The organism is Caballeronia sp. BR00000012568055, from assembly GCF_029439455.1.
Lineage (GTDB): Bacteria > Pseudomonadota > Gammaproteobacteria > Burkholderiales > Burkholderiaceae > Caballeronia.
Window position 1 is genome coordinate 1 of sequence record NZ_JAQFVG010000296.1, and the last position, 113844, is coordinate 113844.

The following is a 113844-nucleotide window of genomic DNA, read 5'->3' on the forward strand; positions in this document are numbered from 1 at the left end:
TGAACGGAGTTTTGTGATGTAGGCGCTTAATTGGCGGAAGAAGCACTTTTATACTGCGGCGTTGTGTTTGCAGGAGCGTTTTATGTTTCTCGCAATTCTTTTGATCGGACCGGTGGGGATCGCAGCTTTGTTCGCGTTCGCGGTGTTCGCGGACCGGCATTTTCGGGATACGGTCGTGGTCCGGCAGGATTGTGCGCCGTTATGCGCTAAGGATCAGGTTGGTTCGGGATCGGCTGGTCAGCCGCGCGGACTCGAGATTTCTTAACTTTTCTCGAGATTTCGTTATTTTCTCGATGTTCCGGCAGGTTTTATCGAGATTTTTTAATTTGTGCCCACATCTCGGCTTGCGGCGAAGGATTGGCGAACCACTTCTTCGATCCGATCCATCACTTGCGCCGGGATATGCGAGTACTGCTTGCGGCGATGTGCCGACAGGACGCCTTTATTCGATTGCGTCATGCGTATCAGCGCGGACAAGTCCTTGCGCGGAATATCGAACTCGTCATTCAAGGCGCTGAACGCAAGGTCATAGCCCCGAAGCCATGCCAGTTCGCTCGGAATTTCTTCGCGCACCGCCCGCTTGATCATCTCGTACAGAAACGCTACTTCGCGATCCGCATTGAAGAAGCGATACGCGCGACTGCCCGGCGCATGCAGAACGTATGGATCGGCGTCAGTCCTGCGGTAATTCCACAATTGCGTCACCGGGCGCGAGAACGCCGTCAACACGGCGTGATAAGCCGGAATGTTCTTCTCGATGACGGCGGAGACCGGAATCACCGTCTCCGGTCCCATCAAGCCCGAACGCGCCAACGCATGCTGAATAAGAAAACGATGCAGACGGCCGTTCCCATCGAAAAACGGGTGCAAGTAGACGAAGCCGAACGCCGAGCATGCCGCCTTCACCAGCACGTCCGGACAGCGCTTCTGGTCGTTGACGAAACCCTCCCAGTCCTCCATCACGCGCCGCAGATCGTCGATCGGCGCGGGAAAGAAGTCGATGCGGCCCGTCGCATTTTCGAGCCAGTTCTGCCGCGTTCGATATGACGCTTCCTGGCTGAAGACATCGCGGACAATCACGTTCTGCAATTGAACCAGCCATTCCTCGTTGACCTCGGCAAGTTCGCCTGCGCGTTTGAGCAAATGAACGAAGCGAGCCTGTTTGTCCGAACTCGGTGTTTCCGACTCGATCGCGTAACTCCCGCGCGTTTCGGACAGGTAAAGAAAGTCCAGCGCGCGTCGATAAAGCTCGGGATTGTCCATCGCGTCGAGCGTGCTTTGCGCTTCGCGGAGCAGGTCGGAGAGCGGAGGCTTGTCGGGAATGGCGGCGCGGCTGACGGTCGGGCAGAAGTACGGCGCGCCGAGTGCGTTGTTTCTCACCCGATACTTCGGAGCACGAATCGGTTCCGGCGCGGTGTAGTAGATGTCGTTAGGAAACAAGTCAACATAGCCACCGCGATCCAGTGCTGGTGTATCGAGTTCTTTGCCTGTCAACCATTCCCAAAGGAAGCAGGCGCGACGAATGTGTTCTCCCGTCGGCGTTGCCCTGATCCTTTCGATCAGTTCGCTCGGTTCGATATGCTCGAACGCCGCATCGATGATTTCGAGGTTCACGCCTTCATGGCGTAACGCGAATTCCAGATGGCCGACCGGTGTATCGTCGAAAGCGACGCTGGCTGGAAACAACATTTGATTGTCCGTGTCGATCCGCCGATTTACGGACGAACTGATATACGCCAGTTTCTTGGGCGGCGTAACAGCAAGTTCGCCGATGGCGATTAGACGTGCGTAGCCGACTGGAATCATCGAGATTTCTTAACTTTTATCGAGATTTCTTAACTTTACGCTTGTTTTTGGCTTCTTCATCGAAAAATTGTTACCGAACGCCGAGCAAGTCATTCCACCGATCCACTTTCGCTATCGAACGATCGCCCTTTCGAATTGTTGCGCTATTGGCGCGGGACTATAGTGCCTCTCACGGCACGCCCCATACAACGAAAGAAAGGAGACGACGAGCATGAACCGTATCGATCTGGCGGGACGCACGGTGGTGGTCACAGGCGGCGCACGCGGTATCGGGCTGGCGGTAGCGGAGCGGGCCTTGCAGTCGGGCGCGAACGTCGCGCTCTGGGATGTCGATGGCGACCGCCTCGCGCGCACCAGCGCCGAACTCAAGTCGGCCTACAAGGAAAACATCGTCAGCGATTCGGTCGTCGAACTGACCGAAGAAGCGTCCGTCGAAGCCGCCGTGCAAAAAGCGCTCGCCGCGCACGGCAAGATCGATGTGCTCGTGAATAACGCCGGCATCACTGGCGGCAACGGCACCACCTGGGAACTCGCGCCCGATGTCTGGCGGCGCGTGATCGACGTCAATCTGATCGGGCCGTATCTCACATGCCGCGCCGTGGTGCCGCATATGCTCAAGTCGGGCTATGGGCGCATCGTCAACGTGGCGTCGATTGCGGGCAAGGAAGGCAATCCGAATGCTTCGCACTACAGCGCATCGAAAGCCGGGTTGATCGGGCTGACGAAATCGCTTGGCAAGGAACTCGCGGGCAAGGGCATTCTCGTCAACGCGGTCACGCCCGCCGCCGCCAAAACCGAAATCTTCGATTCGATGTCGCAACAGCACATCGACTACATGCTCTCCAAGATTCCGATGAACCGCTTTCTGATGCCGCAGGAAGCCGCATCGCTCATTTTGTGGCTCTCGTCCGAGGACTGCGCGTTCAGCACGGGTTCGGTGTTCGATCTGTCGGGCGGCCGCGCAACTTACTGAGCCGTTCTTCGTTTGTTCGGAGGCCAAACTATGAACGATTCCGCACAGGCGGAAGGCGCTGTCACGTCGCGCGTGATGCGGCGTCTGCTGCCTTTTCTCTTGCTGATGTATGTGCTCGCGTTTCTGGATCGCGCGAATATCGGCTTTGCGCAAAAGGCCTTACAGCAGGACACAGGCTTGAGCAACGCCGCGTTCGCGTTCGGCGCGGGCGTGTTTTTCATCGGCTATGCAATCTTCGAAGTGCCAAGTAATTTGTTGCTGCATCGCGTGGGCGCGAAGTTGTGGATGTGCCGGATCATGGTGACGTGGGGCATCGTATCGGCAGCGATGTCGATGGCGCATTCGGCCACCACGTTCTATGTGCTGCGCTTTTTGCTCGGCGTGGCGGAGGCGGGATTCTTTCCGGGCATCGTCTATTACCTGACGCGCTGGTTTCCGCAGTCCTCGCGTGCGCGGGCGCTTGGCGTGTTTTACTTCGGCGCGCCGCTCGCGTTTATCTTCGGTGCGCCGCTGTCGGGCTTGCTGCTGGATTTGCACGGCGCGTTCGGGTTGAAGGGATGGCAATGGCTGTTTTTGGTCGAAGGTTTGCTGGCGTCCATCGTCGGCGTGTGGGCATTCTGGTATCTCGACGATGACCCCGCGAAAGCCCGCTGGCTCTCTCAGGATCAACGCGCATACCTCGTTTCGCGTCTTTCCGATGACGCGCGCCACGCATCCACGCACGGTCCGCGCAGCGTGCTCGCCGCCCTGGTCGATCCACGCGTGGTCGTGCTCTGCTGCGTGTATTTTCTGATTCAGGCCGCCGTCTACGGCGTGGTGTTTTATCTGCCGCAGCAAGTGGCCGCGCTGCTCGGCACCAAGGTCGGCTTTCGCGTCGGCGTGGTGACGGCGCTGCCGTGGGTCGTCGCGGTGATCGTGACGTGGCTCGTGCCGCGTTATGCGGATCGCACGGGCAAGCATCGCGTGTGCGCGGTGGCTTTGCTGACGATGTCGGGCGTGGCCATCGCCATATCGGGTTTATCGACGATACCGTTTATCTCGCTGATCGCACTGTGTTGCGCCGCAAGCGGTTTCATCGCCGCGCAGCCGCTGTTCTGGACCTTTCCGACGCGCTATCTCACAGGCGCAGCTGCGGCTGCGGGCATCGCGCTGATCAATTCGCTTGGCGGACTCGGCGGATTTTTTGCGCCGATGGCCCGCACCGCCGCCGAAGCCGCGTTCCATTCCGCGAGCGCCGGATTGATGGTGCTGGCCGGCGCGAGCGTGCTGGCGGCGCTGGTGATCGTTGCGCTGGTGCGTGTGCCCGAGCGCGAACCTGTTCCGAGTGGCGACACCGCCAACGCATCCTGATCCGAAGGAGACAAAAATGTCCATGCCGACCATCAAGCAAGTGCGCGCCTTCACCGTTCGCGGCGGCGGCGCCGATTATCACGATCAGGGCGCCGATCACTGGATCGACGATCACATCGCCACGCCGATGGCTCGTTATCCTGAATATCGAAAAAGCCGGCAGTCGTTCGGGCTGAATGTGCTCGGCTCGCTGGTCGTCGAGATCGAAGCGAGCGATGGCACCGTCGGTTTCGCGGTGACGACGGGCGGGGAAATTGGCGCGTTTATCGTCGAGAAACATCTGGCGCGATTCCTCGAAGGCCAGCGCGTAACCGATATCGAAAAGATGTGGGATCAGATGTTCAACGCCACGCTTTACTACGGGCGCAAGGGCATTGTGCTGAACGCGATATCGGGCGTCGATCTGGCGCTGTGGGATTTGCTCGCGAAAGTGCGCAAGGAACCCGTATTTCAACTGCTCGGCGGACCTGTACGCGATGAGTTGCAGTTCTATGCGACCGGCGCGCGTCCTGATCTTGCGAAGCAGATGGGTTTTATCGGCGGGAAAATGCCGTTGCAACATGGACCCGCTGAAGGCGAAGAAGGGCTGGCGAAGAACATCGCCAAGCTCGCGGATATGCGCTCGAAAGTGGGCGATGATTTCTGGCTGATGTTCGACTGCTGGATGAGCCTCGATCTCAACTACGCGAAACGCCTTGCAACGGCCGCGCACGAACACGGTCTGAAGTGGATCGAGGAAGCGCTGCCGCCCGACGATTATTGGGGTTATGCAGAACTGCGCCGTTCCGTGCCGCGCGGCATGATGGTGACCACCGGCGAGCACGAAGCCACGCGCTGGGGTTTTCGCATGCTGTTCGAAATGGGCTGCGCGGATCTCGTGCAGCCGGATGTGGGCTGGTGTGGCGGCATCACGGAACTCATCAAGATTTCGGCGCTTGCGGATGCGCATAACGTGCTGGTCGTGCCGCATGGTTCGTCGGTGTATAGCTATCATTTCGTGGTCACGCGTCACAACTCGCCATTCGCCGAATTTTTGATGATGGCTCCGCAAGCCGATCAGGTCGTGCCGATGTTCACGCCCTTGCTGCTCGATGAACCCGTGCCGGTGAATGGCCGCATGAAGGTGCCGGAAACGCCGGGCTTCGGCGTGCGGCTCAATCCTGAGTGCGCGTTGACGCGGCCTTACACACACTGAAGAGGTGTCGTCCAACATGCTGCTAGAGAATAAAGTCGTCGTGGTAACGGGCGGATCGCGCGGTATCGGACGGGCGATTGCGTTGGCGAGTGCGCGCGAAGGCGCGGATGTCGCGATCAATTACTGGCGCGATAACGACAAGTCGTATGGCAAGGCATCGGCGGTGGATTCGATCGTCGCGGAGATCGAGAAGCTGGGCCGCCGCGCGATCGCGGTCGAAGGCAATGTCGCGGAACACGCGACGGGCATCGAACTGATCGGGCGCGCGGTGGAAGCGTTCGGCCACGTCGATGTGTTGTCGAGTAACGCGGGCATTTGTCCGTTTCACGCGTTTCTGGATATGCCGCCATCGGTCTATGAAACGACGGTCGCGGTCAATCTCAACGGCGCGTTCTATGTCACACAAGCCGCTGCGAATCAGATGAAAACGCAGGGCACGGGCGGCGCAATCATCGCAACGAGTTCGATCAGCGCGCTCGTTGGCGGCGGCATGCAGACGCATTACACGCCGACCAAAGCAGGCGTGCATTCGTTGATGCAGTCGTGCGCGATTGCACTAGGACCGTACGGAATCCGATGTAATTCGGTGATGCCGGGCACTATTGCCACCGACCTGAACGCGGACGATTTATCGGATAAAGAAAAGCGCGCTTATATGGAAAAGCGCATTCCGCTAGGCCGTTTGGGCGAACCCGACGACGTCGCGCAATGCGTGGTGTTTCTTGCGTCAGACCGCGCGCGTTATGTGACGGGCGCATCCTTATTGGTCGATGGCGGTCTGTTCGTCAACCTTCAGTAAGGACAGTTGAATATTTGCGTAACAGCGCGATGAAGTATTCGGCCGGCTCGCTCAGCGTTTCGAACTTGCGCCGCAGAAGTCCGAAGCCCGACAGACTCTTGCCGATTTCGATCGGCAATTCAGCGAGCAAATGCGCGCGCAGATAATCGCGCACAACGGACTCAGGCAGCATCGCCACGGCATCGCTGTTTTGAAGCAGTTGCAAGGTCGCAAAGATCGACGCGCATTCGACGATATCGGCAGGCGTCGTCAATCCTGCGCGCGCGAGTTCCTCTTCGAAGAGACCGCGCGCCGGACTGGTGATCGGCTGAAGAATCCACGGCCAGCTCACGAGCATATCGAGCGCGAGCGCGTTTTTGGATGCGAGCGGATGTTTTGCGCGCACGACCAGGCGCATCGCTTCGCGCGAAAGCGGTTCGAAATCGAAGTCGTTGTGCTGTAAGGGCGTGGTGAGACGGCCGAGCGCCAGATCGACTTCGCGGCGATGCAGCAATTGCACGACCTGATCGCTGGTTTCGCCGAGAATGCGCACGTTGAGCAACGGACGCTCGGATTTGAGTTCGGTGACGGCCATTGCCAGCATATCGGGCGCGGCGCCCATGATTGCGCCGACCGTGAGTTGTCCGTGGCCACCGCGACGTTTGTTGTCGAGATCGTCGGCGAAGCGCGTGAGGTCCGCGAGCGAGCGGCGCGCGTAGGCGAGCGCGGCGGTGCCGAGCGAAGTGGGTTGCATGCCGCGCGCATTGCGTTCGAATAGCAGAAAGCCGAACGCTTCTTCGATATCGGCGAGCATACGGCTTGCACTGGGCTGCGCGACGTTGATGGTATCGGCGGCCTGATGAAGATTGCGTGCATCATCGAGTGCGACAAGCAGCGCGAGATGCTTGAACTTGAGCCGATTGACCAGCGCGATCTGAGAGGCGTTTTGATGGTTCATTTGATGCAGCGCAGAAAGAGTGTGCAACACATCTGCCGATACGCTTTTGCGATCGACCAATCCAACATTCGGATTGTCGTGTTATCGGTCGGCGAATTATAGTCGCAGCACAACGCGCCACGTTTCGTGCAGTCCCAGAGTTTGGATTCGAAGCGCACAAGGTTCACCAAACACAATAAGGCGGTCCGCCATGGAGACAGTGGCATTCCGCATGACCCTCAAAGCGGGCATGCGCGAGGAATACGAAAGGCGTCATCGCGAGATTTGGCCGGAACTGGCGCACGCATTGAGCGATGCCGGCATTCGCGACTACCGCATCTTTCTCGACGAAGCGAACGGCTATCTGTTCGCCATCTATTCGCGTACGCCAGCGCATACGACCGACGCATTGCCGAACTTGCCCATCATGCGCAAATGGTGGGATTACATGGCCGAACTGATGGAAACGCACGCGGATAACGCGCCGGTGGCGGTGCCGCTCGCGCAGGTCTTTCATCTTCCCTGAAACGTTCGCCTCAATCGCGAGGAGCGCACCATGCAGGTCGTCGATCCGCATATTCACCTGTGGGATCTGTCCACGCATCATTACCCGTGGCTCGCGAATCCGCAGACATCTTTTGTCGGCGATGCACGGGATCTGAAGCACGATTATCTTCTGCAAGACCTGTTGCGAGATACACAGGATATCGAAGTATTGAAGATCGTTCACGTCGATGCGAATCACGATCCCGCCGATCCCATCGAAGAAACGCGCTGGCTGCAATCGATTGCCGACGGCGAAGGGCGCGGCATGCCGAACGCGATTGTTGCGGGCGCGGATTTATCGGCAGATAACGCGGAGCAAGTGCTCGAGGCGCATGCGTTCTTTGCGAACACGCGCGGCATTCGCCAGATTCTCAATGTGCATGACAACAAGCTCTACGATTACGTCGGTCGGCACTATATGCGCGAGGCGCAATGGCGAAAGAATTTCGGATTGCTGAAGCAATTCGATATGTCATTCGACTTGCAACTGTATCCGTCGCAGATGGAAGAGGCCGCGCTTCTCGCACGTGAGCATGCGGATACGCAGTTCATTGTGAATCACGCGGGCATGTTCGTGGACCGCAATACGCCACAGGGATATCGCGCGTGGCGTGAGGGTATGCGTGCGCTGGCGGCGTGTCCGAACGTGGCCGTCAAACTCAGCGGCTTCGCGATGTTCGATCACAAGTGGACCATCGAAAGCCTGCGTCCTTACGTGCTCGAAACCATCGATACCTTCGGCTGCGAGCGCGCGATGTTTGCATCGAACTTTCCGGTCGATCGATTGTTCGGCACCTACACGGCGTTGTGGAACGCGTACGCACGCATCGTCGGCGATGTAAGCGATAGCGAGCGCGACGCGCTATTCATACGGAATGCTGAGCGAATCTATCGCATTTGAACGGAGGCACGAAAGCATGACGCCACGACTGGAACTCAGGCATGCGAGCAAATCGTTCGGCCGCGTGCGCGCGCTGGGCGACGGCAGCCTGCAACTTTTTCCCGGTGAAGTGCATGCGTTGCTCGGTGAAAACGGCGCAGGCAAATCGACATTGGTGAAACTGCTTGCGGGCGTGTATCAGCCGGATACAGGCGACTTATTGGTCGATGGCGCCGCGCGCACGTTTGCCAATCCCGCCGAAGCACGTGATGCGGGACTTGCCGTGATTTATCAGGAACCGACCTTGTTCGCGGACCTGTCGATCGCGGAGAACATTTATATGGGACGTCAGCCGCGCGATCGCTTCGGCCGTATTCGATATGACGCGATGCATCGTGAAGTGGATGCGTTGTTGTCGTCGCTCGGTGTGAATCTGCGTGCGCAACGTTTGGTGCGTGGTTTGTCGATTGCGGATCAGCAAGTGGTTGAGATTGCCAAAGCGCTTTCGCTCGATGCAAACGTGCTCATCATGGACGAACCGACTGCGGCTTTGTCCTTGCCCGAAGTCGAGCGATTATTCACCATCGTGCGCGGCCTGCGCGAACGCGATGTCGCGATTCTCTTCATCACGCATCGGCTCGATGAAGTCTTCGCGCTCACGCAACGCATGACGATCATGCGCGACGGTATGAAGGTGTATGACGCGCTCACGCAAGACATGACCATCGATGCAATCGTCAGCAAGATGGTCGGCCGCGATCTCGACACGTTCTATCCGAAGGCCGACGTCGTGCCCGGTGACGTGCGTCTTTCGGTGCGCAATCTCACGCGCGAAGGCGTATTCAAGAACATTTCCTTCGATGTGCGCGCAGGCGAGATCGTCGCGCTTGCGGGGCTTGTCGGCGCGGGACGCAGTGAAGTGGCGCGCGCGATCTTCGGCATCGATCAGGTGGAGGGAGGCGAAGTGAAGATCGCGGGCAAGAAGCTCGCATTGGGTTCGCCGGGCGCTGCGGTACGCTCGGGTCTTGCCCTTGTGCCTGAAGATCGCCGCGCGCAAGGATTGGCCCTTGAATTAAGCATCGCGCGTAATGCATCGCTGACCGTGCTCGGTCGATTGATGCGCCACGGTCTTATTTCAGCACGCAGCGAATCGACGCTGGCGTCCGACTGGGGCCAACGCCTGCGCCTCAAAGCCAGCGATCTCGACGCGCCCGTTGGCACGCTTTCGGGCGGCAATCAGCAGAAGGTCGTGCTCGGCAAATGGCTGGCCACGAACCCGAAGGTGCTGATGATCGATGAACCAACGCGGGGTATCGACGTGGGTGCGAAGGCGGAGGTGTACCGCACATTGGCGGAACTCGTGAAAGATGGCATGGCAGTACTAATGATTTCGAGCGAACTGCCCGAAGTGCTCGGCATGGCGGACCGCGTGCTGGTGATGCACGAGGGCCGTATCAGCGCGGATATCGCCCGCGCGGATGCGAACGAGGAACGGGTGATGGGCGCGGCGCTGGGCACATCGCAAACACTCGGCACACTAGGACGTGCAGCATGATGACTCGACATTCTCCTTCTCTACCCGCGATGCAAGCGACCGAAACCAAGCGCGAAGGTCTTGCGGTGACCATCGCAAAGAGCCGTGAACTGACCTTGTTCATCGTGCTGCTGGTGTTGATCGGCGCGACGGCGGCGGCCAAGCCCGACTTTCTGAATTTGCAGAATCTGCGGGACGTATTGCTCAATGTGTCGATTATCGGCTTGCTGACGGCGGGCATGACGGTCGTGATGCTGATGCGGCATATCGATCTTTCCGTGGCGTCTGTCGTCGGTGTAAGCGCGTATGCGGTCGGCAGTCTTTTCGTGATGTTTCCGCATATGCCGGTGATCGTCGCGATGCTCGCGGGTATCGGCATCGGCTTTGCGATCGGCGCGGTGAACGGCGCGCTTGTCACGTTCGGACGTGTGCCTTCGCTGGTGGCGACCTTATCGACTTTGTATATCGTTCGGGGTGCCGATTATGCGTGGGTCCACGGTGGGCAGATCAACGCAACGAGTTTGCCCGATGCTTTCGCGTCCATCGCCACCGGTTCTCTCCTGGGCGTGCCGAATCTCGTGCTGATCGCGCTGGTCGTGTTGATCGCGTTATCGGTGTATCTGAAGCAGTATCGCGGCGGGCGCGAGCATTATGCAATCGGCTCGAATCCCGAAGCGGCGCGGCTTGCGGGCATACGCGTGGATCGTCGCGTGATGATCGGCTTTCTGCTGTCCGGCGCGATTGCGGGCTTGGCCGGCGTGTTATGGCTTGCACGTTTCGGCACGGTAGATGCCAGTACGGCCAAGGGCATCGAGTTGCAAGTGGTCGCGGCGGCGGTGGTCGGCAGTGTCGCGATTACGGGCGGCATCGGCACCGTTGCAGGCGCGACGCTCGGCGCGCTGGTGCTCGGCGTGATCAACATTGCATTGGTGGTATTGCGCGTGTCGCCGTTCTGGCAACAGGCCATTCAAGGTGCGTTGATCGTCGCCGCGATCACGCTCGATACGCTGCTCGCGCGTTCCGTCGCGCGCCGCATGATGAGGAAACGCGATCATGGCTAAACCGGATTCCGCACTCTCAACTTCGAAGCGCCGCCATCTGCAATGGGAAGCGATGCTCGTGATCGTGCTCGTGGTGTCATTGCTCGGCGGGCGCGTGTTGTCGCCGTTGTTTTTATCGGCGGCGAATGTGTCCAACATGCTTGCGGATTTCACCGAGATCGCATTGATCGCGTTGCCGATGACGCTGATTATCGTGGCGGCGGAAATCGATTTGTCGGTGGCGTCTGTGCTGGGTGCATCGAGTGCGTTGATGGGCGTGCTTTGGCATATGGGCCTGCCGATGCCGCTTGTTCTCGTGCTCGTATTGATGTTCGGCACGCTTGCGGGCTTACTCAACGGACTTGTGATCGTGCGATTCGGCTTGCCTTCGCTTGCGGTGACGATCGGCACCTTGGCGCTGTTTCGCGGTCTCGCTTACGTGTTGCTCGGCGATCAGGCTATCGCGGATTTTCCCGCTTCGTATACGGCGTTCGGTATCAACACGGTCGGCGATTCCTTCTTGCCGATGCCCTTCGTCTTAGTCATTGCCGGCGCGATTATTTTCACTGTCTTGCTGCAAGCGACACCGTTCGGCCGCAGCCTGTTTGCTATCGGCGCGAATCCGACTGCGGCGCAATTTTCGGGCATCGAGGTATCGCGTACGAAGATCAAACTATTCATGATGTCCGGCGCGATGGCCGCGCTCGCGGGCATCGTCTATACGCTGCGCTTCACGAGCGCGCGTGGCGACAATGGTGAGGGGTTCGAACTATCGGTGATTGCGGCGGTGCTGTTCGGCGGCGTGAGTATTTTTGGCGGACGCGGTTCGATGATCGGCGTGCTGCTGTCGCTGCTCATCATCGGCGTGTTGCGCAATGCGTTGACGCTGGCCGATGTATCGAGCGAAACGCTGACGATCGTGACCGGCGCGCTGTTGTTGTCGTCGGTGCTGATCCCGAATCTCGTCGCGCGCTGGCGGGCGGCGCGCGAAAAGCGGCTGATGACGCAAACCATTTGAAGCGTATGGCGTAGTTGAAAATCAGCGCAAACCTGCGCAAAACAGGAGACTTTCCGACATGAAGAGAACCTATCGTTTAATGCGCGCGCCGCTACTGGCATCGGCATTTCTCGCCGCGACAATCGCGCTGACCGCGAGCGCGGCGGATGTAAAGAGCGGCCTGAAAATCGCCTTCCTGCCGAAACAGATCAACAATCCGTACGAGGTGATTGCCGACGATGGCGGTCTGGCCGCGATCAAGGAGATGAAGGGCGAGGGCAAGGTCGTTGGGCCATCGGATGCGGGCGCGTCCTCGCAAGTGAGTTATATCAACACGCTCATCACGCAGCGGCAGAACGCCATCGTAATCGCCGCGAACGATGCGAACGCGGTCGTGCCGTATCTGAAGAAAGCGATGTCGCAAGGCATCAAAGTGGTGACCTTCGATTCCGACACCGCGCCCGATGGCCGGCAGATTTTCGTCAATCAAGCGGAGTCCGAAGCAATCGGACGCGGGCAGATTCAATTGTTGTCGAAACTCGTTGGCGGCGAAGGCGAGTTTGCGATTCTGTCGGCCACGCCTAATGCGACGAATCAGAATACGTGGATCAAGTTCATGCAGGATGAGCTTAAGAAGCCGGAGTATTCGAAGCTCAAGCTCGTAAAGATCGCGTACGGCAACGACGACGATCAGAAGTCGTTCGTCGAGACGCAAGGTTTGTTGCAGGCGTATCCGAACCTCAAGGGCATCATCGCGCCGACGACGGTCGGTATTGCCGCCGCTGCGCGATATATCCAGAGCTCGCCGGCCAAGGGTAAGGTCGTGGTGACGGGGCTGGGCACGCCGAATCAGATGCGCGCGTTCGTGAAGAACGGCACGGTCAAGGCGTTCCAGCTTTGGGATCCGGGTCAGTTGGGCTATCTCGCGGCCTATGCGGCAGCGAATCTAGCGTCGGGCACCATCACCGGCAAAGAAGGCGATACCTTCGATGCAGGGAAACTCGGCAAGCGTACGGTCGGCAAGAGCGGAGAAGTGATTCTCGGACCGCCGACTACGTTCGACTCGTCGAATATCGATAACTTCAATTTTTGAGGCAAGCAGGGCCTGAGAGGAAAGCGGAACGTCCGTGAGGGCGCTCCGCTTTTTTGTTGCTTGGGAACACCGCACTCGAGTCCATCAAAAATTGATTCGACATACGAAATATTAACGTCGAGACTTCGACAGCAAATGCCCCAGTCCCAGATTCGTCGCAATCTGCCAGACATAAACCCGCGAATAACGCACGCCGAACTGCCGTTCGATCACTTCGCGCAATCGCGCATTGGTCCACGCGTCGCTCTCGAAGCCGTGTTTTCGCGCTGATTCCTGCAAGGCCTTCGCGATCCATTCGAGCGCCTCACGATCGAGCGCCGACGTGCGCCCGCCCACGCCCATTTTCGCGAGCGCTTCGAGTCCGCCTTCGTTCACGATTGCCTTGTAGCGCCGCACCGTCTGCACCGACAGATGCAATTGCTCGGCCACGCGCTCGACCGATTCGCCATCGAGCAGCATGCGTCCCGCCGTCATGCGCCGCATGACGCTCGGCAATGTCTCGGGACGTGAGAGCATGCGTGCCCCCTGTCGAATGGAGACTGCAGACTTGATCCGGCGTGCTAAACGTGTGAGCGTGTCATCGTGGGTCGTTTCGAGCCGGCGCGCGTGCACTGCTTATCGTCAATCAACTAACGCCAACAACCAATAAACGTTTTCAGCCGCGATGGGGAACTCTCGCGGAATTTTTTTTGAGCTTGATAAACGGCCGCGAATTTCCTATGCACACGCATGGCGTGCAGGCGCATCCCTGTTATTGCCGCGTGCGCCGCAATAACATGCACGTCCGTTTCATGAAACCGGAGGGAAAGGGATGCCCGGCCGTTTGCGTCAGCACGATGCCCTTAAACAGATTTGAGCGCCTCGGATCCGTTCCGGCACGCGCGTGCACACCACGCCGTATCGAAGTCGATAGCGGCTTGAGGCGGCATGAGGCGGCTTTAAATCGCGTCAAACGCGATAAAACTCGATGTCCTGTCCGGCGTGTACGGCGCGCTTGAGCCATTCGGGCATATCGCCCATGCCGTCCCACGTATCGCCGCTGGCATTGCGGAACACGGGTTCTATTTCACCCGCGGATCGCGTCAGTTTGGGCAATTGCGGCATCGGCCTGCTGGGCTTTTGCGCGCCATTGGTTTTAGTGAATGTGGGAGGCGGATTGACCACCGGCGCTTCCGCCAATGACTCGGCCAGCGCGCTTTCCGTAATGCCGAATTCGGCCATGCGTGCGCGCAAATACGCAATGATTCTGTCTCGCTTTCTTTCGTCCACGGCTTTCCTGATTCAGCTTTTTGATTATCAGAAGACGAACCTATACCCCGCGCGGACCGGGGCGGTTCGAAGACTTGAATAGATGTGTTTTATGAAGCGTGGCGCAGCACTTGCTGCGCGTCAATTAGTGTATTTACCGCAGTGTCTCTCAATGGCCGATTAATCGTTGCTAATCGTTGCTTCACGACACGCGCCTAATTACTCAAGCACGTTCACGCGATGCGCTGATTGCAGGCATTCATCCAACCGGGGAATCGGCGCGACGGACGCACGACAGGAGTGCGCGCGGGAAGTCACGCCAGGAAGCCACGAACCGCCGATAACGATGCACTCGCCGCCCGAGCCCGCGCGTCTCTCATGCGCATGCCGACCGGCCGATTACCTCGCTGATTGCTATTGTATGCTGCCTTCGCCAACTATTAAATCATTTTAACGGTTATGTTGTTCTCCCGGTAATTCCGCACCATGCGCGCGAATCGCGGCAATCAGTTCCGCCGGGGTAATTTCATAACGCACTTCGCGGTGAATGCCGGGTTTGCGCTCATCGATTTCGATCAGCAGTACAGCCTTGCCGGCGGCAGCCGGTTCCAGGCGCAGGGAGCGGACTTCCTGACCGCTTGCATCGTCATATTCGGTGAGGAGCGTCATGGCTCCCGTGGCGGTGCTTCTCGGCGTGGACATGAGTCCTCCCGTCTTGCGACGTCATTGTTGTTTGGATGCAGCGCCGCGCAAATGGCTTGCCTGAAGGGGCTTGCCTGAAGGCTCGTCGCTTGCGGCAGCAGGGCTGTCGGTGAGATAAGGCGGACGCGAAGCGTGGTGTCGTGCCGTGCTCCGGCACTTCATTATTGCCTGCCAAAACTCCGCGCGTCCAGCGCGCGGAGTGTTTTAGCAAGGAGCGGGCCTTGAGCGATTCAAGCGATCGCGTCGCGCGCCTGAGCGGTGATTTCGAACGATCGCAGGCGCGCGCGATGATCGAAAATCTGCGCGGTCACAATCAATTCGTCCGCCTGAGTCTGTTCGATGACCGAGCGCAGGCCGGCTTCGACTTCCTCGCGATTGCCCACGACCGAGCACGCCAGCGAATGCTCGACGCCCGCGCGTTCTGCCTCCGTCCACGCGATCGATTCGACCGGCGGCGGCAGTTGACCGGGCGTGCCGCGTCGCAAATTGATGAACTGCTGCTGCAACGAGGTGAACAGGAACAGCGCTTCGTCGGTGGTATCGGCGGCGAAGACATTGACGCCGACCATCGCGTGAGGCTTTTGCAGGCTCGCGGACGGGCGGAATTGTTTGCGATAGACCTCCAGCGCCGTCAGCAGATAATCGGGCGCGAAGTGGGATGCAAAAGCGAACGGCAGTCCGAGCGCCGCCGCCAGTTGCGCCGAAAACAGCGACGAGCCGAGCAGCCAGATCGGCACATGCAGACCCGCGCCGGGCACCGCGCGCACGCGCTGGCCCGCGACCGGATCGGCGAAAAAGCGCTGCAATTCGACGACATCGTCCGGGAAGGATTCGGCGCTGCCTTGCAGATCGCGTCGCAGCGCGCGGGCGGTGGTCTGATCGGTGCCGGGTGCGCGGCCTAATCCGAGATCGATGCGGCCCGGAAACAGCGAGGCCAGCGTGCCGAACTGTTCGGCGATCACCAGCGGCGCGTGGTTCGGCAACATGATGCCGCCCGAGCCGACGCGAATCGTCTTCGTGCCGGCCGCGATATGGCCGATCACCACCGACGTCGCCGCACTGGCGATGCCTGTCATATTGTGGTGCTCCGCCAGCCAGTAGCGCTGATATCCCCAGCGCTCGGCGTGTTGCGCGAGATCGAGTGAATGGGCGAAGGCATCGGCGGCGGTGGCGCCGAGCGGAATGGGGGAAAGGTCGAGTAGCGAGAAGGGGATCATTGCGGCGTTCCGGTCGTGCTGCGGTGGTGCTGTCACGCAAGTAAAGATCCGATTGTGCCGAAAGCACGGAAAGTCTGCTTCGATCAGCCCAGGCGCGGATAGCCGCGTTCGATCGCTTCGTTTTCGAGGTCGAGGATCGAAGCGTAGTCGGCGGGCGTTCGCGCGACCAGACCCTTTAGCCGCAGCCTTCGCGCACGCTGTTCGTCCCTGGCGAGCGCGTCTGAGAGTGCTTTAAAAAGCACATCGGCGGGAAGGTTTTTGGAGGTGATGAAGGGCAAGGCCGCCGTGCTCTCCGTCACGCCGATTTCGCGCACGCCCGCCGCCAGTTCCGGCAGATAGTCGCGCACGAAGGCAAACGTCACGCAGTCGAGGGCGGCGATATCCGCCGATCGGTCGATGGCGAGCGCGCGCAGCGAGGCCAGATGCCCGCCGCTTCGCTGCACCGATGCGAAGAATTGGCCGTCGCGCGCGAGCGGAGCGACGGCGTGGCGCAGCAGATTCATGCCACTGTTGGAATCGTCGCTGTTGTAGACGGCGCGCAGGCCGCGGCAATCGGCAAGCGGTTCGGCATCGACGTGCGAGCCGACGACCAAAACGCTGCGATATGCGCCGGTCTCGCAGCCGGGAGCATCGAAATGGGGCGTGGCGACGAGATTCACCCGGCCCGCCAGCGCATGCACCAGCGGATAGCCGCACGTCTGCGAGAGCAGCAGATCATCGCGCAGCCAGAACGCAGTCAGATCCGGCTCGGTATCGACGATGGAAAGCGTGTCGCCGCGCGCGGCGAGCCACGGCAACAATTGCGTGTGGAAGTCATCGAGCAGCGCGCGCCAGTCTCGGGCGAGCGCGGGCGCGACGTTGTACATCGGCAGGGCGGCGGTCCAGTGCATGAGGCATTTTACGTGCGGCGGATCGGGGCGTATTGCGTGCCGACCGGCGCAACGTCGATTTCGCGCTCGGCCGAATGCACCGGCGACACCGCGCGCGCGAACGCATGGCGGCGCATCCACTCGCCGTATCCATCGACGATAAAACCGCCATTGCTCACGCGATACGCCGCGCGCCGCGCCGCATACACCTCGCCGAGCGCGAACCACGGCACGCCCGGCAGATCGTGGTGGACCGCGTGGTAATTATTGTTGAGGAACAGCACGCGCCATAGCCAACCCGCTTCGTTGATGACCGTTCGTTCGCGTGCATCGTCGGCGACGCGATGTTCCTGGAACGATCGCACGGAAGCCAGCGCCAGCGCCGGATAACCGACGCCGAACAGGAACGCGCGCCAGGAAATGCCGCAACGCGCATCGAGCCAGAGCACGAGCGCCACCAGCATGGCCACATGCACGATCCAGCTCAATACGATCTGCCAGTCGCGATTCGCCACCGCCTGCACCGCTTCCCGCCACGACGCGGCGATGGAAAACCACGGCCCGATCAGCAGCCGCCCGACGAAGGAATTGCGCGCCGCCAGCGCCGCGCGCAGCACCACGCCCGCGTTCGCCCATTGCTCGGCGGTGACGAAATAGCTTTCCGGATCGCGGCCCGGCTCGGTCAGATGTGCATCGTCGTGATGGCGCAGATGCGACTCGCGATACACCGCGTACGGAAACCACACGGCCAGCGGCGCGAGGCCGAACAGCATATTCAGCAAGGGAAAACGCGTCGGATGGCCGTGCAGCAGTTCGTGTTGCAGCGACATGTACCAGCACGACAACAGCGCCAGCAACCCGAGCGCCATCGGCAGGCCGATCGCCCGCGCGTTGATCGCGATGCCGAACCAGCCGCCGTAAATGGCCACGATCACCAGCCACGTCGGCCGTTCGCTGCGCCAGCACCACGACGCCCGGCGGCGTTGGATGTCGCGGAATTGGGCGTCGTCGAGATAGCGGGGCATGGTGAATCGGATGAAGAGTGAAGGGCCATCGTAGCGGCGCGCGCTTCATCCAAACCAAGCAATCGGCCTAAGGTATTCATTCGACAGGAAAATGCTTATGACATCCGGCTCTGTGTTGCGATTGGAGGCGCGCAATTATTGGCGGGCGGTCGAAGCACGATATTCTTTGGCGTTCGTTTTATCTCGAAAATATCGCCCATGTCCCGACTTCTGGAATCCCGCTCGAATCACAACAAAAACGAAGGTGGCGGGCGCTTGCCGAAAAAATCGGCACGATTGGTCGGAGCGCTTGTCGCGTTCAATCTACTGACGTGGCTCTGGGCGTTGATTGCATTCCGGCAACATCCGCTACTGCTCGGCACGTCCTTGCTGGCGTATTCGCTCGGTCTGCGTCATGCCGTCGATGCCGATCACATCGCCGCTATTGATAACGTCACGCGCAAGCTGATGCAGCAGGGCGCGCGGCCCGTGGGCGTCGGCTTCTTCTTTTCGCTCGGGCATTCGACGGTCGTGATGGTCGCGACCGCGTTGATCGCGGCGACCGCGCTCGCCGTGCAAGGGCGATTCGCGCAGTTCCGCGAGATTGGCGGGCTGATCGGCACATCGGTGTCGGCGCTGTTTCTATTTGCGATTGCCGCGATGAACCTGTTCGTGCTTCGCGGCGTGTGGCGCGCGTTCCATCGCGTGAAGCGTGGCGAGGCGTGGCGCGAGGAAGACGCCGATCTGCTGATGGCCGGCGGCGGGCCCATCGCGCGGCTGGCGCGTCCGCTATTTCGGTTGATCGGCAAGAGCTGGCATATGTATCCGCTCGGCTTTCTGTTCGGCCTCGGTTTCGATACGGCCACTGAAATCGGCCTCATGGGTATCGCCGCTGCCGAAGCGACGCACGGTCTGCCGGTCTGGTCGATCCTCGTGTTCCCCGTGCTGTTCACCGCCGGCATGTCCCTGATCGATACCGCCGATAGCCTGCTGATGGTCGGCGCATACGGCTGGGCCTTTATGAAGCCGATCCGCAAGCTCTACTACAACCTGACCGTCACGCTGGTGTCGGTGCTGATCGCGGTGCTGGTTGGCGGTATCGAAGCGCTCGGACTGATTGCCGACCGGCTGCAACTGAAGGGCGGTGTCTGGGACGCTGTCGGTATGCTGTCCGAACACTTCGGCACACTCGGCTACGCGATCGTCGGACTGTTCGCCGGATGTTGGCTGCTGTCCGCGATCATCTATAAATGGCGCGGCTACGACGCACTCGACGGCAACATCGCCCAATAAAGATTTACTTTTTATTGTTGCCCGCGCCGGTCCCGTACAGGCCGTTGTCGAACCCGCCCGCGCCTTCGGTCTTGTGATCCTTGCTCGCCTTCCCGCGATGCGGTGGCTGCGCGGCATCCTTCGATTGCGGCGCATTCGATTCGTGCACCGTATTACCGGACGGATTGGCACGCTGAGTCGAATCCGACGCACGCGATTCGGCATTATCGCTGCCGGATCCGTTGGTGACCTGCGCGACGGCGTACGTGCTGAACACCGTGATCAACGCAGCGACGGTCAATGAAAGCAGAGAAGGCATGTCCGGCTCCAGGCAAGGTTCAATACCTCGCTTCAGAGCAGAAACGATGCCTGCAAAATGCTTACGACGCGCTTCAAGCACAACCACCACAAAATTGCTGCGGCACTTAAGCGCTTCGTGCGCAACGAGGCTGGAATCGCGCGCACGGCGCGAATGGCGAAAGCGGGTGTTTAAGCCGCTTTCGCCCAAAGCCTATTGGTCGTTCGTCCGCGTTTGCCCGGTTCGCGCGGCCCGCTGCCGACTGAATCAAGCGCGATACGCAGCGCTTCTACCCGCTGCTTTTGAGCAGGCACAAGCGCATAACCGCTGACGACGGCAGTCAATCGCTCACGCCAGTAATCGACGTTCAGCGTGCCTGACGGCTGATGCTTCATGGTGCGAAGTTGCGCAAGCGCACGTTCGATATGCTGCAACTCGACGTCCGCCAACGCGGAGGGCAACAAGCTGCCCTTGGTCTCGCTTTTCTTCTTTTTCATCTGTGGTCTTCCTCTCGGCCACGCGGCGCGGACTTTGCCGTCCTTGCACCGCACAGGCACCCCGTTCGTCCGTGCGTTTATTTTGGAATCGTCGCGGACGGCCCTTGCTCGTATCTGACCTTGAACCAGTCGTTGTCCGAAAAATAGGAATGACGACCGTCAGCAAAAATGTACGCAAGCGGAGCCACGCGGCTCCGTCTGCCATCGCACATTGGGTGGGGAGGAAAGGGGCGCTTTGTATGGTGCGCCGCTTAAACCACTGGAACCACTAGGGTCTGTTCACATATAAACGGCCATGCGAACGCCCGAAATCGGCCGCCCCCCCAAGGGGGTTTCCTCCGGGGCACAGGGCAAGGAGCAAGGAGCGCCGTTTGGTTAGGCCAAACAAGCGACGCGCGACGCCGCCATGTGGCCGAGTTCGGGTGTTCCCGAAGGGTTGCCCCTGTAAGGGGCAACGCATGGCCGTTTATATGTGAACAGACCCTAGTAGACTTACTCGGACTTGGCGCGGCCACTACGGTTGATCTGCTCTTCCATTGCCAGATCGAGTTTGCTGACCTTGCGCGGTTTCGCAGGATCGCGCGCGTTGACGAAAGCGACAAAGTCGTCCATCGGCAAGGGATCGGACAGTTTGGTGGCGCCTTCGGGCGTGCGTTCGATCAGATAGAAATAGCCGCCGGGCATGGAGACGGCGGCATATTGCGCGTTGCCGGTGCGCGTCTTGAGTCGCTCGACGGCGCTGATTGCTTTGGTTGACCGCATGCTATTCAGTTCGATTTCTTCAAGGCGCGCATTTCTTGCCTGCGCCTTCTATCCACAAATTAGACGGATGCCGCTCGCCCGGATAGTAGCGATACACCGTCTCGCCATTGTCGTAGCGAACCTTGACCACGTTCGAATCACCGAATTCGAGCATGGTGCCCTGCGGAATCGGCGTGGATTTGTAGGTGGCGTCGTGCTTCTTCGCTTCGTCCGTGATGCACTGCACGATCGCGCCGACCTTGTTGCTGGTCGCGGCGGTATCGGTTTCGGGTTGGCCGGCGTCGGCGTTGTGGAAACGGCCGCATGCGGTGATGACTAAAGGCAGCGCGAGCGCCGCGACGAGTTTCTTCATGGATCTCCCGGTCGTCGTGTCGTGGGTTGATGCCAAATTAAGCCGAATCGGCATTAGAGCACAGCGGCTTTACAGTTCTGACAGAAGTCTCGCGATGGAAGGCAGCAAGTGCCGCGCCTACGCATCGGGCGGCACGCCGAGCAAGGGCAGCGTCCCGCCAACGATGCCCGAGAAAACCGGTCCCGCCACCGTGCCGCCGTAGTACGTGCCGCCGGTGGGTTCGTCGATCATCACGGCGACGATCACACGCGGATCGCTCATCGGCGCGATGCCGACAAACGACGCGCGATACTTGTTGGCCGCGTACGAGCGCCCGATCTGCTTGCGCGCCGTGCCCGTCTTGCCGCCCACGCGATAACCTTCGACTGCCGCCGCGCGTCCGGTGCCGTTTGGTCCCATTGCCAATTCGAGCATGTTGCGCACGGCTTTCGCGGTGGCGGGCTTCGTCACTTGCACGGGCGTGTGGCGCGTGTCGTCGTGAATCAGCGAGGCGGGGTGAAAGCGGCCGTCGCCTGCGTAGGCGGTATAGATTTGCGCGATCTGCAGCAAGGACAACGATAAACCGTAGCCGTACGCCATCGTCGCCTGTTCGATCGGCTTCCAGCGTTCGTAGCCGCGCAGCCGTCCGACGGCCGCGCCCGGAAACGTCAGTTCGGGCGCGCGGCCGATGCCGTATTCGCGGTACTTGTCCCAGATTGTCTGCGCGGGAATCTGCAAGGCGAGCTTCGTCAGCGCGATATTGCTCGACATCTGCACCGCTTCCGACAAGGTGATGACGCCGTGATTCGACGTATCGTGAATGATGTTGGGGCCGAGTTTGAAACTGCCGGGCGCGGTATCGATACGCGTCTCCGGACGCACTTTGCCTAGATCGATGGATAGCGCCGCCACCAGCGGTTTGATGGTCGAGCCGGGTTCGAAGGTGTCCGTGATGGCGCGATTGCGCAACTGTTCGCCCGAAAGCCGCGCGCGATTGTTCGGATCGAAACTCGGGTAATTGGCGAGCGCGAGCACTTCGCCGTTCTTCGCATCGAGCACGACGACGCTGCCCGCGCGCGCCTTGTGTTTGACAATCGCCGCCTTCAGTTGCGTATGCGCAAGCTGTTGAATGCGCCGGTCGATGGTCAGTTGAATGGTCTCGCCGTTCTGCGGCAAATCCGTCTCGCCAATCTGCGACACCACGCGCCCGAGCCGGTCACGAATCACTTCGCGCTGTCCCGCTTCGCCGATCAGGCGCGAATCCGCCGCCAGTTCGACGCCTTCCTGTCCGCGATCTTCGTTATTGGTGAACCCAACCACGTGCGCCGCCGATTCGCCTTCGGGATAAAAGCGCTTCGTATCCGGCACGAGCGTGATCCCCGCGCGCCCGATCTGCGCGATGCGCTCCGCCGTCTCCGCTTCCACCTGACGTTTCAGCAGCACGAAACGCTTGCCCGCATCCATACGCTTTTGCAGATCGGCTGGCGGCACGTCGAGCAGACGCGCGATTTCATTGCCGTGATCGCCATCGAAAAGGCGCGGCGTGGCCCAGATTTCGTACGTCGAAAGACTGACGGCCAGCATCGCGCCGTTTCTATCGACAATGCGTCCGCGCGTGGCGGCAAGTGCCTGCGTGCGCTGATAGCGCTTCTGGCCTTCGCCGAGATAGAACTCGTGGTCGATCACCTGAATCCACAGCGCGCGTCCGCCGAGCGCGACGAACGCCGCCGTCATGCCCAGCACGACCAGCCGCGAACGCCACGCGGGCAGCGTGCTGATCAGCATCGCGCTGCGGTGATGCGTCTGAAAATCGCTGCGGCTGGTCGTCTTCTTCTTGAACATCGTTGCCTTGTGATTAAGCTTGGTGAGTGCCGATGAGTCTTAACGCGGCATCGAGCGTTGACGTGTCGTCAGGCAACTGAATGCCGATCTCGTGCGTCAACGCATGACGCAATTCTTCGATGCTTTCAAGTTCATGCTTGCGCGTGCCTTCGCGTTCATCGTGAATACTCAGCGTGCGATTGAACAGACCGTAGCGGCGGCCCGGCGCAAGACGCGCGGCGAGCAGATTGTTCACAAATACCGATTGCGGAAACGTCGAAACGTAATGGTTCGACATGACGTAATCAGCGGGAAATTGCGGATCGAGATCGAAACGATAGATCGATGCCCAATGGCTTTCGATCATCGTTTGCAGCACGTAAGTATCGGCGCCGGCGGCTTCGAGGCGGAAAGCGCCGTGCGGCGTGATCTGTTCGAGTTGCGGCGTAAGCACGATGGGCGCGGACAGCGTCATGCCGCCGAAGCCGACATCGGCGAGATAACGCGTGTCGTCGATCTCGATTACGAGGCACATATGCGTGCGCGGCGGCAGGTCAGCGTCGGCGTCGCGGCCCCACAGGACGCGGCCCGCGCAGCTTCGGACGCGAAAACCGAGCGCTTCGAGTACGCTGCGGAAGAGCAGATTGTGTTCGTAGCAGTAGCCGCCGCGCCGGTCGTGCACGAGCTTGCGCTGCACCGAAGCGAGATCGATACGCACCGGACGGCCCATCAACACATCGAGGTTTTCGAAAGGGATGACCTGAGGATGCAGCAGATGCAGCGCGCGCAAGGTTTCGAGCGTGGGCGCGGGACGTGCTGCATCGCGGAAACCAATGCGCTCGAAATAAGCGGGAAGGTTGATGAAATTTGGGTCTGCGTTCATTGGATGTCTCGGTCTTCAGAGCGGCTCGCATTGCACTATGCACGCCCGCAGGCGCGCCTATTTTACGTCACGAAAGGCAATAAATTACAGAATCCATACGATATGCGGCGCGGTCACGCTGCGTAATGCACCGAATTGCACCGAATTGAACTGTGCCGCATCGCCGGATGTCTTTCCAGAAGCCTCACGCTTATGTCTCACGCTCAGCAACGGTCAAAGGACAACAACGTCATGTCGAATGAATCTCAGGAAGCGGATCAACACAATCAGTCGAACAAACCGCCCGCAGGCAAGCATCCCGCGCCGCCGTGCACGCTGGTGATCTTCGGCGCGGGCGGCGATCTGACCAAGCGTTTGCTGATGCCCGCGCTCTACAACCTTTCCGCCGATGGCCTGCTCGACGATGCCATGCAGATCATCGGCGTCAATCACGGCGAGCGCGAGACCAGCGACTGGCGCGACGAGCTGACGCAATCGCTGCGCACGTTCGCGGCCGACAAGGCGAGCACGTTCCATACATCGAAATTGAATGAGCAGGCGTGGAGTTGGGTCGAGCAACGGCTCGAATATTTTCCGGGCGAGTTCGAGGAAGACGAGACCTTCGAGCGTTTGGAGCAGCGACTGACCAAGGCAAAGAGCAGCAACATCGTGTTCTATCTGGCCGTGAGCGCGCGCTTCTTTTCGCCGATCGTCGAGCATCTCGGCAAGGCGGGGTTGCTCGAAGAGAAGGACGGCAACTTCCGGCGTCTCGTGATCGAAAAGCCGTTCGGCACCGATCTCAAATCCGCGCAGGAATTGAACCGCTGCATTCTCCAGTTCGCGCAGGAGAATCAGGTGTATCGGATCGATCACTTTCTCGGCAAAGACACGGTGCAGAGCATTCTCGCCGTCCGCTTCGCCAACGCGATGTTCGAACCCGTGTGGCGGCGCGAATATATCGATAGCGTGCAGATTACGGCATCGGAAACCATTGGCGTGGAAGGGCGCGGCGGGTTCTACGAGCAGACCGGCGCGTTCCGCGACATGTTGCCGAATCACTTGTTCCAGTTGCTCGGAATGATCGCGATGGAACCGCCCAATTCCTTCGACGCCGAAGCCGTGCGCGACAAGAAAGCCGAAGTCTTCGATGCGATGAAGCCGTTGTCGGCCAAAGATGTCGTGCTCGGTCAGTACGAAGCGGGTCCGGCGGGACCGGCGTATCGCGATGAAAAAGATGTCGCGAAGGACAGCCGCACGGAGACGTATGCGGCGGCGCGCGTGTTTATCGAAAATTGGCGATGGGCGGGCGTGCCGTTCTATCTGCGTACCGGCAAGCGTCTGGCCGAGCGTCGCACGGAGATATCGGTACAACTGAAGGCCGTGCCGTTCCGCCTGTTTCGCGATACGCCCGTCGATGCGCTGACGCCCAATGTATTCACGCTGCGCATCGATCCCGCGCATGGCACGAGCTTCGACTTCAACGTAAAGGTGCCCGGACCGATCATGCAGATCGGCCACGTGCGCTCGAAGTTCGATTACAGCGACTTCTTCGCGGAGCGCGCCAACGTCGGTTATGAAACGCTGCTGTACGACTGCATGCTCGGCGACGAAACCTTGTTCCAGCGCGCGGACAGCATCGAAACGGCGTGGGCGGCGGTGGACAAAGTGCTGCATCCCGATACACCGCTCGATGTACACGGCTATCCGGCCGGCAGCGCAGGCCCGAAAGAAGCCGACGAACTCCTCGCCGCCGATGGCCGCGCCTGGCGTTCCCTCACCGACACACCAAAGAAAGCCTGACCAACAACGTAAAAGGACAAGAGCGTGAGCACGGAATCCCGAACCAAGCAGAAAACCCACGTCACCGTTCCGGATCAGTCGATCAAGGCCGACCGGATTCTGGCTATCGATATCGGCGGCACGGGCCTGAAGGCCGCCATCATCAGCGGCGACGGCGAGATGAAAAGCGAGCGCCTGCGTGTGGCGACGCCGCATCCCGCCAAACCCGGCGTGCTCGTCGATACGCTGATGGAACTGGTGAAGCCGCTCGTCAAGGAGAAGCCTTCGCATATTTCCATCGGCTTTCCCGGCGTGGTGCGCGACAACGTGATCCTGACCGCGCCGAATCTTGGCACCGAGTTTTTGCATGGCGTGCCGCTCGCGCATCTTATTGCCGAGCAACTCGGCAATATCCCCGTGCGCATGATCAACGATGCCGAAATGCAGGGCTTCGCGGCGATCGAAGGGCGGGGTATCGAAATGTGTCTGACGCTCGGGACCGGCGCGGGCACGGCGCTGTTCCGCGATGGCGAACTGATGCCGCATCTGGAGCTTTCTCATCATCCGGTCGCCAAGGACAAGACTTATGACGAGTGGATCGGCAATGCGGCGAAGGAGAAGATCGGCAAGAAGCGCTGGAACAAGCGCGTGGAAAAGGTGCTCGGCATTCTCTCGGTGGTGGTGAATTTCGACAAGCTGTGGATCGGCGGAGGCAATGCGTCGCATCTGAAGTTCGACTTGCCGGATAACGTCAAAATCGTCTCGAACGATGCGGGGATCGAAGGCGGCGCGAAGCTCTGGCATCCGCGTTCGTTGCGCGAAACACGGCAGATGCCGCATTTCAATACGCGTGAAGGAGCGCATTGATGAGCGCGCTTCATAGTGTCAGCGGCAATACCGAAGAAGCGCTCGCACGCCTGGCTCGCGTGGAACTCGTGGTGACGGATTGCGACGGCACGCTGCTTTATACCGACAAGACGCTCGGGCAACCGGCGATCGATGCGGTCAAGCGTCTGCGCGCGGCGGGCGTCGAATTCACCGCGGCGAGTAGCAGGCCGGGGCGCGGCATGCGGCATATCGTCGAGCCGCTTGGCATCGACATGCCGTATGCGTCGTATAACGGCGGCAGTCTGGTGATGCCGGGAACGTGGGAAGTGCTGTCATCGCACAAGCTGCCGCGCGATGTCGTGAAAGACGCGCTCGATACCCTCGACCAATCCGGCGTCGATGCGTGGGTGTTTATCGACGATGCCTGGTATCTGACGAATCCGGACGCCACGTATGTGCCGCTGGAAACGCGCACCGTCGGCTACGAAGGCACACGCGTCAAAAGCTTCGATGAGCTCGATCTCGATGCGGTCGATAAGATCGTCGGCTCGCATGCGGATACGGCGCTGATCGAACGCGTGGAAGGGCAACTCGAAACGCGCTTGCACGGGCGTGGCCACGCGGCGCGCTCGCAAGCCTATTACGTCGATATCACCAACCTGCAAGCGAACAAAGGCACCGCCGTGCGCGAGCTGGCGCAGCGCGCGAACGTGCCGCTGGAACGCGTAGCCGTTCTAGGCGACATGGGCAACGATATGGCAATGTTCGAGATCGCAGGAGTGTCGATCGCGATGGGACAGGCGGCGGAGAAGGTGCAGCGCGGCGCGAGCCTGGTGTCATCGAGCAACGACGACGACGGCTTCGCGAAGGCGCTTGAAGTACTACTGAAGCTGCGTGGGAAGTGAGAGAAACATCGACGCGATCTACGCCTGATCGCGTCGAACAGTCAGTGCTTAACGACGGCGCATCGGTGCGCGCGCTGCGCCACCGCCGCCGGCCTTCTCGTCCTTGTGACGGAAGTTGATACGGCCTTTGGTCAGGTCATAGACCGACAATTCCAGCGTCACGCGGTCGCCGGCCAGAATGCGGATATGGTTCTTGCGCATACGGCCCGAGGCGTACGCGCCCACAACAACGCCATTGTCCAGCGTCACGCGGTAACGGCTGTCGGGAAGCACTTCGTCAACGATACCGTCGAGTTCGATAAGTTCTTCTTTCGCCATAGGGGCTCCTTTGTTGAATAGTGATTGGATGTGCGCCTAGGCATGAAAAACGATGCAAAGCGCAGCCGGACGCGCTTCGTGGTGAAGTGCGCCAGATACTTTTCAGGCTCGAATTGAGCTTGATGGCCCCGCCGGACGTTCGAGTCCGGCTCAGCCGGGACAGCGACACCGACTAAAAATGCTGAGCCGATGTGCGGGTTGATGCGTTTGCCGGTCACGCGATACTGACCCATATGAGGTCAAGTTCTTGCCAAACAAGGCGCGGATAGCGGCAAATACAAGCAGTTAGACACGCGTTATCAGGAAAAAGTTCCCTTTGCGATAGCTTCATGTCATGGCATACCTCGTTATTATAGCCAACCTGCCTTGCGAAAGCGCCAATAAAGCAGCACATCGACGACTAACATGACGGCAAGACACAACGGATAGCCGTAAGCAAAGTCCAGTTCCGGGATATTTTTGAAGTTCATGCCGTAGATACCGGCGATCATCGTCGGGACAGCGAACAGGGCGGCGAACGAGCCGAGCCGCTTGGTCACTTCGCTTTCCGCCAGCGCGATCAGACCGAGATTCACCTGAATCGCCGTGACGATCATTTCGCGCCGTCCCTCGATGGTTTTGACGATGCGCAGCAGGTGATCGTAGACATCGCGGAAATATTCCTGCATGCCCGCGCAGACGCCCGGAGAACGCCCGCCATAAAGCTTGCTGACCGCTTCGAGCAACGGCGCGGTGTGATGCTGGAGAATCGTCAGTTGCCGCTTCAACGAGTACAAATCCTCGATGATCTCGCGCGAGGCCGCCGAGCCGTTCTGCTCGAAAATGCGCTCTTCCACTTCGTCGAGCTGCGCGCCGAGCGCTTCGAGCACCGGGAAATATCGATCGACGACGGCATCGAGCACGGCGTACATCACGAAGGCCGGGCCGTGTTTGAGCAAATGCGGCTCGCGCTCGCAGCGCTTGCGCACTTCCTGAAAACCTTCGGTGGTCCGGTTACGCACCGTCAGCACATAGTTCTTGCCGACGAACACGTTCATCTCACCGACCAGCACTTCGCCTTCTTCATCGAACTCGACGGTATGGAACACGGCGAACAGCGAGTCGCCATACTCTTCGATCTTCGGCCGTTGATGCCCATGCGTCGCGTCTTCCACGGCCAGTTCGTGCAGTCCGAATTGATGCGTCATATGCGCCATTTCGCCGGGACCAGGCTCTTTCAGCGCCACCCAGATAAACGAATCGGGGAGATCGCGATACGTGTTGATATCGTCGATATTGACGTCCGCGAGTTTGCGGCCGTTTTGATATGCCGCGCAATTGACCAACATGGGGCGCCCTTTATTGTCGATTTAATCAGCCACGCTTCGAGGGGCGTCTGGCGTCGCGCGAGGGTGAAAGCGGCGCGAAAGGCGCGAGCGCGTGGCATTTCCGTGTAAGCCGATCTTAACGGAATTGTTTCGCGCCGCATGTTGGTGATGACGCTGAGCGCGCGTTTCGGCACGCTCAGCGAGGGCACGTCAGCGTGTCGAATAATCGAGTGCGGGAATGACTTCGGGGCCCGTAAGTTGCGATTGACCGGTTTGCATCGAGTCTATCTTGGTCAGCTTGCCTTCCACGGTTGCGCCGACATCCATACGCAGCTTCTGATAATAGATGTTGCCGTTCACGTGTGCGTTGGACTGAAGCTCGACAAAGTGCGAGACGTGCACATCACCGACGATGCGGCCATTGATGATGACATCGTGCGCATTCACATTGCCGTGGATTGCGCCCTGATCGCTCACGACCAGCAGCGATTCATCGCCGGGGCGGCCGGTGACATTGCCGGTCACCTGACCATCCATGCGCAGCCCTTCGCTGAATTCGAGGTCGCCGGAGATATGCACGTTATGTGCGATCAGCGTCGCGAGCTTGGCCTGCTTGACGCCTTGCGGCTCTTTCTTCGATTTGAACATGTCGTTTCCTTGCGAATCGGTTAATTGGCTTTGCGCGCTTTCTGGAGGAAGGCGAGATCGGTGCGCAGGCGCTCGATCTGCGCGGCATCGTCGGCGACGCGGGATTCGAGCGTGGCGCGCGTGGCCGCTTCCTGCTGCAACGCGTACTGCGAATGGACGAGCTCTTCGCGCAACTTTTGCTCGGCGACGGGCGGGGCGCACATCACATCGAGTTTTTTGGCCTGCTCGCGCGAGTTTTTCAGCGCCATGCCTGCGGCGACGAGCGCGCCCATCGCACAAATGGCAGCGATCACGCCCGGAATGTAGGCATTGCTGCGCTTGGGCGTGAGCGAGTACGTGTGTTGGGTCAGCCGCAGCGAGACCCGTTTGTTGTCACCCTTGCGCATGCGGAGTCTGCGAGAAAAGCGTGAGATAGGGCTTCGGATTCAATTGCGCGCCGTCGATGATGACCTCGAAATGCAGATGCGGTCCGGTAGAACGGCCCGTCGAACCGACTTCGGCGATTTCCTGACCCGGCATCACATAGTCGCCGGTTTGCACCAGCAATCGCGAAGCGTGGCCGTAGCGCGTCACGACGCCGTTGGCGTGGCGGATATCGACCGAATTGCCGTAGCCGTTGCGCTCGCCCGCCTGAATGACGCGTCCGCCCGCACTGGCGATGATCGGTGTGCCGGTCGGCGCGACCAGATCCAGCCCCGGATGAAAATTGAGATGCCCCGTGAACGGGTCCAGCCGATTGCCGTAAGGCGAACCGAAGCGCGATCCGGGCGCGGGATCGCGTCCAGGGAACGCCATATAAGCGGTGTAGTGAGCGAGCGTCGAAGTCTCCAGCAGCGAGACCTTGCCGCTAAGACATTCGATGACGCCTTCCGTGCTCTTCAAGCGCTGCTTCGGCGATCCTTCACGCGTGCGATCGCGGTCGCAGGGACGCGCGGGCAGTTCGGGGCCGCCCGCGCCATCGAGCGATACGGTCGGATCCTGACCGTCAGGCAGCGGCGGCACATCGTGAACGCCGGGCGTGCTGCCAGTGCCGTTGGCGTTTTTCAGATGCGCATCGAAATCGCGCAGTTTGCCGACGCGCGCCGCGAGATTTTCCACGCGCGGCGCCAGTTCGATCAGCGATGCATTGATGCGCCCGAGTTGCTCGATCTCGAACGACCGGCGCGACGCCAGCGCCTGCTCTTCGCCCAGATGACTGCGCCCGAACGTCGTGCCGATGGCAATGCCCAGCGCCAGCGCCGCGATCAGCAGCGCGATCAGCGCGATGACCGCGATCACGCGCGCCGTGCGGGCTTCGACGAAGCGAATCCGCTGGCTCGACATGGAGTTTCGTGACCAGATGACGAAAGCCATTAGCGTGCGGCGCGTGAAAGTTCGACCGATAAAGCCGATCGCGATTGAATTAGGAAAAGGCTTAGAGAAATCACGGGGATAGGCGCGCTATACGGCGCTTTGACAGAATAAAACGACCGGCGATTATGCCGTACAGCGTCACGCCGGGAGACGTTTCATCGGCATATCGAAACAAAAAAATACGATTACAGGCGAAAGGTAAATCATTGCCTTATGGTAGGCAGCCTAACGCGGTTTCTGCGAATAAGAAATCAGACAGCGTCTGAACGATGGCAGCGATTGTTTCGCTAACTCAGACGTCGATGGATTTCGGCGAAAAATTAGGATGCCGTAATATCTGGCCACTGCATGTCCGGCGTGTCGCCCATCAGAAAGCCGCGATTGATTTCGGCGGCGGCGCGCAGGTAGTCCCACACGGTCGTGATCCGCCTGAGCTTGCGCAAATCCTCGCGACACGACAAATAGAACGCCCGCGTCACCACGATCTCTCCCGGCAACACCGGCACCAGCCGCGCCTCCAGCGATGCCATAAAGCACGGCAGAATCGCGAGGGCGCGACCTTGCAGCGCGGCGAAGTATTGCGCGATCACGCTCGTGCTGCGCCAGCGCGACACCGCGCCCGGCACCGCGCGTTCCAGATAGAGCAGTTCGTAGCTGAAAGCGAGATCGTCGATATAGCTGGCGAAGCGGTGCTGGCGTAAATCGTCCGTCATGCGGATCGGCGGATGCGCTTCGAGATATTCGGCGGTTGCATAGAGTTGCAGGCGGTATTCGCACAGCTTCGTATAGACATATTGGCCTTGCTCGGGCCGCTCCAGCGTCACCGCGATATCCGCTTCACGCTTGGACAGCGAGACGAAATGCGGCACAGGCAGCAGATCGATCGAAATGTTCGGATGCGCGTCCTGAAAGCGCGCAAGCTGCGGCGCGAGAAAAAAGCAGCCAAACCCTTCCGTCGATCCAACCCGCACATGCCCCGACAGCGCGTGTCCCGTATTGGCAATCTGCTCGGCCGCGGATTGCACGGTGGTTTCCATCGAATCGACAAAACCGAGCAGGCGCTGGCCTTCCGCCGTGAGCAGGAATCCGCCGCTGCGCGACTTGTCGAACAAGAGCGTGCCGAGCGCGTCTTCCAACGCGCGCACGCGCCGCGCGACGGTCGTGTAGTCCACGCCGAGCCGCTTGGCCGCGCCGCTCGCGCGCTGCGTGCGGGCGACTTCGAGGAAATAGCGAAGGTCGTCCCAGTTCAGCCGCGAGAGATCGAGCTTCGAGTCTTTTTGCATATCGATCGGGTGTTTTTCTAGTGCCTTGATGGATCTTTGCATAACTATACTCACGACAAGAGCCTGCAAAAGATCGGGCCAATCCCTATGTAGTCCAACCAGGAGACGACAGTGAATATTGCTGCTGAACATCCCGCGCAGAGTGCGTCCGTGCGTACCGCCAAACTCTTGATCGATGGTGAATTCGTCGATTCGAAGACCACGGAGTGGCGCGATATCGTCAATCCGGCGACGCAGGAAGTCGTGGGGCGCGTGCCGTTCGCGACATCGGATGAAGTGAATGCGGCGGTCGCTGCGGCGCACAAGGCGTTTCAAACGTGGCGGACGACGCCGCTCGGCGTGCGTATGCGGCTGATGCTCAAGTTTCAGGATCTCGTACGGCAGAACCAGAAGCGCATTGCGCAGACGTTGACGGCCGAACAAGGCAAAACGCTGGCCGATGCCGAAGGCGATATCTTCCGCGGTCTCGAAGTGGTCGAGCACGCGTGTTCGATCAGCACCTTGCAGCAAGGCGAATTCTCCGAGAACGTTGCGGGCGGCGTGGATACGTACACGCTGCGTCAGCCGATCGGCGTGTGCGCGGGCATCACGCCGTTCAACTTTCCCGCGATGATCCCGCTGTGGATGTTCCCGATGGCGATCGTCTGCGGCAACACCTTCGTGCTCAAGCCATCCGAACAAGACCCGCTTTCGACGATGGAACTGGTCGAACTCGCGCTCGAAGCCGGCGTGCCGGCGGGCGTGCTCAACGTCGTGCACGGCGGCAAGGACGTTGTCGATGCCATTTGCACGCATCCCGATATCAAGGCGATTTCCTTCGTCGGTTCGACGGCGGTCGGCACGCACGTCTACAACCTTGCCAGCCAGCACGGCAAACGCGTTCAATCGATGATGGGCGCCAAGAATCACGCCGTCGTGTTGCCGGATGCCAACAAGGAACAGACGCTTAACGCGCTCGCGGGCGCAGGCTTCGGCGCGGCGGGACAGCGCTGCATGGCGACATCGGTGGCGGTGTTCGTGGGGGCATCGAAGGACTGGATTCCGGAACTGGTCGAGCGCGCGAAGTCGCTGAAGGTGAATGCGGGTATCGAACCGAACACGGATGTGGGACCGGTGGTGTCGAAGGCCGCGAAGGAGCGCATTCTCGGGCTGATCGGCAAGGGTGTGGAAGAGGGCGCGACGCTTGCGCTGGATGGGCGCGAGATTGGCGTGAAGGGTTATGAGAGCGGCAACTTTATCGGCCCGACGGTTTTTACGGGCGTGAATACCGATATGTCGATCTATAAAACCGAAATCTTCGGCCCGGTGCTGTGCGTGCTCGAAACCGATACGCTCGATGACGCCATCGCGCTGGTCAATCGCAATCCAATGGGGAACGGCGTCGGCTTGTTCACGCAAAGCGGTGCGGCGGCGCGCAAATTCCAGAGCGAAATCGATATCGGACAAGTGGGCATCAATATTCCGATTCCGGTGCCCGTGCCTGCGTTCAGCTTCACAGGTTCGCGCGGCTCCAAGCTCGGCGATCTAGGGCCGTATGGCAAGCAGGTCGTGCAGTTCTATACGCAGACCAAGACCGTCACCGCGCGCTGGTTCGACGACGCCACAGTGAACGACGGCGTCAACACGACCATTGCTCTGCGCTAAGGAGAACGCGATGCGAATCGGTTTTATCGGATTGGGTCATATGGGCGGCCCGATGGCGGCGAATCTGCTCAAAGCGGGTCACGCGGTGACGGCGTTCGATCTTTCTGCGCCGTCGCTGGAAGCAGCGAAAGCCGCAGGCGCGACGCTCGCGACATCGCTGCGTGCGGCTGCGGAAAACGCGGAAGTCGTTATTACGATGTTGCCTGCCGCCGCGCACGTCAAAGCGGTTTATCTCAACGACGATGGCGTGCTTGCAGGCGTTTCGAAGGGCGTGCCGCTGATCGACAGCAGCACGATCGATCCGGCCACCGCGCGCCTGATTAGCGATGCCGCGCACAAGCAGGGCAATCCCTTCGCTGATGCGCCGGTGTCGGGCGGCGTCGTCGGTGCGCAGGCGGGCACGCTCACGTTCATGGTCGGCGCAGATGAATCGCTGTTCGAGACATTGCGTCCGGTGTTTTCGAGCATGGGCAAAAACATGGTGCGATGCGGCGAAACCGGAACGGGTCAGATCGCCAAGCTTTGCAATAACCTGCTGTTGGGGATTTCCATGATCGGCGTCGCGGAAGCGATGAAGCTCGGAGAGAACCTGGGCATCGATCCGACCAAACTGGCGAGCATCATTAACACATCGACGGGACGATGCTGGAGTTCGGATACGTGTAACCCCTATCCGGGTATTGTCGAAACAGCGCCTGCGTCGCGCGGTTATAGCGGAGGCTTTGGAGCAGATTTAATGCTCAAGGATCTCGGCCTTGCCGTGGATGCCGCGCGCAGCGTCAGGCAACCCGTTTTTCTAGGCGCGCTGGCACAACAGTTGTATCAGTCGATGAGCCAGCAGGGACTGGGCGGAATCGATTTTTCAGGCATCATCAAGCTATACGGCGATGAGAATTAACTAAGGGAATTGACTAAGGACTGAGTTCTAAACGGCCGTATGCGTGCGTTGCAAACGTGCCGTTTAGGGCCAGAGAAATAATTGCTTTATTAAGCTGCACTGCACAACGTCGCTTGTACTTCCTTGCCTGGCGGGATCATCGGGATAACGATGATGCGCTTTCCAAAAAATTGGCCTATTCTGAAAGCACGACGTTCGTGTGCCGCTAAAACCAAAGGCACTAAAACGTCATCGTGCAGGTAGACGCCCGGTGTCGCTGGGCAATCAGATGAGGAGTACGCGATGCAAGTAACACGTCACTTAAATATGGAACTGCGGCATGCCACGGTGCCGACTTATGTCGCCAGCTATTTCTTCCCGTTGCTGCTTTTGGCATACGAAGCATGGCGCGTGGGTTCATGGGTTGCCGTCAACGGCTTCAACTTCATGAACTTCAATTCGATGGGTTACGAGTTCGCTTTGATGATCGCCGTGTTCTGCATGCAGGTCATCGTGGAAATCGCGTTTCTCGCCGGGGCGGTGCTGACCAAGCATAAAGATGTGGGCCATAGGCTGGCCAATCTCTCACTTGGATTGTTCTGCTCTTTAGTGGTGCTTGGCTTTGACCTTGCGCTGCAATATGGATTGAGCGGAAGCTGATCTTAGCTTTTAATGCTTAAGCTAAAGGCCGGTTGCTTAGATGCAACCGGCCTTTTGTTTTTAATAGCCCGCAGCATTCGGCAATGCAGGCGGTTTCTCTGACCGCTCCTCATAGCACTTTCTATCCGCATCTTTAAGCGCACTGCGCAAGCCTTCTTCAACCACCGGATGATAGAACGGCAGCCTGAGCACTTCATCCAATGTCATTTCGATTTGCAAAGCCCAGGCAAGCAAATGTCCGAGATGCTCCATTGCCGGACCGCAGCCTTGCGCGCCTCGCAGCTTGCCGGTTTTGGCATCGGCATAAACGTGCAGCAGACCGCGATTCTGACGCATCACGCGGCTGCGTCCCTGCGATTCGAACGATGCTTCTCCGGTCACCGTCATTTGCTTGTCGAGATCGTCGTATGATGCGCCGACCATCACGACCTGCGGTTCGCAAAAGACGATCGAGAAGGGCACTTTGCGTTTGACCGCTTGCACGTCGGGATAGCGCGCGGCGTTGTCGCCAGCGAGCTTGCCTTCGTCGGCGGCATCGTGAAGCCAGGGGCGCGTGCCGTCGCAATCGCCTGCAATGAAAATGTGACTCGTGCCGCACTGCATAGTGGTTTCATCGTAGAGCGGCACGCCTTTGTCGTTTAGTTCGATTCCCGTTTTTTCGAGCGCTAAAGACTTGAGATTCGGCACGCGGCCTGTCGCAGCAAGCACCAGATCGAACGATTCCGCGCGTGCTTTACCATCCGGTGTTTTGAAGCGCAGAAAAGGCTTGTCGTTGCGCAAACTCATCTCGTCGATGTTCGCATCGGGGTCAAAATAGAACTCGTCCGAGAGCGTGCTGGCGAGCAGGTCGCGTACGGGCGTGTCAGAGAGTGCGGCGACGCTGCCGCCTTTGCCGAACATCGCGATATCGATATCCAGGCGTGCCAGCGCCTGACCCAGTTCCAATGCAATCGGTCCCGCACCGAAGACCGCGATGCGCTTGGGAAAGGTACGGAGTTCGAACAATTCGTCGCTTGTGATGAGCTTTTCTCCAAAGACCTTTAGCTCGTCCGGAATCATCGGCGCTGCGCCCACGGCGATCACGATTCGCTTTGCTACCACGCGTGTTTCGTCGTCCACCATCAATTCATTCGGCGATACGAAACGCGCCTGCCCACGAACGATCGCGTCGTCATCGAACGATTCGACTTCCTTGAGCACGGCGTTGACGAAATGATCCCGTTCGCGCCGCACGTAACTCAAAACGCGCTCGCTGTCCGCTTCCAGCGCATGCGTGCCTTCGATACCGCGCGCTGCGAGCGAGCGTGCATCGTGCAAACCGTTCGCGGCGGCGAGCAAAAGCTTGGACGGCATGCAGCCGACGCGCGCGCAAGTCGTGCCGAATTCCCCGCTTTCGATCAGCACGGTTTTCGCGCCGCCTTCGCACGCCGCGCGATATGCCGCCATGCCCGACGTGCCCGCGCCGATCACGGCGACATCCACGTTGATTGTTTTCATCCAAAGCCCCGTTGAGTTATTCGTTATCCGTTATCCGCAAACCCCGGATACAGCGTCATGCCGCCATCGACGAAAAGCGTGGTGCCGACCACGTAGTCGCTGTCATCGGAAGCGAGCCAGACGGCCGCACGGCCAATGTCATCGACTTCGCCCACGCGTCCGTACGGAATCAACGTCAGCAGCCGATCGAGCGCTTCCTGTGTATCCCACGCGTCCTTGTTGATCGGCGTGCGGATCGCGCCGGGCGCAATCGAATTGACGCGGATGCGCTGCGGCGCGAGTTCCTGCGCGAGCGTCTTCATCATCATCTGGATGCCGCCTTTGGATGCCGCGTAGTTCACGTGTCCCGCCCACGGAATCACTTCATGGACCGAACTCATGCAGATGATTTTGCCGAGCGCTTTCGAGACCGGACGCGGGCCGCGCCGCTCGAACTCGCGCACGGCACGGCGCGCGGTGAGGAACTGGCCGGTGAGATTGGTATCGATCACCGTGCGCCAGTCGTCGAGCGTCATGGCGGCGAGCTTCGCGTCCTTCTGCAAGCCAGAATTGGCAACGACGATATCGACTGTGCCGAAGCGCTGAATGACCGCATCGAACATGGCGTTGGTTTGCGCTTCGTCGGAGACATCGCCCGCGACCGCGAACGCCTGACCGCCGAGCGCTTCGATTTCCGCCGCGAGTTTTTCAGCAGGCTCCGCGTGCGAGTGATAGTTGATGGCGACATGTGCGCCCGCATCCGCGAGCGCCTTCGCGACGCCCGCGCCGATGCCGGAACTCCCGCCTGTGACGAGCGCGATCTGGCCATCGAGTGGTGTGTGCATGAGTCGATTCCTGATTGGTCTGGCGTGAAAGCGTGGACGCAAGTTCTGCGCCCGTGCCAGACATCGGGGATGCGCGACTCAGCCGCCCAGCAACGGTTGATACACCTCCGCATAGCTCAGCGCGGCGGTCTCCCAGCCGAAGTTCTGCGCCATCGCGCGCTTCACGACGGCTTTCCATTCGGTGCGCCTGCCTTTGAGCGCGAACGACCGCCGAATGGCGCCGACGATGCCCGCACGGTCGAAGCTATCGAAGACAAAACCGGTTGCGAGTTCTTCCGCCAGATTCTCCAGCGAACAATCGACGACCGTATCCGCCAGCCCGCCCACGCGATGCACCAGCGGCAGCGGGCCATAGGCTAACGCGTACAACTGCGTCAGTCCGCAAGGCTCGAAACGCGATGGCACCATCACCACGTCGCTACCCGCGATAATCGAATGCGACAGCGTCTCATCGAAACCGAGTTCAACGGCCACCGCGCCCGGATGTGCCGCCGCCGCGTTCTTCATGCCGGTTTCGAGCGCCGGATCGCCGGTGCCGAGCACGACGAGTTGGCCGCCGCGCTGCACGATATCCGGCACCGCCGAGAGCAGCAGGTCCAGCCCTTTCTGTTCGGTCAGGCGAGAGACGACGCCGAACAGCAGGGCATCGTCGTCACGCGTCAGGCCCATGCGTTCCTGAAGTGCCGCCTTGCATTTCGACTTGCCCGAAGGCTTCGCCATCGTATATTTCGATGCAATGCTTTCATCGACCGACGGACTCCAGATCGAATAATCGACGCCGTTCAGAATGCCAGTGATGTCGTGCGTGCGCGTTTGCAACAGGCCGTGCAAGCCCGCGCCTTGTGCCTGCGTTTGAATTTCGCGTGCGTAGGTCGGGCTGACGGTGGTGATGCGCTCGGCATAGTACAAACCGGCCTTGAGGAACGATACGAGTCCGTAGAACTCGACGCCATCGACCGCATAGAAATCGGGTGGCAATTGCAGCGCGCCGAATTCGGATGCCGGAAACGTGCCCTGATACGCGAGGTTATGCACCGTTATCACCGACGCAACCCGCGACGCGCCGCCACGCTCGAACGCGCGCAAATACGCGGGCGCGAGGCCCGCGTGCCAGTCGTGCGCATGGACGATATGCGGCTTCCACTTCGGGTCCGCGCCCGTCGCGATACGCGCCGCCGCCCAGCCGAGCAGGGCGAAGCGCCGGTCGTTATCGGCATACGGACGATGCGCGGCATCGAGATAAGGATTGCCCGGACGATCGTAGAACTGATCGGCGCGCACCACATACACCACGACGCCATGCGGCTGAAGCACGCCACGTTCGAGCCGCACGTTGTAGGCGCCGAACGCCGCGCCGAGATCCGCGACCGGTTCGAGATCGGTGAGACCCGCGATCACGGCGGGAAAACCGGGCAGCACGACGCGCGCGTGCGTGCCCAGTTGTGATTGCGCGGGCGGCAGCGCGCCCACGACATCGGCGAGACCGCCGGTTTTCAACAGCGGAAACATTTCTGCTGCGGCATGCAGCACGCAAACGGTCATCGGCGCTCCCGTCGATTGGATTTGTTATGGCGAAGCCTTCGCTTACTTGGGCAAGCGCGCCAGCGCATCCCGCGTAATGAGCGTGATGCCCGACTCCGTGCGGAAAAAGCGCGCGGCGTCCTCTTCCGGGTCCTCGCCGACCACGAGACCTTCGGGCACCGTGCAACCGCGATCGATCACCACGCGTTGCAATCGGCAACTCGGCCCGATGGTCACCTGCGGCAACAAGACTGCCTCATTGATGTTACAGAACGAGTGGACCCGCACCGCCGACGAGAAAACCGACTTCGACACCTGCGAGCCGGAAATCACGCAGCCGCCGCACACCAGCAGATTGGTGATCGCGCCTTGCTGACCGTTCAGATCACGCACGAACTTGCCGGGCGGCAATTGCTCCTGATTGGTCCAGATCGGCCACTTACGGTCGTACAAATCGAGTTCGGGGATGGTGGAAGCGAGGTCGAGGTTTGCGGCCCAATAGGCATCGACCGTGCCGACATCGCGCCAGTAGGCGGGCGCTTCCGGATCGCTGCTCGATGTCACGCACGACATGCCGAACGGATGCGCAATCGCCTTGCCGGTCGTGACCACGCGCGGAATGATGTCCTTGCCGAAATCGTGATCCGTATTCGACGACGCGATGTTCTCCTCCAGCATTTCATAGAGATACTTCGCGCTGAACACATAAATGCCCATACTCGCCAGCGCCACGTCGGGCTTGCCGGGCATGGCGGGCGGATCGGCGGGTTTTTCCAGAAAGTCGGTGACGCGGCGGTTTTCATCGACGTGCATCACGCCGAACGCGACCGCATCCATACGCGGCACTTCGATACAACCGACCGTGCAATCCGCGCCGCTTTCCACGTGGTCCAGCACCATGCGCGTGTAATCCATCTTGTAGATGTGATCGCCCGCCAGCACCACGACGAACTCCGCGCCGATGGACCGCACGATGTCCAGGTTCTGATACACCGCGTCCGCCGTGCCGCGATACCAGCTCGAATCCACGCGCTGCTGCGCCGGCCAGATATCGATGAACTCATTGAATTCGCCGCGCAGAAAACCCCAGCCGCGCTGGAGATGGCGAATCAGCGAATGCGCCTTGTATTGCGTAACGACGGCGATCCGGCGAATGCCGGAGTTGAGACAGTTGGACAACGCGAAATCGACAATGCGGTATTTGCCGCCAAAGTGCACCGCAGGTTTTACGCGCTTGTCGGTCAGCGGACCGAGCCGGGTGCCACGCCCTCCGGCCAGGACGATTGCGAGGGTCGACTTCTGCAAATCGGTGCGATTCTTAGCCAGCATATCCATGTCTGCCTCCTGATTTGACCTGCGACGGTAGATGTCCTTCTGTTTTTCGGTGTTCGTCCTCGTGATGCCTGATGTAAGCGGCGTAGCGGCGTATCGGCTTATGGAGATGGGATCGTGCGATAAAGCATTATCGGGCGCGCGTTCGATTTCGGGAATCGATTTTCTTACCACGCCGATGCTGGCCGATTTGCGATCGAGCAAGCGATGTGCCGGTCTGCGCACGCGCTGTTGCATGCGCGCGACCTTTTCTATCGCTATCACGCTGATTGCTCGACAAAATACGCGCCGCCCATTTATAACGATTCGGCCATGCCGCAGTGCGTCGAGACGCGGCACAATGAGAAATTCGCTCGCCGTCATGCGGTAATCACCATGTCCGCTGCACTGCACGAGCGATCGAATACACGAAAGGCTGGCCGCCTTTCATTGATATGACCGAACACAAAGCACCCGGGAACCAAAAAATGAACAACGTCCTGAGTATCCAGTCGCATGTGGTGTTCGGCCACGCGGGCAATAGCGCCGCTGTGTTTCCCATGCGCCGTTTGGGCGTAAATGTCTGGCCGCTCAATACGGTGCAATTCTCCAATCACACGCAATACGGGCGCTGGACCGGCGAAGTATTCGATGCCGAGAAGCTGGAGACGATCATCGAAGGGATTGGCGCGATCGGCGTGCTGGCGCGCTGCAATGCGGTGTTGTCGGGCTATCTCGGCGCGCCGGAGCAGGGGCGCGCGGTCGTTGAAATCGTGCGGACCATCAAGGCCGTGAATCCGCGCGCGCTGTTCTTCTGCGATCCGGTGATGGGCACGACAGGCGGCTGCACGGTGGCATCGGGAATCGAAGACTTTTTGGTCAACACCATGCCCGAAATCGCCGATGCGATGATGCCCAATCACATCGAACTGGAGAAACTCGCGGGCCGTCCGATCGAAACCGTCGAAGAAGCCGTCGATGCCTGCCGCGATATCATCGCGCGCGGTCCGCGCATGATTCTCGTCAAGCATCTGCTCGACCGGAACAGCCGTGCGGACACCTTCAACATGCTCGCCGTCAGCGCGACGGAGGCGTGGTTCGCGCAGCGTCCGCTGTATCCGTTCGCGCGTCAGCCGGTGGGCGTGGGCGATCTGTCGAGCGCGGTGTTTGTCGCGCGGATGCTGCTGGGCGACTCGCTGCGCAACGCGCTCGAACATACGCTCGCGGCCGTGAACGCGGTCGTCAAGGCCACTTACGATGCCGGTCGCTACGAGCTTGAGATTGTTGCTTCGCAGGACGAAATCGCGCGTCCGACCGATCGCTTTCCGGCCATTCGCGTCATGGGCAGCGAATCGCCTACGCTGCGGTAGCCGCAGCTTTGGCCATCGCCTTGAAGTTTTCGGGCGAAGCGAATGCCAGATATTGGGACTGCATCTCTGGTGTGAGGAATTCGAGCATCGTCGAATTGTCGATCCAGAATTCGATCACGTCGAAGAAGTTCTGGCCGCGTGTGCAGCGCACCGCGCGCCAGCCTTCGCGCTCGCCAATCGCGATGACTTCTTCTGGACTCTTGGGCGTGGCAATCGCCATATGGAACGCGCTGTAGCGTGACGGTTCCGCAGACGCCGCGCCGAAGCTTACGCTCTGCTCGAGACCGCCGCCCGGCGTAATCACACGATCATGCGGATACACCTCGATGATCGTGCCGCGATCGTCGCCTGCTACGGCCATCCATGAATCGGGAAACGACGGAAAGGGCGCGGCGAAACCGCCCCATAATTCGGCAAGCACGTTCGCCGTGTGCTGCGGATCGCGAGCGGGAATGGAGGCATGAAAGAGCATCGCGGGGTTCCTTGTCGGACGTTTTCAAATTTTCGATCGCGATGCTTTCATGTTCATTCTTTGCATGTCAATTGGCAGTACTACGATCGACCTCTACGCGTTTGGACCCTTGTTTCCAAGGGTTTTCGTATGATTCATTCGAGGAAGCGCGCGAGGTCAACGGTGAGCCGTTCGGCGTCGCTCAGAAAAATGCCGTGCGGCGCGCCTTCGTAGACGATGAGTTGCGCGCCCGGAATCATTTGCGCCGTGCGTTGCGAAGTTAGTTCCAGCGGATTCGATACATCGCAGTCGCCTTGCACGATCAGCGTCGGTACTTCGATATGCTTCAGTTCCTCGCGGAAGTCGCCGGTGGCGACGGCCTCGTTGCAGTCCAGCAGCGCCCGATGCGATGTACGCAACGCCATCTCGCGAATCCAATCGATCATCGCCTCCGATACCTTCGGGCCGGCGAACGGACGCGCATTCTCGGCGAGCCAGCGAGGATAATCGCTGAGCAAATCGCGCTGGAATGTATCGACATATTCGCGCGGAATGACATCGACAAGCGTCGGCAACGTCGATGCGATCAACGCCAGACGCGCCACGCGCGTGCTGCCATGACGCGTGAGATAACGCACGGCTTCCGCGCCGCCCATCGAATAACCGACGAGGCGGATATCGTGCAGATCGAGTGTCTCGATAAGCGTGGCGAGATCGTCAGCAAGCGTGTCGTAGTCGTAGCCGCCGTCGGGATCGCTCGAACGGCCGTGGCCGCGCCGGTCGTATGCGACGCAGCGAAAGCCTAGCCTGGCGAGCGGCAACATTTGATAGGCCCACATATCGCTCGGTAACGAATAACTCGGAACGAAAACGATGGTTTTCGTCGCGTTCGATGCGTATGTCCAGTCGCGATAAAACAGTTCAGCGCCATCGCGCGTGCGGATGAAGTTAGAGCGGGTCATGTCGGCCTCCGTTGCGGGTGTGGTTGTATCGTCGCAGCGGGAGCGGAGGTGAACAATTACGTGGCAGGTAAGGTCCGCGCGAAAAAAAGCCGCCCGGGGTAGGCGGCGAGAGCGCGTCCGGTTGCGAGACTTCTTCCCTTGCGGGAGGCGGACGCGTGAGGAGACATAAAACCGGGTCAGTATCGCAGACGCATAAAGCGCGCTCAATCGCCAAAGCGAAGCAGTGTGTTTCGCGAGCGCGCTGACAATCTATCAGCAATCCGAATTGAAACGCTTCAACTCGGCGTTGCAGTTTGACATTCACGCAGCGTCAGTCTTTCAGCAAATACTCGACGATCGCGTCGCACACGCGGCCGAACATCTGCGTTCCGGTGACGGTCGGGCAACCGCGCGCTCGCGCTGCTTCGATAAACGGCGTGAGCGGCGGTTTCGTCACCACGTCGCCGACGAAGGTCGCCGGATTCAGGCGCGAGATGTCGATCGGCAAAGGATCGCCGGGGCGCATGCCAGCCGGTGACGCGTTCACGACGATGTCGTAGGTTTCCGCACCCGCATCATCGGCGATGGTGACCGCGCCGTGGCCCAGCGCGGCGAGCCGCGAGACGAGGGCGCCGGTGCGCGCGGCATCGAAATCGCGGATGGCAAGCGTTGACACGCCCGCATCCACCAGCGCGTGGCCGATGGCTGACCCCGCGCCGCCCGCACCGATCAGCAGCGCGCGCTTCGATTTCGGCTCGCAGCCCGCGTCGCGCAGAGCCGCCACCATGCCGACGCCGTCGGACGCGCCGCCGTGCCAGGTGCCGTCCGCATTGCGACGAAGCATGTTGACCGCGCCGAGGAATTCGCCTTCTTTCGTCAGCGTCTTGCAAAACCCGGTGGCGCTGAACTTGTGCGGCACGGTGATGATGACGCCATCGACGTTCTGCATCGGCGCGACGCCGGCGAAGAACGCGGCCAGATCCGCTGGCGCGACGTGCGCGGGAATCACGATGGCGTCGCGCCCGGCGGCGCGTATCGCGGCTGTCACGCCGGACGGGGAGCGCACTTGGGCGATCGGATCGCCGACGATGAAATAAACGCGCGTTGCGCCGCTCAGGCCTTCGTCGAGCGATGCGGAAATCGATGTGCTCTGCGACATGCCTTGTCTGCTCCAGTCTCAAAAATGTTTAGTGAATCCTAGTTGAAAATGGAATAGCATTCAACAAATTTGAATTTGACGCACAAGGCAACTAACTGTCTGATTTTCATCCAAACTCGAAAACTGGAGGAGCACACGCAATGACGAAAAAACGCTTGGCAATCGCAGGCGCGGGCGCAATCGGCCGCATGCATCTGGAGCGGGCACGCGTTCACCCGGACTGCGAAATCGTGGCAATCGCGGACCCATCGCCGGCGGCGCGGCAACTCGGCGTGAAATATTTCGACTCGATCGAATCGATGCTCGATGCCGAATCGCCCGACGGCGTGATCGTCGCCACGCCGAACGCGACGCATCTCGCGGCGGGGCTCGCGTGTATCGAACGAAAGATTCCGGTGCTGATGGAAAAGCCCATCACCGATACGCTCGACGAAGCGCGCCAACTCGTTGATACCGCGCGCGCGGCCGATGTGCCGCTGCTGGTCGGTCATCATCGCCGACACAATCCGATTCTGCGGCAGGCGAAGCGGATCGTGGAATCAGGCCGTCTGGGTCAACCCGTTTCCGCCAACGCGCTCGCAACCTTCTATAAGCCCGACGCCTATTTCGATATCGACTGGCGCAAGCGTCAGGGCGGCGGTCCGGTGCTGATCAACCTGATCCACGATATCGACATCATGCGGTTTCTGCTGGGTGAAATCGTCGAGGTGCAGGCGCTCGAATCAAACGCGGTGCGTGGCTTCGAAGTCGAGGATACCGCTGCCGTGCTGCTGCGTTTCGCGAATGGCGCGCTCGGCACGGTCGTGGTGTCGGATTGCACGGTATCGCCGTGGAATTGGGATTTGGCGGCGGGCGAGGCCGCGCATTATCCGCGTCAGAATGTGAACACGCATTTTATTTCGGGTACCGAAGCATCGGTGACGCTGCCGCAACTCGATGTGTGGTCGTATCGCGAGAAGAAGGGCTGGCACGAGCCGCTGACGGTCGAGCGCAGCGCGCCGCATTCGGGCGATCCGTATCGCGAGCAATTGCGTCATTTTGCTGCGGTGATCGACGGAACGGAAACGCCGCTCTGTTCCGGCGATGACGCCGCCCGCACGCTCGCCGCGACGCTGGCGGTGCATCGCTCGGCCAGAGAGCGTGTGGCGGTTACGCCAGCGTTTTGATCGATTAGTTCGTTCGATAAAAGTCCACGGTTTGCCGCAGTCCGTCGTCGAGCGGCGTTCGCGGCAAGCCGGGCAGCATGGCGTGCAGCGCGGGATCGTCGGGGAACGTGGTCGCGATCGGCAACGGCTCGCCCGTTATGCCGATGCGCGCGCCAAGCACGATTGCGCCGAGCCTCGTGACGACGGTTTCCATCGGCGTGATATCGCCGGCGAGCGTGAAGACGTGCGCGCCTTCGACTTCGCGCGTCAGGGCGATCTCGTAGGCGGCGGCGACGTCATCGGCGAATACGAGGCCGGTCGCGCCGGAAAACGGAATCGTGTACGGCTCGCCACGCGCGGCGGCGCGGCACGCCAGACTCGGACCCGCGCTCGAGCCCGTTTCGCGACCTGCGCCGTACACCACCAGCGGCCGAAATCCAATGCTCGCGATGCCCCGATCGTGCCAATACGCGCGTGCCGAGCCTTCGCAGGCGAGCTTGAATGCGCCGTATTGCGTCATCGGAAAGGGCGTTGCGCCGTCGTCGGGGCCGAACACGCCCGCGCTGCTCGCATAAAGCACGGTGCGGATGCCGCAGGCGTGAGCCGCATCGAAAATATTAAGCGTGCCGATCAGGTTGATTTGCGCGCCGAGTACCGGGTTCGCGGCACACGCGGGAGTGAGCACGCCCGCGAGATGAATCACCGCTTCGCAGTCTTTCAGGGCGCGCGTCATATCGTTCGCGTTGGCGATATCGCCGAGTTGCCACTCGACTTCAGCCGCGTGCGCAGGCGCCAATGCGCGCAGCAAACGCGCGTCTTCGCGCACGTCGAACGCCCGTACCCCAAGGCCGCGCGCCAGCAAGCGACGCATCACCCAGGCCGCCAGAAATCCGCTCCCGCCCGTCACCAAAGCTCGCATCTCGTCATCCTCCGTCTCAAAAAGCGCTTTTCATGAGCGCGATTGTGGAATAGTATTCCAACATCAAAGAGAGTTCTATATCTGAGCGATGTTAGCGGAGACGGAGCAGACAATGGTGGAGACGCTGGGCAATTTAAGCGAGCAAGAAGTGTTCGATGTCGTGGTGATCGGCGCGGGCGGGGCGGGCATGTCGGCTGCGCTGTTCGCGGCCATCGACGGCGCGCGCGTGCTGCTGGTCGAGCACACGGAGTACGTGGGCGGATCGACCGCGTATTCGGCGGGAACGACGTGGATTCCCGCCTCGAAGCACGCGGCGAGCGTCAATCGCGACGATTCGTCCGCAAATGCCGAGGGCTTTTTGAGTCGCGCGGTCGGCGAGCACAGCAGCGCCGCCATGCGCCGTGCATTTCTCGATGCCGGGCCGACCGCCGTCGCGCATATCGAAGCGAACTCGGACGTGAAGTACCGCGCGCGCCCGTTTCATCCGGATTATCTGTCCGAAATCGAAGGCTCGACCTTGCGTGGCCGCGCGCTCGAACCCTTGCCTTTCGATGGCCGCAAACTCGGCAGCGCCTTCGCGCTGATCCGTCCGCCGATTCCCGAGTTCACCGTACTCGGCGGCATGATGGTCGATCGCGACGATGTCGGGCATCTGCTCAATATGACGAAGTCGGCGGCATCGTTCGGGCATGCGGTGAAGTTGCTCACGCGCCATGCGCGCGACCGCATGGGCCATTCGCGCGGCACGCGGCTGGTGATGGGCAATGCGCTGATCGGGCGTCTGCTGTATTCGCTGCTTCAGCGCGGCGTCACGGTCCTTACCCAAACCAAGCTCGATGCCTTGCATTCCGGTCCGAACGGGATCGAAGCCGTCACGCTGAGTCAGGTCAACGAGCGTCGGCGGATCGGCGTGAAGGGCGGTGTGATTCTCGCGAGCGGCGGCTTCAATCGTCATCCTAAGTATCGTGCGGAAATGCTTCCCGGCGCGGACGCCGCCTGGTGTCCCGGCGCGCCTGGACATACCGGCAGCGCGCAGGATCTGGCACTCGCAGCGGGCGCGCGTTTTGGCGAAAGCGCGATGTCGAACGCTTTCTGGGCACCCGTTTCCACGCGCAAACGTGCCGACGGCACGACCGCCGTGTTCCCGCACTTTCTGATGGATCGCGGCAAGCCCGGCATGATGACCGTCGATAAAAACGGCCGCCGCTTTCTCAACGAAAACACCTCGTATCACTTGTTTGGTATCGCGATGCAGAAGGCGCTTTCTGTTCCAGCGTTTCTTATTACGGATGCCGAAGGATTGATGAAATATGGTTTGGGAATGGTGCGTCCGGGCGGCAAAGGCCTCGCGTCGTATCTCGCCGATGGCTATCTCACCGAAGCAAACACGCTCGATGAACTCGCGGGCAAACTCGGCATCGACAGCGCGGGATTGGCGGATAGCGTCGCGCGGATGAATCGTTATGCGCAGACGGGCGTCGATGAAGACTTTCATCGCGGCTCGACGGACTATCAGAACGCCAATGGCGACGCCAACTGGAGCGGCCCGAACAAATGCCTCGGACCGATCGGACGCGCGCCGTTCTATGCGGTGCGGCTGTATCCGGGCGATATCGGCGCGGCAACCGGCCTCGTCACCGATACCGACGCGCGCGTGCTGAACCACGACGATCGGCCGATCGACGGCCTCTACGCCTGCGGCAACGATATGCAATCGGTCATGGGCGGTGTCTATCCGGGACCGGGCATCACGCTCGGGCCGGGACTCGCGTTCGGCTATCTCGCGGCGCGGCACGCAGCGGCGCGCGCATCGCAACCTGTTGCACTGACCGATCAACGCGATGACGCGCTCACGCTGCCGATCGATCTCGCCACGCACGCCCACGCCAAATGAACACGTTCGATTGTGATGTGCTCGTGCTCGGCTCCGGCGCAGGCGGTTTGTCCACCGCGGTGACCGCGGCGACGCGCGGTTTGTCGGCGATCGTCTGCGAGAAAGAAGACGTGTTTGGCGGCACGACGGCGTGGTCCGGCGGCTGGATGTGGATTCCGCGCAATCCGCTGGCCACGCGTGCGGGCATCGTCGAAGAGGCGGATGCGCCGCGTACGTATTTGCAGAGCGAACTCGGCGCGCATTACGACGCCAGCAAAGCCGATGCGCTGATCGAACACGGCCCGCGCATGATCGAGTTCTTCGAACGCAATACGTCGATGCGCTTTATCGACGGCAATCGCATTCCGGATTTTCATACGACGCCGGGCGCGGCCAATGGCGGCCGTTCCGTTTGCGCGATGCCCTTCGATGGACGCGAACTCGGTCCGCTGATCGACAAGCTGCGGCCACCGCTCGAAGAAATGACGGTCAACGGCATGGCGATCGCATCGGGTCAGGATCTCGCGCACTTTCTGAACGCGACACGCAGCGCGCGTTCGACATGGCATGTGACGAAACGCTTCGCCGCATTCGCGTGGCATGCGTTGCGTCATGGCCGGTCGATGCACCTCGTCAACGGCAATGCATTGGTGGCGCGCTTGCTGAAATCGGCGTCGGATCTGGGCGTGCAGTTGAAGACGCATGCAAAGGCCGTGGAACTGATTCGCGAGCAGGGACGCGTGACGGGCGCGCATGTCGAGATCGATGATTCGTTATGCGAAATAAATGCGCGATGCGGCGTGGTGCTCGCGTGCGGCGGTTATCCGCATGACCCGAAGCGGCAGGCGCAGACCTTCGCTTACACGCCGCATTGGTCCGCAGCGCCTAAAAGCAATACGGGTGATGGCATCGATATGGGCGAAGCGGTCGGTGCGCATTTCGATGCATCGCTTGAAGCGGCGGCTGCGTGGGCGCCTGTATCGCTGGTGCCGAAAGCGAATGGCGATGCGACCGCGTTTCCGCATTTGATCGAGCGCGCGAAGCCCGGCGTGATTGCGGTGACGCGTGCGGGCGAGCGCTTTACCAACGAGGCATCGTCTTATTACGACTTCATCGCATCGTTGATCGGCACGACTAAGCAGGGAGAAGAAGCGTGCGCGTGGCTCATCTGCGATCATCGGTTTCAGCGGCGTTACGGGCTGGGTTGTGCGAAGCCGTTTCCCTTTTCGTTGAACGCTTACGAACGCTCGGGCTATCTGAAATCCGCGCCGACGCTCGAAGCGCTCGCGCAGCAATGCGGCATCGATTCGAACGGATTGCGCGAGACCATTGCTTCCTATAACGCTTATGCAAAAGACGGCTTCGATCCGCAATTCCACAAAGGTTCGACGCCCTATAACCGCATTCAGGGCGATGCATCACACAAGCCGAATCCGTGTCTCGCGCCGATCGTCGATGGCCCGTTTCACGCGGCCAAACTGGTGCCCGGCAGCCTCGGCACCTTCGCCGGTTTATCGACCGATGCGCGCGCCCGTGTGCTCGATGCATCGCAAGCGCCGATTCCCGGCCTGTTCGCCGTCGGCAACGATGCCGCGAACATGATGGGCGGCCACTATCCCGCAGGCGGCATCACGCTCGGCCCTGCGATGACGTTTGGCTATCTCGCCGGACTCACGCTCGCCGAGCGCGATTCCATCGATCAAATTTCTTCCATTCAACACGCAAGGACCATGCAATGACTCTTTACGACACCGTCACGCTGACCGTCAAACTCGGTACGAACGCGCAAGTTTTCGAGAACATCAAGGCAAGCGGCGATCAGCCCGGTTCGAAGCTGCTCGGCTGCTGGTATTCGGATATCGGCGCGCTTGGCCGGGTGATGGTGCTGCGCGGTTTCGAATCCGAAACGGCACTGGTCAAGGAACGTCAGCGTTTGCTGCTCGAAGGCAATCCATTCGGCTGCGGTGAATTCATTATGGATATCGAAATAAATAGCTGGTCGCTGTTTCCGTTTCTTCCGCCGATCGAACCGGCCGTGCACGGCGGCATCTATGAAATGCGCGTCTACGGCACCAAGCTTGCGAGCCTGCAACATACGATCGATGCTTGGGAGAACGCGGTGCCGGAACGCACCAAGCGCTCGCCGCTGATCGGCGCGATGTACGCGCTCGATGGCACCGTGCCGCGCTTCCTCAATATCTGGCCGTACAAGGGTGTGGACGAACGCTCGCGGATTCGCGCCGAAGCGGTGAAAGACGGCATCTGGCCGCCGAAGGGCGGACCCGCGCATCTGACGACGATGGAATCGACCATCTACATGCCCGCGCCGTTCTCGCCGCTGCGCTGATATTACGGACTATTGAATATGCCACGACGCAAACTCTCGCTTTCCGCGCTGACCATTCTCGAACTCACGCCGCCGCAGATGGTCGAGTGCGCGGCGCTCGCCGGTTACGACTATATCGGCTTGCGATTGCTGCCGGCGACCGATACCGAAGTGCGTCACGAGATCATCGGTGCGACGGCGTTGAAGCGTGAAACGCTCGCGGCGCTGAAGGACACCGGCATCGGCGTGCTCGATACGGAAATTCTGCGCCTGAAGCCGGATACCGATGTCGCCGCTTACGAACCGATGCTCGAAACTGCCGCCGAGCTTGGCGCGCGCTATGTGCTCGTCGCCGGCAACGATGCGGATGAGGCGCGCACCGCCGAGCGTCTCGCCGCACTGTGCGATCTGGCGAAGCCGTACGGCCTGTCGCCATCACTCGAGCCGATGCCGTGGACGGAGGCAAAAGATATCGTGCAGGGCGCGCGCATCGTGAAGGCTTCGGGGCGCGCGAATACCGGTCTGATCGTCGATCCGATTCACTTCGACCGCGCGGGTTCATCGACCGAAACCTTGCGTCAGCTTCCGCGCGAGTATTTTGGTTACGTGCAGTTCTGCGACGCGCCCGCCGAGCGTCCCGCCGATCTCGACACGCTGCTGTATCAGGCGCGCTGCGAACGGATGATTCCGGGCGAGGGCGGGATCGATCTGGCGGGCATTCTGCGGGCGTTGCCGGACGATCTGCCGCTTTCCGTCGAAGTGCCGATGCAGCAGTGGGCGAAGACCGCGAACGCGCTCGAACGTGCGACGCGCCTGCGTGAGGCCAGCCTGTCGGTGCTCGAACAGACCTATGCGCCGAGTTGAATTCCGACCTTGAATCATGTTCTACTTCCGCATCGGGACTTCTTATAGATAGGCAAGATGGCTGGAAATCTGGAGCGCGCGCTGTCGATCATCGAGTTATTGGCTAAAAATGGCGGGCGCATGCCGCTCGCCACCATCGCCGATACGCTGAATATTCCGCGCAGCGGCACGCATCGCCTGCTCGCGATGTTGATCGATGAAGGCTATGTCCGTCAGGACGAGGATCACGGCGAATATATGCTCGCGCTGAAACTCGTCTCGCTCGCGCTGATTTATCTGTCGACGGGCGGCGTGCTCGATGTGTCGCAGCCGGTGCTCGACCGGCTGGCGGCGGCATCGGGCGAACTGGCGCGGCTGGGCGTGGTGGAAGACGACCACATTACTTTTGTCGGCAAGGCGCAGGGCGCGAAATCCGGTTTGCGATACGACCCCGACATGGGCAGCCAGCCGCCGCTGCACTGCACGGCAAGCGGTCAGGCGTGGCTTTCGTCACTCTCCGATGAAGAAGCGCTCGCGCTGGTTTCGAAGCAGGGCGGGCTTGGCAAGCCGGGACAGAACGGGCCGAAAGCGCCGCGAACCATCAAAGACTTTCTCGCCGATCTGCACGCGGCCCGCGAGCGCGGCTACGGCATCGCGAGCGAAACCTATGAAGCCGGCATGACGTCGATGGCCGCGCCGATCCATCATCCGGTGACGGGCGTAGTGGTCGGCGTGGTGAGCCTCGCCGGACCGACCAGCCGTTTGCCCGATGCGCGCCTTGCAGCGCTCGCGCCGGCGTTGCTGGAAGCGGCATCGGATATGAGCGCGGCTACGTTGAGTTCGCCGTATTTCAAGCGGCCCGCGGTGGCGACGGTGTGATTTTGTCGTTTTGGCTTATGCCGAACGGGGGAACTTACGCACGCTCGGACCCCGCGCTATGATGTTTTCACTATGAAACGAGATATTCAAATGCCCACTCCGCTCGATCCGATCGTGTCCGAGTTTGCCACCGTTGAAGAGGCCGAGGCTTATGACAAGTGGTTTCGCGAGAAAGTACGCCGGTCGATGGCGGATACGCGGCCTCGGATTCCGCATGAGGAGGTGATGGCGGAAATTCGCGCCAAGCTAGAAGCCAAAATAAAAGAGAAGGAGCGGTCCCAATCTTGATTTTGGCAATTCGTTGGACTCTAGACGCACTTGACGACCTCGACCAGCTCACTGATTACATCGCCGAACATAATCCTCGGGCAGCCATGTCGATGTTCGAAACCATTGAAAACGCCGTAATGCCTGTTTCGATCACGCCTTTTTTGTTTCGATCGGGCCGTGAGCCGGGCACACGCGAGATCGTTGCACACCCGAATTACATTGTGGTGTATCGCGTAATGGACGAATGGATAGAAATCGTCAACGTGCTTCACGCGCGACAGCGCTATCCATTTGATTGAACCAGGGCGGCCGCGCATAAAGGACCGTGCAGTCGCCACCTAATCGCCACCTCTTGAACTATCCTTCTCGCATACCCCGCGCCGCGAGAACCCGCTCCCATCATGCACGCAGCATCCGTACGCGATATCGACGATCTGCCGTCGCCGCGCGGTTTGCCGCTGATCGGCAATCTGCACCAGCTTGATCCCGCGACGCGTCATCGGACGCTGGAACGCTGGGCCGCCGAACTCGGCACGCCTTACATGTTCCACCTCGGACGCATACCTGTTACGGTCTGGTCGGACAGCGAACTGGCGCAAGCAGTCATGCGCGAACGGCCGCATAAATACCGGCGTTTCGATCGGATCGAAAGCATTCTGGAAGAGTGCGGCTGCAACGGTTTATTCTCGGCCGAGGGACAGGCATGGGAGCCGCAACGCCGCCTCGTGATGCAGGCGCTGTCGATCAATCACATCAAGGCGTTCTATCCGACGCTCGCCGCGATCACCGAGCGCCTGTGACGCCGCTGGGAAGCGTCGGCGCGCGCGGATCGCACGATCGACATGATCGACGATCTGAAGCGTTTTACCGTCGATGTCACCAGCGCGCTCGCGTTCGGCGAAGACCCGAATACGCTGGAAAAAGAGCGCGGTCTGATTCGGGAACATCTGACTCAGTTGCTGCCGATGCTCATGTTTCGCCTGAACGCGCCATTTGCCTATTGGCACTACATACGTTTCGCGCGAGACCGGCGATTCGACCGCGCGATGATCGAAGTGCATCGCTATGTGCGCGCGCTGATGATGCGCACGCGTGAACGCATGCGCGCCGATGCTGTATCGATGGAGCAGGACAGCGCGCCGCGTAATCTGCTCGAAGCCATGCTCGCGTTACAGGACGCGCCCGGCTCGGCCATCACCGATGACACCGTCGCCGCCAACGTCCTGACCTTGCTGGTCGCAGGCGAGGACACGACGGCGACGTCGATTGCCTGGGCGCTGCGCTTTCTCGGCACCGATGATGCACTGCAAGCACGCGTTGCCGCGCACGCGCGCGCCGTACTCGGCGGCGCATCCGTGTGCGCGAGCTATCAGGCGGCACGCGATCTCGATCTCTGCGAAGCGGTCTGCACCGAAGCGACGCGCCTGCATCCGATCGCGCCGTATGTATCGTTCGAGCCGTTGGAAGACGTGTGTCTGCAAGGCGTTCGTTTGCCGAAGGGCGCCAAGCTATTTTTTCTGAATCGCCCGCCGATGATGGATGCGGCGAATTTCTCCGATCCATCGCGCTACGATCCCGACCGCTGGCTGCACAACGACGCACCCGATGCGGTCCACGCAAGCCGCGCGTACATGCAGTTTGGCGCGGGTCCGCGCGTGTGCCCGGGGCGTCATCTGGCGTCCGTGGAAATGCGGCTCGTGATCTCGATGCTGATGGCGAATTTCTCTGCGCGCATCGCCATGAACGCGGCGGATATCACCGAAGTGTGCGCGTTCGCCACCCGCCCGAGCGCCATGCCCATGCGTCTTGCCCTGCGCGATGTCGCGATCGTTTAAGATCTGCGCCGCAAGCGCTCGCGTGTGCCTGTGCATTCAAAATACAAAGGTGGGAATTGGCAACTGCAATCATCCAATTCGACGACCGCCCGGCCGAGTCGCTGGCGCCGTTCGTCGAACTCGTGCGACGCAACCAGCGCTACGCCGCCGCGCACGGCTACGATCATCTGTTTATCGACGAAATAGACCTTGATATACCGATGTTCTGGGTCAAGCCTTTCCTCGTGGCCGATTTACTGGCCACGCGATACGACACCGTGCTATGGCTCGATACCGACGCCGTCGTTCACAACCTGACGCGCACCGTAGAGAGCCTCTTCACGGACGCCGCCGCGATGGTTTTCTCGCCCGATAACCCGCTTTGGCAATCGACATTCAATGCGGGCGTTTTCGCATGCAATAAACCCGCGCTGCCGATACTGCGCGAATGGTGCGATCGCTACCCGAAAGAGCAATGGCTCAAAAACGAGCGCGGCGAGTGGAAATGTCTGCACGAACAATGGGCCGGGCCGGCGTTCGAGCAGGGCGCATTTGTCGAGTCGATTCTGCCGAAATACGCCGAAACCGGCTTGCTGAAATCATTGCCGTGGACGACATTGCAAAGTCCGTTGCCAACGGAAGACGCGTTCTCGCTGCACTTCTCCGCGTACTTCAAGTGGAACATTGAACTGTATCTGGCGGCGAATGCCTGAGCCCCTGCGCTACGGCAAATCGCTGCCTGTCGCCATCCATAACACTTCGGCATCGTCGTCACTGGTCGAAATCGCGGCGTGGCCCGTGCGGCTGTCGAAGTAGATGCTGTCGCCTGCATTCAGATGCGTTGGCGCGTAGAGTTCGGAGTACAGACACACGCTGCCGCTGATCACATACAGAAACTCTTCGCCTTCGTGGCGGCCCCAATCGTCGAAGGCATCGAGCGTGTGGGCGGAAATGCGGATGCGAAACGGCAACATGGCTTTATGCGCGAGTTCGGTCGCAAGCAGTTCCATCTGATAACCGCGATACGCATGGCGCTGCCCCTCATCGCGGCGCGTGAGCGCACGCCGTCCGCTGGCGCTCGGCGCGGGCGCGCTGCCGAACAATTCCGCCAGATCGATCCGCAAACCGCGTACGATTTTCTGCAGCACGTCGAAAGTGGGTGACATCAGCCCGTTTTCGATCTTCGACAACGACGAACGCGATACGCCGCACAGCCGGCTCGCCGTATCGAGCGTGAGATCGAGCGCCAGACGCGCTGCTTTCACGCGCCGTCCGAGATCAACAGCAGAGGCTTCAGTCGATGTATTCATGCGTGGGCTGGACATGGCTGATACTTGATTTTGTTTCCGATCATAACATCGGAAATAAGCGCCGTCGGATGCTTTAACGCACGCAAAATGCACCATGAATTAAGGGTCAACCCGAATATTGACGTCGTTGTGAGCACACGCGACAACGCGTATAGTCAGCGGAGGTTTCCTATCCGAAACATCAAAAGGATTACATCGTGGACGCAAAATCGATTCTTTCCGATCTCGGCATCGCCAGTCTCGCGGATGCCGGCGATATGACGGTCACGTCTCCCGTCACAGGCGACGTCATCGGGCGCGTGGCTCAGCACACTGCCGCCGATGTCGATGCCAAACTCGCCCGCGCCCGCGATGCCTTCGCGCAGTGGCGCAATGTTCCCGCGCCACGCCGGGGCGAGCTGGTGCGTCTGCTCGGCAATCGTCTGCGTGAAAAGAAGGCCGCGCTCGGCCGGCTGGTGTCGCTGGAGGCGGGCAAGATTCTTCAGGAAGGGCTGGGCGAAGTGCAGGAAATGATCGATATCTGCGACTTTGCCGTAGGTCTGTCGCGGCAGCTTTATGGCCTGACGATCGCATCCGAACGGCCGGGGCATCGGATGGCGGAAACGTGGCATCCGTTCGGCGTCTGCACCATTATTTCAGCGTTCAATTTTCCGGTCGCCGTGTGGTCGTGGAACGCGGCGCTCGCGCTGGTCTGTGGCAATGCGGTCGTGTGGAAGCCATCGGAGAAAACGCCGCTCACGGCGCTTGCTGTGGACCGCATTCTGCGCGACGCCATCGAAGAATTCGGCGATGCGCCGGAAGGCCTCGCGTCGGTCGTGATCGGCGGGCGTGATATCGGCGCGCAACTCGTGGCGGACAAGCGCTCGGACATCGTCAGCGCGACCGGCAGCACGGAAATGGGCCGCGCGGTGGGCGTCGAAGTGGCGCGCCGTTTCGGCCGTTCGATTCTCGAACTCGGCGGCAATAACGCGGGCATCGTATCGCAGACGGCGAATCGAGATCTTGCGCTGCGGGGCATCTTGTTTTCGGCGGTCGGCACGGCGGGACAGCGCTGCACATCGCTGCGCCGATTGTTCGTGCACGAAAGTATTTACGATGACACCATCGCGCAACTCAAGGCGCTGTACGCCAAAGTGCCGATCGGCAATCCGCTGCAAGATGGCGTGCTGATGGGACCGCTTATCGACGTGCAAGCCTTCGCTTGCATGCAGGATGCAATCGAGCAAGCGAAGGGCGAAGGCGGCAAGGTGACCGGCGGCGAACGCGTTCCGGTGGCGGGCTGCGAAAACGGCTATTACGTGCGGCCCGCGCTGGTCGAAATGCCGTCGCAAACCGACGTCGTGCTGAAAGAAACGTTCGCGCCGATCCTCTACGTGATGCGCTACAGCGATTTCGATGAAGCCATCGCCGCGAACAATGCCGCCGCGCACGGTCTATCGTCGTGCGCCTTCACGACCGACCTGCGCGAAGCGGAGCGCTTTCTGTCGGCGTCGGGCAGCGATTGCGGCATCGCCAATGTGAATATCGGGCCGAGCGGCGCGGAAATCGGCGGCGCATTCGGCGGCGAAAAAGAAACCGGCGGTGGACGCGAGTCGGGCTCGGACGCGTGGAAAGCGTACATGCGACGCGCGACCAACACCATCAACTACTCGTCCGCGTTGCCGCTGGCCCAAGGCATCGACTTCAACATCGGCTGAACGCCTGCGCGTCTGCGACATTCCCGTGTAAGAACCGAGCAACGGAGGCGGCGTGGCTTCAAAAGTAGTGATCGTCGGCGGTGGGGTGATCGGCAGTTCGGTCGCGTATTTTTTGCGCGCAACGGATCCGAGCGTCGAAGTGACGGTGATCGAACGCGATCCGACTTACGCGCGATCGTCGTCGGCGTTGTCGGCGGCGTCGATCCGGCAGCAGTTTTCCACGCCGCTGTCGGTGCGCATGTCGCTCTACGGCATCGAGTTTTTGCGCAGTATCGGCGGGCGGCTTGAGGTTGATGGCGAACGCCCGAGCATCGATCTGCATGAAGGCGGCTATCTTTTTCTCGCGACCGCGCGCGGCGAGGCGACGCTGCGCGAAAATCACGCGCTGCAACGCGAACTCAGCGCAGATATCAGTCTTCTCGATACCCCGCAATTGCGATCGCGTTTTCCCTGGCTGAACACGGAGGATCTCGCGGCGGGCGCGTTCGGCGAAAGCGGCGAGGGCTGGTTCGATGGCTACGGACTCGTCACCGCGCTGCGCCGCAAAGCACGAGCGCTGGGCGCGCGTTACGTGGCATCGGATGTCATTGGTTTGGAGTGCAGCGGACGGCACGTGACGGGCGTGCGCGCATCGAACGGCGAAACGTACGCATGCGATGTGGTGGTGAACGCAGCGGGCGCGTGGTCACGCTCGATTGCCGCGATGCTCGGTATCGATCTGCCGGTGTACGCGCGCCGCCGCAGCATTTTCAACGTTTCGTCACCCGCGCGGCTCGATGCGTGCCCTTTGCTGATCGATCCGAGCGGCGTGTATTTTCGTCCGGAAGGCCGCACGTGGATTTGCGGCACATCGCCCGCCGCCGATAACGATCCCGACGACCTGCCGCTCGACGAAGTCGATCATGCGCTGTTCGACGACGTGATCTGGCCGACACTCGCGCATCGTGTGCCGCAGTTCGAAGCGCTGCGCGTGGAGCGAAGCTGGTCTGGGTATTACGAATACAACGTGTTGGACCATAACGCGATCATCGGATATCACCCTGATATCGATAATTGCGTTTTTGCGAATGGCTTCAGCGGCCACGGTTTGCAGCAAGGTCCGGCAACGGGCCGTGGCGTCAGCGAACTTATTCTTGACGGAAAGTATTCGACATTGGACTTGTCGTCGCTGAATTGGGCGCGCGTGTTGGAAGGGCGGCCAATCGTCGAAAAGAATGTGGTTTGAGATAAAGATAAATGAAAACTACGAATGAAGGCGGTGCATAAATCCATTCATTACCCGGCTGAATTGTCCGGGTATTTTTTTAGCTATAAACGCTATATGAATGAAAAAACATATTAAGCGCACGCATTCTTACCATGATCGGCAATCCGTATGTAGTCGTCCATCAATGAAATCCACTAGGGCCAGCCGCATGGAAGAAGCGCATTCTGAAACTATCGCGCTTAACCGTTTGGAGAGAACAAAATGGATGGCAATACGAGCACGCATTTCTATGCATGGATCGAGGATGGCGAAATGCCCGCCGATCCGGGCGTCAGGGTATCGCACAAGTCTGCACAGGTCGCGGGCGAGCCGGAATACATTGCCGATATTTGCGATCGTTTCGCCGCCGAGAAAACCGAAGAAGAACAAAAATCCTGCGTGATTCGTGGATATAACTAAACATTTTGATTGCCGATTCGTTGCGCGCCATACACGGTTATTTCGGCGTTGAGCGACTGATCAGACGATAGTAAAAGGCAATTCGCGGGCCGACGCGAGATTAGGTATCTTGAATACTGTTCGGACTGCGCGCCGCGCGAATGCCTGCCAGGTTTTTTCGCATTGGGAATCAAACGATATTTCCATCGCAAGAACAAAATACCGGCGACGCTGATCCGAAATCAAGCGCAGCGGCAGGCGCATTTTTGTTCGCCTACGCTGGCCATGTGAATGGAGATATCGCATGAACGGCCTTATCGTGCGCGTCATACGAGGTGGAACATGACGCGCGCTAGCAAATCCGCGATTTTGAATGCAGTCGCTGTGGATACCCTCGTTAGCGAACGGGGCGAAGCAGCCGTCCCGCACGCCGCCGGTTTGGATGCGTTCGCCCGCACGCGACCGCTTCAGCGCCTGCGCGCCGATCTCGAACGTCTGCGGCAGGCCGTTGCAGTCTCGACTTCCGTGATGGTCGTATGGTCATTGTTCGAAGTCCCTTGGGAAATGGACCTCAACAGCAGCCGGGAGCAGGCTGCCGCAGTCGTCGCGGCGAAAACCATGTTGCTGGTGATCGCCGGATTGTCGATGCGCGGCAAGCGCTGGGCAAGCTATCTGCTGTTGTTCGTGTGTCTGACGAGCGTGCTCGCCATTGCGCCCGAACTGCCGGGCGAGTTCGATCGCGCGCCGTGGCTGGCGCTGTTATCCACTGTCGAATTGATCGCCAAGCTCACGGTGATGGTGCTGCTTGCGGTCTATCTCAAGTTCAAGGCCTCCGGCAAAGCGCCGCTGAAATAATCCGCGGCGGCATGTCTTTGACCACGATGGCACAATTCCCTGCATCGAATAAACGATAGCAAGGGAGATGTGCAGCAGTGGCCCTCAAAAACCTGCTTCGCCGGCTTGATCTCACCACCTTGCAACTGTTCCTCGCGGTGTACGAGGAAGGCACGCTGACACGCGCGGCCGAGCGCGAGGCGATCGCGGTATCGGCGGCGAGCAAGCGGCTGCTCGAACTCGAACAGGCGGTCGGCGCAGTGCTATTCGAGCGCAAAGCGCGCGGCATGGAACTGACGCCCGCAGGCGAAACGCTGCTGCATCATGCGCGGCGCGTGTTGCGCGATGTGGAAAATATCGGCATCGAACTGGCCGAGCATGCGAGCGGCGTGCGCGGTTATGTGCGCATGATGGCGAACCTTTCGGCGATCGTCGAATTCCTGCCCGAAGACCTGCGCGCGTTTCAGACGACGCACGATCTGATCAAGATCGATCTCGAAGAGCGCCCGAGCGGCGGCATTATCGAAGGCGTGGCGGATAGTCTGGTCGATCTCGGCATCTGTTCGGGTGATGCCGACACGCGCGGCCTCGAAACCACGCATTATCGACACGACAGGCTCGTGATCGTGACGCCCGGCGAACATCCGCTCGCGCAGCGCGAAAGCGTCACGTTTGCCGACACGCTCGACTTCGATCATATCGGCCTGCATTCCGCGAGTTCGATCAACATGCGTACGCATCTGGCCGCGCGACAGGCGGGCCGCGCGTTGCGATTGCGCATCCACGTTCCCGGTTTCGATGCCGTGTGCCGTATGGTGCAGGCGGGCATGGGCGTGGGCGTGTTGCCGCTTCAGGTGTTCGAGGCAATGGGCCGGCAACTCGGACTCGCCGCCGTCGCGCTCGATGAAGAATGGGCCGCGCGCAGCCTCGTGATCGTCGTGCGCGATTCGAACGCCTTGTCACCGGTCAGCCGTTTGTTGTTCGATCATCTGGCTTCGATCGAAGCCCGCGACGCGCGTTTGGGCCACTGAGCGTTCGCGTTTCACGAACGATGCTTGCCGAAATGCGGTTGGACGAGGCGTAGCGTTCGCCAATAAGCTTGGTCTCACAGTCAAACATAGACGGAGACAGGCAGCATGAGCGGACCCCTCAAGGGCATCCGGGTGATCGAAATCGGCACCCTTATCGCTGCGCCTTTCGCGGCGCGCATGATGGCCGAGTTCGGCGCGGAAGTCATCAAGATCGAAACGCCCAATGGCGGCGATCCTCTTCGCAAGTGGCGCAAGCTGCATGAAGGCACGTCGCTGTGGTGGTATCTCCAGTCGCGCAACAAGAAGTCCGTTTGCGTGAATCTCAAATCGGAAGAAGGCGCGGGCGTTATCAAACGTCTGGCCGAAGACGCCGATATCGTCATCGAAAATATGCGGCCGGGCGCGCTTGAAAAGCTCGGTCTGGGTTGGGATGTTTTGCATGCGATCAACCCGAAACTGACGATGGTCCGCATTTCCGGCTACGGCCAGACGGGACCGTATCGTGATCGTCCAGGGTTCGGTGCGATCGGCGAGGCAATGGGCGGTATCCGTTATACGACCGGCGATGCCGAGGGCTTGCCTGCGCGCGTCGGCGTGAGTCTCGGCGATTCGCTGGCGTCGCTGCACGGTGTGATCGGCGCGTTGATGTCGGTGTTGCGCGTGAAAACCGGACAGGGCGATGGTCAGGTAGTCGATGTATCGCTGGTCGAGAGCGTGTTCAACCTGATGGAAAGCCTAGTTCCCGAATACGACCTGCTCGGGCATGTGCGCGAACGCAGCGGCGGCGCATTGCCGGGCATTGCGCCGTCGAATACGTATCGCACGGAGGACGGTGGCTTCGTGGTGATCGCGGGCAATAGCGATCCGATCTACAAGCGTTTGATGCATGTCATCGGCCGCTCCGATCTCGCCGATGACCCCGCGCTCGCTCATAACGACGGTCGCGTCAGACAAAGCGCCATGCTCGATGCCGCCATCGAAGCGTGGACCACGCATCACGCCATGGACGACGTGCTCGCTGCGCTCGATAGCGCCGAAGTGCCGTCAGGCCGCATCTATTCCGTCGCGGATATCGTTAGCGATGCTCATTATCAGGCGCGCGAGATGTTGTTGCAGGCGGACCTGCCGGGCGGTCAGTCGGTGAAGATGCCGGGCATCGTGCCGAAACTTTCGGATACGCCGGGCGAAGTTCGCTGGTCGGGTCCGGCCTTGGGCGAACACACGCAGACCGTGCTCGAATCGCTCGGTTTCGATACGGACGAAGTCGCACGGCTGCGTGCGGAAGGAGCGGTGCAATGAATTTTGCATGCAATGAACCATTGATCGTTCAGGAAGTTGCGCCACGCGATGGCTTGCAGATCGAGAAAAAGTGGGTCGAAACGGCTGACAAGATTGCGCTGATCGACGGCCTTTCGACGTGCGGATTCACGCGGATCGAAGCGGGTTCCTTCGTCTCCCCGAAGGCGATTCCCGCGTTGCGCGACGGCGAAGCGGTGTTCAAGGGCATCGCTCGAGCAGCGGATACGATTTACGTCGCGCTGGTGCCGAACGTCAAAGGCGCGGAGCGTGCGATCAATGCTCAGGCTAACGAATTGAATCTCGTCATGTCCGCGAGCCAGACGCATAATCGCGCGAACATGCGCATGAGTTGCGAGTCGTCACTGGCGGGATTCGGCGATATCGTGCGGCTCGCTTCCCCGCATGCGAGCTTGAATGCAACGGTAGCGACCGCGTTCGGCTGTCCGTTCGAAGGACGCATCGACGAAGAGCGCGTTATATCGATTGCGCGGGCTTATCGCGAACTCGGCATCACCGGCATCTCGCTCGCCGATACCACCGGCATGGCGAACCCGCGTCAGGTTGCGCGCCTCGTGACACGCGTGCTCGAACACGTGCCTGCTGCCGATCTCACACTTCACTTTCACAACACGCGCGGCCTGGGTCTCGCCAACGTGCTCGCGGCTTACCACGCAGGCGCGCGCCGCTTCGATGCCGCGCTCGGCGGTCTGGGAGGCTGTCCGTTTGCGCCGGGTGCTTCCGGAAACATCTGCACGGAAGACCTCGTGAACATGTGCGATGAGATGGGCATTCCTACCGGCATCGACTTGGCGAAGCTGATTATGTTGTCGCGCACCTTGCCTGCGCTCGTCGATCACGACGTGCCGGGGCAAGTCGCGAAAGCAGGGCGCAATTGTGATCTGCATCCCGTCCCACGTGACATAAAAGCCTGACCTAAAAGCCATCTGACAAGAAACGCATACAAATATCAGGAGACAATCATGAGCGATCTGAGCGTAAGCGCGGCCGACGAGCCGACCAGCTTGCAAAACACCGCGGACATCATCCGCAAAGTAGCGTGGCGGCTGATGCCGCTTATCATGCTGTGCTATCTCTTCGCGTTCTTCGATCGCATCAATATTAGTTTTGCGAAGTTTCAGATGCAGAGTACGCTGGGTCTGTCCGACACGGCATACGGCCTCGGCGCGAGTCTTTTCGTCATCGGCTATGTTTTGTTCGAAGTGCCAAGCAATATGCTGCTCTATAAAGTCGGTGCGCGCCGATGGATCGCGCGCATCATGATTTCGTGGGGTATCGCGACGGCGCTGATGGTTTTCGTGCAGACGGAGTGGCAGTTCTACGGGCTGCGCTTCATCATCGGCGCGATGGAAGCGGGCTTTGCGCCGGGCGTGTTGTACTACCTCACGCTGTGGTTTCCGGCGAGCTATCGCGGGCGCATCACGTCGATGCTGTTTCTGGCTTCGGCATTCTCCGGGCTGTTTGGCGCGCCGTTGTCGGGTCTCGTGCTCGGGCATATGAATGGCGTTGGCGGTATCGCGGGATGGCACTGGCTGTTCCTGCTCGGCGGCCTTCCGTGCGTGATTCTCGGGGTGCTCGTATTGAAGGTAATGAAGGATCGTGTCGATGACGCCGCGTGGCTGTCCAGTTCCGAGAAGTCATGGCTCAAGAGCCAGATTTCGACGCAGAGCCAGCACACGGACACCGGCCATTCGCTGTTCGGCGCGATCAAGACGCCAGGCTTTCTGATGCTCGGCTTGATCTACTTCCTGATTCAGGTGGCATCGTATGGGCTGAACTTTTGGGCGCCGCATTTGATTCGCGCGGCGGGCACGCAGAATCCGACCATCATCGGCTTTCTGACGGCGGTGCCGTATATCTGCGGCGCGATCTGCATGGTCGTGGTCGGCCGCATGTCGGACCGTTCGGGCGAGCGTCGCAAGTTCGTGTGCGTGTTGCTGCTGATGGCCGCAGCGGGCTTCTTCGCCGCCGGCATCTTCGATAAACAAACGACCTTGCTGATCGCAGCGCTGGGTGTGATGGGCGCGGGCGTGATCGCTTCGATTCCCGCGTTCTGGGCGCTGCCGCCGAAGCTGCTGACGGGCGCGGGCGCGGCGGGCGGTATCGCACTGATCAATACGCTGGGGCAGTTGGGCGGCATCGTCAGCCCGGTGATGGTGGGCCGTATTCGCGATGTCACCGGCAGCACGACGCCCGCGTTGTATGCAATCGGCGCGATGGCCGTATTGTGCGCTGGCTTGCTGCTGTATGCGCTGCCGAAGTCGCTGCATCAACGCGATCATTCGGATCATCGGGCTTAATGCTGCTTAATGCAGTAACCGACCGGCGGCATGATTCACATCGTGCCGCCGGTTTTCCCGCTTCATGCGCTGAGCAAGCGCCTGCAATGCCGCGCAATCTGCCGTTCTTCCTCCGTCGCCATCACGCGATGCCGCGCGCCGATAAACCCGAGTCCATCTAGCACTTGCGCACGAATCGCCTCGCTATGTTCGCCAATCCCGCCCGTGAACACGATCAGATCCAGCCCACCCAGCGCCGCCGCATATGCGCCGATCGTCTTGCGAATCGCGTAGCAGAACACGTCGATAGCAAGCATTGCATCGGCATCCTTATGATCCCGGCGCGTGAGCAGCGCGGGCATGTCATCGTCCGATGCAGACAGCGCTTTCAGACCGCTGTGACGATTGACCAACGCTTCGAGCGCGCCCGCATCCAATGACTCGTGACGCAGCAGATACAGCAGCACGCCGGGGTCGAGATCGCCGCTGCGCGTGGCCATCGGGATACCGCCTGCGGGCGTCATGCCCATCGATGTATCGACGGAACGGCCGTCCTTCAGCGCGCACAGACTCGCACCGCTGCCGAGATGAGCGATGACCGTGCGCGACGGCAGATCGGCCCCGAGCGCATGAACAATCGACTCATACGAGAGCCCGTGAAAGCCATAGCGAATAACGCCGCGCTCCGCATATTCGCGCGGTAACGCGAAGCGCGACGCCGCTTCCGGCAAGCTGCGATGAAACACGGTGTCGAAGCACGCGTAATGCGGCGCATCGGTGAAAATGCCGCGTGCTTCGTCGATCAAATCGAGCGACGCCGGCAGATGCAAGGGCGCAAACGGAATCGCCTCGCGCAACGTCTGTTCTACGTCGGGCGTTATCTCGCAGTGCTCACGAACTTCCGGTCCGCCATGCACGACACGATGCCCGACTGCCGCAAGCGGATCGCGCAGATGTTCGCGAAGCACATCGGCCACGCGCTGCAAGGCGTCGTGCTGCGATTCCAGCACATGATCCTGCGACACATCGATCGAACCATCCGACGAGCGTATCGACAAGCTTCCGTCTTCGCGCCCGATACCTTTCGCGCTGCCCGAAAGCCACGCGCGCTCATCGCCATCATGTTTGAGAAAGACGCCGAACTTGAGCGACGACGAGCCGCTGTTCAACACCAGAATGCCCTGTTTCGAGTCGCTCATAAGATCACGCCTTCCAGGTCCACTCGCGGATTTCATCACGATCGATGCCTTCTGCATGCGCGTATGCCACTGCTTCGATCTGCTGATCTTTCAGCCAGTCCTTCGTATGCGCGGCGCTTCCCGCGATACGCGGAACACGGTCGATCACGTCGATGGCGAGTGAATAGCGGTCCACGCCGTTGATGATCGCCAGCTCGAAAGGCGTGTTGATATTGCCTCGCTCGCGATAGCCATGCACGTGCATATTGCCGTGATTTGTGCGGTTATACGTAAGCTTATGCACCAGCGATGCATACGAGTGAAAGTTGAAGATGACCGGTTTATCGCGCGTAAAAATGGAGTCGAAGTCGCGATCGGAAAGGCCGTGCGGATGGTCGGTATCGGGCATGAGTCGGAACAAATCGACCACATTCACGAAGCGAATTTTCAGATCGGCACAGCGCGCTTTCAGAATCTCCACGGCGGCGAGCGCTTCCATCGTGGCGATATCACCGGCGCTTGCAATCACGACATCCGGCTCATGTCCCTGATCGGTCGATGCCCAATCCCATATGCCGATTCCCTTCGCGCAGTGCGTAACGGCGTCCTTCATGCTCAGATACTGCAAGTGCGGCTGCTTGTCCGCGACGATCACATTCACGTAGTCGTGCGTGCGCAAACAATGATCCGCGACGCTCAGCAAACAGTTCGCATCGGGCGGCAAGTAGATGCGCACGACGCCGGGACTTTTATTCGTCACGACATCCAGAAAGCCGGGGTCTTGATGCGTAAAACCATTGTGATCCTGACGCCAGACCAGCGACGTGATCAGCAGATTGATCGATGGAACCGGGCGTCGCCAGTCGAGTTCGGTCTTCGCTTTTTCGAGCCACTTTGCGTGCTGATTGAACATCGAATCGATCACGTGCACGAAGGCTTCATACGTGGCGAAAAGGCCATGACGTCCAGTCAAAACATAGCCTTCGAACCAGCCTTCGAGCGTGTGTTCGGAAAGCATTTCCATCACGCGGCCATCGACGGAAAGCGCGCCGCCGTCTGCGTCTTCAGGCTTCGTCTCCGCGAGCCAGCGCTTGCCGCTGACTTCGTACACGCCATCGAGTTTATTGCTCGCGGTTTCATCGGGACCGAAGAGACGGAAGGTCTTCATGTTGCGGCGAATCACATCGCGCAGCCATGTTGCGAGTACGACAGTTGGCGATTGATACGTGGTGGCCGGATGCCTGAATTCGAAGGCGTACTCACGAATCTCCGGCAAGTCGAGCGACTGACGGGAGTCGCCGCCGTTCGCATGTGGATTCGCGCTGATGCGGCGCGTGCCCTCGGGCGCGAGTTCCTTCAGCGCGGGAAACAGGCTGCCGTTTTCATCGAACAATTCTTCGGGCTTGTAGCTGCGCATCCATTGTTCGAGCACCGCGAGATTCTTGCGATTGGTCGCGGGATCGGCAATCGGCACCTGATGCGAGCGCCAGAAGTCTTCCACCTTGTGGCCATCCACTTGCTTCGGACCGGTCCAGCCTTTGGGCGTGCGCAACACGATCATCGGCCAGCGGGGACGTGTCACGTGTTCGGGATTGGCGCGCGCGTGGGCCTGAATCGCGCGGATATCGGCGATACAGCGTTCCAGCGTCGCCGCCATGCGCTGATGCATCGCTTCCGGTTCGTCGCCTTCGACGAAGTGCGGCACGTAGCCATAGCCCTTGAATAAGGCTTCGAGTTCCTCGTGCGGGATGCGCGCGAGTATCGTCGGATTGGCGATCTTGTAGCCGTTCAGATGCAGGATGGGCAAAACCGCGCCGTCGGTGGCCGGATTGAGGAACTTGTTCGAATGCCATGACGTGGCGAGCGGTCCCGTTTCCGCTTCGCCGTCACCCACAATGGTCGCGACAATCAGATCAGGATTGTCGAACGCCGCGCCGAACGAATGCGACAGGCTATAACCCAACTCGCCGCCTTCGTGAATCGAACCCGGTGTTTCCGGCGTGCAATGCGAGCCGATGCCACCCGGCGAAGAGAATGCACGGAACAGCTTCAGCATGCCGCGTTCGTCCGCGCTGCGGTCGGGATAGATTTCTGAGTAATGTCCTTCGAGATACGAATTTGACAGCGTGGCGGGCGCGCCGTGTCCCGGCCCCGACACGAACAGCACATTCAGATCATCGCGCTTGATCAGCCGGTTCAAATGCACCCAAACGAGCGATTGGCCGGGATCCGAGCCCCAGTGTCCGAGCAAGCGGCGCTTGATATGTTCGGCGCTCAGCGGTTCGCGCAAAAGCGGATTTGCGCGCAAGTAAATCATGCCGACCGAGAGGTAATTGCAGGCGCGCCAGTAAGCGTTCATCTTGGCGAGAAGATTGCTGGAGAGTGGCGTGGCGGTCGGATTGTTGCCTTGGACGTCGTCGTTCAATTACATCTCCCTGGCAGTTGAGGTGATGGTGAAGCGTCGTGCGTGCGGCTGGCTCGTCTTATCGCCCGAAGCGCGAGACAAGCTTTATATGATGGACGGTGTTCGTGGCGCTTTGTTGGCAAGCGTCAAGAAAGGGCGATATGTCGCGGCAATTCTTGCGTGTCGGCTCTGTAAGCAAACGCAATACCGCAAGGGAAGCCCTTGAAAAGCGTCGCGCTCATCATACGTGCGATCGTGCGGCGGTGCTGAAAATGCGAATGAGAAACGTCGCTTTCAACGCCCAGATACGCCATTGCGCAAGCGCTCATAAAATAGCCGGATGACCCGAAAATCTTCCTCATCGAACGATCCGCTGAAAGGCTTCCATCCGGCGGTCGTCAACTGGTTTCGTGCGCATTTCGCCGCGCCCACGGCGGCGCAGGCGGGTGCGTGGCCGCTGATTCACGCGCGGCGTTCGACGCTGGTGGCCGCGCCCACCGGATCGGGCAAAACGCTGACCGCGTTTTTGGCGGCGCTCGACGAACTCGTGCGCGATGGCATCGCGGGTGGCGGCGTTTTGCCGGACGAAACGCGCGTGGTCTATGTGTCGCCGCTGAAGGCACTGTCGAACGATATCCGCGTGAATCTGGAAGAACCGCTGGCTGGCATCGCGCGGGAATTGCAGACGCTGGGCGTCGCCGCGCCGGAAATCCGCGCGGCCGTGCGCACCGGCGACACCACGCCGCAGGAGCGCAACGCGATGAGGAAGCGCCCGCCGCATATTCTCGTGACGACGCCGGAGTCGCTCTACGTGCTGCTGTCCTCCGATTCAGGCCGCGCGATGCTCTCGACCACGCGCACCGTGATCGTCGATGAAATTCATGCGGTGGCGGGCAGCAAGCGCGGCTCGCATCTGAGCCTGAGCCTCGAACGGCTCGATGCGCTGTGCGAAGCGAAAGGCGCGCCGCGTCCGGTGCGCGTCGGGTTGTCGGCAACGCAGAAGCCGATCGCACTCGTCGCGAAGTTTCTCGCCGGCGAACAGCAGGCGTGCGAGATCGTCGATGTCGGTCATACGCGCACGCGCGATCTCGCGCTCGAACTTCCGCCGATGCCGCTCGAAGCGGTCATGTCGAACGATATGTGGGAGCGCGTCTACGACCGCCTGGCCGAGTTATGCGGCATGCATCGCACGACGCTCGTGTTCGTCAACACGCGCCGCATGGCCGAACGCGCGGCGCGGCATCTGACGGATCGGCTCGGCAAGGAAGCGGTCGCGGCGCATCACGGCAGTCTAGCGCGCGAGCATCGGCTGGACGCGGAGCAGCGGCTCAAGCGCGGCGAATTGCGGGTGCTGATCGCGACGGCGTCGCTGGAACTGGGTATCGATATCGGCGATGTGAATCTTGTCTGCCAGATCGGTTCGCCCGGATCGATCGGCGCATTTTTGCAGCGCGTGGGGCGTTCGGGGCATCACGTCGGCGGCACGCCAAAAGGGCGCTTGTTTCCGACTTCGCGTGACGATCTGATCGAATGCGCCGCCTTGCTCGATTGCGTGCGCCACGGCGAACTCGACGCGCTGAGCATTCCGCCCGCGCCGCTCGATGTGCTCGCGCAGCAGATCACTGCCGAAGTGGCGTGCCGCGAATGGAGCGAAGACGCGCTGTTCGAGCGCATCACGCGGGCGTATCCGTACGCGGCGCTCACGCGCGAACATTTCGATGCCGTGTTGAACACGCTCGCGCAAGGCTATACGGGGCGTCAGGGCGTGCGCGCGGCCTATGTGCGTCGCGATGCCGTGACCAGGACCTTGCGCGGCCGTCGCGGCGGCAAGCTCACCGCCGTGACCTCCGGTGGCGCAATTCCCGATAACGCCGATTTCGCGGTCCTGCTCGAACCGCAAGGCTTGCAGATCGGCACCGTCAACGAGGACTTTGCGATCGAAAGTATTGCGGGCGATATTTTCCAGCTCGGGAATACGTCGTATCGGATCATGCGGGTGGAGGGCGGGCGCGTGCGTGTGGAGAATGCGAACGGTCAGCCGCCGAATATCCCGTTCTGGCTCGGTGAAGCGCCGGGACGAACCGATGAACTTTCGCTTGCCATATCCAATCTGCGCGCCGGAATCGATACGCAACTCGCGTCCGGCGCGGATGCGGCGACGGCATGGCTTGCGGATCGAAGCGGCATCGGCATGGAAGCGGCGCGGCAGATCGTGGACTATCTGGCGCGGGCGCGTGCTGCGCTCACTGTGCTGCCCACGCAAGACACGCTCGTCATGGAGCGTTTTTTCGATGAATCCGGCGGCATGCAGCTTGTGATTCACGCGCCGTTCGGCAGCCGTCTGAATCGCGCGTGGGGACTGGCGTTGCGCAAGCGCTTTTGCCGCACGTTCAACTTCGAGTTGCAGGCGGCGGCGACGGAAGATGCCATCGTGTTGTCGCTGACGGGCAGTCATAGCTTCGCGCTCGATGATGTCTGGCGTTATCTCAAGTCCGCGACCGCCGAACATGTGCTGATTCAGGCCCTGCTCGATGCGCCATTGTTCGGCGTGCGCTGGCGCTGGAATGCGACCAACGCGCTGGCCTTGCCGCGTTACGCGGGCGGCAGGCGAGTCGCGCCGCAATTGCAGCGCATGAAAAGTGAGGATTTGCTCGCGGCGGTGTTTCCGGATCAGGTCGCGTGCGCGGAGAACATCGTTGGTGAACGCGATGTGCCGGCGCATCCGCTGGTGGAACAGACGCTTGCCGACTGCCTGCACGATGCAATGGACAGCGATGGCTGGCTCGCGCTGCTGAGGCGGATCGAATCGGGCGATGTGCGGCTCGTCACGCGTGAGTTGCCCGCGCCATCGCCATTGGCTGCGGAAATTTTGTCGGCACGTCCCTATGCCTTTCTCGACGATGCCCCGCTCGAAGAACGCCGCACGCAAGCCGTGCTCGCGCGTCGCTGGAGCGATCCGCAATCGTCCGACGATCTCGGTGCGCTCGATATCGAGGCCATCGAAAGTGTTCGTCGCGAAGCGTGGCCCGACGTCACCAGTGCCGATGAAATGCACGAAGCGTTGACGGGGCTCGGCTGCATCAATGAGGCGGAGGCATCGACGAGCGAGCAATGGCAAGCATGGCTCGATGCACTCGCAAAAGCGGGCCGCGCGACGCGCTTGCAAGTCGCCCAGCACGAATTGTTATGGACACCGATCGAACGCCTCACATGTATGCGCGCCATCTACAAAGGCGCGCCGATGCAGCCCGAGTTGCAAGCGCCCGAAGGCTTCGACGAAGCATGGAGCACCGACGATGCGCTGGTCGAAATCGTGCGCGCGCGACTCTCGGGATTCGGCCCGCTGACGGTGCCGGAAATCGCGCGACCGCTGGCGTTGTCGGCATCGTCGATTGCGTTGGCGCTGACGAAGCTCGAAGCGGAAGGCTACGTGATGCGCGGCCGTTTCACACCCGGCACGCACGATGAACAATGGTGCGAACGGCATCTTCTTGCGCGGATTCATCGCTACACGGTGCGGCGTTTGCGGCGCGAAATCGAACCGGTCGAGCGGCAGGACTTCATGCGCTTCCTGTTCGAATGGCAGCGCGTCGCGCCCGGTTCACACGGCGCGGGACGCGATGCGCTGATCGCCGTGCTGGAACAACTCGAAGGATTCGAAGCGCCGGCTATCGCGTGGGAAGAGGAGATTCTGCCCGCGCGCATCGGCGATTATTCGGGCATGTGGCTCGACGAGATTTGTCGCGCGGGAAAGATCATGTGGACGCGTCCGGCGGGGCGCGCGCGTGCAAGCGGCGGTCCGGTGCGCGGCACGCCGATCGTGCTGCTGCCGCGCCGTCATCTCGGTGCATGGAACGCGCTGATGAAAGCCGACGATGCCCCCACGCCTTCCTCGCGCGCGCAACGCGTTTTCGAGGCGCTCTCGGCGCACGGCGCGATGTTCTTCGACGAACTGCTCACCGACGTGCGTCTTCTTCGCACCGAAATGGAAGATGCGCTCGGCGAACTCGTCGCGCTCGGGCTGGTGAGCGCGGATAGTTTCGCGGGCTTGCGCGCACTGCTGACACCGGCCGCAAAGCGCAATGCGTTTTCGCGTCGGCCACGGCGTGGCGGCTTGTTTATCGGCGGAATGGACGATGCAGGGCGCTGGGCGCTGCTGCGTCGCACGAACAACGAGTCGAACGATAACACGGGCGATATCGAACATATTGCGCTTGCGCTGCTGCGTCGCTACGGCGTGGTGTTCTGGCGGCTGCTCGAACGCGAGGCGCAATGGCTGCCGCCGTGGCGCGAGTTGCTGCGCGTTTATCATCGGCTGGAGGCGCGTGGCGAGATTCGCGGCGGGCGTTTCGTCGCTGGTCTCGCGGGCGAACAATTCGCCTTGCCCGATGCCGTGCCGCTGCTGCGCGATATGCGCCGACGCGAGAAAGATGGCAGTTTCGTCGCGCTGAGCGCTGTCGATCCGCTCAATCTCATCGGCACGCTGCTGCCGGGCGACAAAGTGCCGGCGCTGGCGGGTAATCGTGTGTTGTATCGGGACGGTGTGCCGGTCGGCGCGGTCATCGCGGGGAAAACGCGCTATTTCGGCGAGGTGGAGGGCGAAGCGCGTGAGCGCGTGCGGCTGGCGCTCGTGAAACGCACGGCGCGCTCGCTGAGCGCGCCGCCCGCTGCGGCATTGGCTATGCCTTCTTCGTTACGATCTTCGCGGTGAACGGTCCTGGCTGCGTGACCGGCACGTCCTTCACCGGCACGCCGGGATAATCCACCACGCGATTCCATGTCGCGCCCTGACGAATGCGGAACGACGGCCGCAGACTGTCGCGCGCGCCGCCGACGATGGTTCTCATCGCCTGTTGGTCGAGTTCGACACTGTCGGCGAGATCTTTGATTTTGATGACGGCCATGACTGCTTTCTCCGAAATGGGGAGCCCGATGTGGATCGAAAGCGAATACGCATCAAGTATAAGCATTTCGTTTATCGCTGCGGCGCGTCCGGCTCCTTCATCGCGCCGCAGCGTCTCTCACCCTGACGACAAAACACTGCTCTGAAATGCCAAAGGCGGCGAAAGGCCGAAGCCTTTCGCCGCGAGTCTGAAGCGCGTGCGTCAGAAGAACGACGTCGTCGCGTTCAGATGGCCCATTTGCTTCGGGCTCACATTCAACATACCGATGCCCGGAAAGTTCGGGCCGACAGTGCTGTTATTCAGCACATTCACATCGGTCACCTGAAACTGCGTCAGGTTCTGCTGCACATTGACGTTGATGTCAGGGCTGCCGATACGAACGACATCGCCCGTACCGCCATGCACTGCGGACATCGCGTGACGATCGAGTTCCTTGCTGTGGGACAAGTCCCGAATGATGAGGGATGACATGGCGGAGGCTCCTCGCGTATTAATGTGGATGATGGCTCAGGCAACCTGACGCGAGCCACCGATATTCACGGTGTTCAGGTTCGACGAATCCTGCGTCGGCGTGACGGTGGCGCTGACGTGCTTCATCCATGCTGCGTTGTCGCCGGTGTTCACTTCCGTGTTCTGCATTTGCTGCGTGTATTGCGCGACATCGTTCGACACCTTGAAGCTCGATGCATCGATCAGCGGCGAGCGGAAGCCGGTGAACAGGCCACCGCGAACGGCGGACATGGCGCGGCTGTCGAGGTCGGCGGCGATCGAGATGTCTTTGATGGAAAGGGTCGTCATTTCAGTTCTCCTGGTTGCGCCCCGTGGCGCGGTTGGGTGAGAGTGGTGAGCAACTTGTCTGCTCGGGCCAATCTATGCATGGCCTGTGCCAGGAGTGATGCAATGTCGTTCAGAGCCTTTATTTACGGGGTTTTACGCGTTTTCGCCGATGCGCGCGAAACGCGCTCAAGCGGAGTTTCGCCGTTCTCGCCCCAACACAACAAAACGATGTGTCGGTATCCGAACGACATGTGCGCGATCCCGCACGACATGGAAAACGTCATTTGCCTAAGCGCTGCACTGCGGCTAGTATCGAACGATAAACGGGTATTTGTTACGACAAGTGAATTGTCGGTCGATTTGGAGCGCGCCGAGTCGCACAGATGACTAGCTTTGCACAGGCGATTCGTACATATCGGGGCGACGGCGGGTCGCGTGATCAGTTCTTTGCGAGCGTGGACGGCGCATTGGCGACCGAGCTCACGCCGGCCAAACAGCTCATGGAGATCCTCGACGCGGAGCATGCGTCGAAGCCTCTTCCGCCCGATATCTACGCAGCCATCCGCCGCCGCATCGAACATGTGGTGCGCGCCGAACCTGAAGCCGATCCCAGCACGGGCTTTGCCATCGTGCGCGATGAAACACGTCTGCAGACATCGCCTGGTTTTGCGCCGGTGCAGACGCCGCGCTCCGCTGCATCTCAGGCGATGGGCGCATCGGCGCCAGCGACTGAACGAGATCAGGTGAAAGGCGTCGGCGACACGCTGAATAATCGCTTCGTGCTGGAAGAGTGTCTCGGCATCGGCGGAATGGGCACGGTTTATAAGGCGCTCGATCTGCGCAAGCTCGAAGCGTCGGACAGGCGGCCGTATGTCGCGATCAAGGTGCTGAATCTGCAGTTTCGCGGCAATCCGAAATCGCTCATTGCGTTGCAGCGCGAGGCGCGCAAGGCGCAACAACTCGCGCATCGGAATATCGTCACGGTCTATGACTTCGACCGCGACGGTTCCATCGTTTATCTGACGATGGAATATCTCTCCGGTCAGCCGCTTTCAAGAATGCTTCGGAACCCGAACTTCAAGGGTCTGCCGTTCAGCGAAGCGTGGCCTATTTTCAAGGGCATGGCGAACGCGCTGGCGTATGCACACGAACGAGGCTTCGTGCATTGCGACTTCAAGCCGGCGAACGTGTTCGTCACGGACACGGCGGAAGTGAAGGTGATCGACTTCGGCATTGCGCGCGTGATTCAGCGGCCCGAAGAAGAAAGCGAAGCCACCGTGTTCGATCCCGGCAGTCTCGGCGCGCTGACGCCCGCGTATGCCAGCCCGGAAATGCTCGAACATCGCGAGCCCGATCCGCGTGACGATATCTATGCGCTCGGCTGCATCACGTATGAACTGTTGACCGGCAAGCATCCGTTCGATCGCGTGCCCGCATTGCAGGCGCGCAGCGCGAACATGAAGCCGCAGCGCCCCGAGCATCTCGGCAACAAGCAATGGAAGGCGCTGAAGGCCGCGCTTTCGTTCGAACGTGAAACGAGGACGCCGAGCGTTACGCAATTCGTCGAAGAAATCAGCGATGAGCCGACGACAGCGCGTGCGAAGAACAAGCAGGGCGGTGGGAAGAAATATGCGATTGGCGCGGGCGCGTTGCTCGCTGCGTTGATCGCGGGCGCGGGCTATTACTTTTACGATCAGCACGATCAGCAGAAAAACGAAGAAGCGCCTGCGCGTGTCGAACAAGCCTCGTCTGTCGCAGTCGCGGTCGCGCCCGTGATTCCCGCTGTGCCGACTCCCACGCCCACGCTGAATATGGCAGCGGTGACGCCAGTGCTGGCGAGCGTGCCGTGTTCCGCGCTGGTCGCATCCGTGCACGATCAAACCGTCGATGTGCAAGGCTTCGTCTCCGAACAATATGGCATGGCGCGTTTGAAAGATGCGCTCTCGCGCGTGCCCGGCGTAAAAACGACGAACTTCGGCGTCACGCCCGTCGCGCAAGACAAGTGCGATCTGCTGAAAGTGTTCGCGCCGTATTGGACCGCGAATCGCGCGGCGGGGCATCCGGCGTCGCTGCATACGCGCAATAACCAGACGCATCTCACCGAAGGCGATCCGCTTATCATCAACCTGATGACGCCCGCGTTCGATTCCTACGTCAACGTGGATTACTTCACGCTCGATGGCAGCGCCGTGCATCTGCTGCCGAACGCCCACTCGCGCGATAACCAGGCGCCGCCGAACTACACCGCGACGCTCGGTTCGGGCGGCGACTGGATCGTAGGGAAGCCTTTCGGTTCGGAGATGATCGTGCTGACGGTTACGCCCGCACCGCTTTTCGATACCCCGCGCCCCGACAGTGAATCGAAGGCGGAGTATCTGCGCGCGCTGGACAAACGCCTGGCCGCGCTCGCATCCAAATACGGACGTGAGCGCGTGGCCGTCGATATCTATCAGATCACGACGCAGGCCAAAAAGTAGCCTTAACCCTGCGGCTTATTCGCTGCGCCCTTCAATTCGTTAAGCGCATCTTCCATACGCTTGCTGACGAGCGCATAGGCTTCGGCCTGCGTTTGCTGCGTTGTCCGTGCAATGTCCTGCATATCGGCGAGTGCGTTGTGCAGCGCGCGTTGCACGACTTCGTTCGCATTGAACGGCGGTTGAGTGGATGAGGTCGCGAATTGCTTCGCGATGGATTCGAGATCGCCCAGCGTGCGTCGCAGGATTTCGAGTTGCTTGTCGCGCAGTGCCTCCATGCCGCCGAACGCGACACGATTGGTGGCAGCAAGCGCTTCGACATCTTTGCGGCGCGATTCCATGATCGCCGCGACATCGAACCCCGGAAGCTGATACTGCTGAAACATGGCGGCAAACTGGCTGAATGGATCGCTGAAGTTTTGATTCATCTTGCCTCCCAGGTCCGTTTCGTTGAGCGCGGGCATCTATCGGATGTGTGTCGTGATGGCGCGCTGCCGCCGCGTCTGATGCGCGGCCCGGCACCCGATACTACCAATTTAAAAGCCTCAAATGGGGCAAGGGAAAACACCAGCGTGCTTGATGCACATCAAGCCGTGATGCGTTGCGCAAACGACGATAGAAACGTGGCGGCGCAATGACGCCGTGACTGCGCGCAGGCAGTCGGGAGGGCATCATGATTCACGGTGAAGGCCGCATTGTCATGGCGACGGCGGCGGTATTCACAACGCTGGGCGGTATCTCGGCCGCGTTGCACGGGTTGCTGTTCGACAAAGTCGCCGTGACGAATTACGGCGTGCTGGCCGTGTTTATCGGCGCGGCGACTTTTGTCGTGTTGCTGACTCCGTTTCCGGGTGACGACTGACGGAACTTATAAAGTCCACGCGTCTTGCTCGCCCGCGAAGACGCTGTGCTCGGCCTGGATTTTGTCCCGGTCGATGCATTGCACATGCCAGCGTCCCGCAGCTTCTGCGCCGACGCCGTCGTGCGTGTACCAGACCACGCGGCCTTCGAGACCTTCGTCCGGTCCGCCGGGCGCGTCCACGTCGAGGCGTTCGAGCACGCAGAAGGTCTGCTGTCCCTTCTGGCAGCAGATCGTGGTGCCGTTCGCATTAGTGCGCAATCCGCCCCAGTCCGGCACATCGACCGATTGATGACCCTCGCGCGACCAGCGTCGGGTTTCCTTGTCGAGCCACAGGATGGCGTAGGCCGCGTCTCGTGCGCCTTCGAAGCCATCCAGCTTGACTGTGATACGCATGACTTCCTCCAATGACATCGATTTCGGTTTTCGGTATTCGTGCGCTATTTCGTTTGCTGCCAGCATCACATTCGAACGTCGATGACACGATGAGTTCGATCGTCTTGTGCTGCGCTGCAACGTTACGCACGATTTGAACAGTAAGCAAATGCAATGCCGATCGTCAGCAGTTCCAAGTGCTTTTCGTGCTAGTCACGACGTGCGCTGTTCAATTCGAGTCTAGCGCCGCTGTCTGACGATTCTGCGACAATTCGCGGTGGCACATCGTCGCAACGTTACGTGGCACGTTCGCGCTGTGTTCGTGCACGCGTGCACCATACGGATTTCATCGGCGCATGAACGTGAAAGCGTTCGTTGCATCGCACAACGATCAATGCAACGCCAGCTTCGCCCGATCGACGATACGCACCTGCCTGCCGTTCAGCTCGATCGTCCCTTCACGATGCAGCTTCGACAGCATGCGGCCCACGGTTTCGAGTTCGAGTCCGAGATAGCTGCCGATATCGGCGCGCGTCATCGGCAGGACCAGTTCTTCACTGGGCGTTTCGTGGGTATCGACTCGCTCGGACAAGTCGAGCAAAAACGCGGCGACGCGTTCGCGTGCGGGCATGGTTCCAAGCATCAGCGCCAACCGCGATGCACGCACGATTTCCGCACTCATGATGGCCAGCAATTCATGCTGCATTGCGGCGTATTCGCGGCACAGCGGTTCGAGTATGCCGACCGGCATGATGCGGACCACGCTCGCTTCGAGCGCGACGGCATCGCTTTCGTGATGACCGGTGCACACGCTATCGAGACCGAGCGTTTCATCGGGAAGATGGAAGCTCGTGACTTGCAGATGCGGCGGGCTGTCGTCGTCGGAACCGGGATAGGTCGTGATCGATTTGAAGCAGCCTGATTGCACGGTATAGAGGCTGCGCATCGGCTCGCCGGTGCTGAATAGCGCATCGCCGCGGCCGACGGTGCGCGTGGGGAAGGGGATCGCGTCGGTATCGGAAAAATGGACGTGCAGTGCGTGCGCCTGACGCAAGCGAACGTTCGGCACATCAGGATTCGTTGCGGTATCCATGGCCGTTTCCTCCTACGGTCAGTATGGTTCACGGATGCCGGAAAAACAAAATCTCACTTGATGCGCCGAGTTTCTACACGAACGAACGTGCTCTTCATCCGGCGTTTTTTTGATCCAAGGGCAACACGATGCACGCTTCCGCGCCGCCGCCGTCACGCGATCGCAAGCTTAACGTGCCGCCATGCAGCCGCGCGATGCGCTCGACAATCGCGAGCCCGAGTCCGGTGCCCTTGGGCTGACCTTCGCCGCCGCCGCGTTTGAACGGTTGCTTGAGCGCTTCCGGATCTTGCCCGCGCAGACCCTTGCCGCGATCCGCAATGACCACGCATGCGGTCTGCGCGCGTTCATCGGTCCATGTCTGCACTTCCAGTCCGACCACGCCATACAGCGCCGCGTTCTGCATCAGATTCATCAGCATGCGCATCATGCTGATCGGACGAAAAGGGAAGGGTGCGATATCGCCGAGCTTCAGTTCGAACTCGTGTCCGAGACCGGCGAAATCCGCCGCGAGATTCGCGATCAACGCGTTGAGATCACCGGTCACGGGCGTTTCCTTCGCGCCGCTGCCCGCGTAGTCCATGAACTGCTGAAGGATTGTGTCGATGGTGTCCAGATAGCCTTCCGCCGATGCCGCGAACGAAGCGTCCGTCTTCGGCACGGAGGACATGGCCATCGCCAGGCGCAGCTTGGTCATCGGCGTGCGGATGTCGTGCGAGATGCCGGCGAGCATCAGCGCGCGCGTGGCGTCCGCTTCGCGCAACGCGGCGGTCATGCGATTGAACGCGACGCTGACTTGTGAGATTTCAGTGGGACCATCGACCGGTAAGACGCCGGGATCGCCGCCTGCGGAGAGTTGTCGTGCGGCCGTCGCCAGATGTTCGAGCGGACGATTCAGATGTCGTTGAATCACATAAGCCGCTGCAACGGCGAGCGCCGCGAGCGCGACGGAAAGCAGCAAGGTGGTCACGATGCCATCGTCATGTGCGGCTTCGGGCAAGGGCAAGGCAATCCAGCGCGGCTCGCCCGCAAGATGCGCGCGAATCCACAGGCGCTGCATGCCATCGCCAATTTGCCAGCGCACCAGCATGTCAGCAGGCAGATCGCGCCGCAGGTTCTCCATAAACGTTTCGCGCTGATACGTACGATAAAAACGCAGCGCCGATTCGGGCGCGGCGATGCGCGCATCGGCGGGCAAGTCGTTACGTACTTCGAGATGTTCGGTGATGAGCCGCGCGTTGTCCGGCGGCGTCGCGCGCATCACGCGATCCAGCGTGACAACGTAGCTCGCAAACGTCGCCGCCGCCCGCTCGATACGCGGCGTCTGCACGAAATGCAGAAGCACGGACAGCGCGCCAATCTGGCTGATTGCGACCAGCGCGACAAGCAGCAGAATGTTGCGTGCAAAGAGCGAACGCGGCGCAATCAATCAGGACTCCACTTCAGCGATCAGCATGTAGCCCACGCCCCACACGGTCTTGATGTAACGCGGTTTGGCCGGATCTTCCTCGATCAACTGACGCAGCCTCAACACCTGCACATCGATACTGCGATCGAGCGCATCGTGATCGCGGCCGCGCGTGCGCGCGATCAGATTGTCGCGGCTCACCGCCCGGTTCGGCGATGCACCCAGCGCGCCCAGCAATTGCAACTGCGCGGAGTGCATCTCGAACGGCGCGCCCGCGCGCGTGAGCGTCTGCTTGCCGAGATCGAAGCGGAACTCGCCGAAGCGAATGATCTGCGAGTTGAGCGTGGGATCGCCTGCTGCGATTTTCTGGCGGCGCAACAAGGCGCGCACGCGTGCGACCAACTCTTGCGGAAGAAATGGCTTGGCAAGGTAATCGTCCGCGCCGGTTTCCAGTCCGATGACTTTATCGACGGGATCGCCTTTCGCGGTGAGCATCAGAATGGGCAGCGTCTGCCCTTCGGCGCGCAGACGCTTGCAGACGGAGAGGCCGTCTTCCGGCTCCATCATCCAGTCGAGCACGAGCAGATCGTACGGCTCGCGCTGCAAATAGCGATCGAGCCGCTTGCCGTTTTCCACGACGCGCACTTCGAATCCCTGCGACGTCAGAAAACGCTGAAGCATGTTGCGCAGTTCGGCTTCATCGTCGAGCACGATGATCTTCGGCAGGGCGTCCATGCGCGCTCCGTTCAATGTTGCGCAGCGTGTTCGCGCAGGAAAGTCTGAATCTGCGGCAGCGTCACGTAGCCGTTCTTTTGCGTGTCGATTTCGTCGAAGTGCTTGGCGACCATCGGCATACCCGTCGATGCCTGATCGCGTGTGAGCTTGCCGTCGTGCGTGGTGTTGGCGCTGGCGAAACGCGTCGGCAAACGCTGCATGGCTTGTTCGATGCGCGGGCTTGCGCCCATCGGCTGCGTCGCCGTTTGCGCCTGCGCAAAAGCAGGCAGGGCGCACGCAGCGCAAACCGCGAGCGAAACGAACGTGGCCGCAATGCTTCGCATGATTTTTCTCCTCGATTTCAACGATGACGCCATTCTATTGAGCCGCGTCGCGAATGCAATTTCAGGAATGCTGCAAATCATGTCGGCGTATGTCAGCGCTTGTCGGCGGCGAGCGTGCCGACATCGGATGAAATATCTTTGCGCTCACGTTCCGCGCGATGGATCGCTATCGTTCTGCTGGCCGGCGCAACCCATGCGCTGCTGACTTTCGAAGCCCGAGGATATCGCCATGAATGTTCGTATGCTTAGCCTTTTTGCTGTCGCCACCATCGGTCTGACCTGCGCGGAAGGCGCGGTCGCGGGGACCTCCGTGACCGTGTCATATGTCGCGCCCGCCGTGGTCTATGCGCCGCCGCCGCGCACCGTGTACTACTACGCGCCGCCGCCTCCGCCTTACTACGCGGTGCCGGCGCGCACCGTGGTGGTTGCGCCCGTGCCGGTGTATGCGCCGCCGGTGCGCGTCCGATACGGCGTTCCGGTGGTGATCGTGCACTGAGAATAGTGCATTTCCGCGCGGGCGAATGCGTCGCGCCGTACGCTTCGCCTGCGCCGCTCCTATACTGAAAGCGCCGCGCAATGTGGCGCGCGGTTACGCTTCATCGCGTTCATTCACGTTCCATCAGGAGGATCGTGCCATGCTATTCATCGTCAACTGGACCGCATTGCCGAGCGTCAATCGCTCGGCGGCCGAACGCTTTCTGCAGACCGGCGGCGCACCGCCCGAGGGCATCAAAATGATCGGGCGATGGCACGGTATCGGTTCGATACGCGGCTTCGCGGTCTGCGAGACCGACGACATCGAAGCGATGGCGCGCTGGGCGCACGAATGGGCCGATATCTTTTCGATGGACGTCCTGCCCGCCGTCACCGATGAGCAGGCCGGGAAAATGCTGATGGAATTCGCGCAGCGGCAATAAAAGACCGATGGTTCGTAAGAAGGGCTGCGTTAGGGTTTCGGTGGATTGCTCCGAACGGTTCAATCGATCAACATAACAAACGTACTAGTTAGTTAAAATATTCACGGACGCCCGGTCGCAGCACAACATTCCCCACGACACCGGCACCGAAGGAGCGACAGCGTGACACAAGCCAACACCACTCAGCCCTGCATCATTTCGGTGGCCATTACCGGTTCGGTGCCGAAGAAGAAAGACAATCCGGCCGTGCCGATCACCATTGCCGAGCAGATCGAAAGCACGCATGAAGCCTACGACGCCGGCGCGACGCTGGTTCATCTGCATGTGCGCGACGAGGACGAGCGTTCGAGTTCGGACCGGCATCGGTTCGCGGAATTGCAGGAAGGCATCCGCAAACATTGCCCGGACATCATCATCCAGTTTTCGACGGGCGGGCGCGGACGATCATTCGAACAACGCGGCGCGATGCACGATCTGAAACCCGACATGGCATCGCTTGCGACCGGCTCGGTGAATTTTCCGACTATCGTGTATGAGAACCCGCCGGACTTCGTGCGCTCGCTCGCGCAGACCATGCTAGATCACAATGTCAAACCCGAAATCGAAATCTTCGATCTGGCCATGCTCTATAGCACCGTTGATCTCGTGAATCAGGGATTGCTCAAGAGTCCTGTTCATGTTCAGTTCGTGCTCGGTGTGAAGAATGCGCTGCCGGCGCGCCGCGAGATTCTGGATTTCGAGGTCGAGCAGCTGAACAAGCTGCTGCCGGACGCGACGTGGACGGCGGCGGGTATCGGGAGGCATCAGTTGGAAGTGAATCACTGGACGCTTGAGTTGGGCGGACATTGCCGCACGGGGCTGGAAGATAACGTTCGGTGGGACAAGGACACGCTGGCGAAGAGCAATGCGCAGTTGGTGAGCCGCGTGGCTTCGCTGTGCGCGGAGTATGGGCGACCGGTGGCCAGTGCGAAGGAGGCGCGGGCTTTGTTGGCGCTTTGAAAATACGTTGCGTCGATCAGCGCAGTACCGAAGGGTGTCCGCTCGGGGGAAACGACGGACGCCCTTTTTGTTCGAACTTAAAAGTCAAACCCGCAAATAATCTGCTTTACAATTTTCGCTCCTGACAGGCACGTGAATCGTGAACATGAACGAGCGAAAGCCTTCCGGTCTGGCCGATCGGATTTACGGCGATATTCTCAACAGCATCATCGAAGGCGAGTTCAAGGAGGGCGATCGTCTTCTGACTGAGCATGCGCTGGCTGAACGTTTCGCCACGTCGCGTCCCACTGTGCGCGAGGCGCTGGCGCGGCTGCGGGCGGACGGCATTATCGTGACGCGGCGCGGTTCGGGTACGACCATCGGCAGACGGCCGGATCCTGATGTCCGTCGTTTTGCACCGCTCGAAACCTTGTCCGATATCCGGCGTTGCTATGAATTCCGTGTCGTGACGGAGGCGGGCGCAGCCGAGCTTGCTGCGACCAAGGCCGATCAGGACGATATTCACGCGATCGAAGAAGCGTGGAATCAACTGGAGCGCGTGGTCGAAACGCAGGAAGGTATCGGCGCGAAGGACGATTTCGCCTTTCATCTCGCGGTGGCGCGGGCATCGAAAAATCAATTCTTTATTACCGTGCTGTCCTTTATGGAAGAGCAGGTGGTAATCAGCATGAATCTGTCGCGCAATCTATCGCTCGCAAAGACGATCGAGCGGCAGCGTCTCGTTCAGCGTGAACACAAGGATGTGCTCGATGCCATCCGCGATCGCGATTCGGCGCGCGCAAGTCAGGCGATGCGTGCGCATCTGGAAAACGCGTTGGATCGCATGTTCGGCAGTTAGAGGTCGTACGACTGCGCAGGAAACAGATGGGAAACCCTTAGGAAACAATCGCTGGCCCAAAGTTGTTTGACAACTTTGGGCGTCGTTGCTACTTTTCGTGTCAAGCCGTTCACTTCCAACGAGGCACGAATGAATATCGAACCGATCACTGCGAGCGAGTTGTCTGAATCCGTCATGGCCGTGCCGCCATTGGCCCGGCGCGCAGACTACACGCTCGACACAACAGAAAACAGCAAGCTGATCAGGCACATCGAATCGGGTGGCGTGCGTACGCTGCTGTATGGCGGCAACGCAAATCTCTATCACGTCGCAGTCAGCGACTACCAAGAGTTGCTTGACATGTTGGGCGAAATCGCCGCCCCGCAAACGCGCGTGATTCCGGCCATCGGTCCGGATTACGGGAAGATGCTCGATCAGGCGCGCATCCTCAAAACCACCCAATACCGCACCGCGATGGTCCTGCCGCTCGCCGGATTTACCACGCCCGAAGGCGTCGCTACCGGCCTGAGGCGGCTGACGGATATCTCCGGGATGCCGTTCACGCTCTATATCAAGAGCGAAGATTATGTGGACGTCGATACGCTCGCCGCGCTTATCGAAGACGGCACGCTGCTGGCGATCAAATATGCGATCGTTCGCGCCGATCCCGCCGCCGACACCTATCTGCGCCGCCTGCTCGAAAGCGTGCCGGCGTCGAAAGTGGTGTCGGGCATGGGCGAGCGGCCCGCGTTGACGCACACGCGCGACTTCCGTCTGGCTGCGTGGACGACCGGCTCCGGTTGCATCGCGCCGCGCGCGGTGATGGCGCTGCTACGCGCGGCCAAGGCGGGCGAGCATGACGAAGCCCAACGCATCCGCGAACACTTTCTCCCGCTCGAAACCCTGCGCGACGAAATCTCTCTGATCCGGGTATTGCACGACGCGGTCACGCTGTCCGGCATCGCGAATATGGGACCGATGCTGCCGCTGCTCAGCAACACACCCGAGCACGCATTGCCTGCCATCGAAACGGCGGTCCATGCCTTGCTTGACTTCGAACGCTCCTTCGCCTGACAACAAAACAAGAAAACCGCGAAACCCGCATCGGGTAACACGCGCTCGGGGTATCTCCCGAGCGCGCCGCATTTGCATCCGCGCGCCTTGATCCGTAACGATAAAGCGCCTCCGCACGTGTTTCGGTAACACGCGCGCACCCCTCGTACTTGCTTGACATACGATGATTCCGTTAGCTATTTTTCAGCTTCCGGAACCGATAAAGCTAAAAGGACGACGCGACGAGCTAAACACGACGCTTGAAGCACGGAAGAATAGTTACGCGGCAATATCGTAAAAAGCAGCGTAAAAAGCAGCGCAAAAGCACAAACACAGCGAGAAGTGAGGAGACAAAATGGCTTTCACGGCAGTGAAACTGGCGGCGATGTGCGTCGCCGTAAGCGCGGCGGTCGCGTCGTTCGGCGCGCAGGCGGCTGATCCCGTATCGATCAATATCGTCGATGTGGCGGGCAATCTGCAATTGACGCAGAAGGGCTTCGAAGCCTTCAAGGCGAAGTATCCCGATCTGGTGTCGAGTATCACGTTCACCAACGCGCCCGCGCCGCAGTTGCCGGGCAAGATCAAGGCGATGCAGGCGGCCGGCCGCTCGGATATCGATCTGGTCGTGACCGGCACGGATGCGCTCGCGGCCGGCATTCAGCAAGGTCTGTGGGAAAAATTGCTGCCCGATCAGGCGAAGGCGTTCCCCGGCGTGCTCGACAAATACGCGCCCGGTCCGCGCAAGATGCAGGACATCGCGCAGGGTTACGGGCTGGAAGTCACGTATATGCCTGCGGGACCGCTGATCGAATACAACCCGGCGAAAGTGACGGACGTGCCGAAGACGCCCGATCAACTGCTCGCGTGGTGCAAGGCGCATCCGAACAAGCTGATCTATGCGCGTCCGGCCAACTCCGGTCCGGGCCGCACGTTTTTGATGGGTCTGCCCTACGTACTCGGCGATAAAGACCCGAACGATCCGATCAACGGCTGGGACAAGACCTGGGCGTTCCTCAAGCAGCTGAATGATTGCATTCCTTATTATCCGGGCGGTACATCGGCGGTGATGAAGGAACTCGGCGAAGGCACGCGCGATATGACCGTCACCGTGACGGGATGGGATATCAATCCGCGCGCGCTCGGCATCGTACCGGCTGAATTCAAGGTTGGCGCGTTCGACAATATGACGTGGGTGAACGACGCCCATTACATGGTGATTCCGAAGGGCGTGCCAAAAGAAAAGCTCGACGTGCTCTACAAACTGATGAACTTCATGCTCGAGCCGGCTCAGCAAGCGTTGACATATGACGATGGCTACTTCTATCCGGGACCGGCCGTGAAGGACGTGCCGCTGAGCATGGCGCCCGCGAAGAGTCAGGAAACGATCCAGAAGTACGGTCGTCCGGAGTACGCGAAGTTGCTGGCGGATCGGCCGCATGTCGTGCCGCTCAACGCGCAGGCGATGGTCGCGGCGTTCCAGAAGTGGGATCGTGAGATCGGCGCGCAGAAGACCAAGTAAGCGCATCGGCATGAAAGAAAAAGCGGCGGCGTTCTGTTAAAGGAACGCCGCCGCGCGCGCAAGTAGGCACAGGGAAATCGCCATGAAGCACACATTTGAGCAGTTGCGCCTCGATTCGGTGTCGCGCAGCTTCACCAACGCGGAAGGGCAGCAACTCGCCGCGTTGAAGGGTCTCGATCTGAATATTCAGCGAGGCGAATTTATCGCGCTGCTCGGGCCGTCGGGGTGCGGGAAATCGACCGCTTTGAATTGCATCGCCGGATTGCAGCCGTTGACGGGCGGCGGCATCTGGCTCGATGACAAACGTATCGACGTATTGCCGCCCGAAAAACGCGGCTTCGGCATGGTGTTTCAGAACTATGCGCTGTTTCCGCATATGTCCGTACTCGACAACGTCGGCTTCGGTCTGAAGATGCGCGGCGTGCCGAAAGCCGAAGCGATGAAGCGCGCGAAGGCTGCGCTGAATCTCGTGCAACTGATCGGACACGATGCCAAATTGCCCGGTCAACTCTCGGGCGGACAGCAGCAGCGTGTAGCGATTGCGCGCGCGATCGTGATCGAACCGCCGCTGGTGTTGATGGACGAACCGCTGTCGAATCTCGATACCAAACTGCGTATCGAAATGCGTGCGGAAATCCGGCGTATTCACGGCAAGCTCGAACGCGCGACCATCTACGTGACGCACGATCAGGACGAAGCGCTTTCGATGGCGGACCGCATCGTCGTGATGAAAGAGGGCGTGGTGCAACAAGTTGCGTCTCCTAAGGAAGTGTATTCGCGGCCGAAGAATCTGCATGTCGCGCGCTTCATGGGCTTTCGGAATGTATTGCCGTTCACGCTCGAAGGCACGCAGGGCGACCATGTAGCCGTGAGCGCGAACGGCGTGCGCTTGCTCGGCACGGCCATGGAAGGTTTCGACAGCAAGCAGGTATCGCTTGCGCTGCGTCCCGAGGATATGGAACGCGCTGCATCGAACGATGCAAATGCTTTCGATGCGCACGTGGAAGTGGTCGAATACGGCGGACGCGATTCGCTCATCATCGTCAACACCGCGTTCGGAAAACTGTGGGCGCGCATTGCTGGCGAATGCAGCGAAGGCGAGCGCATTTCACTGCGCGTCGCGCCTTCGAAAGCGCTCGTGTATGGAGAAGACAAATGATCGCGCTTCCTGCACAGCGCGATCCGAAAGGCTGGCTGGTCGCGCCTGCGCTGATCTTTATCATCGCGCTGTTCATCTATCCGTTTGCGTACGGCCTGATGCTCAGTTTCAATCCGATGAACGGCGGCGGCGCATGGGCCAACTACATCACGTTCTTCACCGATACGTCGATGTGGCCGACCATCCTCGTCACGCTCAAACTCGCCGTGCCCGCGACGCTCATCAATGTAGGTATTTCGGTGCCCGTAGCATTTGCGTTGCGCAAGTCGTCGCCGTATCAGAAGTTCGCGACTACGCTGCTTGTCATTCCGGTGACGCTTGGAACTGTGCTGATCGCCGATGGCATGCTGACGTATTTCAGCCCGCACGGCTGGTTTCCGCAGGCCATTCAGGCGCTGCATCTCTATGACGATGAAGTGCGGCTCACGCATAACTATTGGGGCGTGTTGATCTCGCTGATCGTGTCGGGTTTTCCGTTCGCGTTTCTGCTGACGCTTTCGTATGTGACGGGCATCGATCCGACGCTTGCGCGTGCGGCCGCAACGCTCGGCGCGAGTCCGTGGCAGCAGTTTCGGCAAATCTATTTTCCGCTGCTGTTGCCCGGCCTGACGATGACCGCGTGTCTCTCCTTCGTGCAGGCGTTTTCGGTGTTTCCATCGGCGGTGCTGCTTGGCGCACCTGCGGGACCCACGCGCGTCATTTCCATCGCGGCATCGGAGGCGGCGTTCGAGAGTTATGACTATTCGCTGGCTTCGACCATCGCCATTGTGATGGGCTTCGTGCAATTGCTGGTGGTAGCTGGCATGCTGAGCGCGCGACGCTTTTTCTATACCGGTCCGGTGACGGGAGGAAAAGGCTGATGACGACCGATAATCAAACCGCTCCGGCCTGGGCATCGCCCGGAAACAACGCGGGCAAGATCATGAAACAGCATACGAGTCTGCGCGACCGGCTCTGGAAGATATTCGTCTGGACAACGATGGGTTTTTTCCTCGTCAACGTCCTGCTGCTGATCGCCACTGTCGCAGTCAATTCCATTGCAACACGATGGTTTGGCACATTGCTGCCGCAAGGCTTCACCTTGCATTGGTACGCGCAGGCGTGGAGCGATTTTCAGTTGTCGAGCGTGCTGCTCGTCACGCTGGAAGTGGTGGGCGCGGTGGTGCTGCTGTCGATTGCGCTTGGCGTGCCCGCTGCCTATGCGCTCGCGCGCGTGCAGTTCCCCGGCAAACGCTTCGCCATGCTGATCTTTTTGCTCCCGCTGATGGTCCCGCCCGTCACCTACGGCATTCCGATGGCCACCGTGATGTACAAATTCCATCTCGCGGGTACGCTGACCGGCGTGATCCTCGCGAATCTGGTGCCCGCGCTGCCATTTGTGATTCTGGTGATGACGCCGTTCATCGAACAGATCGACCCGAATCTGGAATCGGCTGCGCGCATTTTCGGGGCGAACACCACACGCTATTTCCGATACGTGCTGCTGCCGCTGCTGGTGCCGGGCATGCTTGCGGCGGGCTTGCTGGTGCTGGTGCGGACCATCGGCATGTTCGAGCTGACGTTTTTTACGGCCGGGCCGACCACGCAGACCCTGGTCGTTGCGTTGTACTATGCGGTCTTTTCGACGGGCGTACGCGCGCCGCAATCCATCGATGCCATGGCGATGATCTATATGGCCATTACGCTCGTATGGGTGCTGATCGCGTTGCAGTTCGTCAGTCCTACGCAGCTTGTGTCGCGCGTGAAAGAACAGCGGCAATAAGCGTGCGATTCAACATACAAATGAAGTGATGCAGTGACTAGAAATCGTGATGTAGCAGAACTGAAAGGCGAGCCGCGTCTGACCGTGCGATGCGGTTCGCATCTGATCGAAGTCGCGCCGCAGGCAGGCGGGCGCATCATGCGTTTCGCCACCGTCGATACGCGCGGCACACAGGAATGGCTCACGCCGATCACCGCCGCAAGCTGGCCCGCCGATGCGTGGCCCAAAGGCGGTTGCTATCCGCTGGTTCCGTTTTCCAATCGCGTGCGGGACTCGCATTTTCCGGGACCGGACGGGGAAACGGTGCGCGTATCGGCTTATTCGAGCATGGCGCATGCGTTGCACGGCTTCGGGCAATTCGCGGCATGGCGCGTCGAGAAGCACGAAGCGGATTGCATCGTTCTTCAATACGCACACGATGCAGGCGAGCACGGCTGGCCGTGGGCCTTCGAAGTCGAGCAAATCATCCGCGCGACCGAACAAGGCGCGTTGCTGTCGATGCGCGTAAAAAACCGTTCGAATCGTACGATGCCGGTCGGTCTCGGGTTCCATCCGTATTTCAATGCGCAGGATGCCGAACTAAATGCGACGACGACGTGGCGGCACGAAGGCGAAATCGCGATCGCGCCGGGCGACGAGCAACCGGCGCACCAGCACGAACGCGAATCGCAGGGTTACACGCGTTATCTGAGCGGATGGGACGGACACGCGACGCTGACATTCGATCAAGACCGCACGCTTGAGCTTAAAGCCGATGGCGTGCTGAACCATGTCGTCGTGCATTGTCCATCGGGCGCGGGTTATCTGTGCGTCGAACCGGTATCGCATGTCAGCGACGGCTTCAATCTCGACGCCAAAGGCATTCCCGGCACCGGCGTCGCGTTTATGCCGCCAGGTAGTGAAATAGCGGCGTCGCTCTCGATGGCAGCCGACGCGCACCCGGACCCACGCGCCGCCGACGCCGCCTGACGCGCGCCTGCATCGCGGTTTGCGCGCGCGATGTTTTCGACGGTGAGAAGCCACCGGCAAGCAGACAGGCATCGGGCTTCATGGCGACTTCTCCTCAACTAACGTGTGGCCGGCGTTTTGAAAAACGCCTCGACCAGTTCGACGATGCGCCATGTCGAACAAGGACGGCGGCAATGCGCATCGAAACCGGCTTCCTTGAGCGTCTGGACGGGATCGGCGGGCCAGACGTTGCTCATCGCGACGAGCAGGCGTCCGGTGAGATCGGCGTCCATACGCAGCGTGCGCATGAACACGTAGCCGGATTCATCGTCGAAACTGGTGTCGAGCAACAGCGCCTGCGGGTGCCAGTTGGTCAGCAGCGCCCGCAGGGATTTGAGATCCTGCGTATGGATGACTTGCAAGCCTTTCAGCCTAAGCTGGACGGCGAGCGTCTCGCCGACCGACTTGTCCTTGTGTGCGATCAACACGCGCCGCGATGAATCTCCGACGTGTGCCCGCTTGATACGCCACAACGCGAAATCACTCTCGTTGTCGGCTTGACGGCTTGACATCTCATCCTCCGGTTTTTTGAATGGTTTATTGGTTGATTTGATGCAAGCATTTTTGACCGCCCGTGCTTTCCGCTAAACCCGGCGCGGGGAGGGGCTTTCGAGGATTTTGGGGGACTGCCGAATGTATCCCTCCGAAATGAGGGTAGAAGTCAATCAGAGGCAGCGTAAGATCGGAACCGTTCTCGGGGATGTGCAATGGAAAATGGTTATTTCAAAACAGTATTGCTCGTAGAGGACGAAGGGCTGACTCGCAGCGCCATGAAAAGCCTCATTCTGGCGAACGAGCCCTTGCTCGAAATCGAAGAAGCCGACGGCTTCGAGCAGGCGAAGGAAAAGCTCTCTGCCCACAACTACGATTTGATGTTCCTCGACTACCATCTGCGGGGCCAGACCACTGGCATGGACCTGCTGAACTGGATACGCGAGGAAGAGCGCGAGGTGCAAACCATCATGCTTTCGGCGCAGGACGACCGGGACACGGTGCTGGAATGCATCAAGAATGGCGCTTGCGGGTTCATCTCCAAGGGCAGTGAGCAAGGCGCGGGCGTGTTCCGCGAGGCGCTCAAGACGATCCTCTCGGGGCGCGTCTATTTGCCAAACACCGTGCTGGGCAAGGGCGGACATAGTCCGAAGCCCGTGTCCACGCATGCCGGACCGACGATCGAATCGCTCGAATTGCCGCCCCGGCTGACGGAAACGCTGCGGTATCTGCTGCAAGGTCTGTCGAACAAGGCGATCGCGCGGAAGATGAACATCAGCGAAAACACGGCGAAGGAATATTCGAGCGATCTGCTGGCGCGCTTTCACGTGACACGGCGGACGTTTCTGATCGTCGAAATGGCGCGGCGGGGGATCGAGATGCCGTCGAGCCATACGTCGTCGGCTTCCTGACGGTTTTTAGCGATTCAAGACGCGGGCGTTTCCGAAAGGAACGCCCGCGTTGTCGTTTCACCGCTGCGTCCCTTTTGAGAAATTTCTCAAAATTCCGAGGATTTAATCTGCGGATGGTATGGTAGAGCCCGGTTATTTTTGAGACGGGAAACGTCTGGTGAATCGCAGTTCGATTTTCAAACAATGGATGGGCGCGGGGTCGGTTTTCGCCGCCGCCACGCTGACGCTCGGCGCGTGCGCGCCGCTTCCCCAACAAGGCGATGCAGCCGCGGCCCCGGCCGCATCCGCTGCTGTGGCGGCTCAGCCGGCATCGGCGGTTCCGGCGAAGACCGTTAAATCGCCGCTCGTGCAGGGTGAGCAGCGGATCGTGGTCGGCACGGCGAGCGGGTATCACAAGAGCCTGAAGGTCACCGCGCCGTCGCAGGTCTGCGATCAGGACGCCTTCGCCGATGGCGTGCGCTACGGCTATGCGCTGACGTGGAATCGTCTTATCGCGGAAACGGCGGCTGGCAAAAACGCCAAACGCCGCTTCGATCCCGCCTCGCTCCACTCACAGGACGATGAATACAAAATCCAGTGGGAAGGGAAGGAGCGCACGAACGCGTGCGCGTCGGATGGTTATCTGATCGGGCGCGTCGTCGGGACGCACCTCGCGGGCGTGGATTTGCGCGACGGCAAGCCGTCGTCCTGAGTGCGCTGAAGGTCAGTCGCAGGTGTGCGCGGCCGCTACGTAGCGGCTCGCCACCGCGACATCGCCGTACACCGTATAGCCGGTGCCGTTAGCCGATTGCTGCGCCACCGCCAGCACCACGGATTGGCTGGCAATTCCCTTCGATGGAATCGACACCGCCTGCGTATCCGCGCTGAGCGAATAGTCACGTACGCGCGGATCGAGCGCTGCCCACTTCGATTTCACGCATTTCGTGAAGTCGTAGGGCAGGAAATGCGATGTGCCCGAACCCACCGGCACGGTCTTGAGCAGCGCGTCATCCGTCGATGCACATCCCGTCAACGCCAGCGCGCCCGCAGCCACCAGCCCAATTTCAATGATATTTCTCATGTTTCCGATGCCTTTCTGTGCAGAATCCGCTTAATCTTGCCGTTCGAATCGTTCGCGATCTTACCGGACATTCGAAACCGCGATCGAACCCGCTAGTCTGACAAGTCGTAAAGACTGGCACAGACTATGCGACGCCTTTATGGACGCGGTTTCCGGCCCGAATCGGTCAAATCGGAACCTTTCGATTCGTGGTTATCCCAATATTAGTCAAGTCGCGTCAACCGCCGCCGTTATACAGGCGTTTCATGCGCTAAAGCCAGTTGTATGGCTTGGGCGCAAGCGGCGGGAGCCGAAAATCGCGCTCCACTGGAAGGGGGCGCGGCTTTCCCCTGACTCTAACGATTCGCGTCGTCGCCGGTTTTCTCCTCTACCGGCGCAACGCCAGCAAGTTCGATGGAACGCATGTCTCGCTCACAGTTGTTCGCCCGCATCCGCGCCTCAGTCCCGTTCGGCAACGGCCGTTCGCCGGGCGGGTTCGACTTCAAACGGCTCGCCGCGCCCGCGCTCACGCTGCTCGTTTGTGCGCTGCTGCTGGTCGTGTTCCAGCATCTGTCGCGCTCCGTCGATTACAAATCGGTGATCCACGCCTTGCGCGTGATGACGCCGATCGCCTGGGCGGGCGCACTCGGCGCGACCGCGCTTTCATTCGCCGCGCTGGTCGGACGCGATGCGGTCGGATTGCGTCATATCGGTGTATCGGTGCCGCGTTCGCTGCTGTGGGTCGGCGCGACGGTCGGTTCGGCGCTCGGCAACGTGACCGGTTTCGGCGCGCTGACGGGCGGAGCGGTGCGCTGCCGCGTGTATGGCGCAGCGGAAGTCACGCCCGCGCAAGTCGGCCGTCTGTCGATTTTCACCGGCGCGACGCTCGCGCTCTCGCTCGCATTCATGACGGCGGTCGGCATGCTGTTCGCCGCCGATACGCTGTCCGGCATGATGCGCCTGCCAACGGCGCTGCTTCAGACCATCGGCGCGGTGTCGCTGGCGGTGTTCGCGGCGATGGTCGTCGTCTGCGGCAAGGAACGCCGCACGCTGCAATATCGCTGGAAGTGGCTTGCGTTCAATATCCCGACGCGCCGCGATTTCGTCGCGCAAACGGCATTGGCCGTAGTCGATGTCTTCGGCGCAGGTCTCGCGCTGTGGGCGCTGCTGCCCGCCGCGCATGTCGGCTTCGGCGAATTCATGACGGTGTTTTCAGCCGCGATGCTGCTCGGCATGATCGGCCATACGCCGGGCGGCGTCGGCGTGTTCGAAGCGGCGATGGTATTCGCGCTCGGCGGCAGCGTGCAGACGCCTGACGTGCTGGCCGCGCTGCTGGCGTACCGCGCAATCTATTTCGGCTTGCCGCTGATTCTCTCCGCAGGCGTGATGGCCGCGTTCGAAGGCCGCGCGATGAAAGGGCGGTTCGCGTTCCTCAAGCCGCATCACGTTTCGCAACTCGCGCCGATGTTCCTGTCGATCGTCACCTTCGTGGTCGGCTCCATGCTCGTGATTTCCGGCGCGACGCCCGCGTTCAAAATGCGGATCGCGCTGCTCCAGACCGTGCTGCCGCTGTGGGTGCTGGAAAGCTCGCAATTGCTCGGTTCGGTGCTCGGCGTGCTGCTGCTGTTCGTCGCACGCGGTCTGATGCGCCGTCTCGATGCCGCGTGGTGGCTGGCGCTCGGCCTCGCGGTCGCCAACTTGCTGCTGTCGCTGATGAAGGGTCTGGCGTTCGTCGAAGTCGGCGTGCTGGCCTTCCTGATCGGCTTGCTGATTCTGACGCGCGACCGCTTCAATCGCCGTTCGTCGCTGTTCGCCGAGCGCTTCACGATGACATGGCTGTTTTCCATCGGCATGGTGATGGCGGTGGCGACGTGGATCATGTTCTTCGCCTTCCGCGACGTGCCGTATCAAAGCGATCTCTGGTGGCAATTCGCCTTCGATGAGCGCGCCCCGCGTGCCTTGCGCGCCACGCTCGCAGCCGGCGTATTCGCGCTGATCTTCGCCCTCTGGCAACTGCTGCGTCCTGCTGCGGGCCGCTTCGTGAAGCCCGCGCCGCAAGATCTCGCCGATGCCGCGCGCATCTTCCGCGCGCAGGAACGCAGCGACGCGGGCCTGGCGATGATGGGCGACAAGAGCTTCCTGTTCTCCGAGTCGCGCGAAGCCTTTTTGATGTACGCGAAACACGGCCGTACGTGGGCCGCGCTGCACGATCCGGTCGGTCCGCGCCGCGAATGGGCGGGGCTGATTCGCCAGTTTGTCGAACTCGCGCATAAGCACAATGGCCGCGCCGCGTTCTATCAGGTGCGCGCCGACGCCTTACCGCTCTATCTCGACGCCGGCCTCACGCTGATGAAGCTCGGCGAGGAAGCCCACGTCGCGCTGTCCGATTTCGATCTGAAAGGCTCGCATCGCTCGCATCTGCGATACGCGCTCAAACGCGGCGAACGCGATGGCTTCGACACCGAAGTGATCGGCCCGGACGGCATCGCCGCGAGCATGCCGATGCTGCGCGCGATTTCGGACGACTGGCTCGACAGCCGTTCCGCGCGCGAAAAGAGCTTCTCAGTCGCCGCTTTCAATGATGATTACCTCGCCGCGCAATCGGTGCTGCTGGTGCGCCAGCAAGGCGAGCCGGTCGCCTTCGTCACGTTCATGACGACGGATATGAACACGGAAGCGACCGTCGGCGTGATGCGCCATGTCGCGAGCGCATCGCCGTATGCGATGGAATATCTCTTCACCAAGCTCGCGCTTCATTTGAAGGAAGCGGGGTTCAAGTCGCTGTCGCTGGGTATCGCGCCGTTGTCGGGCATGGAACCGACACCGCTTGCCTCGCACTGGCATCGGCTGGCGGGATTGGTGTGGCGCTTCGGCGGACGCTTCTACAACTTCCGCGGATTGCGCGGATTCAAGAGCAAGTTCCAGCCGCGCTGGGAGCCGCGTTATCTGGCGGCATCCGGATCGGTTGGAGTGTTTTTCACTTTGGCGGACCTCTCACTTCTGGCCGGCGGCTGGCGTTCATGAAATACCTGAGTAAGAAATTTGCGATGACCGTGTTCGCCGGTCTCGCAACAGTGGCAGTTGGCGCAGTACACGCAACACAAGCAGCAGAAACCATCTCCGGCGGCAAATACGGCCAGGTCACGCTGACGAAACCCGTCGGCGACATGACCGGTTTCATCGTCCTGTTCTCCGAAAAAAGCGGCTGGAATGCTGCCGATCAACAAGCCGCCGACGCGCTCGCCGCCAAAGGCGCGATGGTGATCGGCGTCGATACGGAGCGCTACGCCGCGCGCCTGAAGACGGACAAGGAAGAGAAGACCTGCCACAACCTCGTCGGCGATGCGGAGAACATGAGCCATCAGCTCGAACGCACCGTGCAGACGAATCACTACTACGCGCCGATTCTGATCGGCACGGGTCAGGGCGCGATTCTGGCCGAGCGAACGCTCAAGCGCGCGCCGGACAATACGATTCTGGGCGCGGTATCGCTGGCGCCGGACGCGGAACTGGACGCGCGTTTCAATCCGTGCGCGCCGGATGCGGACATCATCCATCAGAAGGGATTGCCGGGCTTTTTGGAGCGCGCGGCTGCCATGCCGTCAGGCAAGTCGAAAGCCGATACGCTCGTGGCCATGGCCGCGCCGCATCTGAAAAAAGCCGAAGCGCTCGCCGAAGACGATGTCTCGGACCTGCCGCTGATCGAACTGCGCGCCGCGCAACCGACCGATCTGCTCGCCATCGTTATTTCCGGCGACGGAGGCTGGCGCGATCTCGACAAAACGATGGCGGTGGCTTTGCATAACGATGGCGTATCGGTGATCGGCATCGACTCGTTGCGTTATTTCTGGAGCGAGAAGTCGCCGCAGCAGACCGCGAACGATCTCGCGCGCGTCATTCGCACGTACAACGCGCGCTGGCATACGAGCCATGTGGCGCTGCTCGGCTACTCGTTCGGCGCGGATGTGATGCCGTTCGCGTACAACCGTCTGCCGGACGCGGTGCGCAATCAGGTGTCGTATATCTCGCTGATGGGCTTCGCGCCCGACGCGGATTTTCAGATTCGCGTGACGGGCTGGCTCGGCATGAAGGCGAGCGAGAAGGCGCTGAAAGTGCGTCCCGAACTTGCGAAGCTGCCGCCCGCGATGGTGCAGTGTATTTACGGCGAAAAGGAAGAAGACACGCTGTGCCCGTCGCTGACGAAGACGGGTATCGACGTGGTGAAGCTGCCGGGCGATCATCACTTCGGCGGTGATTATGACGTGCTCGCCAAGCGGATTCTGGCCGGATGGCGCAAGCAGATCGCGGAGAAGGCTGAGGCGGAAGCGGTGAAGACGCCGGTGCCGGTGGCGGGGCGGCATCGCTGAATCAAGGCCCACATCGCGCTACCATTCAGGGACTTCCCCCAAGGAGTCCCGCATGTCCCTGATCGATCACCTCGACCACATCGTTCTCACTTGCGTCGATGTAGAAGCAACCAAACGCTTCTACATCGACGTGCTGCAAATGCAACTGGAAACCTTCGGCGATGGCCGCATGGCGTTCCGGTTCGGCAATCAGAAAATCAATCTCCATCTGCGCGGCAAAGAGTTCGAGCCGAAGGCGCATTTGCCCGTGCCCGGCGCGCTCGATCTGTGTTTCATTGCCGCCGTGCCGCTCGATGAAGTCATCGCGCGGCTCGGCAAAATGAATGTCGAGATCATCGAAGGACCGGTTGAACGCACGGGCGCGACGCGCAAACTGCGATCGGTCTATATGCGCGATCCCGACTACAACCTGATCGAAATATCCGAGTTCATTTGAACGGGCCGAGATAGTCCCGTTTACCGATCGCCACGCCCAGATGACGCAAGATGTCGTGCGTCGTCACCACGTGAAAATAGAAGTTCGGCAGCCCGAATCCGAGCAAATAATCGACGCCCGAAAACGACGGCGCGAAGTCGCCGAATTTGAGCGTGATGGTGCGCGCATCGCTGTCGGCGAGCGTCGATTTATCGATGCCTTTCAAATACGCCACCGTCTTCGCAATGCGCTCCTGCAAGGCATCGAAACTGTCCTCGCTGTCTTCGAAGCGCGGCGCTCCCACATCGGACAAACGCGCGGCGGACATTTTCGCGGTGTCGCTGGCGCGCTGGATTTGCGCGACCAGCGGCAGCATATCGGGCGCGAGCCGCGCGCTCAGCATATCGGCCGGTGCGATGCCTTTCTCGGCCGCATGCGCCGCGCCTTTCTTCAGCAAGTCGGAACAGACTTCGAGTCCGCGAATGAACACGGGAATCGATGCGCGATACATCGTCAATGACATGGGAATGTGCTCCTTGGGTTTTGCGTTTTGTATTCAACGCGCAGGGTTCACAAGCATAGCGCCGGGCGCATCGGCTTGCTTGAACGAGCCGGACTTAACCCGAATGGCGCGCTTCCCACGCGGCAAGCGCCGCTTCGTAACGTTCGAGCGCTTCGTAGTAAAGATCGTAGACGCATGGATCGCAACCGCATTGGCAGCAATCGTCGGGATGCGGGCGTTCGGGTGGCGTCGGTCGTGGATCGTCGGTCATTTGGAATAGGGCGATTCGCGTGAGAAAGGCATTGTGCATTCGAAACGCGCAGAAGCCTTCCGCACGAGTGTCTATATTTTGGCGGCGCACCGTTCGCGATGAATGCCATACTTGGCGCGAGGCCGTGATTCGCCGGACATCACGATTGCGTCGACCGAACCGAAGGATTCTCTCGATGAACCAGACCGTCAGGCTTGCGATGCTGGGCGCGCTTGCATGCGCATGGATGGCCGGCTGCGCCACTGCGCCCGATCAACCGGGCGCGTCGGCAGCGGCGGCACAGGCATCGCAGTCTTCGCAAACGGCCTTCAGCGCCGAGATCCGCCGCACGCAGGACGGCATTCCGCATATCCGCGCGGCAGACTGGGGCAGTCTGGGCTTCGGCTACGGCTACGCGCAGGCGCAAGACAATCTCTGCACATTGGCCGATGGCTTCGTCACGTATCGCGGTGAGCGTGCGGAATATTTTGGTGCGGATGCGCGTCCGATATCGCCATCGACATTCGGCCAGCCGCGCAATCTCGATGCCGATTTCTTCTTCCGCTCTGTCGCCGATCAACCCGCCATCGAGCGATACCGCACGGCGCAATCGCCCGAGCTTCGTACGCTGATCGATGGCTTCGCCGCCGGTTACGACCACTATCTCACCGATCTGAACGCAAGCGGCTCACCCGGCGCGCACGCGGCGTGTCGCGGCAAGCCGTGGATCAAGCCGATCACCGCCGACGATATCTATCGACGCCTGATCGCCGCAAATCTCGCCGGTGGATCGGCGCGGTTCGTGCAGCCGATCGTGTCCGCGCATCCGCCGAAAGCGGGCACGCCACCGCGTGGCGACACCGCGCCGGGCGCGAATTCGACGAGCACTACGCTGCAATTTCCCATCGGCGAGTCACCCGGCATTGGCAGCAATGCGCTCGCGTTCGGCGCGCCGGTCATGCGCGACAGCCGCAGCATTCTGTTCGGCAATCCGCACTGGTTTTGGCGCGGCCCGGACCGGTTTTATCAGGCGCAACTGACGATTCCCGGCACGGTCAACGTCGCGGGCGTGTCGTTTCTCGGCGTGCCGCTGATCGTGCTCGGCTTTAACGAGAACATCGCGTGGACGCATACGGTGTCGAGCGCGCGGCGTTTCGGCATCTTCCAATTGACGCTCGATCCCGCCGATCCCACGCGCTATATGGTCGATGGCCAAAGCGAGCCGATGACGCCGGTGCCGCTGACCGTACGCGCCCGCCGCGCCGATGGCACGCTGGAAACGATCACGCGCACGCTGTATCGAACGCGATACGGCCCGGTGATCGACCTCTCGGCGATGGCGCCCGGCCTCGGCTGGAACGCCCAACGCGCCTATGCCATACGCGATGTGAACGCCGACAACACGCGCGCGTTCCAGAACTTATTCGCATGGAATCAGGCGCGCACGCTCAACGATTTCATCGCGATCCAGAAGCGCTATGCCGCCATCCCGTGGGCGAACACCTTCGCGATCGGCCGGGGCGATGCGCGCGTCTATTTCGCGGATATCGGCCCGATTCCCGACGTGCCCGACGCGCTCGCCGAATCCTGCACAACACCCGCCGGACGCGCCTTCGCGGGGCGAGTCCCCGGCGTGCCGTTCCTCGATGGATCGAAAAGCGCCTGCGCCTGGCGCGTCGATGCAGGCAGCGTGCAACCCGGCGCATTGCCGATCGATCAGCTTCCGACCGTCGTGCGCGGCGACTACGTCGGCAACTTCAACGATAGTTACTGGCTGACCAATGCCAACGCGCCGCTGACGGGCTATCCGCGTATCGCGGGCGCGACGGGCGTCGAGCAATCGCTGCGCACGCGATACGGCCATCTGCTCGCCGCGCGTTTGCAGCGCGAGCCGGGCGGCATCACGCGCGAGGCGCTCGAATCCGCCGTGCTCGAAGCCAATTCGATGTCCGAGCGGCTGTATCGCAAACCCTTGCTCGATGCCGTCTGCAACATAACCGACGCCCAGAGCGCGCTGAAAGACGCCTGCGACGTGCTGCGCAACTGGAACGGCAGCGCCGATATCGACGCACGCGGCGCGAATCTATGGGACGAGTTCTGGATGCGTGTGACGAAGATCGCGCCGGAGCGTCTGTACGCATCGAGCTTCGATCCAAACAAGCCGCTCGCCACGCCCAGCGGCTTCAATATCGACAATCCGGGTGTGGTGCAGGACTTGCGGCAGGCGCTCGGCGGCGCAGCGCTCGCGCTCAGCCTGAACGGTTTCCCGCTCGACTCGCGGCGCGGCGACTTGCTTTACACCGAACGCAACGGCGCGCGCGTGCCGCTATTCGGCGGCTGCGACGAGCAAGGCTATTTCACGGTCGTCTGCGCGCGCCGTCCGCTTGACAACAAGGGCTATCCGATGGACCCGAACGGGCAGGGCGACAGCTACGTGCAGGTCGTGAGCTTCGGCGCGGCGGCAGGCAGCGTGGAGGCGGACACCATGCTTTCTCACTCCGAATCCGACGACCCCGCATCGCCCCATTCCGGCGATGCAACGCGCGCGTTTTCAGCGAAACACTGGCAACGCTTCCCCTTCAGCGATCAGGCCATCGACACTGATCCGGGCGTGTCCCGCGTGGTGATTTCCGGCACGCCGCAATAACCCATGCGCACGCGCGTTTCATCCACCGAAAAAGCCTGAGCGCTTTGCTCCGGCGGGGTGAGACGCGCGCGAATCCCGTCTATCATGGAGGTTTGCCCGCATGGAAACACGCTCATGACACCCGGCGACAGCATTCATCAAGAAGCCGCGACTCAACTGGATTCCGCCGCGCTGCGCGAATTCGTCGATCGCAAATGGAACGACGAAATCGTTCCCGCCCTGACCGATTACATCGCGATCCCCGCCAAAAGCCCGATGTTCGATGCCGATTGGGCACGGCACGGTTTTATCGAACGCGTCGTCACGGATGCGGTCGATTGGGTGAAGACGCAGCCCGTCAAGGGTCTGAAAGTCGAGATCGTGCGCATGACTGGCCGCACGCCGGTGATCTTTTTCGAAGCGCCGGCTACGCGTTCCGGCAGCACGGAAACCATCGTGCTTTACGGCCATCTCGACAAACAGCCGGAATTCGAAGGCTGGCGCAGCGATCTCGGTCCGTGGACGCCGAAGCTCGAAAACGGCAAGCTCTACGGCCGTGGCGGCGCTGACGATGGTTACGCCACTTACGCCAGCATCACCGCCTTGGCCGCGCTCGATGCGCAGGGCGTGGAACGTCCGCGTTGCGTGGGCATCATTGAGACGTGCGAGGAATCGGGTAGTTACGATCTGCTGCCGTATATCGATGCACTGCGCGATCGCCTCGGCGATGTCGGCCTCGTGATCTGCCTTGACTCCGGCGCGGGCAATTACGATCAACTTTGGCTGACGACGTCATTGCGCGGCCTGGTAGCAGGCGATCTGGAAATTCAGGTGCTCGAAGAAGGGCTGCATTCGGGCGGTTACGGCGGCATCGCGCCATCGACTTTCCGCATCATGCGGCAACTGTTCGAGCGTCTCGAAGATGCGTCCACCGGCAACTTGCTGCCGAAAGATTTTCATTGCGCGATACCTTCGCAGCGTCTGCTCGAAGCCGAAGCCACCGCGCAAATCCTCGGCGACGACGTGTGGAAAAAGCTGCCGTGGGCCTGCGGGCAAGACGGCGGCAGCGTCTTGCCGACCACGACCGATCCGAAGGAAGCGCTGATCAATTCGACATGGCGGCCATCGCTGACGGTGACGGGCGCGTCCGGTCTCCCCGCACTCGCCGATGCCGGCAATGTGCTCGCGCCGCGCACAGCGTTCAAGCTGTCGCTGCGCCTGCCGCCGCTGGTCGAAGCGACGGAAGCCGTTGGCAAGCTCAAAGCACTGCTCGAACTCGATCCGCCGTATAACGCGAAGGTCACGTTCAAGCCGGAAACCGGCGCGGCGACAGGCTGGAGCGCGCCGGAACTCGCGCCGTGGCTGGCTTCATCGATGAATGACGCATCGCGTACGCACTTTGGTGCGGACCTCGCGTTTATGGGCCAAGGCGGCACCATTCCGCTGATGAACACGCTGAAAGAAGGCTTTCCGAAGTCGCAATTCATGGTGTGCGGCGTGCTCGGGCCGAAGTCGAACGCACACGGGCCGAACGAGTTTCTCGAAGTGGGCTATGCGCGCAAGTTGACGTCGGCGGTGGCCGAGGTCATTGCTTCCGCGCCGTAAGCGCTCGCAAGTTCAAATCGCCCGCATCGACATGCGGGCGTTTTTTTGCCCGTGAAACTGGTAAGGCCAGTTGATCGCCTGTAAAGTGATAAACCCCGCGTATCTTGAAAAAGACGCTCGCGAGCATTCACACGAAAGGAGACGACAGCCGCATGAACAAGCCCACCGAATCCACCGAACTGCGCATCGCGCCGGAAACGCTGCACGCCTATGTCCGCGCCATCTGGGAACACGCGGGCAGCGCGCCGCGCGAGGCCGAACTGGTCGCCGATCATCTGGTGATGGCGAATCTGTCGGGCCACGATTCCCACGGCGTCGGCATGATTCCGCGCTACACGGCATCGCTGGCGGAAGATCAGCTCAAGCTCAACACGCATGCCGAAATCGTCCGCGATGCGGGTGCGGTGTTGACCGTCGATGGCCGTAAGGGTTTCGGTCAGGTCGTGGCGTACGAGGCGATGGAGCACGGCATCGAACGCGCGAAAAAGCTCGGCGTGTGCGCGGTCGGTTTGCGCAATGCGCACCATATCGGGCGTATCGGACATTGGGCGGAGCAGTGCGCGAAGGCGGGGTTCGTATCGTTCCACTTCGTCAACGTGGCGGGCGATCCGCTGGTCGCGCCGTACGGTGGCATCGATCGCCGGTTCGGGACGAATCCGTTTTGTGCGGCGTACCCACGCGAGGGAAAAAGCCCGCTGGTGCTGGATTTCGCGACGGCGGGCATCGCGTATGGAAAGACGCGCGTGGCCTACAACAAGGGCGTGACGGTCGCGCCGGGTATGCTGCTCGATCATGAAGGCAAGCCGACCATCGAACCGAAAGTCATGCACGAGGAACCCTTCGGCACGCTGACCGCGTTCGGATTGCACAAGGGTTCGGGGCTCGCCGCGTTGTGCGAGATTTTCGGGGGCGCGCTGTCGGGCGGCTACACGACGCACGAAGACACGCTGGAAAAAAGCAGTGCGATCATCAACTGCATGACGTCGGTGATTCTCGACCCCAATGCCTTCGATGCACCCACCGCGCAAGCCGAAGCCGAAGCGTTCCTCGAATGGATGAAGGCATCGCCGCACGCAGAAGGGATCGACGCGATCTACGCGCCGGGCGAACCGGAAGAAGCGCGTCGCGCGGAACGCGGCGCGAACGGCATTGCGATCGATCCGACGACTTGGAAGCAAATCCGCGAGTCGGCGGTGAAGTCGGGGATGACGGAAGCGGAGATTGAGAAGTACGCGTCGGCTTTGAAGTAAGCGTAATCACGAAAAAGCGGCGAAATTGGCTTGACCAATTTCGCCGCTTCTAGCTGTTTTTAGCTCTTAGCGCACCATTTCCTTTTCGATCCAGTCGATCACCGACGTCCGCTTCGGCTCCCAACCCAGCAGCTTTCGAGCGCGCTCACCGCGCACGCGGCTGTTCGATCCGAGGCCGTAGTTGGCCATTTCGTAGCCCCATTCTTCCACGGCCTTTTCCAGCGGCCAGTCTTCCGGACCGCCGAGCTTGAGCGCCTTCGCCATCGCCGCCGTCATGTCGCGGAACTGCGCTTCGCCGCTTTCGACGAAATAGAACGTGCCCGCAGGCGTCTTGTCGAGCGCGCGTCGATACACCTCGACCACATCGTCGATATGCACGTTCGACCAGATATTCAGCCCGCGCCCGACATGACGCACGATGCCGCTCTTGCGCGCCTGCTTCTCCAGACGCGGCAACTGCACGCTGGCGGTATCGGCGACTGCGCCGTGGCCGTAGATCAGCGTGTTGCAGAGCACGGCGGAACGCACGCCGCGACGGGCCGCGTCCAAAACGAGATTGTCGATCGCCACGCGCGCCGCCTTGTCTTCGGTCGGCTCGGGCAATGTGTCTTCGGTGTAGATGGCGTCGGTGGTGGAATCGCCGCCGCACGCATCGCCGACAATGCTCGATCCGCTCGTATGCAGCAACGGCTTGTCCGTGCCTGCCAGCGCGCCGATCAGCGCTTCGACCGCGCCGCGATGATCGCTGCTGGCCGCGTTGATGACGGCGTCGGCCGCGCGCGCTTCGGTGGCGAGCAGGGCGGTATCGTCCAGACTGCCGACGACCGGTTCGATGCCGAGGCGCTTCAACTCAGCGCTCTGTTCCGCACGACGAATCAGACCGCGCACTGTGTGGCCATCGCGCGCCAGTCCCGCCGCAATCGATCCGCCGATAAACCCGCCCGCACCCGTGATGAAAATGTTCATGCTATCGCTCCTGTGTTTGATGGAAGCAGTATGAGCGTTATCGACTTTTGCAGAAACAGTGTTAGTCTCAAATGAAACTTGACTCAGAATCAACAATCCTTGAAAACCAATACGGATGAATTGCAGGTCTTCGTGACCGTGATCGATAGCGGTTCGATGACGGCGGCGGCCGAAACGCTTCAGCAGACGGTGTCGGGCGTCAGCCGAACGCTCACGCGTCTGGAAAAGAAACTCGACGTCACGCTCGTACGCCGCACCACGCGCCGCCTGCAACTCACGGAAGAAGGCGAACTGTTTCTCACCCGCGCCCGCGCGATCCTCGCCGCGATGGACGACGCGGAAGAAACCATCTCGCGTCGTCGCGAGCGTCCGGCGGGGCGTCTGCGCGTGGACGCGGCATCGCCATTTATGCTTCATTGCATCGTGCCGCACGTGCGGGCGTTCGCCGAACGTTATCCGGAGATCACGCTCGAACTGACGAGCAACGAGCGGATCATCGACTTATTGGAACAGCGCGTGGATGTGGCGATTCGCATCGGCGCATTGCAGGATTCCACGCTGCATGCGCGCTCGCTCGGCAGCAGCCGTCTGCGCGTGCTCGCGAGTCCCGCGTATCTGGCCGAACACGGCGAACCACGCGATATCGATGATCTGCTGCGCGCGCGTCTGATCGGGTTCACCGCGCCTGAAAGCCTCAACGATTGGCCGCTGCGGCACGGTAACGCCAGTTTCGTCACGATTCGCCCGACGCTCAGCGCATCGAGCGGGGAAACGATTCGCCAGTTGGCAATCGATGGCAGCGGCATCGCCTGTCTCGCCGATTTCATGACCGCCGCAGACGTCCGCGCGGGCCGTCTGCGTCCAATTCTCGACGATGCCTTGATCGACGTACGCCAATCCATCAACGCGGTTTTCTATCAAAGCGAGTCGATGGCGGCCCGGGCGCGCGCGTTTCTGGATTTTCTGGCCGAGCGGCTGAGCGTTTGATTGCGCAACGTTTAGAAATACTTCGATTCAGTCCCGGCCGTCGCAAAACTACCATTCCCGGCTGATCATAAGTCGCGGCTGCGTTGGTCGCTTGATGTTGTCGGTCGTCGCGCGGCAGCGACCGCACGTAATCGAAGATTGTGTCCGGATCGTTTGATGCATCGGGCACAGGAGAATTGAAGTTGACAGCGAACACCCAGATTCAAACCGCAGAACAATGCTTCGAACAGGGCGTGGCGGAGCATCAGCAGGGCCTGATCTCGCAAGCCGAAGCTGCATACCGCAAGGCAATCGAACTCGATCCCGCGCACGCGGCGGCGCTCAATAATCTCGGCGTTCTGCTCGAAGGGCGCGGGGAGTCCAACCAAGCCGAAGCGCTTTATCGCGCGGCTTTATCGTCGAATCCGACTTACGCCGATGCACTCAATAACCTCGGTCTGCTCCTCGCCGCGTCGGGCCGGGCGGCAGACGCGGAAGCCGTCTACGCGCATGCCATCGACAATCATTTCGCCGATTCGACCACGTACCGGCAATGCGGCAATCTGCTCGCCTCGATCGGCCTGCTCGACACGGCCGAGGCGTCGCTACGGCACGCGCTGACGCTCGGCGGCGATCCGTACCCGACTCTGCTCGATCTAAGCAGCGTATTGGCCCGACAGCAGCGACCGGCCGAGGCCGCGCAACGCTTGCTGGAAGCGCTTGCGCGCCGTCCGGCATCGCCGGTCGCGCACGCACGGCTTGGCGCGCTGCTGCAATCGATGCAGCGTCTCGACGAAGCCGAGGCGCATTTGCGCGAATCGCTACGTATCGAGCCGAATCAGCCGGAGACGTTATGCGATCTCGCGGCGCTTTTTCAGAACACAGGCCGTCACGCCGATGCCGAGGCCTGCCTGCACCAGGCTGCGTCGCTCGCTCCGGGGCACCTGCGCGCGCACGGAAGTCTCGGCAATCTGTATCTCGCCGCCGCCCGCTATGCCGAGGCCGAAGCGAGTTTCCGCCGCGCGCTGGCAATCGATGCATCGTCCGTGGAAGCGCTGAATAACCTTGCGCGCGTGCTCGAATCGACACACCGCTCCAAGGAAGCCGAAGAAAACTATCGCCGCGTGCTGGAGATCGACCCGAGCCGCGTTCCGACGCAACTGAATCTGAGCATGTCGATGCTGCGCGATGGCCGCTTTGAGGAAGCGTGGCCGCTCTACGAATCGCGCTATGCCGAATCGAGCTTCTGGGGCGACGAAGCCGCCTTGCGCGTCAAGCCGCAACTTCCAGCGCAGGAATGGCAGGGCGAATCACTGAAGGATCGCTCGCTGTTGGTGTGGCCCGAGCAGGGTTACGGCGACAGCCTGCAATTCGCGCGCTATTTTCCATTGCTCAAGGCCAAGGGTCTCAAGCAGTTGACTGTGGTTTGTCCGCGCGCGCTCGTCAGCCTGTTCGAGCGTATCGAAGGCGTGGATACGTGTCTGCCGCTCGAAGACGCCCGAGACCTGCCAAAACACGATTTCTGGTGCTTCACGATGAGCGTGCCGCTGCAGATGGGCACCACGCTCGCCAACGTGCCGGCATCCGTGCCGTATCTCACCGCATCCGCCGAGCGTATTGCTCATTGGGAAGCGCGTGTGCCCGAAGCGCCGCTGAATGTCGGGCTGGTGTGGGCCGGCGATCCGCGTCCGCAACTCAACAGCGCGCATGAAACAGATCAACGCCGATCGTTGCACGCGCGCGCCTTTTTGCCCTTGCTTAACACGCCGGGCGTGCGCTTTGTCAGCCTGCAGAAGGGTGCGTCAACTCAGCCGCAGATCGACGAACTGCCGCCAGCCGTCCGTCCGCTCGATCTGATGCACGAAGTCGAAAGCTTCGCCGATACCGCCGCGATCATCACGCAACTCGATCTGATCATTACCGTGGACACCTCCGTCGCCCATCTCGCAGCGGCAATGGGCAAGCCGGTCTGGATGCTCTCGCGCTACGACGGCTGCTGGCGCTGGCTCAACGATCGCGACGATTCGCCGTGGTATCCGACCATGCGCCTGTTCCGGCAGGTCCGGCCCGGCGACTGGGACGAAGTGATCGGGCGCGTGCAGAAGGCGCTGACCGAGCGCGCCGATGCGGCTCCGGTACAGGCTGCGGTGCAAACGAAGAGAAAGGGACCATCCAAGTCCGGCGCAAGCGGCAAGAAGAAGTCCTGACGCATACGGAGCACGAAAAGACGTCGAACAGTGGATACTCGCTGTTCGATTCTTTTTTACTCTGTTGGCTCCGACCATGTCCGCTATCAAACTCATCAACGCGCCGGGTTTGCCCATCCCGGCCGGCCATTACAGCCACGCGACGCGAGCAGGCAATCTCGTCTGCGTCTCGGGACAACTGCCGGTTCGCGCGGACGGCACGCATACCGGCGATCGCCCTTTCGAAGAACAGGTCGAGCAAGTCTTTGCCAATCTGCGCGCGGTGCTCGAAGCGGCGGGCGCGAGCTTGCGCGACTGCATCGAAGTGACGGTTTATCTGGTCGATGTCGAGCACTGGAAAGCGTTCAACACAATCTACGCGCGCCATTTCGGTGACTGGAAGCCCGCGCGCGCCGTGGTGCCGGTGAGTGCGTTGCACTACGGCTATCTCGTCGAGATCGCGGCGCGGGCCTGGGTCGAGCGCTAAGCCAGATCGAGCGCGCGCGTCAGATCGCCGAGCGGCGCTTCGCCGTTCGCCGCGAACGCGCGATCACGCGCCGCCACGCCGTCGAGCGGTTCGAGATCGTGCACGCGCGAGATGAAACGCAGGATCGAATTGGTGTCGTACACGGTGTGATCGACGTAGCCTTTTTTGGCGTACGGCGAAATGACCAGCGCCGGAATGCGCGAACCCGGTCCCCAGCGATCGCCCTTCGGCGGCGAGACGTGATCCCACCAGCCGCCGTTTTCATCGACCGTGACGATGATGACCGTGTTGTCCCACTGCGGCCCGCGCTGAATATGCTCCACCACCGACGCGATATGCCGGTCTCCCGACGCGACATCTGCATAGCCCGCGTGCATATTCAGATTGCCCTGCGGCTTGTAGAAGGTCACGGCAGGCAGTCGGCCCGCGTCGATATCGGCGATCAGTTTGTTGGTGGAGGCATCATCGCCCAGACCGCCGTCGCGCAAATGTTGCGCGCGCGCCTGCGTGCCGGGCGCGAAATTCCTGAAGTAATTGAACGGTTGATGGTGATACTGAAAATCCGGCATGGATCCCGTGTCGCGATTGTCCAGCGCGTATTGCCACGCGCCGCTGTACCACGCCCAGTCGATTCCTTTCGCCGACAAGCGGTCGCCAATCGTCGCGTACGTCTGCGGCGTCAGCACGCTCACGTTCGATGCATCCGCAAAGCGCGGATCGCCGCCCGGCGCGGGGCGCACGTTGCTCGGCTGGTACGGCGGGAACATGGTATTGACCGCGTAGCCATCCGCCGTGAGCGCGCCATCGCGTACGAATTTGGGCGGACCTTCGAGCGCGGACTTCGGTGAATCGGGCGCGAGTTTGAGGCGCGAACTGGTGAGATCGTCGCTATCCACTACGGCGAGCAGTTTCGCGGCGGGGCCGTTCTTCGCATCGGGATAGAAAGGTGCCTGCGCCGAGATCAGGAAAATGTGGTTCAGCCACGAGCCACCGAACGCGGACATAAAGAAGTTGTCGCACAGCGTGTATTGCTGCGCGAGACCCCATAAACGAAGCGTATCGGGCGAATTCGCGTAGTGGCCCATCACGAGACCGCCGGAATCGCCCCACGCGGCGAACTGATTGTTGCGGCCGGCGTTGATCTGCATCTGGTTCTGATAGAAGCGGTGCACCAGATCGCGCGTGATAACCGAATTGGGCAGCGGCGCACCGTGCGCATCGGCAATCTGGAAGGGGGCGTTACGCAAATCGGCGATTTGCTGCTCGGTGATCGCGTAGCGCTTGCCGTCCACTTCCTGCGCCTGCGGCACCAGACCGCCCCAGATTTTCGGCAGCCCGGGCATGGGTGTCACGCCGTCGCGGTCCAGTTGCGTGTAGCGCGATGCAGGCACCGCCGACAACGGATATTGCACGCCCGGATAGTTGCCGTAGAGGTTCGTGAAACTGCGGTTTTCCGCGTAAATCACGACGATCTGCTTGACCTTGGCGGAAAGCGTGCGGTCGAGCGAGATATCTGCGGCGGTCTTTGGCGTGGCCTGCTTCTGGTCGAACACGTTACAGCCACCGAGTGACAGACCTGCGGACAAACCCGCGAGACCGACGCCCGCCGCCAGCAGCCTGCGCCGCGCGGGATCGGCGGGAGCGTCGTCGTCGGAAGGGTGACCGTGCTGCGAATGCTCGTTCTCGTTCATCGCTCGACTCCTGTTGACAGGCGGCACGCGCAGGCGCGCGTGTGCGCATTATCGACGGCAAAAGATGACGCGCGGATTATCTCGCGCCCCGCTTCGGTGCCGTACGGCTCTTGCGCCGCTACGTCAGCCGATAGAAAGCGCATGATGCCGTATCGTCAGGCCGGGCGATACTCGGCCAAACGGCATAGGCCAGATGGACAAAAATATGTGCAAATGGCTTATGTCTTTTGACCGACTGGAAACCGCCGCGCGCGGTGACTAACATCAACTGAAGATCAGTTTGGCTCCGACGAGAACCAGCGTCGCGGCGAGCAGGTGCCGCAGCAGCGCTTCGGGCGCTTTCGAGGACAGCGCGCTGCCGATCGCAATGCCCGGAATCGAGCCGACCAGCAGCGAGCCGAGCAGCGACCAATCGACGGAACCGAGCATCCAGTGGCCCGCGCCCGCAATCAGCGTCAGCGGCACCGCGTGCGCCACATCGGAACCGACGATGCGAACCGTCGCCAGGCGCGGATACAGCAGGAGCAGCACCGTTACGCCGATCGCGCCCGCGCCGACCGAAGTAATCGACACGAGCACGCCGAGAACAGCGCCGGTAAAGATGGTCCAGAATGTCGTGCGGCCGGGATGCTCGGGCCGTCCCTGTCCTTTTCGATAGGCGAAGCGAGCAAGTTGCGGCCGGAAAATCAGCGAAACGGCCGTGATAAGCAGCGCCGAGCCGAGAATGCGCTGAATCAGCCGGGCGGTATCGGGCGAAGCAATGCCGTGCTGATGCAGGAAATAGAGCGTGATGGCGGCAGCCGGCACGCTGCCCGCCGCGAGCCGGCCGGTAATGCGCCAGTCCACCGAGCCTTTGATACCGTGCACCAGCGTGCCTGCGGTCTTGGTGGCGGCGGCGTAGAGCAGATCGGTGCCGACCGCGGTGGCCGGATGGATGCCGAACAGCAGCACGAGCAGCGGCGTCATCAGCGAACCGCCGCCCACGCCCGTCAGTCCGACCAGAAAGCCGACCGCGAGCCCTGAAGCGGAATAAAGTAAGTCGATATGCATGCGCGCGGAGAACCCGTCAGGCGTGTCGGAGTCGAAAAACCGTCGATGATAGCCGGTAAGCGACTCACTTGCTGCATGAAAGCCACGGCGCCAGGCGCGCCGGGGATCAATCCTTTCACGTCAATTTCAGGAAGGTGCAATGGATACACAAGAACAGAAGCAGCAGCAACAACAGCAACAAAATCAATCCGGCGTGGACGATCCGTTCATCCCGACCGAACAGGCCAACGCGCCCGGCTTGCGTCAGTACGTGCTGAAATCGGGCAATACGTTTGCGGTCTACGACGCCAACGGCGACATGCACGGCGGCGACGACGGCCTGTTCGTCAACGATACACGCGTGCTGTCGGAACTGACGCTGACGTTCGGCGGGCGCGCGCCGTCGCTGCTTTCAGGTAGCGTTTCGAGCGATAACGCGGTTTTCACGGCGCACTTGACGAATAAACCGCTGCCGCCCATCGGCGGGGCGCGCACGCCTGAAGGCGTGATTCACGTCGAGCGAAAACGCGTGCTGTCGGGGCATGTGCTGCATGAGAGCATCGTGTTAACGAACTACGGTACGGAGCCTTCGACCGTGCCGCTGTCCATCTCCTTCAAGGCGGACTTTCTCGACATGTTCGAGGTGCGCGGCGCGAAGCGAGGAAAGCGCGGCACGTTGCGCCCGCCGGTGATCGAGAATGGTGAAGTCGTGCTGCGATATATCGGTCTGGACGAAGTGGAGCGCACCGCGCGCATCCAGTTCACGCCCGCACCCGATGTGCTGTCGCCCACGCGCGCCGATTACGCGCTGCATATTCAATCGGAAACGGCTATCTCCGTTTATCTGTCGGTCACAGCCGTCACACACGCGCTGAGCGACGCGAGCGAGGAAAGCAAGCGCAACGCCGCCGAAGCTGCGGAGTGCGCGCCGGAGTCGGGGCGGCCTGCCATTCGCGAAGCGCTGGTCGATGCGCACCGTCGCATGCGCGACCGCCGTCGTGCCAGCGCGCGCGTGCGATCGAGCAATCCTTTGTTCAGCGAATGGATCGACCGTTCGTTTGCCGATCTTGGCTTGCTGACGACCGACCTGGACACCGGCCCATATCCATACGCCGGCATTCCGTGGTTCTCGACCGCATTCGGGCGTGACGCGATCATCACGTCCTTGCAAATGCTCTGGCTGCATCCGACGCTCGCGCGCGGCGTGCTGCGCTTTCTGGCCGAGCATCAGGCGAAGGAAGACTCGCCGTTCCGCGATGCCGAAGTCGGCAAGATCATGCACGAGACGCGCAAAAGCGAAATGGCCGCGACGGGCGAAGTGCCGTTCGCGCTGTATTACGGCGGCGTCGATAGCACACCGTTGTTTATCGTGCTGGCGGGCGCGTACGCCGAGCGCACCGGCGACACCGAATTGATCGACGAAATCTGGCCGTCGCTGCAACTCGCGGCGCAATGGGTCGCGCGTCACTGCGATCAGAACCCGAACGGCTTGCTCGATTATCAACGCGCCACCGAGCACGGACTTGCCAATCAAGGCTGGAAGGACAGTCACGATTCCGTGTTCCATGCCGACGGCAAATTCCCCATCGGGCCGATTGCGCTGGTCGAAGTGCAGGCCTACGCATCGACCGCGTTTTCGACCATGGCGCGTCTCGCCCGCGAGCGCGGCGAGCATGACGGCGTCGATGAATACGAGCGTCGTGCGCGCCATATCCGCGAGAAGGTCGAAGCGATGTATTGGATGCCGGAAGCGGAGTTCTACGGCATCGCGCTCGATGGAAAGGGCGCGCTGTGCGAAGTGCTGTCGTCCAACGCGGGGCATTTGCTCGCCTTCGATCTGGTCGATCGTCAGCGCGGCGAAGCGGTAGCGCGTCAACTGGAATCGGCGCTGTTTCACACCGGCTGGGGCGTGCGCACGCTTGCAGCGGGCCAGCCGCGCTTCAATCCGATGTCGTATCACAATGGCTCGGTGTGGCCGCACGACACGGCGCTGTGCGCACGCGGCCTCGCGCGATACGGCGAACGCGGCGCGGCAGTCGGCATCTTGCAGGCGTTGTTCGAAGCCGCCGTCACGTTCGATATGCGTCTGCCCGAACTGTTCTGCGGCTTCACGCGACAGCGCGGCGAACGGCCGATCGCCTATCCGGTCGCGTGTCTGCCGCAGGCGTGGGCAGCGGGCGCGCCGTTCATGATTCTGGAAGCCTGTCTCGGCGTCAGTGTCGATGCGCTCAACAATGAAATCCGCATCGATCGTCCGCAGTTACCGGAAGGTATCGACTGGCTGGAAATCGGTGATTTGCGACTGGGCGAGAAGAACGTGACGATTACGTTCCGGCGCGTCGGCGGGCAAGTGGTGCCGTCGGTGGACGGCGAGGCGCGGGTCGTCGCGGTGCTTTAAAAGCGGAACGGACGCCTGAGTATTCGAGGCGTC

General features: G+C 60.8%; 110 protein-coding genes and 1 pseudogene. 63 read left to right on the forward strand and 48 right to left on the reverse strand.

Annotated elements, in window-relative coordinates; genetic code table 11:
- Nucleotides 1-82 precede the first annotated feature (82 nt).
- Nucleotides 83-265 carry a hypothetical protein gene (locus P7F28_RS17450; RefSeq protein WP_277185777.1) on the forward strand — a complete coding sequence of 61 codons (183 nt, stop codon included), beginning with the start codon at nucleotides 83-85 and terminating at the stop codon, nucleotides 263-265.
- 56 nt (nucleotides 266-321) lie between these two features.
- Here P7F28_RS17450 and P7F28_RS17455 read toward each other — a convergent pair whose 3' ends face one another.
- The gene (locus P7F28_RS17455; RefSeq protein ID WP_277185778.1) at nucleotides 322-1806 is read right to left on the reverse strand and encodes a Fic family protein; all 1485 of its coding nucleotides are present in this window, start codon (nucleotides 1804-1806) and stop codon (nucleotides 322-324) included.
- Between the two features lie 211 nt (nucleotides 1807-2017).
- On the opposite strand from P7F28_RS17455, the gene P7F28_RS17460 reads away from it, so the two are divergent.
- The 4 genes from P7F28_RS17460 to P7F28_RS17475 are packed head-to-tail and all read left to right on the forward strand — an operon-like array spanning nucleotide 2018 to nucleotide 6123.
- A complete protein-coding gene (locus P7F28_RS17460) occupies nucleotides 2018-2779 on the forward strand; it encodes an SDR family NAD(P)-dependent oxidoreductase (protein ID WP_277185779.1) in 762 nt (253 codons plus the stop codon).
- A gap of 30 nt (nucleotides 2780-2809) precedes the next feature.
- Nucleotides 2810-4129 (forward strand): MFS transporter, encoded by a 1320-nt coding sequence (locus P7F28_RS17465; RefSeq protein ID WP_277185781.1) that lies wholly within the window; start codon nucleotides 2810-2812, stop codon nucleotides 4127-4129.
- Between the two features lie 16 nt (nucleotides 4130-4145).
- Entirely contained in the window at nucleotides 4146-5324 is a 1179-nt protein-coding gene (rhmD, locus tag P7F28_RS17470) for an L-rhamnonate dehydratase (protein WP_277185782.1), read from the forward strand.
- A gap of 16 nt (nucleotides 5325-5340) precedes the next feature.
- Complete coding sequence (locus tag P7F28_RS17475; RefSeq protein WP_277185783.1) at nucleotides 5341-6123, forward strand: SDR family NAD(P)-dependent oxidoreductase; 783 nt, start codon at nucleotides 5341-5343, stop codon at nucleotides 6121-6123.
- On the opposite strand, the gene P7F28_RS17480 is transcribed toward P7F28_RS17475, so the two are convergent.
- Nucleotides 6110-7060, reverse strand: a complete 951-nt coding sequence (locus P7F28_RS17480) for a LysR family transcriptional regulator (RefSeq protein ID WP_277185785.1) — start codon at nucleotides 7058-7060, stop codon at nucleotides 6110-6112. The genes P7F28_RS17475 and P7F28_RS17480 overlap by 14 nt on opposite strands.
- A 190-nt stretch (nucleotides 7061-7250) precedes the next feature.
- On the opposite strand from P7F28_RS17480, the gene P7F28_RS17485 reads away from it, so the two are divergent.
- The 6 genes from P7F28_RS17485 to rhaS are packed head-to-tail and all read left to right on the forward strand — an operon-like array spanning nucleotide 7251 to nucleotide 13129.
- Nucleotides 7251-7565 (forward strand): L-rhamnose mutarotase, encoded by a 315-nt coding sequence (locus P7F28_RS17485; RefSeq protein WP_277185786.1) that lies wholly within the window; start codon nucleotides 7251-7253, stop codon nucleotides 7563-7565.
- 30 nt (nucleotides 7566-7595) lie between these two features.
- Entirely contained in the window at nucleotides 7596-8486 is an 891-nt protein-coding gene (locus P7F28_RS17490; protein WP_277185787.1) for an amidohydrolase, read from the forward strand.
- A gap of 16 nt (nucleotides 8487-8502) precedes the next feature.
- Nucleotides 8503-10020, forward strand: a complete 1518-nt coding sequence (locus tag P7F28_RS17495; RefSeq protein ID WP_277185788.1) for a sugar ABC transporter ATP-binding protein — start codon at nucleotides 8503-8505, stop codon at nucleotides 10018-10020.
- A complete protein-coding gene (locus P7F28_RS17500) occupies nucleotides 10020-11060 on the forward strand; it encodes an ABC transporter permease (RefSeq protein WP_370467346.1) in 1041 nt (346 codons plus the stop codon). Before P7F28_RS17495 ends, P7F28_RS17500 begins: the two co-directional genes overlap by 1 nt.
- A complete protein-coding gene (locus P7F28_RS17505; protein ID WP_277185790.1) occupies nucleotides 11053-12057 on the forward strand; it encodes an ABC transporter permease in 1005 nt (334 codons plus the stop codon). Before P7F28_RS17500 ends, P7F28_RS17505 begins: the two co-directional genes overlap by 8 nt.
- Before the next feature lie 58 nt (nucleotides 12058-12115).
- Nucleotides 12116-13129 (forward strand): rhamnose ABC transporter substrate-binding protein, encoded by a 1014-nt coding sequence (gene rhaS / locus P7F28_RS17510; RefSeq protein WP_277185791.1) that lies wholly within the window; start codon nucleotides 12116-12118, stop codon nucleotides 13127-13129.
- A gap of 111 nt (nucleotides 13130-13240) precedes the next feature.
- On the opposite strand, the gene P7F28_RS17515 is transcribed toward rhaS, so the two are convergent.
- The 6 genes from P7F28_RS17515 to P7F28_RS17540 all read right to left on the reverse strand — a co-directional run bounded on the left by P7F28_RS17515 (nucleotide 13241) and on the right by P7F28_RS17540 (nucleotide 18190).
- Entirely contained in the window at nucleotides 13241-13645 is a 405-nt protein-coding gene (locus P7F28_RS17515) for a helix-turn-helix domain-containing protein (RefSeq protein WP_277185792.1), read from the reverse strand.
- A gap of 432 nt (nucleotides 13646-14077) precedes the next feature.
- Nucleotides 14078-14398: an H-NS family nucleoid-associated regulatory protein gene (locus P7F28_RS17520; protein WP_277185793.1), complete on the reverse strand. Its 321-nt coding sequence runs from the start codon at nucleotides 14396-14398 to the stop codon at nucleotides 14078-14080.
- A gap of 429 nt (nucleotides 14399-14827) precedes the next feature.
- The gene (locus tag P7F28_RS17525; RefSeq protein WP_277185794.1) at nucleotides 14828-15079 is read right to left on the reverse strand and encodes a hypothetical protein; all 252 of its coding nucleotides are present in this window, start codon (nucleotides 15077-15079) and stop codon (nucleotides 14828-14830) included.
- 230 nt (nucleotides 15080-15309) lie between these two features.
- Complete coding sequence (locus P7F28_RS17530) at nucleotides 15310-16296, reverse strand: luciferase-like monooxygenase (protein ID WP_277185795.1); 987 nt, start codon at nucleotides 16294-16296, stop codon at nucleotides 15310-15312.
- An 83-nt stretch (nucleotides 16297-16379) separates the two neighbouring features.
- Nucleotides 16380-17186, reverse strand: a complete 807-nt coding sequence (locus tag P7F28_RS17535) for a phosphate/phosphite/phosphonate ABC transporter substrate-binding protein (RefSeq protein ID WP_277185796.1) — start codon at nucleotides 17184-17186, stop codon at nucleotides 16380-16382.
- 8 nt (nucleotides 17187-17194) lie between these two features.
- Nucleotides 17195-18190, reverse strand: coding sequence for a fatty acid desaturase (locus tag P7F28_RS17540; RefSeq protein WP_277185797.1), 996 nt, complete (start codon nucleotides 18188-18190; stop codon nucleotides 17195-17197).
- 198 nt (nucleotides 18191-18388) lie between these two features.
- Between P7F28_RS17540 and P7F28_RS17545 the strand changes: the two genes are divergently transcribed.
- Nucleotides 18389-19462, forward strand: a complete 1074-nt coding sequence (locus P7F28_RS17545; protein WP_277185799.1) for a HoxN/HupN/NixA family nickel/cobalt transporter — start codon at nucleotides 18389-18391, stop codon at nucleotides 19460-19462.
- 4 nt (nucleotides 19463-19466) lie between these two features.
- Here P7F28_RS17545 and P7F28_RS17550 read toward each other — a convergent pair whose 3' ends face one another.
- The 6 genes from P7F28_RS17550 to P7F28_RS17575 form a co-directional block, all read right to left on the reverse strand.
- Nucleotides 19467-19760, reverse strand: coding sequence for a beta-xylosidase (locus P7F28_RS17550; RefSeq protein WP_277185800.1), 294 nt, complete (start codon nucleotides 19758-19760; stop codon nucleotides 19467-19469).
- 170 nt (nucleotides 19761-19930) lie between these two features.
- A complete protein-coding gene (locus tag P7F28_RS17555) occupies nucleotides 19931-20236 on the reverse strand; it encodes a hypothetical protein (protein WP_277185801.1) in 306 nt (101 codons plus the stop codon).
- A gap of 492 nt (nucleotides 20237-20728) precedes the next feature.
- Entirely contained in the window at nucleotides 20729-20998 is a 270-nt protein-coding gene (locus tag P7F28_RS17560; RefSeq protein ID WP_277185802.1) for a hypothetical protein, read from the reverse strand.
- A 19-nt stretch (nucleotides 20999-21017) separates the two neighbouring features.
- Nucleotides 21018-21350, reverse strand: coding sequence for a hypothetical protein (locus P7F28_RS17565; protein WP_277185803.1), 333 nt, complete (start codon nucleotides 21348-21350; stop codon nucleotides 21018-21020).
- A 117-nt stretch (nucleotides 21351-21467) separates the two neighbouring features.
- Nucleotides 21468-23171 carry a penicillin-binding protein 2 gene (locus tag P7F28_RS17570; RefSeq protein ID WP_277185804.1) on the reverse strand — a complete coding sequence of 568 codons (1704 nt, stop codon included), beginning with the start codon at nucleotides 23169-23171 and terminating at the stop codon, nucleotides 21468-21470.
- 13 nt (nucleotides 23172-23184) lie between these two features.
- Nucleotides 23185-24033, reverse strand: coding sequence for an arylamine N-acetyltransferase (locus P7F28_RS17575; RefSeq protein WP_277185805.1), 849 nt, complete (start codon nucleotides 24031-24033; stop codon nucleotides 23185-23187).
- A 231-nt stretch (nucleotides 24034-24264) separates the two neighbouring features.
- Here P7F28_RS17575 and zwf point away from each other — a divergent pair, with 231 nt between their 5' ends.
- The 3 genes from zwf (at nucleotide 24265) to P7F28_RS17590 (ending at nucleotide 27524) form a co-directional block, all read left to right on the forward strand.
- The gene (gene zwf / locus P7F28_RS17580; RefSeq protein WP_277185806.1) at nucleotides 24265-25812 is read left to right on the forward strand and encodes a glucose-6-phosphate dehydrogenase; all 1548 of its coding nucleotides are present in this window, start codon (nucleotides 24265-24267) and stop codon (nucleotides 25810-25812) included.
- Nucleotides 25813-25893: 81 nt separating this feature from the next.
- Nucleotides 25894-26658, forward strand: coding sequence for an ROK family protein (locus P7F28_RS17585; protein ID WP_370467347.1), 765 nt, complete (start codon nucleotides 25894-25896; stop codon nucleotides 26656-26658).
- Nucleotides 26658-27524: an HAD family hydrolase gene (locus tag P7F28_RS17590; RefSeq protein WP_277185809.1), complete on the forward strand. Its 867-nt coding sequence runs from the start codon at nucleotides 26658-26660 to the stop codon at nucleotides 27522-27524. Before P7F28_RS17585 ends, P7F28_RS17590 begins: the two co-directional genes overlap by 1 nt.
- 48 nt (nucleotides 27525-27572) lie before the next feature.
- Here P7F28_RS17590 and infA read toward each other — a convergent pair whose 3' ends face one another.
- The 6 genes from infA to P7F28_RS17620 all read right to left on the reverse strand — a co-directional run bounded on the left by infA (nucleotide 27573) and on the right by P7F28_RS17620 (nucleotide 32433).
- Nucleotides 27573-27842 (reverse strand): translation initiation factor IF-1, encoded by a 270-nt coding sequence (infA, locus tag P7F28_RS17595; RefSeq protein WP_277185810.1) that lies wholly within the window; start codon nucleotides 27840-27842, stop codon nucleotides 27573-27575.
- Nucleotides 27843-28192: 350 nt separating this feature from the next.
- On the reverse strand, nucleotides 28193-29170 hold the full coding sequence (gene corA, locus P7F28_RS17600; RefSeq protein ID WP_277185811.1) for a magnesium/cobalt transporter CorA: 978 nt from the start codon (nucleotides 29168-29170) through the stop codon (nucleotides 28193-28195).
- Nucleotides 29171-29359: 189 nt separating this feature from the next.
- Nucleotides 29360-29797, reverse strand: a complete 438-nt coding sequence (locus P7F28_RS17605; RefSeq protein ID WP_277185813.1) for a polymer-forming cytoskeletal protein — start codon at nucleotides 29795-29797, stop codon at nucleotides 29360-29362.
- A gap of 20 nt (nucleotides 29798-29817) precedes the next feature.
- Nucleotides 29818-30183 carry a hypothetical protein gene (locus tag P7F28_RS17610; RefSeq protein ID WP_277185815.1) on the reverse strand — a complete coding sequence of 122 codons (366 nt, stop codon included), beginning with the start codon at nucleotides 30181-30183 and terminating at the stop codon, nucleotides 29818-29820.
- Nucleotides 30170-31120, reverse strand: coding sequence for a M23 family metallopeptidase (locus P7F28_RS17615; protein WP_277185816.1), 951 nt, complete (start codon nucleotides 31118-31120; stop codon nucleotides 30170-30172). The genes P7F28_RS17610 and P7F28_RS17615 overlap by 14 nt, the downstream gene beginning before the upstream one ends.
- Nucleotides 31121-31470: 350 nt before the next feature.
- Nucleotides 31471-32433, reverse strand: a complete 963-nt coding sequence (locus P7F28_RS17620; RefSeq protein ID WP_277185817.1) for a LysR family transcriptional regulator — start codon at nucleotides 32431-32433, stop codon at nucleotides 31471-31473.
- Nucleotides 32434-32544: 111 nt separating this feature from the next.
- Here P7F28_RS17620 and P7F28_RS17625 point away from each other — a divergent pair, with 111 nt between their 5' ends.
- From P7F28_RS17625 to P7F28_RS17635, 3 genes are all read left to right on the forward strand, one after another.
- Nucleotides 32545-34077 (forward strand): CoA-acylating methylmalonate-semialdehyde dehydrogenase, encoded by a 1533-nt coding sequence (locus P7F28_RS17625; RefSeq protein ID WP_277185818.1) that lies wholly within the window; start codon nucleotides 32545-32547, stop codon nucleotides 34075-34077.
- Nucleotides 34078-34087: 10 nt separating this feature from the next.
- Nucleotides 34088-34975: a 3-hydroxyisobutyrate dehydrogenase gene (gene mmsB / locus P7F28_RS17630; protein WP_277185820.1), complete on the forward strand. Its 888-nt coding sequence runs from the start codon at nucleotides 34088-34090 to the stop codon at nucleotides 34973-34975.
- 282 nt (nucleotides 34976-35257) lie between these two features.
- Complete coding sequence (locus P7F28_RS17635; RefSeq protein ID WP_035507454.1) at nucleotides 35258-35614, forward strand: hypothetical protein; 357 nt, start codon at nucleotides 35258-35260, stop codon at nucleotides 35612-35614.
- Nucleotides 35615-35674: 60 nt separating this feature from the next.
- Here P7F28_RS17635 and P7F28_RS17640 read toward each other — a convergent pair whose 3' ends face one another.
- The 4 genes from P7F28_RS17640 to glgC form a co-directional block, all read right to left on the reverse strand.
- Nucleotides 35675-37111: a dihydrolipoyl dehydrogenase gene (locus P7F28_RS17640; protein WP_277185822.1), complete on the reverse strand. Its 1437-nt coding sequence runs from the start codon at nucleotides 37109-37111 to the stop codon at nucleotides 35675-35677.
- 23 nt (nucleotides 37112-37134) lie between these two features.
- Complete coding sequence (locus P7F28_RS17645; RefSeq protein ID WP_277185823.1) at nucleotides 37135-37935, reverse strand: SDR family oxidoreductase; 801 nt, start codon at nucleotides 37933-37935, stop codon at nucleotides 37135-37137.
- 78 nt (nucleotides 37936-38013) lie between these two features.
- Nucleotides 38014-39477, reverse strand: a complete 1464-nt coding sequence (gene glgA, locus P7F28_RS17650) for a glycogen synthase GlgA (RefSeq protein WP_277185824.1) — start codon at nucleotides 39475-39477, stop codon at nucleotides 38014-38016.
- Between the two features lie 42 nt (nucleotides 39478-39519).
- Complete coding sequence (glgC, locus tag P7F28_RS17655) at nucleotides 39520-40791, reverse strand: glucose-1-phosphate adenylyltransferase (RefSeq protein ID WP_277185825.1); 1272 nt, start codon at nucleotides 40789-40791, stop codon at nucleotides 39520-39522.
- Nucleotides 40792-41255: 464 nt separating this feature from the next.
- Between glgC and pdxY the strand changes: the two genes are divergently transcribed.
- Nucleotides 41256-42137 (forward strand): pyridoxal kinase PdxY, encoded by an 882-nt coding sequence (pdxY, locus tag P7F28_RS17660; protein WP_277185826.1) that lies wholly within the window; start codon nucleotides 41256-41258, stop codon nucleotides 42135-42137.
- Here pdxY and P7F28_RS17665 read toward each other — a convergent pair.
- The 3 genes from P7F28_RS17665 to P7F28_RS17675 form a co-directional block, all read right to left on the reverse strand.
- Nucleotides 42124-42609 carry a hypothetical protein gene (locus tag P7F28_RS17665; protein WP_277185827.1) on the reverse strand — a complete coding sequence of 162 codons (486 nt, stop codon included), beginning with the start codon at nucleotides 42607-42609 and terminating at the stop codon, nucleotides 42124-42126. The genes pdxY and P7F28_RS17665 overlap by 14 nt on opposite strands.
- Nucleotides 42610-42743: 134 nt before the next feature.
- On the reverse strand, nucleotides 42744-43550 hold the full coding sequence (locus P7F28_RS17670) for an alpha/beta fold hydrolase (protein WP_277185828.1): 807 nt from the start codon (nucleotides 43548-43550) through the stop codon (nucleotides 42744-42746).
- 310 nt (nucleotides 43551-43860) lie between these two features.
- Complete coding sequence (locus tag P7F28_RS17675; RefSeq protein WP_277185829.1) at nucleotides 43861-44688, reverse strand: shikimate dehydrogenase; 828 nt, start codon at nucleotides 44686-44688, stop codon at nucleotides 43861-43863.
- Between the two features lie 140 nt (nucleotides 44689-44828).
- Between P7F28_RS17675 and P7F28_RS17680 the strand changes: the two genes are divergently transcribed.
- Nucleotides 44829-45854 (forward strand): Gfo/Idh/MocA family protein, encoded by a 1026-nt coding sequence (locus tag P7F28_RS17680; RefSeq protein WP_277185830.1) that lies wholly within the window; start codon nucleotides 44829-44831, stop codon nucleotides 45852-45854.
- A 4-nt stretch (nucleotides 45855-45858) separates the two neighbouring features.
- On the opposite strand, the gene P7F28_RS17685 is transcribed toward P7F28_RS17680, so the two are convergent.
- Entirely contained in the window at nucleotides 45859-46752 is an 894-nt protein-coding gene (locus P7F28_RS17685; RefSeq protein WP_277185832.1) for an NAD(P)-dependent oxidoreductase, read from the reverse strand.
- 112 nt (nucleotides 46753-46864) lie between these two features.
- On the opposite strand from P7F28_RS17685, the gene P7F28_RS17690 reads away from it, so the two are divergent.
- The 9 genes and pseudogenes from P7F28_RS17690 (at nucleotide 46865) to P7F28_RS17730 (ending at nucleotide 55470) form a co-directional block, all read left to right on the forward strand.
- Nucleotides 46865-48646, forward strand: coding sequence for an FAD-dependent oxidoreductase (locus P7F28_RS17690; RefSeq protein ID WP_277185833.1), 1782 nt, complete (start codon nucleotides 46865-46867; stop codon nucleotides 48644-48646).
- Nucleotides 48643-50364, forward strand: a complete 1722-nt coding sequence (locus tag P7F28_RS17695; protein ID WP_277185834.1) for an FAD-dependent oxidoreductase — start codon at nucleotides 48643-48645, stop codon at nucleotides 50362-50364. The genes P7F28_RS17690 and P7F28_RS17695 overlap by 4 nt, the downstream gene beginning before the upstream one ends.
- Nucleotides 50361-50972, forward strand: coding sequence for an NIPSNAP family protein (locus tag P7F28_RS17700; protein ID WP_277185836.1), 612 nt, complete (start codon nucleotides 50361-50363; stop codon nucleotides 50970-50972). Before P7F28_RS17695 ends, P7F28_RS17700 begins: the two co-directional genes overlap by 4 nt.
- A gap of 18 nt (nucleotides 50973-50990) precedes the next feature.
- Complete coding sequence (locus tag P7F28_RS17705) at nucleotides 50991-51815, forward strand: sugar phosphate isomerase/epimerase (protein ID WP_277185837.1); 825 nt, start codon at nucleotides 50991-50993, stop codon at nucleotides 51813-51815.
- Nucleotides 51816-51872: 57 nt separating this feature from the next.
- Entirely contained in the window at nucleotides 51873-52673 is an 801-nt protein-coding gene (locus P7F28_RS17710) for an IclR family transcriptional regulator (protein WP_277185839.1), read from the forward strand.
- 90 nt (nucleotides 52674-52763) lie between these two features.
- A complete protein-coding gene (locus tag P7F28_RS17715; RefSeq protein WP_277185840.1) occupies nucleotides 52764-52961 on the forward strand; it encodes a stability determinant in 198 nt (65 codons plus the stop codon).
- The gene (locus P7F28_RS17720; RefSeq protein ID WP_306805932.1) at nucleotides 52958-53242 is read left to right on the forward strand and encodes a type II toxin-antitoxin system RelE/ParE family toxin; all 285 of its coding nucleotides are present in this window, start codon (nucleotides 52958-52960) and stop codon (nucleotides 53240-53242) included. Before P7F28_RS17715 ends, P7F28_RS17720 begins: the two co-directional genes overlap by 4 nt.
- A 102-nt stretch (nucleotides 53243-53344) precedes the next feature.
- Nucleotides 53345-54778, forward strand: a pseudogene (locus P7F28_RS17725) (cytochrome P450).
- 56 nt (nucleotides 54779-54834) lie between these two features.
- Complete coding sequence (locus tag P7F28_RS17730; RefSeq protein ID WP_277185841.1) at nucleotides 54835-55470, forward strand: hypothetical protein; 636 nt, start codon at nucleotides 54835-54837, stop codon at nucleotides 55468-55470.
- Between the two features lie 9 nt (nucleotides 55471-55479).
- On the opposite strand, the gene P7F28_RS17735 is transcribed toward P7F28_RS17730, so the two are convergent.
- Nucleotides 55480-56067 (reverse strand): helix-turn-helix domain-containing protein, encoded by a 588-nt coding sequence (locus P7F28_RS17735; RefSeq protein ID WP_277185842.1) that lies wholly within the window; start codon nucleotides 56065-56067, stop codon nucleotides 55480-55482.
- Nucleotides 56068-56264: 197 nt separating this feature from the next.
- Here P7F28_RS17735 and P7F28_RS17740 point away from each other — a divergent pair, with 197 nt between their 5' ends.
- The 3 genes from P7F28_RS17740 to P7F28_RS17750 all read left to right on the forward strand — a co-directional run bounded on the left by P7F28_RS17740 (nucleotide 56265) and on the right by P7F28_RS17750 (nucleotide 59430).
- The gene (locus P7F28_RS17740) at nucleotides 56265-57764 is read left to right on the forward strand and encodes an aldehyde dehydrogenase family protein (protein ID WP_277185843.1); all 1500 of its coding nucleotides are present in this window, start codon (nucleotides 56265-56267) and stop codon (nucleotides 57762-57764) included.
- 52 nt (nucleotides 57765-57816) lie between these two features.
- Nucleotides 57817-58989 carry an FAD-binding oxidoreductase gene (locus P7F28_RS17745; protein WP_277185845.1) on the forward strand — a complete coding sequence of 391 codons (1173 nt, stop codon included), beginning with the start codon at nucleotides 57817-57819 and terminating at the stop codon, nucleotides 58987-58989.
- Nucleotides 58990-59232: 243 nt separating this feature from the next.
- Nucleotides 59233-59430 carry a hypothetical protein gene (locus tag P7F28_RS17750; RefSeq protein ID WP_277185846.1) on the forward strand — a complete coding sequence of 66 codons (198 nt, stop codon included), beginning with the start codon at nucleotides 59233-59235 and terminating at the stop codon, nucleotides 59428-59430.
- Nucleotides 59431-59490: 60 nt separating this feature from the next.
- On the opposite strand, the gene P7F28_RS17755 is transcribed toward P7F28_RS17750, so the two are convergent.
- A complete protein-coding gene (locus P7F28_RS17755) occupies nucleotides 59491-59673 on the reverse strand; it encodes a hypothetical protein (RefSeq protein WP_277185848.1) in 183 nt (60 codons plus the stop codon).
- 78 nt (nucleotides 59674-59751) lie between these two features.
- Between P7F28_RS17755 and P7F28_RS17760 the strand changes: the two genes are divergently transcribed.
- The 5 genes from P7F28_RS17760 (at nucleotide 59752) to P7F28_RS17780 (ending at nucleotide 64891) form a co-directional block, all read left to right on the forward strand.
- On the forward strand, nucleotides 59752-60264 hold the full coding sequence (locus P7F28_RS17760; RefSeq protein WP_277185849.1) for a hypothetical protein: 513 nt from the start codon (nucleotides 59752-59754) through the stop codon (nucleotides 60262-60264).
- A gap of 77 nt (nucleotides 60265-60341) precedes the next feature.
- A complete protein-coding gene (locus P7F28_RS17765; protein WP_277185850.1) occupies nucleotides 60342-61274 on the forward strand; it encodes a LysR family transcriptional regulator in 933 nt (310 codons plus the stop codon).
- A 105-nt stretch (nucleotides 61275-61379) separates the two neighbouring features.
- On the forward strand, nucleotides 61380-62573 hold the full coding sequence (locus tag P7F28_RS17770; RefSeq protein ID WP_277185851.1) for a CaiB/BaiF CoA-transferase family protein: 1194 nt from the start codon (nucleotides 61380-61382) through the stop codon (nucleotides 62571-62573).
- A complete protein-coding gene (locus P7F28_RS17775) occupies nucleotides 62570-63505 on the forward strand; it encodes a hydroxymethylglutaryl-CoA lyase (RefSeq protein ID WP_277185852.1) in 936 nt (311 codons plus the stop codon). Before P7F28_RS17770 ends, P7F28_RS17775 begins: the two co-directional genes overlap by 4 nt.
- A 48-nt stretch (nucleotides 63506-63553) precedes the next feature.
- Nucleotides 63554-64891 carry an MFS transporter gene (locus P7F28_RS17780; RefSeq protein ID WP_277185853.1) on the forward strand — a complete coding sequence of 446 codons (1338 nt, stop codon included), beginning with the start codon at nucleotides 63554-63556 and terminating at the stop codon, nucleotides 64889-64891.
- 62 nt (nucleotides 64892-64953) lie between these two features.
- On the opposite strand, the gene P7F28_RS17785 is transcribed toward P7F28_RS17780, so the two are convergent.
- Together P7F28_RS17785 and P7F28_RS17790 are read right to left on the reverse strand one after the other, a co-directional pair.
- Nucleotides 64954-66069: an acetate/propionate family kinase gene (locus P7F28_RS17785; protein ID WP_277185854.1), complete on the reverse strand. Its 1116-nt coding sequence runs from the start codon at nucleotides 66067-66069 to the stop codon at nucleotides 64954-64956.
- Nucleotides 66070-66073: 4 nt separating this feature from the next.
- On the reverse strand, nucleotides 66074-68473 hold the full coding sequence (locus tag P7F28_RS17790) for a phosphoketolase (RefSeq protein ID WP_277185855.1): 2400 nt from the start codon (nucleotides 68471-68473) through the stop codon (nucleotides 66074-66076).
- Between the two features lie 319 nt (nucleotides 68474-68792).
- Here P7F28_RS17790 and P7F28_RS17795 point away from each other — a divergent pair, with 319 nt between their 5' ends.
- Nucleotides 68793-73163: a DEAD/DEAH box helicase gene (locus tag P7F28_RS17795; RefSeq protein WP_277185857.1), complete on the forward strand. Its 4371-nt coding sequence runs from the start codon at nucleotides 68793-68795 to the stop codon at nucleotides 73161-73163.
- On the opposite strand, the gene P7F28_RS17800 is transcribed toward P7F28_RS17795, so the two are convergent.
- The 3 genes from P7F28_RS17800 to P7F28_RS17810 form a co-directional block, all read right to left on the reverse strand.
- A complete protein-coding gene (locus P7F28_RS17800; protein WP_277185858.1) occupies nucleotides 73132-73356 on the reverse strand; it encodes a hypothetical protein in 225 nt (74 codons plus the stop codon). The genes P7F28_RS17795 and P7F28_RS17800 overlap by 32 nt on opposite strands.
- A 201-nt stretch (nucleotides 73357-73557) precedes the next feature.
- Nucleotides 73558-73827, reverse strand: coding sequence for a hypothetical protein (locus P7F28_RS17805; RefSeq protein WP_277185859.1), 270 nt, complete (start codon nucleotides 73825-73827; stop codon nucleotides 73558-73560).
- Nucleotides 73828-73863: 36 nt separating this feature from the next.
- Nucleotides 73864-74154, reverse strand: a complete 291-nt coding sequence (locus P7F28_RS17810) for a hypothetical protein (protein ID WP_277185861.1) — start codon at nucleotides 74152-74154, stop codon at nucleotides 73864-73866.
- Nucleotides 74155-74256: 102 nt separating this feature from the next.
- Here P7F28_RS17810 and P7F28_RS17815 point away from each other — a divergent pair, with 102 nt between their 5' ends.
- Nucleotides 74257-74520: a hypothetical protein gene (locus P7F28_RS17815; protein ID WP_277185863.1), complete on the forward strand. Its 264-nt coding sequence runs from the start codon at nucleotides 74257-74259 to the stop codon at nucleotides 74518-74520.
- Nucleotides 74517-76610, forward strand: a complete 2094-nt coding sequence (locus P7F28_RS17820) for a serine/threonine protein kinase (protein WP_277185865.1) — start codon at nucleotides 74517-74519, stop codon at nucleotides 76608-76610. The genes P7F28_RS17815 and P7F28_RS17820 overlap by 4 nt, the downstream gene beginning before the upstream one ends.
- A 2-nt stretch (nucleotides 76611-76612) precedes the next feature.
- Here P7F28_RS17820 and phaP read toward each other — a convergent pair whose 3' ends face one another.
- A complete protein-coding gene (phaP, locus tag P7F28_RS17825) occupies nucleotides 76613-77035 on the reverse strand; it encodes a phasin family protein (RefSeq protein ID WP_277185867.1) in 423 nt (140 codons plus the stop codon).
- A 245-nt stretch (nucleotides 77036-77280) separates the two neighbouring features.
- Here phaP and P7F28_RS17830 point away from each other — a divergent pair, with 245 nt between their 5' ends.
- On the forward strand, nucleotides 77281-77469 hold the full coding sequence (locus P7F28_RS17830) for a DUF2964 family protein (RefSeq protein WP_277185869.1): 189 nt from the start codon (nucleotides 77281-77283) through the stop codon (nucleotides 77467-77469).
- 6 nt (nucleotides 77470-77475) lie between these two features.
- On the opposite strand, the gene P7F28_RS17835 is transcribed toward P7F28_RS17830, so the two are convergent.
- The 5 genes from P7F28_RS17835 to P7F28_RS17855 form a co-directional block, all read right to left on the reverse strand.
- Nucleotides 77476-77862, reverse strand: a complete 387-nt coding sequence (locus P7F28_RS17835; protein ID WP_277185871.1) for a DUF3564 family protein — start codon at nucleotides 77860-77862, stop codon at nucleotides 77476-77478.
- A 370-nt stretch (nucleotides 77863-78232) separates the two neighbouring features.
- A complete protein-coding gene (locus P7F28_RS17840) occupies nucleotides 78233-78934 on the reverse strand; it encodes a helix-turn-helix domain-containing protein (protein WP_277185873.1) in 702 nt (233 codons plus the stop codon).
- 94 nt (nucleotides 78935-79028) lie between these two features.
- Nucleotides 79029-80360, reverse strand: a complete 1332-nt coding sequence (locus P7F28_RS17845; protein WP_277185874.1) for an ATP-binding protein — start codon at nucleotides 80358-80360, stop codon at nucleotides 79029-79031.
- Nucleotides 80361-81074 carry a response regulator gene (locus P7F28_RS17850; RefSeq protein WP_277185875.1) on the reverse strand — a complete coding sequence of 238 codons (714 nt, stop codon included), beginning with the start codon at nucleotides 81072-81074 and terminating at the stop codon, nucleotides 80361-80363.
- A gap of 11 nt (nucleotides 81075-81085) precedes the next feature.
- Nucleotides 81086-81397 (reverse strand): EF-hand domain-containing protein, encoded by a 312-nt coding sequence (locus P7F28_RS17855; RefSeq protein ID WP_277185877.1) that lies wholly within the window; start codon nucleotides 81395-81397, stop codon nucleotides 81086-81088.
- A 229-nt stretch (nucleotides 81398-81626) separates the two neighbouring features.
- On the opposite strand from P7F28_RS17855, the gene P7F28_RS17860 reads away from it, so the two are divergent.
- The 10 genes from P7F28_RS17860 (at nucleotide 81627) to P7F28_RS17905 (ending at nucleotide 90592) form a co-directional block, all read left to right on the forward strand.
- Nucleotides 81627-81893, forward strand: a complete 267-nt coding sequence (locus P7F28_RS17860) for a hypothetical protein (RefSeq protein WP_277185878.1) — start codon at nucleotides 81627-81629, stop codon at nucleotides 81891-81893.
- A 139-nt stretch (nucleotides 81894-82032) separates the two neighbouring features.
- Nucleotides 82033-82314 (forward strand): DUF3303 family protein, encoded by a 282-nt coding sequence (locus P7F28_RS17865; protein WP_277185879.1) that lies wholly within the window; start codon nucleotides 82033-82035, stop codon nucleotides 82312-82314.
- A 162-nt stretch (nucleotides 82315-82476) separates the two neighbouring features.
- The gene (locus P7F28_RS17870) at nucleotides 82477-83313 is read left to right on the forward strand and encodes a 3-keto-5-aminohexanoate cleavage protein (protein ID WP_277185881.1); all 837 of its coding nucleotides are present in this window, start codon (nucleotides 82477-82479) and stop codon (nucleotides 83311-83313) included.
- 145 nt (nucleotides 83314-83458) lie between these two features.
- Nucleotides 83459-84151 carry a FadR/GntR family transcriptional regulator gene (locus P7F28_RS17875; protein ID WP_277185882.1) on the forward strand — a complete coding sequence of 231 codons (693 nt, stop codon included), beginning with the start codon at nucleotides 83459-83461 and terminating at the stop codon, nucleotides 84149-84151.
- A gap of 129 nt (nucleotides 84152-84280) precedes the next feature.
- Nucleotides 84281-85204: a dihydrodipicolinate synthase family protein gene (locus tag P7F28_RS17880; protein ID WP_277185883.1), complete on the forward strand. Its 924-nt coding sequence runs from the start codon at nucleotides 84281-84283 to the stop codon at nucleotides 85202-85204.
- 364 nt (nucleotides 85205-85568) lie between these two features.
- Nucleotides 85569-86702: an ABC transporter substrate-binding protein gene (locus P7F28_RS17885; protein ID WP_277185924.1), complete on the forward strand. Its 1134-nt coding sequence runs from the start codon at nucleotides 85569-85571 to the stop codon at nucleotides 86700-86702.
- A gap of 82 nt (nucleotides 86703-86784) precedes the next feature.
- Nucleotides 86785-87861 carry an ABC transporter ATP-binding protein gene (locus P7F28_RS17890; protein WP_277185884.1) on the forward strand — a complete coding sequence of 359 codons (1077 nt, stop codon included), beginning with the start codon at nucleotides 86785-86787 and terminating at the stop codon, nucleotides 87859-87861.
- Nucleotides 87858-88721: an ABC transporter permease gene (locus P7F28_RS17895; RefSeq protein ID WP_277185886.1), complete on the forward strand. Its 864-nt coding sequence runs from the start codon at nucleotides 87858-87860 to the stop codon at nucleotides 88719-88721. The genes P7F28_RS17890 and P7F28_RS17895 overlap by 4 nt, the downstream gene beginning before the upstream one ends.
- Nucleotides 88721-89623, forward strand: coding sequence for an ABC transporter permease (locus P7F28_RS17900; protein ID WP_277185888.1), 903 nt, complete (start codon nucleotides 88721-88723; stop codon nucleotides 89621-89623). The genes P7F28_RS17895 and P7F28_RS17900 overlap by 1 nt, the downstream gene beginning before the upstream one ends.
- Nucleotides 89624-89656: 33 nt before the next feature.
- Nucleotides 89657-90592 carry an aldose epimerase gene (locus tag P7F28_RS17905; protein ID WP_277185889.1) on the forward strand — a complete coding sequence of 312 codons (936 nt, stop codon included), beginning with the start codon at nucleotides 89657-89659 and terminating at the stop codon, nucleotides 90590-90592.
- A gap of 98 nt (nucleotides 90593-90690) precedes the next feature.
- Here the strand turns inward: P7F28_RS17905 and P7F28_RS17910 are convergent, their stop codons facing one another.
- Entirely contained in the window at nucleotides 90691-91143 is a 453-nt protein-coding gene (locus P7F28_RS17910) for a histidine kinase (RefSeq protein WP_277185891.1), read from the reverse strand.
- Between the two features lie 195 nt (nucleotides 91144-91338).
- Here P7F28_RS17910 and P7F28_RS17915 point away from each other — a divergent pair, with 195 nt between their 5' ends.
- Both P7F28_RS17915 and P7F28_RS17920 read left to right on the forward strand, forming a co-directional pair.
- On the forward strand, nucleotides 91339-92034 hold the full coding sequence (locus P7F28_RS17915; protein WP_277185892.1) for a response regulator transcription factor: 696 nt from the start codon (nucleotides 91339-91341) through the stop codon (nucleotides 92032-92034).
- A 157-nt stretch (nucleotides 92035-92191) separates the two neighbouring features.
- Complete coding sequence (locus P7F28_RS17920) at nucleotides 92192-92725, forward strand: hypothetical protein (RefSeq protein ID WP_277185893.1); 534 nt, start codon at nucleotides 92192-92194, stop codon at nucleotides 92723-92725.
- Nucleotides 92726-92737: 12 nt separating this feature from the next.
- Here P7F28_RS17920 and P7F28_RS17925 read toward each other — a convergent pair whose 3' ends face one another.
- Nucleotides 92738-93094 (reverse strand): hypothetical protein, encoded by a 357-nt coding sequence (locus P7F28_RS17925; RefSeq protein ID WP_277185894.1) that lies wholly within the window; start codon nucleotides 93092-93094, stop codon nucleotides 92738-92740.
- Between the two features lie 402 nt (nucleotides 93095-93496).
- Here P7F28_RS17925 and mprF point away from each other — a divergent pair, with 402 nt between their 5' ends.
- Genes mprF through P7F28_RS17940 form a run of 3 tightly spaced genes read left to right on the forward strand, consistent with a single transcriptional unit; the run spans nucleotide 93497 to nucleotide 97876 of the window.
- Nucleotides 93497-96097: a bifunctional lysylphosphatidylglycerol flippase/synthetase MprF gene (mprF, locus tag P7F28_RS17930; protein WP_277185896.1), complete on the forward strand. Its 2601-nt coding sequence runs from the start codon at nucleotides 93497-93499 to the stop codon at nucleotides 96095-96097.
- Nucleotides 96094-97440 (forward strand): AcvB/VirJ family lysyl-phosphatidylglycerol hydrolase, encoded by a 1347-nt coding sequence (locus P7F28_RS17935; protein ID WP_277185898.1) that lies wholly within the window; start codon nucleotides 96094-96096, stop codon nucleotides 97438-97440. The genes mprF and P7F28_RS17935 overlap by 4 nt, the downstream gene beginning before the upstream one ends.
- 52 nt (nucleotides 97441-97492) lie before the next feature.
- Nucleotides 97493-97876, forward strand: coding sequence for a VOC family protein (locus P7F28_RS17940; RefSeq protein ID WP_277185900.1), 384 nt, complete (start codon nucleotides 97493-97495; stop codon nucleotides 97874-97876).
- On the opposite strand, the gene P7F28_RS17945 is transcribed toward P7F28_RS17940, so the two are convergent.
- A complete protein-coding gene (locus P7F28_RS17945) occupies nucleotides 97869-98378 on the reverse strand; it encodes a DUF1993 family protein (RefSeq protein WP_277185902.1) in 510 nt (169 codons plus the stop codon). The two genes, P7F28_RS17940 and P7F28_RS17945, sit on opposite strands and share 8 nt — an antisense overlap.
- Nucleotides 98379-98472: 94 nt before the next feature.
- Complete coding sequence (locus P7F28_RS17950; protein ID WP_277185904.1) at nucleotides 98473-98628, reverse strand: oxidoreductase-like domain-containing protein; 156 nt, start codon at nucleotides 98626-98628, stop codon at nucleotides 98473-98475.
- Between the two features lie 175 nt (nucleotides 98629-98803).
- Between P7F28_RS17950 and P7F28_RS17955 the strand changes: the two genes are divergently transcribed.
- From P7F28_RS17955 to P7F28_RS17965, 3 genes are all read left to right on the forward strand, one after another.
- The gene (locus tag P7F28_RS17955) at nucleotides 98804-101254 is read left to right on the forward strand and encodes a penicillin acylase family protein (protein WP_277185906.1); all 2451 of its coding nucleotides are present in this window, start codon (nucleotides 98804-98806) and stop codon (nucleotides 101252-101254) included.
- A 114-nt stretch (nucleotides 101255-101368) separates the two neighbouring features.
- The gene (locus P7F28_RS17960; protein ID WP_277185908.1) at nucleotides 101369-102838 is read left to right on the forward strand and encodes a M20 family metallopeptidase; all 1470 of its coding nucleotides are present in this window, start codon (nucleotides 101369-101371) and stop codon (nucleotides 102836-102838) included.
- A gap of 152 nt (nucleotides 102839-102990) precedes the next feature.
- Complete coding sequence (locus tag P7F28_RS17965) at nucleotides 102991-104088, forward strand: malate/lactate/ureidoglycolate dehydrogenase (RefSeq protein ID WP_277185909.1); 1098 nt, start codon at nucleotides 102991-102993, stop codon at nucleotides 104086-104088.
- Between the two features lie 66 nt (nucleotides 104089-104154).
- Here the strand turns inward: P7F28_RS17965 and P7F28_RS17970 are convergent, their stop codons facing one another.
- Nucleotides 104155-105054, reverse strand: coding sequence for an NAD-dependent epimerase/dehydratase family protein (locus P7F28_RS17970; protein ID WP_277185911.1), 900 nt, complete (start codon nucleotides 105052-105054; stop codon nucleotides 104155-104157).
- 99 nt (nucleotides 105055-105153) lie between these two features.
- On the opposite strand from P7F28_RS17970, the gene P7F28_RS17975 reads away from it, so the two are divergent.
- The 3 genes from P7F28_RS17975 to P7F28_RS17985 all read left to right on the forward strand — a co-directional run bounded on the left by P7F28_RS17975 (nucleotide 105154) and on the right by P7F28_RS17985 (nucleotide 108693).
- Entirely contained in the window at nucleotides 105154-106041 is an 888-nt protein-coding gene (locus tag P7F28_RS17975; protein ID WP_277185912.1) for a LysR family transcriptional regulator, read from the forward strand.
- A gap of 182 nt (nucleotides 106042-106223) precedes the next feature.
- Entirely contained in the window at nucleotides 106224-108227 is a 2004-nt protein-coding gene (locus P7F28_RS17980) for a tetratricopeptide repeat protein (protein ID WP_277185914.1), read from the forward strand.
- A gap of 76 nt (nucleotides 108228-108303) precedes the next feature.
- Nucleotides 108304-108693, forward strand: a complete 390-nt coding sequence (locus tag P7F28_RS17985; RefSeq protein WP_277185916.1) for a RidA family protein — start codon at nucleotides 108304-108306, stop codon at nucleotides 108691-108693.
- On the opposite strand, the gene P7F28_RS17990 is transcribed toward P7F28_RS17985, so the two are convergent.
- Nucleotides 108690-110384, reverse strand: coding sequence for an acid phosphatase (locus tag P7F28_RS17990; RefSeq protein ID WP_277185918.1), 1695 nt, complete (start codon nucleotides 110382-110384; stop codon nucleotides 108690-108692). The two genes, P7F28_RS17985 and P7F28_RS17990, sit on opposite strands and share 4 nt — an antisense overlap.
- Nucleotides 110385-110648: 264 nt before the next feature.
- On the reverse strand, nucleotides 110649-111434 hold the full coding sequence (locus P7F28_RS17995) for a sulfite exporter TauE/SafE family protein (protein ID WP_277185919.1): 786 nt from the start codon (nucleotides 111432-111434) through the stop codon (nucleotides 110649-110651).
- Nucleotides 111435-111573: 139 nt separating this feature from the next.
- On the opposite strand from P7F28_RS17995, the gene P7F28_RS18000 reads away from it, so the two are divergent.
- Nucleotides 111574-113811, forward strand: a complete 2238-nt coding sequence (locus P7F28_RS18000; protein ID WP_277185921.1) for an amylo-alpha-1,6-glucosidase — start codon at nucleotides 111574-111576, stop codon at nucleotides 113809-113811.
- Nucleotides 113812-113844: the final 33 nt, after the last annotated feature.

Bases quoted from the DNA above. Each gene is read 5' to 3' on its own strand.
- P7F28_RS17945 (WP_277185902.1), bottom strand. From the start codon at position 98,378: ATGTCATTGACGATGTATCGCGCATCGATTCCCGTGTTCATTCGCGGA.
- P7F28_RS17545 (WP_277185799.1), top strand. From the start codon at position 18,389: ATGTCCCGACTTCTGGAATCCCGCTCGAATCACAACAAAAACGAAGGT.
- P7F28_RS17570 (WP_277185804.1), bottom strand. From the start codon at position 23,171: ATGTTCAAGAAGAAGACGACCAGCCGCAGCGATTTTCAGACGCATCAC.
- rhmD (WP_277185782.1), top strand. From the start codon at position 4,146: ATGTCCATGCCGACCATCAAGCAAGTGCGCGCCTTCACCGTTCGCGGC.
- P7F28_RS17985 (WP_277185916.1), top strand. From the start codon at position 108,304: ATGTCCGCTATCAAACTCATCAACGCGCCGGGTTTGCCCATCCCGGCC.
- P7F28_RS17860 (WP_277185878.1), top strand. From the start codon at position 81,627: ATGAATGTTCGTATGCTTAGCCTTTTTGCTGTCGCCACCATCGGTCTG.
- P7F28_RS17575 (WP_277185805.1), bottom strand. From the start codon at position 24,033: ATGAACGCAGACCCAAATTTCATCAACCTTCCCGCTTATTTCGAGCGC.
- P7F28_RS17785 (WP_277185854.1), bottom strand. From the start codon at position 66,069: ATGAGCGACTCGAAACAGGGCATTCTGGTGTTGAACAGCGGCTCGTCG.
- P7F28_RS17915 (WP_277185892.1), top strand. From the start codon at position 91,339: ATGGAAAATGGTTATTTCAAAACAGTATTGCTCGTAGAGGACGAAGGG.
- P7F28_RS17475 (WP_277185783.1), top strand. From the start codon at position 5,341: ATGCTGCTAGAGAATAAAGTCGTCGTGGTAACGGGCGGATCGCGCGGT.
- P7F28_RS17535 (WP_277185796.1), bottom strand. From the start codon at position 17,186: ATGCACTGGACCGCCGCCCTGCCGATGTACAACGTCGCGCCCGCGCTC.
- P7F28_RS17795 (WP_277185857.1), top strand. From the start codon at position 68,793: ATGACCCGAAAATCTTCCTCATCGAACGATCCGCTGAAAGGCTTCCAT.
- P7F28_RS17685 (WP_277185832.1), bottom strand. From the start codon at position 46,752: ATGCGAGCTTTGGTGACGGGCGGGAGCGGATTTCTGGCGGCCTGGGTG.
- P7F28_RS17665 (WP_277185827.1), bottom strand. From the start codon at position 42,609: ATGCTCTTTCATGCCTCCATTCCCGCTCGCGATCCGCAGCACACGGCG.
- P7F28_RS17950 (WP_277185904.1), bottom strand. From the start codon at position 98,628: ATGACCGACGATCCACGACCGACGCCACCCGAACGCCCGCATCCCGAC.
- P7F28_RS17935 (WP_277185898.1), top strand. From the start codon at position 96,094: ATGAAATACCTGAGTAAGAAATTTGCGATGACCGTGTTCGCCGGTCTC.
- P7F28_RS18000 (WP_277185921.1), top strand. From the start codon at position 111,574: ATGGATACACAAGAACAGAAGCAGCAGCAACAACAGCAACAAAATCAA.
- P7F28_RS17540 (WP_277185797.1), bottom strand. From the start codon at position 18,190: ATGCCCCGCTATCTCGACGACGCCCAATTCCGCGACATCCAACGCCGC.
- glgA (WP_277185824.1), bottom strand. From the start codon at position 39,477: ATGACCGTTTGCGTGCTGCATGCCGCAGCAGAAATGTTTCCGCTGTTG.
- corA (WP_277185811.1), bottom strand. From the start codon at position 29,170: ATGTTGGTCAATTGCGCGGCATATCAAAACGGCCGCAAACTCGCGGAC.
- P7F28_RS17590 (WP_277185809.1), top strand. From the start codon at position 26,658: ATGAGCGCGCTTCATAGTGTCAGCGGCAATACCGAAGAAGCGCTCGCA.
- P7F28_RS17755 (WP_277185848.1), bottom strand. From the start codon at position 59,673: ATGCGCCTGCCGCTGCGCTTGATTTCGGATCAGCGTCGCCGGTATTTT.
- P7F28_RS17875 (WP_277185882.1), top strand. From the start codon at position 83,459: ATGAACGAGCGAAAGCCTTCCGGTCTGGCCGATCGGATTTACGGCGAT.
- mprF (WP_277185896.1), top strand. From the start codon at position 93,497: ATGTCTCGCTCACAGTTGTTCGCCCGCATCCGCGCCTCAGTCCCGTTC.
- P7F28_RS17900 (WP_277185888.1), top strand. From the start codon at position 88,721: ATGACGACCGATAATCAAACCGCTCCGGCCTGGGCATCGCCCGGAAAC.
- P7F28_RS17715 (WP_277185840.1), top strand. From the start codon at position 52,764: ATGCCCACTCCGCTCGATCCGATCGTGTCCGAGTTTGCCACCGTTGAA.
- P7F28_RS17560 (WP_277185802.1), bottom strand. From the start codon at position 20,998: ATGCGGTCAACCAAAGCAATCAGCGCCGTCGAGCGACTCAAGACGCGC.
- P7F28_RS17525 (WP_277185794.1), bottom strand. From the start codon at position 15,079: ATGTCCACGCCGAGAAGCACCGCCACGGGAGCCATGACGCTCCTCACC.
- P7F28_RS17640 (WP_277185822.1), bottom strand. From the start codon at position 37,111: ATGAAAACAATCAACGTGGATGTCGCCGTGATCGGCGCGGGCACGTCG.
- P7F28_RS17565 (WP_277185803.1), bottom strand. From the start codon at position 21,350: ATGAAGAAACTCGTCGCGGCGCTCGCGCTGCCTTTAGTCATCACCGCA.
- P7F28_RS17465 (WP_277185781.1), top strand. From the start codon at position 2,810: ATGAACGATTCCGCACAGGCGGAAGGCGCTGTCACGTCGCGCGTGATG.
- P7F28_RS17965 (WP_277185909.1), top strand. From the start codon at position 102,991: ATGAACAAGCCCACCGAATCCACCGAACTGCGCATCGCGCCGGAAACG.
- mmsB (WP_277185820.1), top strand. From the start codon at position 34,088: ATGCGAATCGGTTTTATCGGATTGGGTCATATGGGCGGCCCGATGGCG.
- P7F28_RS17855 (WP_277185877.1), bottom strand. From the start codon at position 81,397: ATGCGAAGCATTGCGGCCACGTTCGTTTCGCTCGCGGTTTGCGCTGCG.
- pdxY (WP_277185826.1), top strand. From the start codon at position 41,256: ATGAACAACGTCCTGAGTATCCAGTCGCATGTGGTGTTCGGCCACGCG.
- P7F28_RS17780 (WP_277185853.1), top strand. From the start codon at position 63,554: ATGAGCGATCTGAGCGTAAGCGCGGCCGACGAGCCGACCAGCTTGCAA.
- P7F28_RS17550 (WP_277185800.1), bottom strand. From the start codon at position 19,760: ATGCCTTCTCTGCTTTCATTGACCGTCGCTGCGTTGATCACGGTGTTC.
- P7F28_RS17605 (WP_277185813.1), bottom strand. From the start codon at position 29,797: ATGTTCAAATCGAAGAAAGAGCCGCAAGGCGTCAAGCAGGCCAAGCTC.
- P7F28_RS17695 (WP_277185834.1), top strand. From the start codon at position 48,643: ATGAACACGTTCGATTGTGATGTGCTCGTGCTCGGCTCCGGCGCAGGC.
- P7F28_RS17880 (WP_277185883.1), top strand. From the start codon at position 84,281: ATGAATATCGAACCGATCACTGCGAGCGAGTTGTCTGAATCCGTCATG.
- P7F28_RS17830 (WP_277185869.1), top strand. From the start codon at position 77,281: ATGATTCACGGTGAAGGCCGCATTGTCATGGCGACGGCGGCGGTATTC.
- P7F28_RS17995 (WP_277185919.1), bottom strand. From the start codon at position 111,434: ATGCATATCGACTTACTTTATTCCGCTTCAGGGCTCGCGGTCGGCTTT.
- P7F28_RS17820 (WP_277185865.1), top strand. From the start codon at position 74,517: ATGACTAGCTTTGCACAGGCGATTCGTACATATCGGGGCGACGGCGGG.
- P7F28_RS17490 (WP_277185787.1), top strand. From the start codon at position 7,596: ATGCAGGTCGTCGATCCGCATATTCACCTGTGGGATCTGTCCACGCAT.
- P7F28_RS17610 (WP_277185815.1), bottom strand. From the start codon at position 30,183: ATGCGCAAGGGTGACAACAAACGGGTCTCGCTGCGGCTGACCCAACAC.
- P7F28_RS17850 (WP_277185875.1), bottom strand. From the start codon at position 81,074: ATGGACGCCCTGCCGAAGATCATCGTGCTCGACGATGAAGCCGAACTG.
- P7F28_RS17635 (WP_035507454.1), top strand. From the start codon at position 35,258: ATGCAAGTAACACGTCACTTAAATATGGAACTGCGGCATGCCACGGTG.
- P7F28_RS17890 (WP_277185884.1), top strand. From the start codon at position 86,785: ATGAAGCACACATTTGAGCAGTTGCGCCTCGATTCGGTGTCGCGCAGC.
- P7F28_RS17885 (WP_277185924.1), top strand. From the start codon at position 85,569: ATGTGCGTCGCCGTAAGCGCGGCGGTCGCGTCGTTCGGCGCGCAGGCG.
- P7F28_RS17495 (WP_277185788.1), top strand. From the start codon at position 8,503: ATGACGCCACGACTGGAACTCAGGCATGCGAGCAAATCGTTCGGCCGC.
- P7F28_RS17840 (WP_277185873.1), bottom strand. From the start codon at position 78,934: ATGGATACCGCAACGAATCCTGATGTGCCGAACGTTCGCTTGCGTCAG.
- P7F28_RS17815 (WP_277185863.1), top strand. From the start codon at position 74,257: ATGTCGTTCAGAGCCTTTATTTACGGGGTTTTACGCGTTTTCGCCGAT.
- P7F28_RS17760 (WP_277185849.1), top strand. From the start codon at position 59,752: ATGACGCGCGCTAGCAAATCCGCGATTTTGAATGCAGTCGCTGTGGAT.
- P7F28_RS17925 (WP_277185894.1), bottom strand. From the start codon at position 93,094: ATGAGAAATATCATTGAAATTGGGCTGGTGGCTGCGGGCGCGCTGGCG.
- P7F28_RS17865 (WP_277185879.1), top strand. From the start codon at position 82,033: ATGCTATTCATCGTCAACTGGACCGCATTGCCGAGCGTCAATCGCTCG.
- P7F28_RS17775 (WP_277185852.1), top strand. From the start codon at position 62,570: ATGAATTTTGCATGCAATGAACCATTGATCGTTCAGGAAGTTGCGCCA.
- P7F28_RS17960 (WP_277185908.1), top strand. From the start codon at position 101,369: ATGACACCCGGCGACAGCATTCATCAAGAAGCCGCGACTCAACTGGAT.
- P7F28_RS17805 (WP_277185859.1), bottom strand. From the start codon at position 73,827: ATGTCATCCCTCATCATTCGGGACTTGTCCCACAGCAAGGAACTCGAT.
- P7F28_RS17450 (WP_277185777.1), top strand. From the start codon at position 83: ATGTTTCTCGCAATTCTTTTGATCGGACCGGTGGGGATCGCAGCTTTG.
- P7F28_RS17810 (WP_277185861.1), bottom strand. From the start codon at position 74,154: ATGACGACCCTTTCCATCAAAGACATCTCGATCGCCGCCGACCTCGAC.
- P7F28_RS17710 (WP_277185839.1), top strand. From the start codon at position 51,873: ATGGCTGGAAATCTGGAGCGCGCGCTGTCGATCATCGAGTTATTGGCT.
- P7F28_RS17970 (WP_277185911.1), bottom strand. From the start codon at position 105,054: ATGAACATTTTCATCACGGGTGCGGGCGGGTTTATCGGCGGATCGATT.
- P7F28_RS17690 (WP_277185833.1), top strand. From the start codon at position 46,865: ATGGTGGAGACGCTGGGCAATTTAAGCGAGCAAGAAGTGTTCGATGTC.
- P7F28_RS17515 (WP_277185792.1), bottom strand. From the start codon at position 13,645: ATGCTCTCACGTCCCGAGACATTGCCGAGCGTCATGCGGCGCATGACG.
- P7F28_RS17645 (WP_277185823.1), bottom strand. From the start codon at position 37,935: ATGCACACACCACTCGATGGCCAGATCGCGCTCGTCACAGGCGGGAGT.
- P7F28_RS17750 (WP_277185846.1), top strand. From the start codon at position 59,233: ATGGATGGCAATACGAGCACGCATTTCTATGCATGGATCGAGGATGGC.
- P7F28_RS17455 (WP_277185778.1), bottom strand. From the start codon at position 1,806: ATGATTCCAGTCGGCTACGCACGTCTAATCGCCATCGGCGAACTTGCT.
- rhaS (WP_277185791.1), top strand. From the start codon at position 12,116: ATGAAGAGAACCTATCGTTTAATGCGCGCGCCGCTACTGGCATCGGCA.
- P7F28_RS17705 (WP_277185837.1), top strand. From the start codon at position 50,991: ATGCCACGACGCAAACTCTCGCTTTCCGCGCTGACCATTCTCGAACTC.
- infA (WP_277185810.1), bottom strand. From the start codon at position 27,842: ATGGCGAAAGAAGAACTTATCGAACTCGACGGTATCGTTGACGAAGTG.
- P7F28_RS17990 (WP_277185918.1), bottom strand. From the start codon at position 110,384: ATGAACGAGAACGAGCATTCGCAGCACGGTCACCCTTCCGACGACGAC.
- P7F28_RS17670 (WP_277185828.1), bottom strand. From the start codon at position 43,550: ATGACCCGCTCTAACTTCATCCGCACGCGCGATGGCGCTGAACTGTTT.
- P7F28_RS17700 (WP_277185836.1), top strand. From the start codon at position 50,361: ATGACTCTTTACGACACCGTCACGCTGACCGTCAAACTCGGTACGAAC.
- P7F28_RS17835 (WP_277185871.1), bottom strand. From the start codon at position 77,862: ATGCGTATCACAGTCAAGCTGGATGGCTTCGAAGGCGCACGAGACGCG.
- P7F28_RS17530 (WP_277185795.1), bottom strand. From the start codon at position 16,296: ATGATCCCCTTCTCGCTACTCGACCTTTCCCCCATTCCGCTCGGCGCC.
- P7F28_RS17505 (WP_277185790.1), top strand. From the start codon at position 11,053: ATGGCTAAACCGGATTCCGCACTCTCAACTTCGAAGCGCCGCCATCTG.
- P7F28_RS17620 (WP_277185817.1), bottom strand. From the start codon at position 32,433: ATGCAAAAAGACTCGAAGCTCGATCTCTCGCGGCTGAACTGGGACGAC.
- P7F28_RS17460 (WP_277185779.1), top strand. From the start codon at position 2,018: ATGAACCGTATCGATCTGGCGGGACGCACGGTGGTGGTCACAGGCGGC.
- P7F28_RS17955 (WP_277185906.1), top strand. From the start codon at position 98,804: ATGAACCAGACCGTCAGGCTTGCGATGCTGGGCGCGCTTGCATGCGCA.
- P7F28_RS17680 (WP_277185830.1), top strand. From the start codon at position 44,829: ATGACGAAAAAACGCTTGGCAATCGCAGGCGCGGGCGCAATCGGCCGC.
- zwf (WP_277185806.1), top strand. From the start codon at position 24,265: ATGTCGAATGAATCTCAGGAAGCGGATCAACACAATCAGTCGAACAAA.
- P7F28_RS17615 (WP_277185816.1), bottom strand. From the start codon at position 31,120: ATGTCGAGCCAGCGGATTCGCTTCGTCGAAGCCCGCACGGCGCGCGTG.
- P7F28_RS17910 (WP_277185891.1), bottom strand. From the start codon at position 91,143: ATGTCAAGCCGTCAAGCCGACAACGAGAGTGATTTCGCGTTGTGGCGT.
- P7F28_RS17770 (WP_277185851.1), top strand. From the start codon at position 61,380: ATGAGCGGACCCCTCAAGGGCATCCGGGTGATCGAAATCGGCACCCTT.
- P7F28_RS17735 (WP_277185842.1), bottom strand. From the start codon at position 56,067: ATGAATACATCGACTGAAGCCTCTGCTGTTGATCTCGGACGGCGCGTG.
- P7F28_RS17895 (WP_277185886.1), top strand. From the start codon at position 87,858: ATGATCGCGCTTCCTGCACAGCGCGATCCGAAAGGCTGGCTGGTCGCG.
- P7F28_RS17800 (WP_277185858.1), bottom strand. From the start codon at position 73,356: ATGGCCGTCATCAAAATCAAAGATCTCGCCGACAGTGTCGAACTCGAC.
- P7F28_RS17480 (WP_277185785.1), bottom strand. From the start codon at position 7,060: ATGAACCATCAAAACGCCTCTCAGATCGCGCTGGTCAATCGGCTCAAG.
- P7F28_RS17485 (WP_277185786.1), top strand. From the start codon at position 7,251: ATGGAGACAGTGGCATTCCGCATGACCCTCAAAGCGGGCATGCGCGAG.
- P7F28_RS17500 (WP_370467346.1), top strand. From the start codon at position 10,020: ATGACTCGACATTCTCCTTCTCTACCCGCGATGCAAGCGACCGAAACC.
- glgC (WP_277185825.1), bottom strand. From the start codon at position 40,791: ATGGATATGCTGGCTAAGAATCGCACCGATTTGCAGAAGTCGACCCTC.
- phaP (WP_277185867.1), bottom strand. From the start codon at position 77,035: ATGAATCAAAACTTCAGCGATCCATTCAGCCAGTTTGCCGCCATGTTT.
- P7F28_RS17555 (WP_277185801.1), bottom strand. From the start codon at position 20,236: ATGAAAAAGAAGAAAAGCGAGACCAAGGGCAGCTTGTTGCCCTCCGCG.
- P7F28_RS17940 (WP_277185900.1), top strand. From the start codon at position 97,493: ATGTCCCTGATCGATCACCTCGACCACATCGTTCTCACTTGCGTCGAT.
- P7F28_RS17675 (WP_277185829.1), bottom strand. From the start codon at position 44,688: ATGTCGCAGAGCACATCGATTTCCGCATCGCTCGACGAAGGCCTGAGC.